Origin of the sequence: Cryobacterium sp. MDB2-A-1 (assembly GCF_004402675.1) — a bacterium.
GTDB lineage: Bacteria > Actinomycetota > Actinomycetes > Actinomycetales > Microbacteriaceae > Cryobacterium > Cryobacterium glucosi.
In genome coordinates, this window is sequence record NZ_SOFK01000011.1 from 1 (window position 1) to 113,820 (window position 113,820).

General features: G+C 69.1%; 104 protein-coding genes, 2 pseudogenes and 1 riboswitch (1 of these 107 only partly in view). Of the genes and pseudogenes, 58 read left to right on the plus strand and 48 right to left on the minus strand.

The annotated features are described in order from the left end of the window. Positions 1-583, plus strand: a 583-nt coding sequence (locus tag E3O39_RS02365) for a family 1 glycosylhydrolase (protein ID WP_134542305.1), incomplete at its 5' end; no start/stop codon positions are given. A gap of 56 nt (positions 584-639) precedes the next feature. Here E3O39_RS02365 and E3O39_RS02370 read toward each other — a convergent pair. Together E3O39_RS02370 and E3O39_RS02375 are read right to left on the minus strand one after the other, a co-directional pair. Further along, positions 640-1,374 (minus strand): ABC transporter permease, encoded by a 735-nt coding sequence (locus tag E3O39_RS02370; RefSeq protein WP_134449479.1) that lies wholly within the window; start codon positions 1,372-1,374, stop codon positions 640-642. Then, positions 1,371-2,177, minus strand: a complete 807-nt coding sequence (locus E3O39_RS02375; RefSeq protein WP_134449480.1) for an ABC transporter ATP-binding protein — start codon at positions 2,175-2,177, stop codon at positions 1,371-1,373. The genes E3O39_RS02370 and E3O39_RS02375 overlap by 4 nt, the downstream gene beginning before the upstream one ends. 171 nt (positions 2,178-2,348) lie before the next feature. Here E3O39_RS02375 and E3O39_RS02380 point away from each other — a divergent pair, with 171 nt between their 5' ends. Beyond that, entirely contained in the window at positions 2,349-2,915 is a 567-nt protein-coding gene (locus E3O39_RS02380; protein ID WP_134449481.1) for a LemA family protein, read from the plus strand. Between the two features lie 12 nt (positions 2,916-2,927). Further along, entirely contained in the window at positions 2,928-3,812 is an 885-nt protein-coding gene (locus E3O39_RS02385; protein ID WP_134449482.1) for a M48 family metalloprotease, read from the plus strand. Between the two features lie 9 nt (positions 3,813-3,821). Here E3O39_RS02385 and E3O39_RS02390 read toward each other — a convergent pair whose 3' ends face one another. Continuing rightward, complete coding sequence (locus tag E3O39_RS02390) at positions 3,822-5,033, minus strand: winged helix-turn-helix domain-containing protein (protein WP_134449483.1); 1,212 nt, start codon at positions 5,031-5,033, stop codon at positions 3,822-3,824. A 59-nt stretch (positions 5,034-5,092) separates the two neighbouring features. Here E3O39_RS02390 and E3O39_RS02395 point away from each other — a divergent pair, with 59 nt between their 5' ends. After that, complete coding sequence (locus E3O39_RS02395; protein ID WP_134449484.1) at positions 5,093-6,436, plus strand: AI-2E family transporter; 1,344 nt, start codon at positions 5,093-5,095, stop codon at positions 6,434-6,436. After that, entirely contained in the window at positions 6,433-7,668 is a 1,236-nt protein-coding gene (gene ilvA / locus E3O39_RS02400) for a threonine ammonia-lyase (RefSeq protein WP_134449485.1), read from the plus strand. The genes E3O39_RS02395 and ilvA overlap by 4 nt, the downstream gene beginning before the upstream one ends. A 96-nt stretch (positions 7,669-7,764) precedes the next feature. On the opposite strand, the gene greA is transcribed toward ilvA, so the two are convergent. Both greA and E3O39_RS02410 read right to left on the minus strand, forming a co-directional pair. After that, the gene (gene greA, locus E3O39_RS02405; RefSeq protein WP_134449486.1) at positions 7,765-8,256 is read right to left on the minus strand and encodes a transcription elongation factor GreA; all 492 of its coding nucleotides are present in this window, start codon (positions 8,254-8,256) and stop codon (positions 7,765-7,767) included. Positions 8,257-8,400: 144 nt separating this feature from the next. Next, the gene (locus tag E3O39_RS02410) at positions 8,401-8,832 is read right to left on the minus strand and encodes a DUF4307 domain-containing protein (protein ID WP_134449487.1); all 432 of its coding nucleotides are present in this window, start codon (positions 8,830-8,832) and stop codon (positions 8,401-8,403) included. 69 nt (positions 8,833-8,901) lie between these two features. Here E3O39_RS02410 and mca point away from each other — a divergent pair, with 69 nt between their 5' ends. Together mca and E3O39_RS02420 are read left to right on the plus strand one after the other, a co-directional pair. Continuing rightward, a complete protein-coding gene (gene mca, locus E3O39_RS02415; RefSeq protein ID WP_174774829.1) occupies positions 8,902-9,765 on the plus strand; it encodes a mycothiol conjugate amidase Mca in 864 nt (287 codons plus the stop codon). Beyond that, the gene (locus tag E3O39_RS02420) at positions 9,762-10,064 is read left to right on the plus strand and encodes a hypothetical protein (RefSeq protein ID WP_134449488.1); all 303 of its coding nucleotides are present in this window, start codon (positions 9,762-9,764) and stop codon (positions 10,062-10,064) included. Before mca ends, E3O39_RS02420 begins: the two co-directional genes overlap by 4 nt. Here the strand turns inward: E3O39_RS02420 and E3O39_RS02425 are convergent. Next, positions 10,055-10,810: a hemolysin III family protein gene (locus tag E3O39_RS02425; RefSeq protein ID WP_134449489.1), complete on the minus strand. Its 756-nt coding sequence runs from the start codon at positions 10,808-10,810 to the stop codon at positions 10,055-10,057. The two genes, E3O39_RS02420 and E3O39_RS02425, sit on opposite strands and share 10 nt — an antisense overlap. A gap of 68 nt (positions 10,811-10,878) precedes the next feature. Here E3O39_RS02425 and E3O39_RS02430 point away from each other — a divergent pair, with 68 nt between their 5' ends. From E3O39_RS02430 to E3O39_RS02440, 3 genes are all read left to right on the plus strand, one after another. Beyond that, positions 10,879-11,664, plus strand: coding sequence for an isoprenyl transferase (locus E3O39_RS02430; RefSeq protein WP_134449490.1), 786 nt, complete (start codon positions 10,879-10,881; stop codon positions 11,662-11,664). An 8-nt stretch (positions 11,665-11,672) separates the two neighbouring features. Beyond that, the gene (locus E3O39_RS02435) at positions 11,673-12,794 is read left to right on the plus strand and encodes an aminotransferase class V-fold PLP-dependent enzyme (RefSeq protein ID WP_134449491.1); all 1,122 of its coding nucleotides are present in this window, start codon (positions 11,673-11,675) and stop codon (positions 12,792-12,794) included. Positions 12,795-13,040: 246 nt separating this feature from the next. Continuing rightward, entirely contained in the window at positions 13,041-14,339 is a 1,299-nt protein-coding gene (locus E3O39_RS02440) for a PhoH family protein (RefSeq protein ID WP_241984953.1), read from the plus strand. Positions 14,340-14,419: 80 nt separating this feature from the next. On the opposite strand, the gene E3O39_RS02445 is transcribed toward E3O39_RS02440, so the two are convergent. Genes E3O39_RS02445 through xseA form a run of 5 tightly spaced genes read right to left on the minus strand, consistent with a single transcriptional unit; the run spans position 14,420 to position 18,772 of the window. Then, entirely contained in the window at positions 14,420-15,835 is a 1,416-nt protein-coding gene (locus tag E3O39_RS02445; RefSeq protein WP_255454131.1) for an aspartate ammonia-lyase, read from the minus strand. Between the two features lie 52 nt (positions 15,836-15,887). Beyond that, a complete protein-coding gene (locus tag E3O39_RS02450; protein ID WP_370294599.1) occupies positions 15,888-16,547 on the minus strand; it encodes a carbonic anhydrase in 660 nt (219 codons plus the stop codon). A gap of 23 nt (positions 16,548-16,570) precedes the next feature. After that, complete coding sequence (locus E3O39_RS02455; RefSeq protein ID WP_134449493.1) at positions 16,571-17,233, minus strand: DUF4245 domain-containing protein; 663 nt, start codon at positions 17,231-17,233, stop codon at positions 16,571-16,573. Next, positions 17,230-17,475, minus strand: coding sequence for an exodeoxyribonuclease VII small subunit (locus E3O39_RS02460; protein ID WP_370294584.1), 246 nt, complete (start codon positions 17,473-17,475; stop codon positions 17,230-17,232). The genes E3O39_RS02455 and E3O39_RS02460 overlap by 4 nt, the downstream gene beginning before the upstream one ends. 10 nt (positions 17,476-17,485) lie before the next feature. Next, positions 17,486-18,772: an exodeoxyribonuclease VII large subunit gene (xseA, locus tag E3O39_RS02465; RefSeq protein ID WP_134449495.1), complete on the minus strand. Its 1,287-nt coding sequence runs from the start codon at positions 18,770-18,772 to the stop codon at positions 17,486-17,488. Between the two features lie 89 nt (positions 18,773-18,861). Between xseA and E3O39_RS02470 the strand changes: the two genes are divergently transcribed. Further along, positions 18,862-19,902 (plus strand): 4-hydroxy-3-methylbut-2-enyl diphosphate reductase, encoded by a 1,041-nt coding sequence (locus E3O39_RS02470; RefSeq protein ID WP_134449618.1) that lies wholly within the window; start codon positions 18,862-18,864, stop codon positions 19,900-19,902. Between the two features lie 45 nt (positions 19,903-19,947). On the opposite strand, the gene E3O39_RS02475 is transcribed toward E3O39_RS02470, so the two are convergent. Genes E3O39_RS02475 through fbaA form a run of 3 tightly spaced genes read right to left on the minus strand, consistent with a single transcriptional unit; the run spans position 19,948 to position 22,571 of the window. After that, positions 19,948-20,499 (minus strand): DUF6264 family protein, encoded by a 552-nt coding sequence (locus tag E3O39_RS02475; protein WP_134449496.1) that lies wholly within the window; start codon positions 20,497-20,499, stop codon positions 19,948-19,950. Continuing rightward, on the minus strand, positions 20,477-21,526 hold the full coding sequence (locus tag E3O39_RS02480) for a bifunctional 2-polyprenyl-6-hydroxyphenol methylase/3-demethylubiquinol 3-O-methyltransferase UbiG (protein ID WP_134449497.1): 1,050 nt from the start codon (positions 21,524-21,526) through the stop codon (positions 20,477-20,479). The genes E3O39_RS02475 and E3O39_RS02480 overlap by 23 nt, the downstream gene beginning before the upstream one ends. Positions 21,527-21,545: 19 nt before the next feature. Continuing rightward, positions 21,546-22,571: a class II fructose-bisphosphate aldolase gene (fbaA, locus tag E3O39_RS02485; RefSeq protein ID WP_134449498.1), complete on the minus strand. Its 1,026-nt coding sequence runs from the start codon at positions 22,569-22,571 to the stop codon at positions 21,546-21,548. A 246-nt stretch (positions 22,572-22,817) separates the two neighbouring features. On the opposite strand from fbaA, the gene glpX reads away from it, so the two are divergent. Then, positions 22,818-23,750, plus strand: a complete 933-nt coding sequence (gene glpX, locus E3O39_RS02490; protein WP_134449619.1) for a class II fructose-bisphosphatase — start codon at positions 22,818-22,820, stop codon at positions 23,748-23,750. A 126-nt stretch (positions 23,751-23,876) separates the two neighbouring features. Here glpX and rmuC read toward each other — a convergent pair whose 3' ends face one another. From rmuC to E3O39_RS02505, 3 genes are all read right to left on the minus strand, one after another. Further along, a complete protein-coding gene (gene rmuC, locus E3O39_RS02495; RefSeq protein ID WP_134449499.1) occupies positions 23,877-25,232 on the minus strand; it encodes a DNA recombination protein RmuC in 1,356 nt (451 codons plus the stop codon). 100 nt (positions 25,233-25,332) lie between these two features. Continuing rightward, the gene (locus E3O39_RS02500; protein WP_134449500.1) at positions 25,333-25,944 is read right to left on the minus strand and encodes a hypothetical protein; all 612 of its coding nucleotides are present in this window, start codon (positions 25,942-25,944) and stop codon (positions 25,333-25,335) included. Between the two features lie 25 nt (positions 25,945-25,969). Next, entirely contained in the window at positions 25,970-26,587 is a 618-nt protein-coding gene (locus E3O39_RS02505; protein WP_134449501.1) for an exonuclease domain-containing protein, read from the minus strand. Positions 26,588-26,650: 63 nt separating this feature from the next. Here E3O39_RS02505 and ychF point away from each other — a divergent pair, with 63 nt between their 5' ends. The 3 genes from ychF to E3O39_RS02520 all read left to right on the plus strand — a co-directional run bounded on the left by ychF (position 26,651) and on the right by E3O39_RS02520 (position 29,110). After that, positions 26,651-27,724, plus strand: coding sequence for a redox-regulated ATPase YchF (gene ychF, locus E3O39_RS02510; RefSeq protein ID WP_134449502.1), 1,074 nt, complete (start codon positions 26,651-26,653; stop codon positions 27,722-27,724). Between the two features lie 386 nt (positions 27,725-28,110). Further along, complete coding sequence (locus E3O39_RS02515) at positions 28,111-28,335, plus strand: hypothetical protein (RefSeq protein WP_134449503.1); 225 nt, start codon at positions 28,111-28,113, stop codon at positions 28,333-28,335. A 100-nt stretch (positions 28,336-28,435) separates the two neighbouring features. Further along, positions 28,436-29,110, plus strand: coding sequence for an SDR family NAD(P)-dependent oxidoreductase (locus E3O39_RS02520; protein ID WP_134449504.1), 675 nt, complete (start codon positions 28,436-28,438; stop codon positions 29,108-29,110). 221 nt (positions 29,111-29,331) lie between these two features. Here E3O39_RS02520 and E3O39_RS02530 read toward each other — a convergent pair whose 3' ends face one another. Continuing rightward, on the minus strand, positions 29,332-30,114 hold the full coding sequence (locus tag E3O39_RS02530; RefSeq protein ID WP_134449505.1) for an SDR family oxidoreductase: 783 nt from the start codon (positions 30,112-30,114) through the stop codon (positions 29,332-29,334). Positions 30,115-30,345: 231 nt separating this feature from the next. Between E3O39_RS02530 and E3O39_RS02535 the strand changes: the two genes are divergently transcribed. The 3 genes from E3O39_RS02535 to E3O39_RS02545 all read left to right on the plus strand — a co-directional run bounded on the left by E3O39_RS02535 (position 30,346) and on the right by E3O39_RS02545 (position 33,178). Continuing rightward, positions 30,346-31,026, plus strand: coding sequence for a hypothetical protein (locus E3O39_RS02535; protein ID WP_134449506.1), 681 nt, complete (start codon positions 30,346-30,348; stop codon positions 31,024-31,026). A gap of 63 nt (positions 31,027-31,089) precedes the next feature. After that, positions 31,090-31,554, plus strand: a complete 465-nt coding sequence (locus E3O39_RS02540; RefSeq protein WP_134449507.1) for a phage tail protein — start codon at positions 31,090-31,092, stop codon at positions 31,552-31,554. Positions 31,555-31,729: 175 nt separating this feature from the next. Further along, a complete protein-coding gene (locus tag E3O39_RS02545) occupies positions 31,730-33,178 on the plus strand; it encodes an HNH endonuclease signature motif containing protein (protein WP_166787383.1) in 1,449 nt (482 codons plus the stop codon). A 22-nt stretch (positions 33,179-33,200) separates the two neighbouring features. Here the strand turns inward: E3O39_RS02545 and E3O39_RS02550 are convergent, their stop codons facing one another. From E3O39_RS02550 to E3O39_RS02570, 5 genes are all read right to left on the minus strand, one after another. Then, positions 33,201-33,965 (minus strand): DUF2306 domain-containing protein, encoded by a 765-nt coding sequence (locus E3O39_RS02550; protein WP_241984950.1) that lies wholly within the window; start codon positions 33,963-33,965, stop codon positions 33,201-33,203. Continuing rightward, positions 33,962-34,213, minus strand: a complete 252-nt coding sequence (locus E3O39_RS02555; RefSeq protein WP_134449509.1) for a hypothetical protein — start codon at positions 34,211-34,213, stop codon at positions 33,962-33,964. The genes E3O39_RS02550 and E3O39_RS02555 overlap by 4 nt, the downstream gene beginning before the upstream one ends. Positions 34,214-34,246: 33 nt before the next feature. Continuing rightward, positions 34,247-34,933 carry a hypothetical protein gene (locus tag E3O39_RS02560; protein ID WP_134449510.1) on the minus strand — a complete coding sequence of 229 codons (687 nt, stop codon included), beginning with the start codon at positions 34,931-34,933 and terminating at the stop codon, positions 34,247-34,249. Between the two features lie 111 nt (positions 34,934-35,044). After that, the gene (locus E3O39_RS02565; RefSeq protein WP_134449511.1) at positions 35,045-37,759 is read right to left on the minus strand and encodes a LuxR C-terminal-related transcriptional regulator; all 2,715 of its coding nucleotides are present in this window, start codon (positions 37,757-37,759) and stop codon (positions 35,045-35,047) included. 48 nt (positions 37,760-37,807) lie between these two features. Further along, on the minus strand, positions 37,808-38,920 hold the full coding sequence (locus E3O39_RS02570; protein WP_134449512.1) for a hypothetical protein: 1,113 nt from the start codon (positions 38,918-38,920) through the stop codon (positions 37,808-37,810). Between the two features lie 238 nt (positions 38,921-39,158). Here E3O39_RS02570 and E3O39_RS02575 point away from each other — a divergent pair, with 238 nt between their 5' ends. Then, entirely contained in the window at positions 39,159-39,731 is a 573-nt protein-coding gene (locus E3O39_RS02575) for an HhH-GPD-type base excision DNA repair protein (RefSeq protein WP_134449513.1), read from the plus strand. Positions 39,732-39,794: 63 nt separating this feature from the next. Here E3O39_RS02575 and E3O39_RS02580 read toward each other — a convergent pair whose 3' ends face one another. After that, positions 39,795-40,487 carry a hypothetical protein gene (locus E3O39_RS02580; protein ID WP_134449514.1) on the minus strand — a complete coding sequence of 231 codons (693 nt, stop codon included), beginning with the start codon at positions 40,485-40,487 and terminating at the stop codon, positions 39,795-39,797. 252 nt (positions 40,488-40,739) lie between these two features. Between E3O39_RS02580 and E3O39_RS02585 the strand changes: the two genes are divergently transcribed. Together E3O39_RS02585 and E3O39_RS02590 are read left to right on the plus strand one after the other, a co-directional pair. Next, a complete protein-coding gene (locus E3O39_RS02585; RefSeq protein ID WP_166787384.1) occupies positions 40,740-41,168 on the plus strand; it encodes a DUF1761 domain-containing protein in 429 nt (142 codons plus the stop codon). 36 nt (positions 41,169-41,204) lie between these two features. Then, positions 41,205-41,570 carry a zinc ribbon domain-containing protein YjdM gene (locus tag E3O39_RS02590; protein ID WP_134449516.1) on the plus strand — a complete coding sequence of 122 codons (366 nt, stop codon included), beginning with the start codon at positions 41,205-41,207 and terminating at the stop codon, positions 41,568-41,570. A 32-nt stretch (positions 41,571-41,602) separates the two neighbouring features. Here E3O39_RS02590 and E3O39_RS02595 read toward each other — a convergent pair whose 3' ends face one another. From E3O39_RS02595 to E3O39_RS02605, 3 genes are all read right to left on the minus strand, one after another. Then, the gene (locus E3O39_RS02595; protein WP_134449517.1) at positions 41,603-43,045 is read right to left on the minus strand and encodes an FAD-binding oxidoreductase; all 1,443 of its coding nucleotides are present in this window, start codon (positions 43,043-43,045) and stop codon (positions 41,603-41,605) included. A 122-nt stretch (positions 43,046-43,167) separates the two neighbouring features. Beyond that, the gene (locus tag E3O39_RS02600) at positions 43,168-43,668 is read right to left on the minus strand and encodes a DUF2231 domain-containing protein (RefSeq protein WP_134449518.1); all 501 of its coding nucleotides are present in this window, start codon (positions 43,666-43,668) and stop codon (positions 43,168-43,170) included. A gap of 112 nt (positions 43,669-43,780) precedes the next feature. Beyond that, entirely contained in the window at positions 43,781-44,131 is a 351-nt protein-coding gene (locus E3O39_RS02605; RefSeq protein WP_134449519.1) for a LysR family transcriptional regulator, read from the minus strand. 92 nt (positions 44,132-44,223) lie between these two features. On the opposite strand from E3O39_RS02605, the gene E3O39_RS02610 reads away from it, so the two are divergent. From E3O39_RS02610 to gcvP, 5 genes are all read left to right on the plus strand, one after another. Then, positions 44,224-45,900, plus strand: a complete 1,677-nt coding sequence (locus E3O39_RS02610; RefSeq protein ID WP_134449520.1) for an ABC-F family ATP-binding cassette domain-containing protein — start codon at positions 44,224-44,226, stop codon at positions 45,898-45,900. Between the two features lie 61 nt (positions 45,901-45,961). Next, positions 45,962-46,564 carry an LON peptidase substrate-binding domain-containing protein gene (locus tag E3O39_RS02615; RefSeq protein ID WP_134449521.1) on the plus strand — a complete coding sequence of 201 codons (603 nt, stop codon included), beginning with the start codon at positions 45,962-45,964 and terminating at the stop codon, positions 46,562-46,564. A 149-nt stretch (positions 46,565-46,713) separates the two neighbouring features. Beyond that, positions 46,714-46,809, plus strand: a riboswitch (glycine riboswitch). A 169-nt stretch (positions 46,810-46,978) separates the two neighbouring features. Next, positions 46,979-48,106 (plus strand): glycine cleavage system aminomethyltransferase GcvT, encoded by a 1,128-nt coding sequence (gene gcvT / locus E3O39_RS02620; RefSeq protein ID WP_134449522.1) that lies wholly within the window; start codon positions 46,979-46,981, stop codon positions 48,104-48,106. A 98-nt stretch (positions 48,107-48,204) separates the two neighbouring features. After that, on the plus strand, positions 48,205-48,576 hold the full coding sequence (gcvH, locus tag E3O39_RS02625) for a glycine cleavage system protein GcvH (RefSeq protein WP_134449523.1): 372 nt from the start codon (positions 48,205-48,207) through the stop codon (positions 48,574-48,576). Positions 48,577-48,709: 133 nt separating this feature from the next. Further along, on the plus strand, positions 48,710-51,625 hold the full coding sequence (gene gcvP / locus E3O39_RS02630) for an aminomethyl-transferring glycine dehydrogenase (protein WP_241984954.1): 2,916 nt from the start codon (positions 48,710-48,712) through the stop codon (positions 51,623-51,625). Between the two features lie 161 nt (positions 51,626-51,786). On the opposite strand, the gene E3O39_RS02635 is transcribed toward gcvP, so the two are convergent. Together E3O39_RS02635 and E3O39_RS02640 are read right to left on the minus strand one after the other, a co-directional pair. Continuing rightward, on the minus strand, positions 51,787-52,599 hold the full coding sequence (locus E3O39_RS02635; RefSeq protein ID WP_134449621.1) for a CPBP family intramembrane glutamic endopeptidase: 813 nt from the start codon (positions 52,597-52,599) through the stop codon (positions 51,787-51,789). Between the two features lie 26 nt (positions 52,600-52,625). Further along, positions 52,626-53,021 carry a thiol-disulfide oxidoreductase DCC family protein gene (locus E3O39_RS02640; protein WP_134449525.1) on the minus strand — a complete coding sequence of 132 codons (396 nt, stop codon included), beginning with the start codon at positions 53,019-53,021 and terminating at the stop codon, positions 52,626-52,628. A gap of 237 nt (positions 53,022-53,258) precedes the next feature. Here E3O39_RS02640 and E3O39_RS02645 point away from each other — a divergent pair, with 237 nt between their 5' ends. The 6 genes from E3O39_RS02645 (at position 53,259) to E3O39_RS02670 (ending at position 61,295) form a co-directional block, all read left to right on the plus strand. Next, the gene (locus tag E3O39_RS02645; RefSeq protein ID WP_134449526.1) at positions 53,259-54,869 is read left to right on the plus strand and encodes an ABC transporter substrate-binding protein; all 1,611 of its coding nucleotides are present in this window, start codon (positions 53,259-53,261) and stop codon (positions 54,867-54,869) included. Between the two features lie 124 nt (positions 54,870-54,993). After that, on the plus strand, positions 54,994-55,923 hold the full coding sequence (locus E3O39_RS02650; RefSeq protein WP_134449527.1) for an ABC transporter permease: 930 nt from the start codon (positions 54,994-54,996) through the stop codon (positions 55,921-55,923). After that, positions 55,913-56,860: an ABC transporter permease gene (locus E3O39_RS02655; protein ID WP_134449528.1), complete on the plus strand. Its 948-nt coding sequence runs from the start codon at positions 55,913-55,915 to the stop codon at positions 56,858-56,860. The genes E3O39_RS02650 and E3O39_RS02655 overlap by 11 nt, the downstream gene beginning before the upstream one ends. Continuing rightward, positions 56,857-58,605, plus strand: coding sequence for an ABC transporter ATP-binding protein (locus E3O39_RS02660; RefSeq protein WP_134449529.1), 1,749 nt, complete (start codon positions 56,857-56,859; stop codon positions 58,603-58,605). Before E3O39_RS02655 ends, E3O39_RS02660 begins: the two co-directional genes overlap by 4 nt. Positions 58,606-58,839: 234 nt before the next feature. After that, positions 58,840-60,750 (plus strand): translational GTPase TypA, encoded by a 1,911-nt coding sequence (gene typA / locus E3O39_RS02665; protein ID WP_134449530.1) that lies wholly within the window; start codon positions 58,840-58,842, stop codon positions 60,748-60,750. A gap of 98 nt (positions 60,751-60,848) precedes the next feature. After that, complete coding sequence (locus E3O39_RS02670; protein WP_134449531.1) at positions 60,849-61,295, plus strand: hypothetical protein; 447 nt, start codon at positions 60,849-60,851, stop codon at positions 61,293-61,295. Between the two features lie 37 nt (positions 61,296-61,332). Here E3O39_RS02670 and E3O39_RS02675 read toward each other — a convergent pair whose 3' ends face one another. The 6 genes from E3O39_RS02675 to efeU (E3O39_RS02700) all read right to left on the minus strand — a co-directional run bounded on the left by E3O39_RS02675 (position 61,333) and on the right by efeU (E3O39_RS02700) (position 67,987). Beyond that, on the minus strand, positions 61,333-62,358 hold the full coding sequence (locus E3O39_RS02675; RefSeq protein ID WP_134449532.1) for an NADPH:quinone reductase: 1,026 nt from the start codon (positions 62,356-62,358) through the stop codon (positions 61,333-61,335). Positions 62,359-62,422: 64 nt separating this feature from the next. Next, positions 62,423-63,199: an alpha/beta fold hydrolase gene (locus E3O39_RS02680; RefSeq protein WP_134449533.1), complete on the minus strand. Its 777-nt coding sequence runs from the start codon at positions 63,197-63,199 to the stop codon at positions 62,423-62,425. A 49-nt stretch (positions 63,200-63,248) separates the two neighbouring features. Then, entirely contained in the window at positions 63,249-64,115 is an 867-nt protein-coding gene (gene efeU, locus E3O39_RS02685) for an iron uptake transporter permease EfeU (protein WP_134449622.1), read from the minus strand. 222 nt (positions 64,116-64,337) lie between these two features. Continuing rightward, on the minus strand, positions 64,338-65,756 hold the full coding sequence (gene efeB / locus E3O39_RS02690; RefSeq protein WP_134449534.1) for an iron uptake transporter deferrochelatase/peroxidase subunit: 1,419 nt from the start codon (positions 65,754-65,756) through the stop codon (positions 64,338-64,340). Continuing rightward, positions 65,756-66,949 (minus strand): iron uptake system protein EfeO, encoded by a 1,194-nt coding sequence (gene efeO, locus E3O39_RS02695; protein ID WP_134449535.1) that lies wholly within the window; start codon positions 66,947-66,949, stop codon positions 65,756-65,758. The genes efeB and efeO overlap by 1 nt, the downstream gene beginning before the upstream one ends. A 180-nt stretch (positions 66,950-67,129) precedes the next feature. Further along, a complete protein-coding gene (gene efeU, locus E3O39_RS02700; RefSeq protein ID WP_134449536.1) occupies positions 67,130-67,987 on the minus strand; it encodes an iron uptake transporter permease EfeU in 858 nt (285 codons plus the stop codon). Positions 67,988-68,090: 103 nt separating this feature from the next. Between efeU (E3O39_RS02700) and E3O39_RS02705 the strand changes: the two genes are divergently transcribed. The 4 genes from E3O39_RS02705 (at position 68,091) to E3O39_RS02720 (ending at position 72,281) form a co-directional block, all read left to right on the plus strand. After that, positions 68,091-69,239 carry a PIG-L deacetylase family protein gene (locus E3O39_RS02705; protein WP_134449537.1) on the plus strand — a complete coding sequence of 383 codons (1,149 nt, stop codon included), beginning with the start codon at positions 68,091-68,093 and terminating at the stop codon, positions 69,237-69,239. Positions 69,240-69,322: 83 nt separating this feature from the next. After that, positions 69,323-69,640, plus strand: coding sequence for a ferredoxin (gene fdxA, locus E3O39_RS02710; RefSeq protein ID WP_104099174.1), 318 nt, complete (start codon positions 69,323-69,325; stop codon positions 69,638-69,640). Between the two features lie 6 nt (positions 69,641-69,646). After that, on the plus strand, positions 69,647-70,753 hold the full coding sequence (gene dapC / locus E3O39_RS02715) for a succinyldiaminopimelate transaminase (RefSeq protein WP_255454132.1): 1,107 nt from the start codon (positions 69,647-69,649) through the stop codon (positions 70,751-70,753). A 217-nt stretch (positions 70,754-70,970) separates the two neighbouring features. Then, positions 70,971-72,281 (plus strand): citrate synthase, encoded by a 1,311-nt coding sequence (locus E3O39_RS02720; RefSeq protein ID WP_198413359.1) that lies wholly within the window; start codon positions 70,971-70,973, stop codon positions 72,279-72,281. A 72-nt stretch (positions 72,282-72,353) separates the two neighbouring features. Here E3O39_RS02720 and dapD read toward each other — a convergent pair whose 3' ends face one another. Beyond that, the gene (gene dapD / locus E3O39_RS02725) at positions 72,354-73,334 is read right to left on the minus strand and encodes a 2,3,4,5-tetrahydropyridine-2,6-dicarboxylate N-succinyltransferase (RefSeq protein ID WP_134449538.1); all 981 of its coding nucleotides are present in this window, start codon (positions 73,332-73,334) and stop codon (positions 72,354-72,356) included. A gap of 74 nt (positions 73,335-73,408) precedes the next feature. Between dapD and dapE the strand changes: the two genes are divergently transcribed. From dapE to E3O39_RS02740, 3 genes are all read left to right on the plus strand, one after another. Next, positions 73,409-74,536: a succinyl-diaminopimelate desuccinylase gene (gene dapE / locus E3O39_RS02730; RefSeq protein ID WP_134449625.1), complete on the plus strand. Its 1,128-nt coding sequence runs from the start codon at positions 73,409-73,411 to the stop codon at positions 74,534-74,536. A 107-nt stretch (positions 74,537-74,643) separates the two neighbouring features. Beyond that, positions 74,644-75,834 (plus strand): hypothetical protein, encoded by a 1,191-nt coding sequence (locus tag E3O39_RS02735; protein ID WP_134449539.1) that lies wholly within the window; start codon positions 74,644-74,646, stop codon positions 75,832-75,834. A gap of 104 nt (positions 75,835-75,938) precedes the next feature. Continuing rightward, positions 75,939-76,115, plus strand: coding sequence for a DUF3117 domain-containing protein (locus E3O39_RS02740; protein WP_134449540.1), 177 nt, complete (start codon positions 75,939-75,941; stop codon positions 76,113-76,115). 93 nt (positions 76,116-76,208) lie between these two features. Here the strand turns inward: E3O39_RS02740 and E3O39_RS02745 are convergent, their stop codons facing one another. Next, positions 76,209-76,841: an O-methyltransferase gene (locus E3O39_RS02745; protein ID WP_134449541.1), complete on the minus strand. Its 633-nt coding sequence runs from the start codon at positions 76,839-76,841 to the stop codon at positions 76,209-76,211. An 85-nt stretch (positions 76,842-76,926) separates the two neighbouring features. Between E3O39_RS02745 and E3O39_RS02750 the strand changes: the two genes are divergently transcribed. Beyond that, complete coding sequence (locus E3O39_RS02750; RefSeq protein ID WP_134449542.1) at positions 76,927-77,316, plus strand: Sec-independent protein translocase TatB; 390 nt, start codon at positions 76,927-76,929, stop codon at positions 77,314-77,316. A 24-nt stretch (positions 77,317-77,340) separates the two neighbouring features. Here E3O39_RS02750 and E3O39_RS02755 read toward each other — a convergent pair whose 3' ends face one another. Then, positions 77,341-78,240, minus strand: coding sequence for a helix-turn-helix domain-containing protein (locus tag E3O39_RS02755; protein ID WP_134449543.1), 900 nt, complete (start codon positions 78,238-78,240; stop codon positions 77,341-77,343). Between the two features lie 122 nt (positions 78,241-78,362). Between E3O39_RS02755 and ppk2 the strand changes: the two genes are divergently transcribed. From ppk2 to E3O39_RS02770, 3 genes are all read left to right on the plus strand, one after another. Further along, positions 78,363-79,196: a polyphosphate kinase 2 gene (gene ppk2 / locus E3O39_RS02760; RefSeq protein ID WP_174774610.1), complete on the plus strand. Its 834-nt coding sequence runs from the start codon at positions 78,363-78,365 to the stop codon at positions 79,194-79,196. 58 nt (positions 79,197-79,254) lie between these two features. After that, entirely contained in the window at positions 79,255-79,590 is a 336-nt protein-coding gene (locus E3O39_RS02765) for an ATP-dependent DNA ligase (protein ID WP_134449544.1), read from the plus strand. A 90-nt stretch (positions 79,591-79,680) separates the two neighbouring features. Beyond that, positions 79,681-80,673, plus strand: coding sequence for a bacteriorhodopsin (locus E3O39_RS02770; protein WP_134449545.1), 993 nt, complete (start codon positions 79,681-79,683; stop codon positions 80,671-80,673). Between the two features lie 100 nt (positions 80,674-80,773). Here the strand turns inward: E3O39_RS02770 and E3O39_RS02775 are convergent, their stop codons facing one another. The 3 genes and pseudogenes from E3O39_RS02775 to E3O39_RS02785 all read right to left on the minus strand — a co-directional run bounded on the left by E3O39_RS02775 (position 80,774) and on the right by E3O39_RS02785 (position 84,051). Continuing rightward, positions 80,774-81,973: a P-loop NTPase gene (locus tag E3O39_RS02775; RefSeq protein WP_134449546.1), complete on the minus strand. Its 1,200-nt coding sequence runs from the start codon at positions 81,971-81,973 to the stop codon at positions 80,774-80,776. Between the two features lie 235 nt (positions 81,974-82,208). Then, positions 82,209-82,733: pseudogene (locus E3O39_RS02780) on the minus strand (DUF1003 domain-containing protein); the annotation flags it as partial. Next, the gene (locus tag E3O39_RS02785; RefSeq protein WP_134449548.1) at positions 82,720-84,051 is read right to left on the minus strand and encodes a magnesium transporter MgtE N-terminal domain-containing protein; all 1,332 of its coding nucleotides are present in this window, start codon (positions 84,049-84,051) and stop codon (positions 82,720-82,722) included. The gene E3O39_RS02785 and the pseudogene E3O39_RS02780, both read right to left, overlap by 14 nt. Before the next feature lie 54 nt (positions 84,052-84,105). On the opposite strand from E3O39_RS02785, the gene E3O39_RS02790 reads away from it, so the two are divergent. Beyond that, positions 84,106-84,753 carry a general stress protein gene (locus E3O39_RS02790; protein WP_134449549.1) on the plus strand — a complete coding sequence of 216 codons (648 nt, stop codon included), beginning with the start codon at positions 84,106-84,108 and terminating at the stop codon, positions 84,751-84,753. Positions 84,754-84,854: 101 nt separating this feature from the next. Here E3O39_RS02790 and E3O39_RS02795 read toward each other — a convergent pair whose 3' ends face one another. Then, entirely contained in the window at positions 84,855-86,402 is a 1,548-nt protein-coding gene (locus tag E3O39_RS02795) for an aminopeptidase P family protein (protein WP_174774611.1), read from the minus strand. 105 nt (positions 86,403-86,507) lie between these two features. Between E3O39_RS02795 and E3O39_RS02800 the strand changes: the two genes are divergently transcribed. Then, positions 86,508-87,377: a PHP domain-containing protein gene (locus E3O39_RS02800; RefSeq protein ID WP_134449551.1), complete on the plus strand. Its 870-nt coding sequence runs from the start codon at positions 86,508-86,510 to the stop codon at positions 87,375-87,377. A 171-nt stretch (positions 87,378-87,548) separates the two neighbouring features. On the opposite strand, the gene E3O39_RS02805 is transcribed toward E3O39_RS02800, so the two are convergent. After that, complete coding sequence (locus tag E3O39_RS02805) at positions 87,549-89,078, minus strand: DEAD/DEAH box helicase (protein ID WP_134449552.1); 1,530 nt, start codon at positions 89,076-89,078, stop codon at positions 87,549-87,551. 186 nt (positions 89,079-89,264) lie between these two features. Between E3O39_RS02805 and E3O39_RS02810 the strand changes: the two genes are divergently transcribed. Further along, on the plus strand, positions 89,265-90,011 hold the full coding sequence (locus E3O39_RS02810) for a ferritin-like fold-containing protein (protein ID WP_134449553.1): 747 nt from the start codon (positions 89,265-89,267) through the stop codon (positions 90,009-90,011). A 104-nt stretch (positions 90,012-90,115) separates the two neighbouring features. Here E3O39_RS02810 and E3O39_RS02815 read toward each other — a convergent pair whose 3' ends face one another. Together E3O39_RS02815 and E3O39_RS02820 are read right to left on the minus strand one after the other, a co-directional pair. After that, positions 90,116-90,424, minus strand: coding sequence for a hypothetical protein (locus E3O39_RS02815; RefSeq protein ID WP_134449554.1), 309 nt, complete (start codon positions 90,422-90,424; stop codon positions 90,116-90,118). Positions 90,425-90,431: 7 nt separating this feature from the next. Next, positions 90,432-90,656: a DUF3107 domain-containing protein gene (locus tag E3O39_RS02820; protein ID WP_134449555.1), complete on the minus strand. Its 225-nt coding sequence runs from the start codon at positions 90,654-90,656 to the stop codon at positions 90,432-90,434. Between the two features lie 98 nt (positions 90,657-90,754). On the opposite strand from E3O39_RS02820, the gene E3O39_RS02825 reads away from it, so the two are divergent. After that, positions 90,755-94,210: a UrvD/REP family ATP-dependent DNA helicase gene (locus E3O39_RS02825; RefSeq protein ID WP_134449556.1), complete on the plus strand. Its 3,456-nt coding sequence runs from the start codon at positions 90,755-90,757 to the stop codon at positions 94,208-94,210. Continuing rightward, complete coding sequence (locus tag E3O39_RS02830; RefSeq protein ID WP_241984951.1) at positions 94,207-97,707, plus strand: ATP-dependent DNA helicase; 3,501 nt, start codon at positions 94,207-94,209, stop codon at positions 97,705-97,707. Before E3O39_RS02825 ends, E3O39_RS02830 begins: the two co-directional genes overlap by 4 nt. A gap of 353 nt (positions 97,708-98,060) precedes the next feature. On the opposite strand, the pseudogene E3O39_RS19400 reads toward E3O39_RS02830, so the two are convergent. Next, positions 98,061-98,753, minus strand: a pseudogene (locus tag E3O39_RS19400) (phosphotransferase); the annotation flags it as partial. Between the two features lie 92 nt (positions 98,754-98,845). Here E3O39_RS19400 and nudC point away from each other — a divergent pair. The 7 genes from nudC (at position 98,846) to E3O39_RS02875 (ending at position 109,759) form a co-directional block, all read left to right on the plus strand. Next, positions 98,846-99,868 carry an NAD(+) diphosphatase gene (nudC, locus tag E3O39_RS02840; RefSeq protein WP_134449558.1) on the plus strand — a complete coding sequence of 341 codons (1,023 nt, stop codon included), beginning with the start codon at positions 98,846-98,848 and terminating at the stop codon, positions 99,866-99,868. Further along, positions 99,859-101,574, plus strand: coding sequence for an ATP-dependent helicase (locus tag E3O39_RS02845; RefSeq protein ID WP_134449559.1), 1,716 nt, complete (start codon positions 99,859-99,861; stop codon positions 101,572-101,574). The genes nudC and E3O39_RS02845 overlap by 10 nt, the downstream gene beginning before the upstream one ends. A 933-nt stretch (positions 101,575-102,507) precedes the next feature. Further along, positions 102,508-103,995: an SDR family oxidoreductase gene (locus tag E3O39_RS02850; protein WP_134449560.1), complete on the plus strand. Its 1,488-nt coding sequence runs from the start codon at positions 102,508-102,510 to the stop codon at positions 103,993-103,995. A 9-nt stretch (positions 103,996-104,004) separates the two neighbouring features. Next, positions 104,005-105,888: a DUF2207 domain-containing protein gene (locus tag E3O39_RS02855; RefSeq protein ID WP_166787385.1), complete on the plus strand. Its 1,884-nt coding sequence runs from the start codon at positions 104,005-104,007 to the stop codon at positions 105,886-105,888. After that, positions 105,888-106,217 (plus strand): DUF6804 family protein, encoded by a 330-nt coding sequence (locus tag E3O39_RS02865; protein WP_241984952.1) that lies wholly within the window; start codon positions 105,888-105,890, stop codon positions 106,215-106,217. Before E3O39_RS02855 ends, E3O39_RS02865 begins: the two co-directional genes overlap by 1 nt. Before the next feature lie 226 nt (positions 106,218-106,443). Beyond that, the gene (locus E3O39_RS02870; protein ID WP_134449561.1) at positions 106,444-108,624 is read left to right on the plus strand and encodes a DEAD/DEAH box helicase; all 2,181 of its coding nucleotides are present in this window, start codon (positions 106,444-106,446) and stop codon (positions 108,622-108,624) included. A gap of 106 nt (positions 108,625-108,730) precedes the next feature. Beyond that, entirely contained in the window at positions 108,731-109,759 is a 1,029-nt protein-coding gene (locus E3O39_RS02875) for a 6-phosphofructokinase (RefSeq protein ID WP_134449562.1), read from the plus strand. Between the two features lie 141 nt (positions 109,760-109,900). Here E3O39_RS02875 and E3O39_RS02880 read toward each other — a convergent pair whose 3' ends face one another. Beyond that, positions 109,901-110,155, minus strand: coding sequence for a mycoredoxin (locus tag E3O39_RS02880; RefSeq protein ID WP_134449563.1), 255 nt, complete (start codon positions 110,153-110,155; stop codon positions 109,901-109,903). A gap of 38 nt (positions 110,156-110,193) precedes the next feature. On the opposite strand from E3O39_RS02880, the gene E3O39_RS02885 reads away from it, so the two are divergent. The 3 genes from E3O39_RS02885 (at position 110,194) to E3O39_RS02895 (ending at position 112,386) form a co-directional block, all read left to right on the plus strand. Then, positions 110,194-110,667, plus strand: a complete 474-nt coding sequence (locus E3O39_RS02885) for an 8-oxo-dGTP diphosphatase (protein WP_134449564.1) — start codon at positions 110,194-110,196, stop codon at positions 110,665-110,667. A gap of 199 nt (positions 110,668-110,866) precedes the next feature. Continuing rightward, positions 110,867-112,057 (plus strand): inorganic phosphate transporter, encoded by a 1,191-nt coding sequence (locus E3O39_RS02890; protein ID WP_134449565.1) that lies wholly within the window; start codon positions 110,867-110,869, stop codon positions 112,055-112,057. Beyond that, entirely contained in the window at positions 112,054-112,386 is a 333-nt protein-coding gene (locus E3O39_RS02895; protein WP_134449566.1) for a peptidase, read from the plus strand. The genes E3O39_RS02890 and E3O39_RS02895 overlap by 4 nt, the downstream gene beginning before the upstream one ends. 189 nt (positions 112,387-112,575) lie before the next feature. Here the strand turns inward: E3O39_RS02895 and E3O39_RS02900 are convergent, their stop codons facing one another. Continuing rightward, positions 112,576-113,820 carry the 3' portion of a uracil-xanthine permease family protein gene (locus tag E3O39_RS02900; RefSeq protein WP_134449567.1) on the minus strand. 33 nt of this gene lie beyond the right edge of the window, so the window shows 1,245 of its 1,278 coding nt (coding positions 34-1,278); the start codon falls outside the window, past its right edge; it ends in the stop codon at positions 112,576-112,578.

A 113,820-nucleotide genomic window follows, 5' to 3' on the forward strand; every position in this document is an offset into this window, starting at 1 on the left:
CGGCCCCGGCTCCCGCGTTCCCGGCTCCCGCGGGCCGGCGAGCCGGGCGGGCGGCCCTGGCGGACCGGGTGCCGCCGGCTCGGGCGTCGGGCCGCGGACCGCCGCGAACGCAGGCAGGGTCGACGAGAACGCGCCCGTGGTCTCCTTCCCGTTCCACGTGCTCCCGTTCCGCGAGTTCACGGTCACGGGGGCGGGACGCGCGATCGCGCCGGACTACCTCGGCGTCGCCCTCACCGAGCTCGCGACCCGGTACGGCGACGCACTCCCGCCGGTGTACCTCACGAGCCTCGGAGCGAGTTTCCCTGACCAGGTCGACAGCCGCGGCGCCGTCGACGACCCGGCCAGGATCGACTACCTCGCCGAACACCTCGTGGCCGCACTCGACGCCGTTGCACCGGGCAAGCCGGCGGCGGGGGTGAGCATGCGCGGGGCCTTTGTCTGGTCGCTGCTCGACGGCTTCGAGTGGACCGCGGGCTACACCCAGCGTTACGGCCTGGTGCGGGTCGACTTCGCAGACCCCGAGCGGAAGCGCACGCCGAAGTCCTCGTACCGCTGGCTCCAGAAGGTGCTCGCCGCCCGCTGACCGGCGCCCGGCTCCCGCCCGTTTCCCGCCCGCCGAAATCCGCGGCGGGGGATGGGTCAGGGGGTGCGGCGGCGGAGCGTGATCGAGCCGACGACGACCGCTCCCACGATCCACGCCCCGATGATGAGCAGTTCGCCGCCGATGTACGCGGCGTCCTGCGAATTCGAGGCGACCGCCTGGAGGGCGTCGATCGCGTGCGAGAGCGGAAGCCAGTCGCTGATGATCCGCAGGGCGTCCGGAAGCTGGTCGCGGGGGAGGAAGATACCGCCGAGCAGGATCTGCGGGAACACGAGCGCGGGCATGAACTGCACGACCTGGAACTCGGTGCGGGCGAACGCGCTCGCGAGCAGCCCGAAGGTCGTGCCGAGAACCGCGTCGGCGACGGCGACCGCGAGAAGCAACCAGACCGAACCGGCGATCGTGAGGCCGCAGACCCAGACCGCGTACCCGACCGCGACCGCGGACTGCAGCACCGCGAGCAGCCCGAAGGCGAGGGTGTAGCCGAGGATGAAGTCGCCCTTGCCGAGCGGCATCGAGAGCAGCCGTTCCAGCGTCCCGGTGCGGCGTTCCCGCAGGGTCGTGATGCTCGTCACGAGGAACATCACGATGAACGGGAACAGGGCGATCATCGCCGGCCCGATCCTGTCGAACACGGGCGTGTCGGAGAAGATCCACGCCACCAGGCCGATCAGCAGGCTCGGGACGACGAGGAGCAGCACGATCGTGCGGGGGTCGTGCCGGATCTGGGCGAGCACCCGTCCGGCCGTTGCGAGCGTACGGCGCGGGTTCACAGCGCACCATCGAATCCGGTCGACCCGGTCCCGGTCGGCCGGCCTTCGGACGACGGGTCATCGGCTTGCGGGTCTTCTGGCGACGGATGCCGCCGGATCAGGCTCAGGAACGCCGCCTCGACGTCGTCGGTCGCGGTCGACGCGAGCAGCCCGGCCGGGGTGTCGTCTGCGAGGATCTCACCGTCCCGCATCAGGAGCAGCCGGTCGCAGCGGCTCGCTTCGTCCATGACATGGCTCGACACGAGCAGGCTCGTCCCTCCGGCCGCGAGCCGGTGGAAGAGCTCCCAGAGCTCCACCCGGAGGACCGGGTCGAGGCCGACGGTGGGTTCGTCGAGCACGAGCAGCTCGGGGGACCCGAGCAGGGCGCCGGCGAGCGACACCCGGCTGCGCTGGCCGCCGGAGAGCGAACCCGCCAGCTGGCCGGCATATCTTCCCAGGTCGGTCGCGTCGATCACCCGGTCGACATCGCTCGCGGGGGCGCCGAGCACCGACCGGAAGTACCTCAGGTTCTGCCGCACGGTGAGGTCGTCGTAGACACTCGCATCCTGCGTGACATAGCCGACCCTGTTCCGGAGCGAGACGGAGCCGGCGGGGCGGCCGAGCACGGTGACCTCCCCGGACTGCACGAGCTGGACGCCGACGATCGAGCGCATCAGGGTCGTCTTGCCGCATCCGCTCGGCCCGATCAGGCCCACGACGAGGCCGCGGGGCACCGTGAGGCTCAACCCGTGCAGCACCGGATGCCTGCCCCGGCGGGCGAACAGGTCCGTCACGTGGACCGCGGGCGCAGACAGATGGCTCATGCCTTTGATTATTCGCCGGTTCGGCCGGAAAGAACCATGGATCGGGGGTGTTTCTTGGAGTCTGGTGGGAAGCGGATGAGAGTGTCAGGCGGCGTCGTTATGATGGCACCATTGTTCGTATGCCGCCGCGGCCCGCTCGCTCGCACCGCTGAAATACAAGGAGACGCTGCCATGGAATGGCTCATCCCGCTACTCATCGTTGTTGTGCTTGTCGTCATCGTCGGAATCTACTTCTGGGCGACGTACAACTCCCTCGTGACCCTCAAGGTGCGGGTGGACGAAGCGTGGAGCGACATCACGGTGCAGCTCAAGCGGCGTGCCGACCTCATCCCGAACCTCATCGAGACGGTCAAGGGCTACGCGGCGCACGAGAAGGCGGTCTTCGAGAACGTCGCCAAGGCCCGCGCCGAGTCGATCAGTGCGACGACCCCTGCGGATGCCGCGGCCGCCGAGAACCACATGCAGTCCGCCCTGCGCAGCATCTTCGCGGTCGCGGAAGCGTACCCGCAGCTCCAGGCCAGCCAGAACTACCTGCAGCTGCAGGCCGAGCTCGTCGACACCGAGGACAAGATCCAGGCGTCGCGCCGCTTCTACAACGGCGGGGTGCGGGAGCTCAACACGAAGATCCAGGTCTTCCCGAACAACCTGATCGCGAAGAACCTCGGATTCACCCAGCGCGACTTCTTCGAGGTCACCGACTCCGCAGCCATCGCGGAGCCGCCTCGCGTCCAGTTCTAGCGGCAGGCCCAGATGTACAGTGCGATCGCGCGGAACAAGCGCAACACCGTTTTCATCATCATCCTCTTCCTGGGGATCATCGCCGGCCTCGGCTGGATTGCCAACGCCGTCTACGGTCGCGGCGGCTACGGCATCCTGATCCTCACGATCGTCGTCGCCGCGGGTTACGCCCTCGTGCAGTACTTCGCGGCCGGGCGCCAGGCGATCGCGATGAGCGGCGGCATCCGGGTGAACAGCAAGGCGGAGCATCCGCGGCTCTGGAACACCGTCGAGAACCTGTCGATCACGACCGGAACGCCGATGCCGGAGATCTACATCATCAACGACCCCGCGCCGAACGCGTTCGCGACCGGGCGCGACCCGCAGCACGCGATCGTCGCCGCGACGACGGGCCTGCTCGCCATCATGGATGACTCCGAGCTCGAGGGCGTGATGGCCCACGAACTCGGGCACGTGCGCAACTACGACATCCGGGTGTCGATGGTCGTGTTCGGCCTCGTCGTCGCGGTCGGCTTCATCTCGGACATGTTCCTGCGGATGGCGTTCTTCGGTCGCAATAACAACAACAACGGCAACCCCGTCGTGATGGTCTTCGGCCTGGTCGCGATGATCGTGGCACCGCTCGTCGCCAGCATGGTGCAGCTCGCCGTCTCCCGGCAGCGCGAATACCTCGCCGATGCCACGAGCGCGCTGACGACGCGGCATCCGGATGCCCTCGCGAGCGCCCTCGCCAAGCTCGAGACCTACGGGCGCCCGATGCAGAAGCAGAACACGTCGATGGCGCACCTGTGGATCGCGAACCCGCTCAAGCCCGGCATGATGGCGAAGCTGTTCAGCACGCACCCGCCGATCGAGGACCGGATCGACCGCCTGCACGCCATGGGCAACAAGTTCTGACGACTGCGCTCAGGCGAGAAGGGCGGCGAGTGCCGGCGCGAGGGTACCCCGCTGCGCGACCGTGATCTCGGTGAGTCCCTGCCAGAGGGCGGTCGCGCGCAGCACCGGCGCGAGGCGTTCTGCGGTGTCGGCCGGGGCATCCGCTTCGGCCCACGCCGCCTGAACGCGCAGCACGCCGGCCTGCCGGTCGTTCTTGAGGTCGACGCGCCCGACGAGGGTGTCGCCGAGCAGGATCGGCAGCGAGTAGTACCCGAAGACCCGTTTCGGTTCGGGGGTGTAGATCTCGATGCGGTAGTGGAATCCGAACAGGCGGAGAGCCCTGGCCCGGTCCCAGACCACGGGGTCGAACGGCGAGAGCACCGCCGCGGCGTCCAGGGACCGCGGCAGCCGGGCGTCCCGGTGCAGCCAGGCGGCACCGGGCGTGCCACCCGGGCCCCAGCCGGGCACGACGACGGGGATCAGCTCGCCGGCGTCCTCGAGTTCATGGATCGCGACGAGAGTCGCCGGCGTCTTCAGGCGGAAGTAGTCGGCGAAGTCCTTCGCCGTGCCGATGCCGTGCGCCCGCGCCGACCGGCGGACGAGTTCGCGATGTGCATCGTCCCGGTGCACCCGGCGGGCCAGCAGCTCCTGGGAAAGAACCTGTCCAGGCAGCGCGTAGACCCGCTCGAACCGGCTGCGGCCCGCGGTGACGACGTCGCCCCAGCGGAACAGCGTCTCGAGACCGCTCTTGACGTCCGACCAGCCCCACCACGGGCCGCTGCGCTTGTTCGCGTCGTGCTCGATCGCACTCGCCGGCAACGGGCCCTTATCGGCCAGTTCCGCGAGCAGCCAGTCGAGCATCGGCCGGTTGCCCTGCGACCAGGCGCCCGGCGTCCGCGCCGACCGCTCGCGGAAATCGTCCATCCGCCAGGCGAACAGCGGCCAGCTCTCGAGGGGCACGAACGAGGCCTCGTGCGCCCAGTACTCGGTATAGCGGGCCTGCTTGCCGACAGCGAAGGTCAGCCGGTCGAGCTGCGCCTTGTCGTAGCCGCCGAGCCGACTGAAGGCCGGCAGGTAATGGCTGCGCTCGAAGACGTTGACCGAGTCGATCTGCAACAGGCCGAGCCGCGTCACCAGGGCGTCCAGCTGGCGGATGCCGGGGACGGCCGGGACGGGACGCCCGAATCCCTGGGCGGCCAGGGCCACGCGCCTGGCGAGTGCGGGGGAGAGGGACTGGACCATTCCTCGACCCTAGCGAGGACCGGGGACAGTGACTGCCTCCGATTGCCTAGACTGGTCCGATGACGGAATCCGCGGGTAGGCCGGGCTGGAGCGCACTCCTCACCGGGCGGCGCAGACGTGCCGCCCCGATCGGCCGGGAGCCCGGCAGCGGGCCAGGCACGGGAGCTCGCACCGCGGCCGGCGAACGGGCCGGAGCGGCAGCGATCGCCGTCGTCTCTGCTCCGCCGAACGGCGTCGATGAGAACGTCCCGGCGGGAATCCGGCTCGCCGGCGCGTGGTCGTGGCGGCTCCTCGCCGTCTTCGCCGTCATCGCCGTCTTCCTGTTCGTCGTCGTGCAGCTCCGGCTCATCGTCATCCCGCTGCTCATCGCCGTGCTGGTCTCCTCGATCGTGGCGCCCTTCGTCTCCTTTCTCGTGCGGCACCGCTGGCCCAAGGGCCTGGCCATCGCCGTCGCGGTGCTCACCACTCTCCTCGTCCCTGCCGCCCTGATCACGCTCGCGGCGACCCAGCTCGCCGGCGGCCTCTCCGGCCTCAGCGACCGGCTCGCCGGCTCCTACGGCGACCTCAAGGCGTTGCTGCTCGCGTCACCGCTGCACCTCACGGAACCGCAGATCAACGACTACCTGCAGCAGGCGCTTGCGGCGATCCAGGCCGACAGCCAGGTCTTCCTGAGCGGCGCACTCTCGCTCGGCACCTCGCTCGGCCACGGTCTCACCGGGCTGCTGCTCACGCTCTTCAGCCTGCTCTTCCTCCTGATCGACGGCCCCGGAATCTGGGCCTGGATCGTGCGGATCTTCCCGAGGCGGGCACGGGCGGCGATCGACGGCGCCGGGCAGGCCGGCTGGACCACCCTCGGCAATTTCGCGAAGGTGCAGATCCTCGTCGCCTCGATCGACGCCCTCGGCATCGGGCTCGGCGCGTTCCTGCTCGGCGTCCCGCTCGCCATCCCGATCGGTGTCCTGGTCTTCCTCGGTTCCTTCATCCCGATCGTGGGCGCCGTCGCGACCGGCGCCGTCGCCGTCGTGATCGCTCTGCTCTTCAACTCCTGGCCGATCGCGCTCGCCATGCTCGGGGTCGTGCTCCTGGTCCAGCAGGTCGAAGGGCACGTCCTCCAGCCACTCATCATGGGAACGGCGGTCAAGGTGCATCCGCTCGGCGTTGTGCTCGTCGTCGCTGCGGGTTCGTTGCTCGCCGGGATCCCGGGGGCGCTCTTCGCGGTTCCGGTCGCGGCCGTGCTCAATGTCATGATCAACTACATTCAGGGCGGCAGTTGGCGTGCCGACCTCCCTGACGTTCCGCGGGGTACCGGATCGCCGCTGTGGCGGACCGTCCCGCAACGACCCGGCTTCACCAGGACCAGAAGAAATCCGTCCAGCACGACCACTACCGAAGGCACCCCATGACCAACCTGTCCCTCGTCGGGCCGAGCCTCGCCGAGTTCGAAGCCGCCCGCGCCGTGGTCTCCCAGGTCGCCGCCGTGACCCCGATGGAAGGCTCCCGCTACCTGAGCGCGGTCCTCGGCGCCGAGGTGCACCTCAAGTGCGAGAACCTGCAACGCACCGGTTCGTACAAGATCCGTGGAGCGTACAACCGCCTCTCGAAGCTCACCGACGAGGAGAAGGAACACGGCGTCGTGGCGGCCTCGGCCGGGAACCACGCCCAGGGCGTTGCGTTCGCCGCCCGCGAGCTCGGCATCAAGGCCACGATCTTCATGCCCGTCGGCGTCGCCCTGCCCAAGCTCCAGGCCACCAGGGACTATGGCGCGCACGTCATCCTCCGGGGCAGCACGGTCGCCGAGCCGTTGCTTGCCGCCGCGGCGTACGCCGCGGAGACCGGTGCGATCCTGATCCCGCCGTTCGACCACGCGGACGTGATCGCCGGCCAGGGAACGCTGGGCCTCGAGATCCTCGACCAGGTTCCCGACCTGCACACCGTCGTCGTCCCGATCGGCGGCGGCGGACTCATCTCCGGCGTCGCGAGCGCGCTGAAGCAGAAGGCGCTCCTCGACGGTCGCACGATCCGGATCATCGGCGTGCAGGCCGCCAACGCCGCCGCCTACCCGCCCTCCATCGAGGCAGGGAAGGCGATCGAGGTGCCGATCCTGCCGACGATCGCCGACGGCATCGCCGTAGCGAAGCCGGGGCTGCTCAACTTCGAGATCATCAGGGACGTGGTCGACGAGATCGTCACCGTCACAGAGGACGACACCGCCCGTGCGCTTCTCGTGCTCCTCGAACGCGCGAAGCTCGTCGTCGAACCGGCCGGCGCCGTCGCGGTCGCAGCCATCCTGGCCGGCAAGGTCACCCCGGATGGCCCCACCGTTGCGATCCTCAGCGGGGGCAATATCGACCCCCTGCTGATGCAGCGTGTCATCAGCCACGGCCTTGCGGCATCCGGTCGGTATCTCACCCTGCGCATCATGCTGCCGGACCGCCCCGGACAGCTCGCCCGCATCTCCGAGCTGCTCGCCGAAGCGCACGCCAATGTCGTCGAGGTCCTGCACACCCGGCACGGCGTCGGACTGCAGATCAGCGAGGTCGAACTCAACGTCAGCGTCGAGACCCGCGGCCCCGACCACCGCCAGCACGTCGTCGACGTACTCACCTCGGCCGGTTACGACCCCCAGATCGACTGAGGGTCGCGTCGCGGGACGACTGTGGCCGTTACGGTCGACTGCGGCCCGTGCACGGGGCGCAGTCGACCGTAACGGCCACAGTTGCCGCGGATGCTGCTAGTCGCCGCCCCAGGTTTCGACGGCGAAGATCTCCACGGCGATTTCCTTGCCGTTCGGGGTGGTGTAGCTCGTCTTCGATCCGACCTTGAGGCCGAGGATCGCGGCGCCGAGCGGGCTCTGCTCGCTGTAGACGTTGAGGTCGCTGTCGCCGGCGATCTCGCGGCTGCCGATCAGGAAGCGCTCCTCGTCACCGGCGATGGTGGCGGTGATCACGGTTCCGGACTCGACAACGCCCTTGCTCTCGGGGGCGTGGCCGACCTCGGCGTTGCGGAGCAGCACGATGAGCGTGCGGATGCGCGCCTCCTGCTTGCCCTGTTCGTCCTTCGCCGCGTGGTACCCCGAGTTCTCCTTGAGGTCGCCCTCTTCACGTGCGGATTCGATCTTCTTCGCGATCTCGATCCGGCCGACGGTGCTCAGGGCCTCCAGCTCGGAGGCGAGGCGGTCGTACGCCTCCTGCGTCAGCCAGGTGACGGTGGTTTCAGTAGTCATGGGTGGGTCTCCTCCTCATGCTCGAGTCATGCGTGTGGTACCGGATGTGCGTGATCGTGCGGTGTTGTGTGCGTGATTCCGGGCGGATCGCAGCAGGAAAACAACGCTCGCCCCGGCGAAGAACGTCGGGGCGAATACGTCAGTCTAGGTCAGCCAGCACCGGTAAATCAATCCGGTGGTGGCGGGCTCGCTCGTCAGTAGCTGCTCCGTGAACGTACGTGAATACTGGTCACTCGGCGGCAGGTCGATCACCTTCCACCCTACGACCGCGAAGCTCTGGTTGAGCGCCTCGACCGCGCAACTCGCCGGTGACCCCACCGGAATCGAGGCCTCGAAGGTCACCGTCACGTTCCGGTCGTCCTGGACGACGTTGCGGATGTCCCTGGTTTCGAGCAGGGGCTGGGAGGCGCCGAGCCCGACCCAGACGACCCAGCCCACCAGCACGACGGCGAAGGCTCCGGCGGTGATCCACAGGGACCGACGGTCGCGCAGGCGCCGGTTCGGGGCGCGACCGTACCGGGAATCCAGGGTGCCCTCGCTGCGGGTACCGCTGTCGACGTTCCTGCTGCCGGTCACTCAGACTCCACACTCACGGTTCAACGATTAGTCTTGTCCCTAGGTTATCCGCCATTTCTGAGGAGTCCGATGACACTGCGCCTCCTGGCCGTTCACGCCCATCCCGACGACGAGTCGAGCAAGGGGGCTGCGAGCTATGCGTACTACCGGAGCCGCGGCGCCGAGGTCATGGTCGTGAGCTGCACGGGCGGAGAGGGCGGCAGCATCCTCAACGACGCCCTCGCAGACACGGCGATGGCCGAGCGAGACATGGCCGGCCTGCGCCGACGGGAGATGCGCCAGGCGCAGCAGGCCCTCGGCATCGAACACCGGTGGCTCGGCTACCAGGATTCCGGCATGAACGAAGACGGTTCGGTCCCGCCGAATTCCTTCTCGACCATCGACCTCGAGTTCTCCGCGGAACCGCTCGTGCGGATCATCCGCGAATTCCGCCCCCAGGTCCTGATCACGTACGACGAGAACGGCGGATACCCGCACCCGGACCACATCCGCTGCCACGAGATCTCGATGGCCGCGTATCGCGCCGCCGCGGACCCCACCCGGTACCCGGGTGACGGGGAACCATGGCAGATCGACAAGCTCTACTACGATCGCATCTTCAACCTCGAACGCATCGATGCCCTCTTCCTGCTGCTGAGCGTCAAGGAACCGGAGTCCCCGCTGCTCGAGCCGCTCGGGGAGGCCCGCGACTGGATGAAGAACTACCCGGCCCTGGCGACGACCCACGTTCCGGTCGGCGACTTCCTGGACGCGAGGGACGCGGCGCTGCGAGCCCACGCGAGCCAGGTTTCCCCCACGAGCAGCTTCTTCTTCTGGCCGAACGACCTCATCCGTGAGGCGTGGCCGTACGAGGACTTCCAGCTCGTCGAATCGAAAGTTGAAACGGTCATGCCTGAATCAGATCTGTTCGCCGGTATCCGGGACGAGGCATGAGCGCCGTCCTGTTCCCGCACCTCGTCGACGCGGTGACGGGCTTCATGCTCGCCAACACGCCGCCGCCCGAATTCAACCCCGACACCGTCACGCCGGGGCCCGCCGGCTTCCTGGCGATCCTCTTCGTCGTGGTCGCCGTCGTGCTGCTCGGCTTCGATCTGGTCCGCCGCATCCGCCGCACGACGTATCGCGCGGAGATCGCCGAGCGCCTGCAGGCGGAACTCGCTGCCCGCGTCGAGGCGGAGACGCACCCGGGTGAGGCATCCACCCCGCGGGAGACCCAGCAGCCTCAGGGGTAGAGCGGATGCGTGGCGATGATCAGGATCGCCGCCCAGTGGCAGAGGAACGCGACAACGGTCAGGCTGTGGAAGATCTCGTGGAACCCGAAGACCCCGGGAAACGGGTTGGGCTTCTTGAGCGCGTAGATGACAGCGCCGACCGAGTAGCACAGGCCGCCGATCATGATGAGGGTCATCATCGCGGCGTTCGCCTGGAAGAAGTCGACGATGAACATCAGTGAGCCCCAGCCGAGAAGCAGGTACAACGGCACGTAGAGCCAGCGCGGTGCGGTGATCCAGAACACCCGGAAGGCGATGCCGAGAAGTGCGCCGCCCCAGACGAGGGAGAGCAGGAGCACGGACTTCGACGGCGGTAGCGCGAGCACCGTGATCGGCGTGTAGGAACCGGCGATCAGCAGGAAGATGTTGGCGTGGTCGATGCGCTTGAAGACGAGCTTCGTGCGCGGCTTCCAGTTGATGCGGTGGTACAGCGCCGAGTTACCGAACAGGAGCAGGGAGCTGATCACGAAGACGAGGCAGCTCCACTTCGCCGCGGGTCCCTCTGCGAGGGACAGAAGCACGATCCCCGCGACGATCGTGACCGGGAAGGTGCCCGCGTGGATCCAGCCGCGCCAGGTGGGCTTGAGATCCTCCGGCCGGGGCACCTCCGACTCGAGCAGCGGCAGCTGCGGGATGAACTCGTCGTCGGGCGCCTTCAGCGGCTGTCGTGCGGTTGCGTCGTCCCCGGTGCTGCTCTCTGCGGCCATGCAGCCAGAATACGACAGCGAACATGCCGGAAGAAGCACGGGCTGCCCGAGTGGGCTAGCGTAAATACGTGCAGAAGAGGCAGGTCCCCTTGGCGCGCGACATCCTCTACCGGTTGTACGAGCGCCGCCTTCGTCGCGGGCTGACGCCGGAGAACCTGCCACGCCACGTCGCGATGATCATCGACGGCAACCGCCGCTGGGCCCGGCAGCTCGGGCTCGAGTCCGCCGCACACGGCCACCGTGCCGGCGCGGCGAAGATGCGGGAGTTCCTGAGCTGGTGCGACGACCTCGGCATCTCGGTGGTCACGCTCTACCTGCTCTCCTCGGACAACCTCACCAACCGCCCGAGCGAGGAACTCTCCGAGCTCACCAAGATCATCGCCAAGCTCGCCGAGGAGCTCTCGCGCCAGCGCAACTGGCGGGTCCAGCAGGTCGGCACGAAGAAGGGCCTGCCCGCGCCGCTCATCGCGGCGCTCTGCGACGCCGAGACCCGCACCGCGGGCAAGAAGGGCATGCACATCAATCTCGCGGTCGGCTACGGCGGACGCACCGAGATCACCGACGCCATGCGCAGCATCGTCGCCGCGCACCTCGAGAACGGGCACACCCTCGCGGACCTCGCCGAGACGCTTACTCCCGAGCTCATCGGCCAGCACCTCTACACCGGTGGCCAGCCCGACCCCGACCTCGTGATCCGCACCTCCGGTGAGCAGCGGATCAGCGACTTCATGCTCTGGCAGAGCGCCCACAGCGAGTTCTACTTCGTCGAGGCGCTCGGACCCGACCTCCGCCAGGTCGACTTCCTGCGCGCCCTGCGCGACTTCGCCAAACGCCAGCGCCGCTTCGGAAGCTAGGAGACCGGATGACCGAGATCGATGCCTATGCCGCGGGGTTCGTCGAGGAGCCCGGTTACCTCGACTACGGCCGCGTCGGACCGCTCTCGGCGACGGTGGTGGCCGAGAGCCTCGGCCAGACCGAGATCCTGTCCCGCGCCCGCTTCGGCAGCCTCGACCACCTCTTCCAGCAGGACGAGCGGATGCGCGAGGCCGTCTCCGCCGTGACCGGTTTCCGGGCCGACCAGGTCGTCTGCGAGCCGAACACGACGACCGGCATCATGCAGGCCATGTTCGGCCTGACCGGGGGCGTGCTGCTCTCGCCCGGCGATTTCCCCACCGTCCCCTTTGCTGCCGTGCGCGCGGCTGAGGCCCTGCGCGTCGTGACCCCGATCTGGCTGGGGACCGAGCACGGCAGGGTGACCCCCGGCGAGATCCGCGAGCAGCTCACTCCCGCGACGGTCGCCGTCGCGGTCTGCCTCGTCGACTCGCGGACCGGATTCCGGGTGGACCTCGACGGCGTCCGCCAGGTGATCGGCGACCGTCTGTTGATCGTTGACGCGATCCAGGGCTTCGGTGTCACCGACGCAGCCTATGAGATGGCGGATGTCGTCGCATCCGGTGGCCAGAAATGGGTGCGCTCGGGCTGGGGCACCGGTTTCCTGGCGCTGAGCGACCGTGCGGTCGAACGACTCGTTCCGGTGTTCTCGGGCTTCGCGGGAACGGACGTTGCCGAGCCGTGGGACGAGGTGCTGCCGCCCAGCCACAGCGCCCGCGCATTCCGGGTCAGCAATGGAGACGCGATCGCGCAGGCGCGGTTCTCCGCGGCTCTCGAAGAGATTGCCGTGACGGGCATTCATATCATCGAGGCCGCGGTCGCGGACAACGTGTCGCAACTGATCGACCTCGCCGACGAGTACGCGGTACCCGTGGTGTCGCCGAGGGATGAACGCGAGCGGGCAGGGATCCTCGTGCTCGAGCCCCCTCCCGCCCAGCTCAACACGCTCACGATCGCCCTGCACAACCACGGGATCACCGCAACGACCCGCGACGGCCGGGTGCGGCTCAGCGCCCACGCCGTGCTCAGCGTCGACACCGTGGACATGCTGCGCGGGGCATTCACGTCGTATGCGACGGCGGCCATTTACTGAGTCCCAGATGCCGCGCCCATTAACGTCTGGTGACAATGTGTGTGTCGCACTTCCGATATTCACCGAGTGTAAGTAGCGTCATCCCCATCAGGTACGGCGCCTGATCGAGACGGCCACATAAGTACGGCTCGAGAACCCCCGTGGCCAGCTCGCCAACACAATCCGCGCCTTTCGAGGCACGGGGTGGGAGTGGTTGTGACCGCTAATCAGACCGACTATCAGGGTTCGAACCAGACGGCTTCCGACATCAAGCAAACCGAGCGCACCTTCGTGCTGGACACCTCGGTCCTCCTGTCGGATCCCAAGGCGATCTTCCGGTTCGCCGAGCATGCCATCGTGCTGCCGGTCGTCGTGATCGCCGAACTCGAATCCAAGCGCAACGACCCGGAGATCGGGTACTTCGCCCGCCAGGCCCTCCGGCTCCTCGACGAATTGCGTGTCAAGCATGAACGCCTCGACTTCCCGATCCCGGTCGGAGAGGGTGGCAGCCTGCGTGTCGAGCTGAACCACTCCAACATGTCGGTGCTCCCCTCGGGCCTGCAACTCGGCGACAACGATTCGAGGATCCTCGCGGTCGCGATGAACCTCGCCAACGACGGTCTCGCCGTCACGGTCGTCTCCAAGGACCTGCCATTGCGGGTCAAGGCGGCATCGATCGGCCTGCTCGCGGATGAGTACCGACACGAGCTCGCGGTCGATTCCGGCTGGACGGGGATGGACGAGATCACTCTCGGGTCGAACCAGATCAGCGAACTCTACGACAACGAGGTGCTCAACACCCGTCTGGTGCAGGACATGCCGATCAACACCGGCCTCGTGGTCCATTCTGACCGCGGCTCGGCGCTCGGCCGGGTCACCGGCAAGGGCGAAATGCGGCTCGTGCGCGGCGACCGGGACCTGTTCGGCCTCAAGGGCCGGTCGGCGGAGCAGCGCCTGGCGATCGACCTGCTGCTCGACCCTGAGATCGGGATCCTCTCCCTGGGAGGGCGAGCGGGGACGGGGAAGTCGGCGCTCGCGCTCTGTGCGGGACTCGAAGCCGTCCTGGAACGCCAGCAGCATCGCAAGATCATGGTGTTCCGCCCGCTCTACGCGGTCGGCGGCCAGGAACTCGGCTATCTGCCCGGTGACGCGAGCGAGAAGATGAGCCCGTGGGCCCAGGCGGTCTTCGACACCCTCGGCGCGCTCGTGTCCGAGAACGTGCTCGAAGAGGTCCTCGAGCGGGGGATCCTCGAGGTCCTGCCGCTCACCCACATCCGGGGCCGTTCGCTGCACGACGCGTTCGTGATCGTCGATGAGGCGCAGTCCCTCGAGCGCAACGTGCTGCTCACGGTGCTCAGTCGCATCGGGCAGAACTCGCGGGTGGTCCTCACCCACGACGTCGCCCAGCGGGACAATCTCCGGGTCGGCCGCTTCGACGGCGTCGCATCCGTGATCGAGACGCTCAAGGGGCATCCGCTGTTCGCCCACATGACGCTCACCCGCTCGGAGCGCAGCGCGATCGCCGCGCTCGTCACCGAGATGCTCGAGGGCAACGACCCGAACTGACCCCGCGTTCCGGCGAAGGTGCCCTTTCCGGTCGAGAGTGACCCGCGGAAAGGGCGCCCTCGACCGGAAAGGTACCGGGGCTAGGCGGTGCGCGCGGGGGGACGCGTCATGCTGAGCAGGTCCAGGGCCGTGTCGAGCTGGGCCAGGGTGACTTCGCCGCGTTCCACGAAACCGAGGTCGATGACGGCCTGGCGCACCGGGACGCCGTGCGCGACCGCGTGCTTGGCGACCTTCGCCGCGGCCTCGTAGCCGATCACCCGGTTGAGCGGCGTCACGATGGCGGGGGAGGAGCCGGCCAGGGCCTTCGCCCGGTCGAGGTTGGCCTCGAGCCCGTCGATGGTCTTGTCGGCGAGCACCCGCGTCGCGTTCGAGAGCAGGCGGATCGACTCGAGCAGCGCGGTGCCCATCACGGGGATGGCCACGTTGAGCTCGAAGGAGCCGGACGCGCCCGACCATGCCACGGTCGCGTCGTTCCCGATCACGCGGGAGCAGACCATCAGCACGGCCTCGGGGATGACCGGGTTGACCTTGCCGGGCATGATCGAGGAGCCGGGCTGAAGATCGGGGATCTGCAGCTCGCCGAAGCCGGTGTTGGGGCCGGAGCCCATCCAGCGCAGGTCGTTGCAGATCTTGGTGAGGCTGACCGCGATGGTGCGCAGGGCACCGGATGCGTCGACGAGGCCGTCGCGGTTGGCCTGCGCTTCGAAGTGGTCGCGCGCTTCCGTCACGGGAAGCTCGGTCTCGGCGACCAGGAGCTCGATCACGAGCTGGGGGAAGCCGGCGGGGGTGTTGATGCCGGTGCCCACTGCAGTGCCGCCCAGGGGCACCTCGGCGACGCGGGGGAGGGCGCTGCGGATGCGCTCGATGCCGAGCCGCATCTGGCGGGCGTAGCCGCCGAACTCCTGGCCGAGGGTGACCGGGGTCGCGTCCATCAGGTGGGTACGGCCGGCCTTGACGGCATCGGCCCAGAGCACCGACTTGGCCTCGAGGGCGACGGCGAGGTGGTCGAGCCCGGGGATGAGGTCGTCGATGAGCGCGCTCGTGACGGCGAGGTGCACCGACGTGGGGAAGACGTCGTTCGAGGACTGTGAGGCGTTGACGTGGTCGTTCGGGTGCACCGGGCGGCCGAGGGTGCGGGTGGCGAGGGTCGCGAGCACCTCGTTCATGTTCATGTTCGAGGAGGTGCCGCTGCCGGTCTGGTAGACGTCGATCGGGAACTGGTCGTCGTAGAGACCGGTGATGACCTCGTCTGCTGCTCCGGCGATCGCCTCGGCGATGTCGCCGTCGAGCACCCCGAGCTGCGCGTTCGCGAGGGCGGCGGATTTCTTGATGCGGGCGAGGGCCGAGATCTGCGCGGGTTCGAGGACGGAGCCGGAGATCGGGAAGTTCTCAACGGCCCGCTGGGTCTGGGCGCCGTAGAGGGCGTCGACGGGAACCTGCACCTCGCCCATCGTGTCGTGTTCGATTCGGTAGCCGGCATCTGCGGTTTTTTGCACCACTGTGTGTAAGACCTTTCGATTGGGAGACGGTACTGCCCGGGCTGTGGGATCAGACGTTGCCGACGACGACGTCGGGAACGGCCCGGCCTTCGAGCAGTCGGTAATTGGCGCCGACGATAGCCAATGTACCCGCTGCGACGGCGTCGCTGATCAACTCGGACTGTTCCAGGAGCTCGGTCACGGTGTCGCGCAGGTGTTCCCTGCCGACCATGAGTGCATCGATGCTCCCGGGTTCGGTCAGCGTCGCATCCGTCGCCGCGACCACCCGGTGCACGGCGGGCACGATCTTCTCAATGATCCGGCCGATGTGCACGGGCAGGGGAGCCGCCCCGGGCGCCTGCGCGTCAACGGCGGCCTGGACCGCGCCGCAGCCGTCGTGGCCGAGCACGAGGATGAGCGGGACCTTGAGCACGGCGACCGCGTACTCGAGGGAGCCGAGCACGGAATCGGAGATGACCTGGCCGGCGTTCCGCACGACGAAAAGGTCGCCGAGGCCCATGTCAAAGATGATCTCGGCGGCGAGACGCGAGTCGCTGCACCCGAAGAGGGCCGCGGCCGGGGTCTGCGCGGTCGCGAGCTCGGTGCGCCGGTCGACGTCCTGGCGCGGATGCTGCGGCTCGCCGTCCACGAATCGCTGGTTGCCGCGCTGCAGCCGGCTCCACACCGCTGCCGGGCCCACGGCGTCGCCCGGGGCCGCAGCCTGGCTGATGAGCACGTCTTTGCCCTGTCCGGTCACTGGGTCACCGCCTGTCCGTTGGCACTGATCTGGGCGGCGATCGCGGTCGCGAGCGCCGCGAATTCGTCTTCGTCTGCCGTTCCGACGAGAAGGTAGCTGCTCGTCCCTGCGCTCGTCACGAGGGCGTATTCGAAGTTGCCGCGGTCTTTCTCGGCCGCCGGGTTCCGGTAGACGTCCCAGGTGACACCTGCGAGGGTGAGCGTCTGGGATGCGGGGGCGTCGTTCAACTGCTGCCCGATCCAGGTCGGATTCGCGCCGAGGGCCTGGGTGAGGCCGATGAACTCGTTGCGGGGGGTCAGCAGGCCGATGTACCAGGACGGGATCTTGTCTGTGCCGCCGAGACGCCACTGGGCGGCGTTCGCCCGCCAGCCATCCGGGAGCTCAGGGACCACAAGCGGCTCGTCGATCCCGACCTGCACCTGGCTCGCGACTGCGGCGAAATCGACGGTGCGGTCGACGGGCCCGTCGCTGCGCGGAACGAGGAGAACGAGAACGAAGACCGCACCGAGGGTGGCGAGCAGGGACAGGACCAGGTTGTTGACGGTCTTGCGCGACCGGTAGTTCCGCGAGTTCGTCGCGAGGCGGTCCGCCGTCTCCTGGGCGGTCTCAGGCCTGCCGAGCTCGGCGACGACCCGGGGCGGGCGCTTCGTGGTGGTCATTCGGTGCCGGGGCCGGTCGAGGGGGAGGCGGAGTCCAGTTGGCGCGCGCGAGCGGCGTCGAGGCGGGCCTTGGCTCCGATCAGCCATTCCTCGCAGCGGCTCGCGAGTTCCTCGCCGCGTTCCCACAGGGCGAGGGACTCTTCGAGGGTCGAAGAGCCCTGTTCGAGGGCGCTCACGACCCGGACGAGTTCGTCCCTGGCCTGCTCGTAGCTCAGGGTGGAGATGTCGGCGGGAGCGGTCATGGCGTCCATTCTATTGAGTCCTGGCTGTCGTTTTCGGCCCGGTGGCCGGGTCAGCTGCCGGGTCCGCGGCCGGGTCTGCGGCCGGCTCGGCGGACGGGCCTGCTGTGGCCGCGAGGGTTCCCGCGCCGAGCGTGATCCTGAGCCGGGTACCGTCCGGAGCATCGGCGGCGGCACGCAGCACGTGGCCGTCGCGCACCTGCACGATCGCGTAACCGCGATCGAGGGTGCCCTGCGGGGACAGCGTGCGGAGCCTCGAGCGGAGCTCCGTGACGACGCCGGCGGATGCCTCGACGACGCGTTCCACTAGCTCCGTTCCCCGGGCGACGTACCGGGTGAGGTCCTCGGCACGGGAATCGACGATCCAGGCCGTGCTGCTGAGCACGGGGCGTGACCGGAGCTGGCCGATCCGGTCGACCTCGGCGGCGAGGATTCCGGTCAGCCGGGTGCTCAACCGGGCCCTGGCCTGCTGGACGCGGTTGAGTTCGTCCGAGACGTCGGGAACGACCCGCTTGGCGGCATCCGTCGGGGTGGAGGCCCGGAGGTCGGCGACCTCGTCGAGCAGGGGCCGGTCGGCCTCGTGGCCGATCGCACTGACCAGGGGGGTGGCGCAGGCCGCCGCGGCGCGGAGCACGCGTTCGTCGCTGAAGCCGAGCAGGTTCTGGAAGTCGCCGCCGCCGCGGGCGACGATGATGACGTCGACGTCGGGGTCGGCATCGAGGCGCTGGATCGCGGCGACGACCTCGGCCACCGAGCGGTCGCCCTGCATGGCCGCGTACGCGAGGTGGAAATCGACGGCGGGCCAGCGCAGCTGGGCGTTGCGGATGACGTCCTTCTCGGCGTCGGAGTCCTTGCCGGTGACGAGGCCGATGCAGTGCGGCAGGAACGGGAGCGGTTTCTTGCGGGAGGTGGCGAAGAGGCCTTCGGCTGCGAGCTGCTTGCGGAGACGCTCGAGGCGTTCGAGCATGTCGCCGAGGCCGACGTGGCGCAGGTCGAAGACCTGCATGGTGAGTGTGCCGCCCTTGACCCAGTAATTCGGTTTGACCAGTGCGATGACGCGGTCGCCCTGCTTGAACTCGTCGCTCAGCCGGGCCTTGACGGACGACCACACGGTGAAGCCGACGGTGGCGTCCTCGCTGAGGTCTTTGAGCTTGCCGTACACGTTGCCGCCACTGACGCCCCACTGGGTGATCTCACCCTCGACCCAGGCTGTGCCGAGCCGCTCGATGTAGCCGCGGATCTTGTTCGCCAGCAGGGCGACGGGCCACGGGGCCTCGAGGGTGGGTGGTGCATCGGTCATGAATCGTTCCTCCCACGGCCTGTCCAGCCACGCACCCATAGAATGAGCCGGTGACTATCAGCTCGGATTCAAGCGTTATCGGCCTCGGCATGCCCCGGATTCCCCGGGCACGCAACGTCCTCAAGGATACCCCGGTGGATGGGCCGAAACGGGTGCTGCTCGCTGCCCCGCGCGGCTACTGCGCGGGTGTCGACCGGGCCGTCATCGCGGTCGAGAAGGCGCTCGAGCTGTACGGAGCGCCCGTCTACGTGCGCAAGCAGATCGTGCACAACGTGCACGTCGTCTCCGAACTCGAGAAGCAGGGCGCCATCTTCGTCGACGAGGTCGATGAGGTGCCCCGCGGCTCGCACCTCGTCTTCAGCGCCCATGGAGTGTCGCCGGCCGTCGTCAGCGCGGCCGCTGCGCGGGGGCTGCGCGCGATCGACGCGACCTGCCCGCTCGTCACCAAGGTGCACCGCGAGGCCGTGCGCTTCGCCCGCGATGATTTCGAGATCCTGCTGATCGGCCACGAAGGACATGAAGAGGTCGAGGGCACGGCAGGGGAGGCCCCGGAGCACACGACCCTCGTGGGCAGCCCGGACGAGGCCGACACGATCGTGGTGCGCAACCCGGAGAAGGTCGTCTGGCTGTCGCAGACCACCCTCAGCGTCGACGAGACCATGGAGACCGTGAGCCGGCTGCGCGCCCGGTTCCCGCTGCTGCAGGATCCGCCGAGCGATGACATCTGCTACGCCACCCAGAACCGGCAGGTGGCGATCAAGAAGATCGCCGAGGCCTCAGACCTCGTGCTCGTCGTCGGTTCGGCGAACTCGTCCAATTCGGTGCGCCTCGTCGAGGTCGCCCTCGAATACGGCGCCCGCGCCGCCTACCGGGTCGACTTCGCGAGCGAGGTCAAGCAGGAGTGGCTCGACGGCGTCGCGACCGTCGGAGTGACGAGCGGGGCATCCGTGCCCGAGGAACTCGTGACCGAACTCCTGCGCGACCTCGCCGGCGCCGGATTCGGTGACGTGCAGGAAGTGAAGACCGCCGAGGAGGACCTGCTCTTCTCGCTCCCGAAGGAACTGCGCAAGGACCTCGCGGGCAACAACGACGCACGGGCGCTCGGCGGGCGAGTGACCCGGGTCGAGTAGCGCCGATCATCGTGGGGCGCCGGTGGGGGGCGCCCGCGTGGATGCCTACGGCTGGCTGTAGAAGTCGATCAGCGTCGGGTCGGTGGTCACGACGACCATCATGAAGGCGAAGATCACCACGAGCGCGATCACCGCGCCGATCACCGGGACGTAGAACGCCCGCTTGCGGCGTGAGATGAGCAGGATCGCCGCGGCGGCGGTGAGCAGCCAGACGATCGCTTCGGTGATTCCGCCCGCCGTGACGAGCCCGGCGACGGAGGAGTCCGGCACGTAGGTACCGAGGTGGGACTGGGTGTAGAGCATCTGGATGGCGTCGGGGAGGGCGTTGAGCACCCCGATCGACATGAAGGTCGCGGCGAGGCCGAGCGCGAGCAGGCCGAGGGTGACCCGCCGGTCCCAGGCGGGAACATCGGGCCTGGCCGGTCCGGTCAGAGTACCAAGCGACGGCGCGGAGACAGCGGAGTTCGGGCCAGCGGTTGGCGAGCGTGGCGTGGTGACGCCCGGATCCCAGCTCCAGCCCTCAGGGGCCAGCTCCCCGTAGCGGGGCTGGGGCCGGGGGTCCCGGCGGGGGCTGTCAGGGACGTTTTCGCTGGGCACGGGGGAGCCGTTCGACTAATTTGCGGGTGAGGAAGGCGACGGGGTGCGTCTTCATATAGGTGAGGTGCGCCCGGAGACCGGCTACTTCGCCGGCCAGGGCATCCCTGGCGGCGGAGGTGGCGACGAGCTCGGCCGTCGCGGCGTCCCGTTCGGCCAGGGCGGTTGCTTTGTCAGCGGCGAGGAGGTCCGCCTCGAGGCGGGCCTGGGCGGCTGTGACGAGGGCGGCATCCGTGTTCTTGAGCGCCTCGTTCTCGGCGGCGATCCGGTTCGCGAATCCGAGGATCTCGTCGGGTGGTGTTGCACGCGTGCGGATCGGCGCGGTGTTCCGCGGCAGGGAGGCCAGGGGGATCGCGACTCCGACGTACTGGTAGACGTGGCTGTCCGTGGCCTTGAGGAGGTCGAAGAACGTCTCGTCCGCGGTGAGTCCGAGGCCGGCAAGACGTTCGGTCACCCAGCGTTCCGGATATTCCGAGACGACGGGGTCCTCCTCACGGATGCCGTAACCGGCGGCCGTGAACATGTCTTCGATCTCGAAGGCATCGTAGAAATGCAGGTGGGTCTTGTCGAGCAGCCCGGTCTCCGTGTAGGTGAACCGGCCCTCGAGCAGGTCCAGCCGTACGGAAAGGTGACCCATATTGGGAATCGAGTAGACCACGACTCCGCCGGGCCGCAGCAGGGCGCGAATGGCCACGAGGGTCGCGCGCGGGTCTGGCAGGTGTTCGAGGACGTCGGCGAACAGCACGACGTCGAAAGCTCCGAGCCCGGCGACGGCGGCCGTGTCGCTCACGTCGAGCACGTAGGCCTCGGAGATCTTGCCCCGCGCCTCGTCGATGTCGACCGGATTCAGGTCGACACCGACGACGGTGCAGTTATTCATCTGTTCCAGGGCTTCACCGAAATTTCCGGCCGAGCACCCCACATCCAGCACCCTCGATCCTTCAAGAATGAAGGAGAGCATGTTGGACCAGCTGTTGTTGCGGGTTCCCCGCACGAACAGGTGGCTGGAGTACGCCGATGTTTCGCCCATTGGATGAATTTACTCCGGATTAGCTCTCCGAGTGTCCAGCGGAGCCGAGCTGCTGGGTGGCTTCGACGACGCGGGCGGCCATCGCCGTCTCGGCGACCTTGCCCCAGGCGCGCGGGTCATACAGCTTCTTGTTGCCGACTTCGCCGTCGATCTTGAGGACGCCGTCGTAGTTCTTCAGCATGTAGCCGGCGACGGCACGCGTGAACGCGTACTGGGTGTCGGTGTCGATGTTCATCTTCACGACGCCGTTGGCGACGGCTTCGGCGATCTCGTCGGCGGTCGAGCCGGACCCGCCGTGGAAGACGAGGTCAAGCGGCTTCGGGCCGGTGCCGTACTTGGCGGCGAGGCCGTCCTGGATCTCCTTGAGGAGCTCCGGGCGCAGCTTGACGTTGCCGGGCTTGTAGACACCGTGGACGTTGCCGAAGGTCAGCGCGGCCATGTAGCGGCCGTCTTCGCCGAGGCCGAGGGCGTCGATCATGGCGCTCGCGTCGGCGAGGGTCGTGTACAGGTTCTCGTTGATGTCGCCCTCGACACCGTCTTCTTCGCCTCCGACGGCGCCGATCTCGACCTCGAGGATCGCGTTGATGTTCTTGGTGCGCTTGAGGATGTCCTTCGCGATGACGAGGTTCTCGGCGAGCGGGATGGCGGAACCGTCCCACATGTGCGACTGGAAGATCGGGTTGCGCCCGGCCTTGACTTCGGCTTCCGAAGCGGCGATGAGGGGGAGGACGAAGTCGTCCAGGGCGCCCTTGGGGCAGTGGTCCGTGTGCAGGGCAACGGTAACGGGGTAATTGTCGGCGACGGACTGCACGAAGTGAGCCATGGCGAGCGCACCGGATGCGCGGTTCTTGACCGTGTGGCCGGCGAAATAATCGGCGCCACCGGTGGTGACCTGGATGATGCCGTCGGAGCCGGCTTCAGTCAGGCCCTGCAGGACGGCATTAATGCTCTGGGAAGACGCAACGTTGAACGCCGGGTAAGCGAAACCCTGGGTCTTGGCTTTGTTGAGCATCTCTGCATACTGGTCTGGGGTTGCGATGGGCATGTTTCTGCGTCTCCTCGGTTGTACAGATTCGGTCTTCCCATCCTACCGATGGCGGCTGGATGGCTGGACGGGAAACATCAGCCGTTCCCGCTGGGCGGGCGCTAGGCTCTTAAACGGCAGCGTTGGGCGACCGGCGCCGGCCCAACGCTGGGCCTTGCCACTGCCGCACTCTTCGTCCGGGAAGGACCATCTGTGAACAGCCCCGAAATCGCCCCCAATTTCACCCACCCGGACCGAAACCTGGCCATGGAGCTGGTGCGCGCGACCGAAGCCGCGGCTATCCGCGCGGTGCCGTTCATCGGCCGCGGAGACAAGAACGCGGCTGACAAGGCCGCCGTCGACGCGATGCGAGTCTTCCTCGGTACCGTCAACTTCGATGGAGTCATCGTCATCGGCGAGGGCGAGAAGGACAAGGCCCCGATGCTCTTCAACGGCGAGCACGTCGGAAACGGCACCGGTCCGGCCTGCGACATCGCCGTGGACCCCATCGACGGCACGAGCCTCACGGCCGAGGGGCGCCAGAACGCGCTCTCGGTGATCGCCGTATCGTCCCGGGGCACGATGCTCGATGCCTCCTCGGTGTTCTACATGGACAAGATCGTCACGGGCGCCGCCGGCTTCGGCGTCGTGCACCTGGACCAGCCGATCGGCGACAACCTGCGCGCGCTGTCCCAGGCCACCGGCAAGCCCATCGGCGAGATGGTCGTCGCCGTGCTCAACCGTCCGCGCCACGAAGGCCTGATCGACGCGATCCGGAGCGCGGGAGCCGGCACCCGTCTCATGTCCGACGGCGACGTCGCCGGCGGCATCAACGCCGCCCGTTACGGCACCCGCATCGACATGTGCGTCGGTATCGGCGGCAGCCCGGAGGGCATCACGACGGCGTGCGCGCTCAAGGCACTCGGCGGCTTCATGCAGGGCCGACTCGCCCCCAAGGACGACGCCGAACGTGCCAGGGCCATTGCTGCCGGACTCGACGTCGACAAGGTGCTCGACCTCGACGACATGGTCTCGGGAGACAACACCTTCTTCGTCGCTACCGGCGTGACCGACGGCGGTCTCGTCGACGGCGTGCGTCGTAAGGGTCCGATCATCCGCACCGAGAGCATCGTCATGCGCGGCAAGTCCGGCACCGTCCGCCGGGTCGTGGCCGACCACCTCGCCGCCAAGTGGCTGTAGCCCGCGGGCACTGACCTCGCACTGACCGCACCCCCGCATCTCCCTACAACAATCGCCGTTTCGGCCGAGTACCCCCGTTCTTCGGGAGACGCTCGGCCGGAACGGCGATTGTCGTATTGCGCCCGCTCAGTCCGCGCGGTGGGCGGATGCCTCGAGTTCTGCCTCGGCGAGTCCCGCGGCTTCCAGTTCGGTCACGAACTCCCAGGCGACGAGTTCCCGCGGGGACTCCTCGACGCCCGCCAGCGGGGCGAGCACTTTGGACTCGTCGAGTGCGTTGAGCTTGCGCGCCGTCGGCAGGACCTGGCGTTCCATCGAACCGACGAAACCGTTGTAGTCCTTGACGGTGCGCTCGATGGAGCGCCCCAGCTTCTCGATGTGGGTGGCGGTGACGGCCAGCCGGGCGTAGAGCTCGCGGCTGAGGTCGAAGAGCATTTTCGCGTCGTGCGTGAGCACATCCTGTTGCCAGGTGAACGCGACGGTCTTGAGCACCGACCAGAGCGTCACGGGGGAGGCGAGCGCGACCCGTTTGGAGAAGGCGAACTCCATGATCGAAGGGTCGGCTTCGAGAGCGGACGACACGAGCGACTCGCTCGGGATGAACGCGATCACGATCTCGGGGGAGGCCTCGAGGCCCTGCCAGTATGCCTTGCTGCCGAGGGCGGTGATGTGGTCGCGCACTGCCTTCACGTGGGCGCCCAGGAGAGCCGTGCGCCGTGCGCCCTCCGCACCGGTGGCCGTCGCCGGGATCTGGCTCGCCTCGAGGAACGCCGTGAACGGCACCTTGGCGTCGACGGCGATGTTCTTGCCTCCGGGCAGGTGCACGACCATGTCAGGCCGGCCGGCGCCCGCGTCTGAGCTGATGCTCGACTGCACGTCGAAATCGACCCGCTCGATGAGCCCGGCGGCCTCGACGACGCTGCGCAGCTGGGTCTCGCCCCAGACTCCGCGCGTGTTGTTGGCGCGCAAGGCGGAAGCCAGTGACTCGGCGGTGCTGCGCAGGCGCTCTTCGGATTCAGTGGCACTGCGGAGTTGCTGGCTGAGCTCGCCGTGCTGCAGGCTGCGCTGGGCCTCGAGTTCGGAGACCTTCAGCTGCATGTCGTGCAGGCTTTCCCGCACCGGGGCCAGGGCCTGCAGGACCTTGCTCTCCCGCTGTTCGCGTTCGGTGCGGGCGGCGGCCTCCTCGCGGTGCCGCTCGTCGAACTCGCGTCCCCGGCGCTGCGCCTCGGCGAGTTGCTCGCGGAGGGCATCCGTCGTGGCCTGCACCGAGGCCAGTTCTTCACGCAGGATGGCCGAGACGGCGGCCTCGGAGGACCGCAGTTCGGCGAGGTCGACCTGGTGGCGGGCTTCGAGAACGGCGGGATCGACGGTGGGCGTGGCTGCGCCGTCCCGGGCGGCGCGGCGTTGCAGCACGATGACCGTGCAGAGGGCGCCGAGTACGGCGCCGAGGGCGATGCCGAGAAGGAGGGTGAGCCAGGGATCCATGTCTCAACCCTGCCAGTGGCCACCGACATTGGCGTCGCGGCAGGCGGGAACCCGCCGAGGAGGGTTCACCGGTCTGGCGACCCGGTGAGCTGGGAGCGCGTCAGGCTTCGAGCGCGAGCGCGAGAGTCAGCATTTCCGGGTCGTTCCGGGTGGTCCGCGACACGACGAGGTGTTCCCGGTTGATCCGCTGCGCGAAGAATCCGAGGTACGGCAGCTGGATGATCGTCGTGAGGCCGCCCTGTCCTGCCGTGACGAGCGCGGGGATGACGCGGTTCTCCGGCAGGGCGCCGAGCGGTGCGGGCATCGTCGTGCGCCACATTCCATAGGCTTCCTGGTCGATGCCGGAGTTCCAGAAGTCCGAGGGCCAGGTCGAGGTCGATGTCGCCGCCCACAGCTCCGCGTCGGTGAGGGTGTCCAGGAGGCGCTGGATCTCCTCGTCCGGGATGCTCACGGTCGGTTCGGCCACGTCGAAGTGGGTCCAGGCCCGCCGCCACTCGGCCAGCCAGCGCTGCACGGCGGCGTCGACGTCGAGGTCGGCCGGCCGGCGCGAGGTACCCGGGTCCGGCTCCGAATCCAGGCGCGGAACGCTGTCGATCTCGAGGTGCCAGGCGCTGCGCACGAAGAGCAGGAAGGTCAGGGGCGACCAGCACTCCTCGACGTTGATCTGCATGTCCTGGGGCCAGGGGCTCAGTGGCAGGTCTTCGGAGTCCACGATGGCGGCCCGGATCGTCTTGCTGCTAGCTCAGGGCCATCGGCCCGTGGACCGCGGCCTTCGCTGCGATGGCGACGGGCCCGATGGCTCCGACCGCGACCTTGGTGATCCGGGCCAGGTCTTCGACCGTGTCCGCGCCGTGCCGTTTCGCCGCGTGGATGATGATGGCGGCGCACGCCTCCGCGTCGGCGAGGGCGTCGTGGTGCGCGAAGTCCTCGAAACCGGCCGCCATCGCGGCGACCGGGAGCCGGTACGAGTCGAGGTGGTACGTGCGGCGGGCGACCTGCAGGCTGCACACATAGCTGAAGTCGGGCACCGGGAGTCCCGCGACCGTCGAGGCGGTCTTGATGACGCCGAGGTCGAAGCCGGCGTTGTGGGCCACGAGGGTGTCACCGTCGGCGAAGGCGACCAGTGCCGGGAGCTGCTGGGCCCAGGTCGGGGCGCCGAAGACATCCGCCGGGTAGATGCCGTGGATCTTGATGTTCCACTTCAGGAACTCGTCGTGCCCGGGCGCGGGCTGGATGAACCAGCCGACCCGATCGGTCACGAGCCCGTCACGCACCTTCACGAGCCCGACCGAACACGCGGAGGCGCTTGAGGAGTTGGCGGTTTCGAAGTCGATCGCGGTGAAGTTGAGGGGCACCCCTTCATGCTCTCACGGCCCACCGACAGGCCCGGCGGGGCCCGCCCGGTACGATGGATTCTCGTGGCTCTTACTATTGCAATCGTCGGACTGCCCAATGTCGGCAAGTCCACCCTCTTCAACGCGTTGACCAAGAACAACGTGCTCGCGGCGAACTACCCGTTCGCCACGATCGAGCCGAACGTGGGGATCGTGAACCTGCCGGACTCCCGGCTCGCCGCGCTCGCCGCGATCTTCGGCAGCGAACGCCTGCTCCCGGCACCGGTGTCCTTCGTCGACATCGCCGGCATCGTGCGCGGCGCGAGCGAGGGCGAAGGCCTCGGCAACAAGTTCCTCGCGAACATCCGTGAAGCGGATGCCATCGCGCAGGTCATCCGCGGATTCGCCGACCCCGACGTGGTGCACGTCGACGGCGCCGTGAACCCGGCCGGCGACATGGAGACCATCAACACCGAGCTCATCCTCGCGGACCTGCAGACCCTCGAGAAGGCCATCAGTCGTTTCGAGAAGGAGGTCAAGGGCCGCAAGATGCCTCCGATCGTGCTCGAGACCGCGCTCAAGGCGCAGGCCGTGCTCGACGCCGGCCAGCCGCTGTCGTCCGCGAAGCTCGACATCGAGCCGATCCGGGAACTCGGCCTCCTCACCGCCAAGCCCTTCATCTACGTGTTCAACGTCGACGAGGCCGTGCTGCAGGACGCCGAGAAGCTTGCCGTGCTGGCCGCCCTCGTCGCCCCGGCCAACGCAGTGTTCCTCGACGCCAAGCTCGAGTCAGAGCTCAGCGAGCTCGACGCGGCCGACGCCGCGGAGATGCTCGCCTCGACCGGCCAGGCCGAGAGCGGTCTCGACCAGCTCGCCCGCATCGGCTTCGACACCCTCGGCCTGCAGACCTACCTGACGGCAGGCCCGAAGGAGACCCGCGCGTGGACGATCCACAAGGGCTGGACCGCCCCGCAGGCCGCCGGCGTGATCCACACCGACTTCCAGAAGGGCTTCATCAAGGCCGAAGTCTTCTCCTTCGACGACCTGATCGCCGCCGGCTCGATCGCCGAGGCCCGCGCCAAGGGCAAGGCCCGTATCGAGGGCAAGGAATACGTCATGCAGGACGGCGACGTCGTGGAGTTCCGCTTCAACGTCTAGCCTCCGGCATCCCAATTTCTGAGCGACGACCGGCAGAGGTGCCGGTCGTCGCTCTTCCGTTGTTGGCGTCGCGTGGATGGCACCCGAACCGCGCAGGAGACTCCGAGCGCGAAACGGCCGGGTGAACTTTCTTCGGCCCGTAGGATTCACACCATGAGCTCCGGCCAGGTATTTGCGCTCCTATGGGGACCGTTCGCGGTTGCATTCGGGGTGACGTTCATCGTGAAGCGCGCTCGGATATCGGAGTTGGCGAGACGCCAACGACGCCAGCAGGGCCTCCGCGTATCGCAGCGAACTCAATCGCCCGCACTGATGGCGGTGAGCGGCGCACTCCTGGTGGTTCTCGGTATCTGCGCATCAATCGGAGCACTCACAGGGCAGATTCGATGAGTGATCACGACGGGCTCGGTTGGCTCACCTCACCAAACGGTCGAATACTTGCGGCGTTGTGGAACATGTTGATCTGTGCGGCCATCGTCGTGGTTTCGGTTGTGATGGGGATGACCCAGACCCCGACCGCATTCATCCTGACAGCTCTCGGCCTCATCATGGAGTGGCAATTTGTGCGCGGATATCTGCGCGCGCGGCAAGCGAAAGTGGCCGAAAAGTAACCGGTCGCGGTCTGCGCTCGTCCGGTTGAGATCCGCTTTCGCGTTAGGCTCGTGCTCCTTGCGATAGTCATCGCAGCAGCATCCATCGAAGGAGACCACCGTGCCCGTCATCGCCATCATCGGAGCCGGACCGGGACTCGGAGCCGCCGTCGCGCGAAGGTTCGGGCGCGAAGGCTTCTCTATTGCCCTGATCGCCAGGAATCAGTCGAAACTGGACGCCATGGCAGCCGAGCTGGCCGCTTCCGGCTTCACCGCGAGGGCGTACGCAGCGGATGTCCTCACGCCGGCATCGCTCGAGGCGGCCCTTGCGCGTGCCGAAGCGGAGCTCGGAGCCATCACGGTGTTGCAGTACAGCCCGCTCCCGTCCCGCGACTACCTGAAGCCGGTTCTCGAGATGACTCCGGAGCTGGCTCTGGAGGCACTGCAGTTCTCGGCCCTCGGGCTCATCCACGCGGCGCGTGCGGTGCTGCCTGCGATGCGGGCGGCAGGGAGCGGCAGCATCATCCTGATCAACGGCGGAACCTCTGTGAAGGCCCGCGCCGGCTTCGCAGGAACCTCGGTGGCCTTCCCTGCCGAGAGCGCCTACGGCGAGATGCTCCACGATGCCCTGTCGGATGAGGGCATCCGGGTCAGCCAGCTTGTGATCCCGGGCGGCATTCCCCAGCTTCAGTTGGCCAACGGCATCGACGGCGTCGCCGATCGCATCTGGGACCTCCACGCCGTCGCCGGACCGTTCCGCACCATGCTCATCCCGCTTGAGGACGGCCGGGAGTAGGTAGCCACCCTGCCCAGCCCGCGACCGCAGGCATCGTCCGGGTGAAGGCTCAGGGTGTGGGCAGGCGGGAGAGCGCCGTCAGGAGCGGTTCCTGCTGTCCGGCCAGACAGACCCGGATCCAGCCCTCGCCGGCGGATCCAAAGGCGGAACCCGGGGCGACGGCCACCCGCTGAGTGAGCAGGAACTTCTCCGCCCACTCGGCGACGTCTCACGCTGTCGTTCTAGAGTTCCTTCGTCAGCCCGCCGTCGATTCTGAAGTCGGCACCCGTGACGTTGCCGGCCCGCCCACTGGCCAGCAGGAGCACGAGGTCCGCGACTTCCCCTGGTTCGGTGAAGCGGCCGGTGGAGAATCCGCCGCCGGCTTCGATGATGCGCTTGCGTGCCTCGTCGGGGGAGACGCCCATGGCCTTAGCGACCGTCGACGCCACCCCGGTTTCGCCCAACCACAGCGGCGTCGAAACCGGCCCGGGGCTGACCGTGTTGAAGCGGATGCCCCGGTCACCGAACTCCTTGGAGAGCGCCTTCGAGAGGTTCCAGACTCCTGCTTTCGCGACGGAATAGTCGATGACTCCGGGGTCGGGAAGGTAAGCGTTCACGGAAGCGATGGTGACCACGGTTCCGCCTCCCCGCTCGATCAGCCGGGGAATGGCCGCTCGGGTCGTGCGCACAACGGCCATCAGATCGAGGTTCAGGGTGTTGAGCCAGTCCTCGTCGGTCACGTCGAGGAATCCCGTAGTGCGCGGTGTGAGCGCACCGACGTTGTTGACGAGGATGTCGAGGCCATCGGCGGCTTCGGCGATCAGCCTGTCCGGGCCGGTCGGGGTCGACAGATCAACCGCAACGAATCGGACAGCGTCGCCGAGAGCGTCGAGTTCGGAGGACGACGATCGGGAGCCTGCGATCACCTGCGCTCCCTCGGCGACGAGCGCGGTGGTCACCGCGAGTCCGATGCCCTTGCTGGCACCCGTGACGACGGCTGTCTTTCCGGCAAGATCGAGATTCATGTTCGGGTTCCTCTGCTCGAAGGTCGAATGGTGAATGTCGTTGAGATGATGGGAGGGGGGTTCCGGCATCCGTGGATCCACGGAACCACTGTTCATTCCACTGTGCAATGGGGCGCCCAACCGCCGGAGCCGAAATCCCACATCAGTCGCGATTTTGGCCTATGCGGGCCGGGACTCTGGGTGCGCTAGCCTTCTGGCTAGGTTGATCAGCAAGAACTCGGGGGAATCGACATGGTGCACGACCTATCCGGACTCACCACGGCAAGGCTCGCCGGAATCCTGGCGCTGGGCCTCCTGCTGTCCGGATGCTCCAGCCAGCACGCGGATGCGCCGGCGCCGGGTTCGACCGCTTCTGCCGTTCCGATCGCCAGCACGATCCAGCCCACCGCGGCGCCTACGTCTGCACCTACGGTGACCGCAACAGCGGCTCCACTTAACCTGAACGACCCGAGCTCGTGGATCATCGGCTTCTCCGGTGTCGGACCGATGGTGCTCGGGGCTGATCTGACTTCGACCAAGGAGTCGATGACCGCCTTCAGCCAGACCCTCTGGGACGAGTGCCCCTCACGTTCTGTCGTCACTTTCGCCGAGGCCGGATCCCCCAGCTTCGTCATCGCCGATCAGGGCGGCGACGGCATCATCCAGCAGGTTGTCGTGCAGACCGGGGAGAGCGCGGCTGGCTCCGCCACGTCGTCGGCGCGGACGAGTGCGGGAATCGGAATCGGTGCCACGCTCGACCAGCTCACGATCGCGTACCCCGCGATCACGTACCAGGATGCCGGCACTCCCATCGCCCAGTACGCACGGGCCAGCGGAGAGGGGAAGTGGATCCATTTTGTGGTGCTGGAGGACAAGGTGAGCCAGATCATCGTGTCGCCGCAGGCCGGCATCGCTAAAGAACTCTGCGGCTAGTTCGATACTCTGAAGGCGGATGCGGCGCTAGCGTGGGCGGCACCACAAACGAAGAGGGGCCGCATGTCGTACATTGTCGACTTCGTGAACGTATCGACCGTCGGACTTGAATCGTCGCCGGTGGCGGACGCGCTCGCCGGCTTGCGGGCCAACGAGGCGCGCTACTTCAAGAACAAATACGATCATGTCTTCACCGTCAGCCCTGTGAGCGACGCTCCGGACGTGCTCGAGTGGGTGAGCCGCATCCTCAGGGAGGAGCGTGACATCGTCATCGCCTCGAGCCCGCTCGAGGTGACCGCCTTCGAAGTCGAGGGAACTCGGATGGCCTACGTGTTCTACGAGTCCGGATTGTCGATCAACGTCATGTACGGCATCGAGGACGGTCAGAAGCGAGCCGTCGGGTTCAAGCTCGCCGATGGCATGGAGGTGCCCGAAGAACTGGCCACTCGATTCAAATTCGCAAGGCAGAAATCGAAACTGGCCGGCGTCATCCGGGGTTCCTACTTCGTGATCAAGGGCGAGTACTGAGTTCCCGACCCGTCGACGTCGATAGTCCGTGGCGCACCTGTGGCACCGTCCGGACGAGTGTGGCTTAGGCGCCGGCTTGTCCTCAACAAAGTGCTTCTGACCGGGTTTTCCACAGGTGATTCGTGGGCGTGCGGATGCCTCAAGAATGTCGGTGGTCGTTCGTAGAGTGACCGGTATGACAACTGAAAATACCTCAGAACCTCAGCCCGAAAGCACGGCGGAACCCCCGCCCGGGACCCCGCCCGACAGTCCTCCCGACACCTACCTGAACCCCCGGCATCTGAGCCTTGTGGATCCGCCCCTCGCCGATTTCTATGACGCGATCCGGGAGGCGGACCGGGAGATGAACCGGGCCGCCGCTCGCCGGGCGGCCGCGATCTACACCGCCCAACGGGTGCTCGCCGATGTCGGCCGGGCCCGCGCGGACGCCGCAGGACGCGCCGGTGGGCCTCGCCCGCCGTGGTCTCCGGAGGAAGCCACGAAAGAGGAGTTCACCTGCGAGGTCGGCGCTCTGCTCCGGTTGCCGCGCCGGACGGCGGAGACCCTGATTGAAGCCAGCCGCACCCTCGCCGAAGACCTCCCCGCAACCCGGGAGGCCCTCGCGACCGGGGCGATCAGTTACCGGCACGCGCAAGTGATCATGGAGCAGGCCTGGGGCATCCGGGTCGATGACCCGGAAGCGGCCGCGCGGGCCCGTGCCGTATTCGAGGAAGTCCTCGTGCCCGACGCGGAAGTGCTGACCGTGGCGAAGCTCGCCGACCGGGCCCGGAGGGTGCGGGAGCGCACCCACCCGGAGACCATCACCGCGAGGCACCAGAAAAGCGTCGAAGATCGGCACGTGGTGTTCCAGGCCCTCAACGACGGCATGGCGTCGCTGTATCTGACCGGGGATGCGGAGAAGGTGCAGGCTGCCTACCACCGCACCCTCGACACCGCGCTGACCCTGCAGGGCCCGGAGGAGTCACGCACCCTGACGCAGATCGCGGCGGATGTGCTCACCGATGTCCTGATCGGTGGGGTCACCCCGGACGGACTCGGTGCCGGGGTGGCCGCGCAGGTCAACGTCACCGTCCCGGTGCTGACCCTGCTGGGGAAGAGCGAGGAACCCGGGTACCTCGCCGGGTACGGACCGATCGACCCCGACACGGCCCGGCGTCTCGCGGCGGGTGCGCCGAGCTTCACCCGGCTGCTCACCCACCCGGAAACCGGCGTCGTGCTCTCGATGGGACGCGACACCTACAAACCGCCCGCGGCTTTGAAGAAGTGGCTCGAGGTACGGGATGAAACCTGCACCTTCCCCGGGTGCCGCCGCTCCGCCAAACGGTCCGACCTCGACCACAGTGTGGAGTGGCAGCACGGCGGGGAGACCGACGCGATGAACCTCGCCCACCTCTGCCCGTATCACCACGCGGTGAAGAGCTACACACGGTGGTCGCCGAGGCACCTCGGCGATGGTCGCATCGAATGGACCTCCCCGGCCGGGTACAGCTACATCGTCGAACCCTCCGCGGATATGAGACCACCCCGGAAACCCAAACCCGAACCGAAACCACCGGTCCCGATCGTTGACGTCTGGAACCTTGACCCCGCACCCGACGACCCCGACGACCCGACACCGTTCTAGAACGGACCTGGGCCGACGCCGTCTAGCGACGGCGACGGCGCCGACTGCGGATGAGGTACTCGGCGACCGTCAGGTTCAGGACCCAGGCGGCACCCATCAGGACCGCGCGGGAGGGCTCGTCCTGCGCCCCGAAAAGGATCGCCCCCGGGATCAGCAGCAGCGCCTGCGTGCCCGCGGCGACGGCTATCGCGTAGGCCCGAGTCATCCACTCGCCGTGCCTGACGAAATCGCGGCGCAGGATCGCGCGGATACCGAGAACGAGGCTCACGGCCATCGCCGATCCGAAGAAGAGCCGAATCACGCCGAGGGCGATGCCGTCACCCGGCGGGTGCGGGTAGAACACCACCATCCACAGGCCGGACAGCGCGGAGAGCAGGCCGGCGGGGATGAGGATGACTCCCGCGATGCGGTGCCACCTGCTCGCCCGGCGCCGCAGGGCGGGAACGAACTGGAGGGCGCCGAGGAGGCAGAAGACGGTCACGCTGACGATGTGCGTGACGACGGGCATGGGGGAGTCGAGGAACCGGACGTTGTGCTCGGTGGCGGTGGAGCCCCCCGTCAGCTCGGTGAGGCGCGCAGCCCCGGCGAGAATCGGGATGAGGCTCAGCAGGATCAGTCCGGCCGGTGCGAGCCATTGCGGCCGCGGAGTTCGCGTGCGTGCCCGGGTGCGATCAGCGCGAGGAACCGCGGCAGCCGGCCTGTCCTGCGTTGCACCGTCTTGTGTCGGCCTGTCCCGTGTCGCCTTGTCCCGTGTCGACGTGTCTCGAGTGATCTTGTGGTTCGTCACCGGTCACTCCTTGTCAGGACGTTGACCGAGATCAACGTGGCTCCGAGGTCTGCGACCCGTCTCAGTAGCCCGTGCAGGGCGGCCTGGTCCACGACCGGGCCGGTGAGGGTCGTTGTCCCGTCGTTCGCCTCGGTCAGCCGGAAGCCGTCGAACCAGTCGGTCCAACAGGCATCCAGCTGCCCCTGAAGCCGGATCTCGTAGGTGTCGAGTTCACCGCGCCCGAGGGGCGCAACGTGTCCGTTTTTCATGTCATTCCTCCTCGGTGGTCCGGCGAATCCGGGTCAGACCGTCGGCGTCGTGTCGAGCCGTGCAGGGTTGACCGCCGCGGGCGCCGTCGTTGTGCGCAGGTTCGACCACAGGGAGTATCCGAGCCAGATCAGGGCCAGGCCCATGGGGATGGCGGCCATCCGTTCGAGGGTGTGCGGGAGCAGTGCGCCCGCGATGGGCGTCACGGCCGCTGCGACGATCAGAAGGATGCCGGCCCCGCGTGACAGGACACGGGCGCGGAGGATGGAGATGCCGAACAGCAGGGCGCCGACGACGTAGAGCAGACCGCCGACCTGGGGGAGCGCCGCGAGGGGGCCGAGGTCGTTCACGGCCGGGTAGCGGCCGAACAGTCCGACGATGTCCACGGCGAGCTGGGGGGCTGCGGTCGCGACCAGCGGCGCGATGAGGGCTTCGGTGAAGTTGAAGGATGCCTGCAGGATGAAGAAGAATCCGAACATCAGGTAGGCGATCAGGCCGAGCAGCCCGAACTTCTGCACCTGCCGCAGGTAGATTCCGGTGAGACCGATCATGGCCAGAACGGCCATGCCGAAGCTGAGGACGTGCACCGTGATCCACATCTGAGTGGAGAGCGAGGCGACCACGTCGGCCGGGTGGATGAACTGGATGATGATGTAGATGAGCCCGGAGAGTGCGGCCGCTCCGGCGGCCGCGCGGGTGAGGGTGGATGTCGTGATGCTCATGAGAGGCTCCGATGTTCTGCGTGACTCAGGCGGTTGCCTGAAGACACCCTGAATCTAGGGAGACATGTGATGACGGGGCATCACTCCACGTGGTGATCCCTGTGGTGATTGTCAGACGAGGCCGAGCTTTTCAGCGCGACGGATCGCATCCGCCCGGTTGGTGACCTCGAGTTTGCCGAAGATATGCCGGGTGTGGGTGCGCAGGGTGTTCACGGAGACGTACAGTTCGCGGGCGATCTCGGGCCCGCTCAACTCGGTCGCCAGAAGCCTGAGCACGTGCAGTTCGCGTTCGCTCAGCGTTTCGGCGAGCGGCCGGGCGGATGCCCCCGGATCGTCCTCGCGCACGAACGCCGCGCTGAGGCCGCGAGCATAGTCGGGGGCGATTCCCTCGTCGGCTGCCGTTCGGAGAAGCGCGGCCATCGGCTCGCCCTCGTCCAGGAAGAGCCGTACGTACCCCTCTGGTTCCGCCTGGGCGAGGGCGCGCGCGAGCGGGCGGAGCGCCAGGTCCGTGTTGCCGGCTGCCGCGTGCGCCAACGTCTGCAGGACCAGGATCTCGTTCAACCGGCCGGCGCGGCCACCGGCATCCGCCGCTTCGAGCAAGCGGTCGAGCAGGGCCGCTGTCGCGTCGAGGGAGCCGGCCTGTGGATCGGACGTGTGCCGTGCGATCGAGAGCCTCGCCAGCGTGAGGTGGTCGAACTCGCGCAGGTAACCCGGCGCATCCGTTGTCGCGAGCCCCTGGCTGTCTGCCCAGCCCTGGGCATCACCGAGCCGTCCCTGCTTGACCCAGAGCCGGGCCTTCATCGCGGCAAGAGGCCGCACCTCCGGGAAGAACCCGGGCCGGTACAGGCGCTCCGCGGCGCCGACCGCGTCAAGGGCGTCGTCGAGTCGTCCCTCCGCCTCGTCGATCCGGGACATCGCGGCGAACCAGCGATACCGGTTTTCGGGCAGGGACGCCCGCTCGCCGAGTGCCTGGCCGATCAGTAATTGCTCCCGGGCGGCGGGCAGGTCGGAGCGTTCACGAAGGAGCTCACTGACGGCGACGTGGAGGTCTGCCGTCGACTGGGGAACCGGCTCTCCCTGTTCCGCCGCGAGGCGCAGGGCATCCTCGCAGGCGCGCTGGGCGTCTCGCAACCGCCCCTGTTGGATGAGGAGGTCGGCCATGACGATCGTGGTGCCGAGCATGTCGGCCAGGTTGCCGGATCGCCGGAGGCTCGTCGCGACCTCGCCGAACGCGTCGACCGCGGCGCCGAGGTCGCCGACGGCCCAGGACGCCAGCCCGAGAAAACCGGATGCTGCGCCGCGCCCGAAGTGGTCGTCGGGGCCGGTGAGATCGAGGGCCCGGCGCGCCTGCACCTGGGTTCCCGCGACGTCGCCGCGCGCCTGTGCGACCGCGGCACGGTACAGGGCGATCGTGACGGGGAGTATCCGCAGTTCCTCGCCTGCTGCCGAATCATGGGCCGGCGTGCCGTCGTCCGTTGGTGCGCCGAGAGCCCGCTCGGCGTCCGCCAGCAACGGTTCGACGGCATCCACATCACCGGACACGAGCAATGACCAGGCGCGGTAGACGCCCAGAACGGGCCTGCGCCTGATGACGTCGCCCGGAAGCAGCGCGAGCCAGCCGAGCAGGGTCGCATCCTGCCTGCTCTTGCGCACGCCGGGCACCGTCGACTCGATCACCCGGGCGGCCCGCCCGAAATCCCCGGCGGCCAGGGCCTGAGCGACTGCATCTTCCGGCAGCCCATTCCGTTCGAACCACTCGCTGGCGCGCCGGTGCAGGTCCGGTACCCGGTCGGGACCGTCCGCAAGCACGCGAGCCGTCAGCACGTCGGCGAAGAGGTGGTGATAGCGATACCACTCGCGCCGGTCGTCGAGGGGGACGACGAAGAGGTTGTCCCGCTCGAGGGCCGCGAGCATCTCGCCGCTGTCGGAGCGACCGGTGACCGCGTCGCACAGGGGAGCGCTCAGTCGGCCGAGGATCGCGGTGTCGAAGAGGAAGGCGCGGACGTGATCGGGCTGGCGGTGCAGCACCTCTTCGGCGAGGTAGTCGATCACGAACCGGTGACTGCCGGTGAAGCCCTGGATGAAACCGCCCACGTCCGAGCGGTCCCGCATGGACAGTGCCGCAAGCTGGAGGCCTGCGATCCAGCCCTCCGTCCGGGTGTCGAGGGCGGCGACGTGCGCGGGGGAGAGCCCCAGGTGCATGACCTCGTTCAGGAACGCTGCGGCCTCATCGGGAGTGAAGCGCAGGTCCGCGGCACGCAACTCGGTCAACTCGCCCCGCGCGCGCAGCCTGGCCAGCGGCAGGAGCGGGTCGGAGCGACTCAGGATGGCCAGGTGCAGGTTCGGCGGCAGGTGATCGATCAGGAACACGAGCCCGTCGCGGATCGTGCCGTCCTCGATGAGGTGGAAGTCGTCGAGCACCAGGACCATCGGGTGCTGTGCTGCCGCCACGTCATTGATGAGCGCGGCCATCGTGCCCTCGATCGACGAAAGCGGAAGTGCGTGTGCATCCGCGGCGACCGCGGGATCGGCTCGGTGCAGGGCCGCTACGAGGTACGTGAGGAACCGTGAGGGATCGTTATCGCTCGCGTCGAGCGAGAGCCAGGCGACACGAGCGCCGGGTTCACCGGCCACGGTGTCGGCGATCCACTGGCTCGCCACCGTGGTCTTACCGAATCCGGCCGGCGCCGACAGAAGAGTCGCCCGGTGACCGGCGCGGAGCCCCTCCCGCAAACGCGCGATGAGGCGGGGGCGGGAGACGGCGTTCGGTCGGGGCGACGGGATGAAGAGCTTCGTGGCCAGAACGGGCAGGGGCGATTCGCTCATTCGCTCATCAGAGCACCTCGGCCGGCTTTCGGCAACAACGGCGCCGCGTCACGTGGCGGGCACGGCGGCGACATTGAGCGCCTCGATGTCCGCATAGAGTCGTTCCACCTCCGTGCGCGCCGCCGGGGCTGCGGCTTCGGCCGCGTCGAGTTCGCTCTGACGCTGCGACTGGTCTGCCTCCCTCGTCGCGAATTCGGCCAGTCTGCCGGCCAGATAGCTGCCATACGGCTCACCGCCCGCGGTGCCGCCGGAGTCTGCAACGTAGGTGCGGGCGCGGACCTCCGGGGAGAGAGCGTTGTACTCATCGGCCTGCCGGTTGTACCAGGCGCGGTCGGCGGCCAGTTGCGCACGGTCGGCCTGCAACTGCGCGCCCGCGTCCGCGTTCGCCTGTTCCCGGATGGCGAGGGCATCGGCCTTCGCGCTGTAGTCGGCCTCCAGGCCGTCCCGGAGGGCGCGGTCGGCGTCGTGGATCGCGACGAGCGCACCCCGGTCGCGGAAATAGCGGGCGTAGTACGCCTCGAGCGCCGGGTCGACCGCATCGGCGATCTCGGTCCCGAAATACGCGAATTCCTCGGTAGACCGGTTCTCGGCCGCCGACCCCACCGAGGAATCGACGCTGGCCTGAATCGGGTCGTCCGCCGCAATGGTGGACCAGCGCTTGTCGAGGAGCGCGTCGAGGCGCGCCTGCTCGCCGGACGTGAGCCGGGCGTACGCGGCGTGCAGGAACTCGTGGGCAGCCGTCACCACGATCTGGTCGGCCAGCCTGGCGTCGGTGGGGCGGAAGATCGCTATCCGTCCGAAGTGTTCCCCGAGACCGTAGAAGCAACCGACGGTCGCGAAGTCCCCGTGGACGGTCCCATCCGGTGTCCCTTCGCAGGCCTTGCGAAAATCACCGCTGTCGAGGAGCTGCGGACGTGTGGTCAGGAAGATATCCCTGCCTTCGTCACTGAAGCCGATCCGGTCGGCGATCGGCGAGAGATCCGCCGAGAGCGAGTACGCTGCGGCACCAGCGAGCGGGCTCGACGGGAGGTAGGTGGCGGCCAGCGTCACACCGGCGACGGTCCCGAGCACGATTCCGAAGACGGTGCCCCGCAGTCGCCACGGGGGCGGTCGCCGCGCCGGGCGCGGGGCCCAGTCCTGGCCGGATTCGAAGAGCGTCACCCGCGGAGTATGACACGCGCGCGTGAACCAGGAGGCATCCGCTCCGGTCGGCTCGCCCCGCATACCCCGAAGGCGGGGTACCGTCGCCGATGCACCCGGATCGGCAAACCGCGCCAGCCGTTTCGGGCGCGGGCTGCCGAAGCGGGCACGCTGATCACTCCGGCAGGCGCTGTCGCTGCCGCTGGTTTCTCGCGGCGTCGACCGCGCGGCCCTGTCCCGCCGGTGGCACAATGGCGGCATGACGCTGCACATCACCGGCGACGACGCCTCAGACGCCCTGCTCAGCGAAGACCCGTTCGCCCTCCTGGTCGGGATGCTCCTGGACCAGCAGGTACCGATGGAGACGGCATTCGCCGGGCCGGCCAAGATCCGGGACCGGATCGGCACCCTGGATCCCGCGAGGATTGCGGCGTTCGACGCCGATTCCTTTGTCGAAGTCTTCCGAACGACGCCGGCCGTGCACCGTTTTCCCGGCTCGATGGCCGGACGGGTGCAAGCGCTCGCCGAGGTCGTCGCGCGGGACTGGAACAGCGACGCCTCCGCGATCTGGGCCTCCGGGGCCCCCGACGGCGCAGAGGTGCTCCGTCGACTCAGGGCGCTGCCCGGTTTCGGCGAGCAGAAGGCGAAGATCTTCCTGGCCATCCTCGGGAAGCGATTCGCTCTCGCCGCGCCGGGCTGGCAGGAGGCGTCTGCGCCGTACGGGCAGGACGGCTCGCACGCATCCGTTGCCGACATCGTCGATGCCGAGTCGCTCGCGCGGGTACGGGAGACCAAGCGGGCGGCCAAGGCGGCCGCGAAGACGACGGCCTAATCTCGTCGTTACGCCGTTACGGCCATTACAGGAGGCGGATGCCGGTGGCCGGCTGAGTCCGTGTCAGCAGTAGAACTGGCCGAGGCCGGCGGGGGCCGCGATCGCAGACAACACGCCCCCCTGCCCGACGAGGGCAGCGCCGCCGTACGGCTTGCCCTCCGCGTTCCGGCCGGCGACCTCGAAGACGAGGGGACCGGTGCCGTCGTTGTACTCGTCGATCTTCTGGTCGGCGGGGAGATTCGCGGCGCTCGCGGAGACATCCGTGCCGACGACGAGCCCCGTGCTGGACTGCACGGTCACCCCGGCGGCGCCCACCTGCGCGGAGCGGGCCTGGACTGTCCAGGTGTAGAGCGGCGGGCTCTCGGTGTCTGGAACGTTGACGAGGAACCCGGCGGCCCAGGAGTACGTGGTTGCCGCCCCCGAGCAGCCGGTCTCGGGGTCGGCGCGGGCCACGGTCGGCGCGACCCCGATCGCCGCGGAGAGGAAGGCGACCATGGCCGGGGCGCCGTCGGAGTACGGGGTCGTCGCGATCGTCGCGCCGGTCGCGTCGATGGTGCTGACGGTGAGCGCGCCGATCGAGAGGCGGGCGGCGCTCGCCGTGGCTGTGGGCGCAGGCGAGACCAGCGCAGGGGAGGGGGACGGGGTTGCGAGCGGGGACGAATCGGCTGCGGTGCCCCCCGTGGCCGGCCCGGCGCATCCGCTCAGCAGGAGCGCGACGGCACAAGCCGCAGCAAGGAACAGGACCGGACGTCTCATCGTGCATCCCCCATCACAGGGACGACGAAAATCACCCCTGACCAGAAGCTTCGCACGTCTTCCCTCTCCTGTCACTGTGAGGGATCCAGCCCGGACCGGTGGGAAGGACCGGTTCCGGGATCGAGACACGCGGCGCCTGCTGCCGGTCACCACGATCGCCGACGGCGAACGGAAGCCCAGTGCCGGTAGCCGCGGACATCCGCTTGTCGATACAGTCGAGTTCTTCGCGCCGGACGACCGATAGGAACGATTGTGGACCTGACCCACCTCAACTGGCTGGCGATTCTGGCCGCCACCGTCGCCGCCTTCATCGCGGGCGGCATCTGGTTCGGCCCGAAGACGTTCTTCCCGCTCTGGTGGAAACTGATGGGCAAGGACCCGGCGGCGGTGCCGGGCGCCGCCAGCAACATGGCCGTCGTCTTCGGTGCGACGGCCGTCGCCGCGTTCGTCGAAGCCGTCAGCGTCGCCGTCGTGATCTCGTTCGTCGCGCCCGCCACTCCCGGTTTCGGCCCGCTCCAGGGCGCACTCACCGGCTTCCTGCTCGGCATCGGGCTCGCCGCTGCCTCGTCGCTCTCGCACCGGCTCTTCGCCGGGGCCGGATTCCGGGTCTGGCTGATCGAGGTCTCGAGCGACGTGCTCAATCTCACGATCATGGGCCTGATCATCGGGAGCTGGCGCTAACCGCCTGATGCTCGACCCCTCGACTACGGTGGGGAAGTGACCGATACCCTGCCCCCGTGCCCCGAATGTTCCAGCGACCTCGCCTACGAGATGGGCGCACTGCTCGTCTGCCCGCTGTGCGGGCACGAGTGGGCCGCGGCCGACGTGAGCCTGACGGCCGACCCGGGTGACGCATCCGCCGAGCGCGTGATCACGGATGCCTTCGGAACCGTCCTCGCGGACGGCGACACCGTCACCGTGATCAAGGACCTCAAGGTCAAGGGCAGCTCGACCGTGGTGAAGGTCGGCACGAAGGTGCGCGGCATCCGCCTGGTCGACGGCGTCGGCGACCACGACATCGACTGCAAGATCGACGGCGTCGGAGCGATGCAGCTGAAGTCGAGCGTGGTCAAGAAGGCCTGACCCGAGGCCACGCAAGGTCACGCGACGACCGGTCAGTCCTCGACGCTCGTGACGCCTCCCTCCTGGACCCCCGGAGCCTGGGTGCCGGCGGACGGGGCACTGACGCGCGGACTGATGTTCTGATTGACGCGGAACACGTTGTCCGGGTCGTAGACGGCCTTCACCTCCGCGAGCCGCTCGTAGTTCGGCCCGTAGTTCTGCGCGATCCTGCCCTGATCGTCGGCGTCCATGAAATTGATGTAGCCGCCGGGCTCGGCAAAGGGGTGCAGCGCCTCCCAGTAGTCCCGAACCCAGCGGATGTTCGCCGCATTGTCCGCGGGGTCGTGCCACATCCCGGCGATGACCGGCGCGAAGTCCACGTTCCGGTAGGGGAATGCCGTCGCCCCCGGTGCGACCCGCTGCACCGCCCCGTCGATCGGGTAGTAGTGGTTCGCGGACTCCATGCTCGGGATCCGGCTGCCGAAGTCGACGGCGACCCGCAGCGCGTCATCGCTCAGGGAGGCGAGGAAGTCCGCCTTCCAGTACGCCTGCATGCCCTTCGGCAGCATCGGGTCGAACAGACCGTTCAGCACGGGGTACGGGAGCGGCCCGACAAACGAACCGGCGACGGGCGCGGCGTCGAGGATCGGCTGCCAGCGCTTCTCGCCCTCGTCGAGGGGTCCGGTCCAGGCGCCGACGATGACGCAGGCGGGTTGACCGTGCCACTGCTCGGGCAGGAACGGCACCGGCGGTCCCTGGTGGAACCCGAGGAACACGCCGAACTCCTCCGGGGCGTTCGCGATGAAATCCCGGTAGAAGCGGCCGACGGTGTCTGCCTCCGCCGCGGGGTAGATCACCAGGCCCCCGTAGATGGTGGAGACCGGGTGCAGCCGGAACTCGAGCGAGGTGACCACTCCGAAGTTACCGCCCCCGCCGCGCAGCGCCCAGAACAGGTCCGCGTTCTCGGTTTCACTCGCCACGAGGAACCGTCCGTCCGCGGTCACGACATCGGCGGAGAGCAGGTTGTCACACGACAATCCGAATTGCCGCGAGAGGTACCCGATTCCGCCGCCGAGGGTGAGCCCGGACACGCCCGTCGAGCCGATGATCCCGCCGGTCGTTGCGAGGCCGAAGGCGTGGGTCGCGTGGTTGAAGTCCGCCCAGGTCGCCCCGGGCCCGGAACGTGCCGTTTCCGCGGCCGGATCGACCCGAACACCGGTCTGCGCGACGAAGTCGATGACGAGGCCGCCGTCGACCGTGCCGAACCCGGGGGCGCTGTGCCCGCCGCCGCGAACGGCGACGGGGAGTTCGTGTTCCCTGGCGAACGCGACGCTCGTCATCACGTCGGCGACCTGCGAGGGCCTGACGACGACGGCCGGACGTTTGTTGATCATCCCGTTGTAGACGGCTCTCGCGTCGTCGTACCCCGGGTCGTCAGGTCCGATCACGGATCCGCGGACTCGTTCACGCAGAGAGTCAAGGGTGAAGGGTGCCATGATTCCTCCTTTGGACGGCATGCCCGGAACCGGTCCGGGCCCTCACGGCGTCCGTAATACACCCATCGCGGGCCGTGGTCAAGGCACCGCAGGAGGGTGGGAATCAGGCCCGTCGGCCGTCCCTACTTCGTGCCGTCGACGACCGGCGACCACACGGCCCTGGCGCCGGAATCGCCCACGACGACGACCGAAACGACGGATCCGACGCTCGTCAGGGCCACTGCGACAGCGAGTACGACTGTCAGGGCCGTGCGGGTTCCCGGGGAGGGGATCCGGGCGCCGTACTTCTGCCCGGTCCCGAAATACCGGAACCACAGCCACTGGGCCGCAGCCACGAGAAACAGCCCGAAGACCCACGGCCGCACGGTCTCGCCGATGGCGACGTGCGCCCCGCTCAGCGCGGTCGGGGTGATGATCTGCGCCAGGGCCTCCCCGGCTTGCACGGTCAGCAGGGTCGCGCCGAGCGCGGCGAACGCGAGCAGCGGCGTGACGATGCCGAGCCGCCGCCGGGCGGCCGGCCAGACCAGAGTCAGGATCGTGCACAGGGCGGCAAGAGGGATCAGGATCACGCTCGCGTGCACGAGAAGTGGGTGCAGGGGAAGCCCGGCGATCACCCAGTTCATGCGGAAGCCATCCGCTGGACGGACTCTGAATCGATTCGCCGTGGTTCTCTGATGATCGTGCCCTTCCTCGGGGTGGACGAGACCACCCTATCGGGCGGGCCGGTCACGCCGCTCAGCGGGACTGGCGGCGCCCCTTGGGCTTCGGCGCGCCCTTGACCGCGGGTGCCCGGCCCTGGCCCTTGGAGGCTTTCGCCTTGCCGCCGGCCTTCGCCGGCTTCTGCGGGGCTGCTGCTGCAGCGGGCTTCCGCACCACGGGACGCGCGACCTCGAGCAGCTCGAGTCCGGCGCTCGTCAGGGTGGGCACGTCGTCGACGGTGACGAACAGTTCGCCGCCGACCTCCTCCTCGAGCTTCCTGATGGAGATCAGGAGGGTGGCGCGGGTCATGTTGAGGGTCTTCGCCGCGGCACCCCAGTTAGTGGCTTCGGCGGTCGTGACGAAACGCCGGAGCAGGGTGGTGTCCACAAGAAAGCCCTTCGAACTGCCGCCGTGCCGGTCACGGGACAGTAACAGGCTACGCGGTGCCGGGAGAACAGGTGCAATGAGACCATGGAGTAATGACCGCAACGCTCGTGGCCAAGGGCCTCGCCGGCGGGTACGCGCACCGTACCCTTTTCGATTCACTCGACCTCACCGTCGCGCCCGGCGACGTCGTCGGGGTGGTCGGGGTCAACGGCTCCGGCAAGTCGACGCTGCTGCGGCTGCTCGCCGGCCGGCTCGCCCCGCAGGCCGGCAGCGTCGGACTCTCCCCGGCGGATGCCTTCGTCGGCTGGTTGCCGCAGGAGCCGGACCGCAGGCCGGGCGAATCGATCGCGGACTACATCGGCCGCCGCACGGGCTGCGCCGACGCGAGCCGCGAGCTCGATGCCGCCGCCGCCCTGCTCGCGGGTGAGGCGACCGTCGGCGATGGCGGCGCCGGCGGTCGCCCCGACGGACGCGATCCCGGCGACGTCTACTCCGCTGCCCTCGATCGCTGGCTCGCGAGCGGCGCCGCCGACCTCGACGAGCGGATGCCCGCCCAGCTCGCCGACCTCGGACTCAGCCTCGCCGCCGACGCGGCGATGACCTCGCTCTCCGGCGGTCAGGCCGCCCGGGTGGGCCTGGCGGCCCTGCTGCTCAGCCGCTTCGACGTCGTGCTGCTCGACGAGCCCACGAACGACCTCGACCTCGACGGACTCGAACGGCTCGAGGCCTTCGTGCACGGACTCAGGGGCGGGGTCGTGCTCGTCAGCCACGACCGGGAATTCCTGGCCCGCTGCGTCACCCGGGTGCTCGAACTCGATCTCGCCCAGGGCGCCAACCGGATCTTCGGCGGCGGCTACGACTCCTACCTCGAGGAGCGCGAAACCGACAGGAGGCACAAGCGCGAACACTATGAGGAGTTCGCCGAGAAGAAGGCCGACCTCGTCGGCCGGGCCCGCGTCCAGCGGGAGTGGTCGAGCCAGGGCGTGCGCAACGCGATGAAGAAGTCGCCGGACAACGACAAGATCCGGCGGAAGGCATCCGCTGAATCGAGCGAGAAGCAGGCGCAGAAGGTGCGGCAGATGGAGAGCCGGATCAAACGCCTCGACGAGGTCGAGGAACCGCGCAAGGAATGGCAGCTCGACTTCACGATCGGCGAGGCGCCGCGGTCGGGCGCGGTCGTCGCGACCCTCAACGAGGCCGTCTTCCGCCGGGGCGGGTTCACCCTCGGGCCGGTGTCGCTCCAGGTCAACGCGGGCGAACGGATCGGCATCACCGGGCCGAACGGCGCGGGCAAGACCACCCTGCTGGGCGCCCTCCTCGGCCGCTCGGTTCCGGACAGCGGCACCGCGAGCGTTGGCGCGAGCGTACGGATCGGCGAGATCGACCAGGCCAGGTCATTGCTGCTGGGTTCCCGGCCGCTCGCCGAGGGCTTCGAGGAGCTTGTGCCCGACCTCTCGACGGCGGAGGTACGCACCCTGCTCGCCAAGTTCGGGCTCAAGGCCGATCACGTCACCCGGCCGGCCGGCGAGTTGTCGCCGGGGGAGCGCACCCGCGCGGCCCTCGCCCTGCTCCAGGCCCGCGGCGTCAACCTGCTCGTGCTCGACGAACCGACGAACCACCTCGACCTCGCCGCGATCGAGCAGCTCGAGCAGGCGCTCGCGGGGTACACCGGCACGCTCCTCCTGGTCACCCACGACCGGCGGATGCTTGCCACGGTCCACACCGACCGGCACTGGAAGGTCGTCGCAGGCACCGTCACCGAATCCTGACCCTCGCGCTCCGGGAGGGGAGGGGCTTGGTCCGCGGGCTCGAGCGTGGTTGGGTGGGCGGGTGACCACTCTGCCGATGTTCCCGCTGGGCGCGGTGCTGTTTCCGCACATGCCACTGCACCTGCGCGTGTTCGAACAGCGCTACCTGGTGATGATGGCGCGGGTGCTCGACGCCGAGACCGCGGTCTTCGGCGTCGTGCTGATCGAGCGCGGCCAGGAAGTCGGCGGCGGTGAGCACCGGTTCGGGATCGGGACGGTGGCCAGGATCACGCAGATCGAGGCCCCAGAGGGGTTCGTCGGCGTGGTCGCCCACGGCGAGCGGCGCATCGAGGTGCTCGAGTGGCTCGACGACGACCCGTATCCGCAGGCGAGTGTGCGCGAGCTCCCCGAACTGGAGTGGGACGACGAGCTGTTCCCTCTGCGGGAGCGGGCCGAACGGGTCGTGCGCCGGGCGCTTGCGCTCGCGAGCGAATTCACCGAGCAGCCCTGGGCGCCCGACGTCGAACTCTCCGGCGACCCGGCTGTCGCGGCCTGGCAGCTCGCGGCGATCGCGCCGGTCGGCCCCCTCGACCAGATCGAGCTGCTGCGGTCGGAGTCGATGGAGGCCCTGCTCACCCGGCTGGTCGAGGTCACCGACGCGGTCGCCGACTCCTTCGGCGCCTGACCGGGGTGCCCGGCGAGGCAGGATCCGGCGCCGGCGTGCTGCGCGATCGGGCAGGCCGGAGCCGGTCCCAGTGGAACTCCGGCTGCTAAGCTGCTCGCGAAGCGGTTGAGCCCGACCAGGCGCGCCGTCCAACTGAATACCGGGCCGACACGGCCGATGCGGGAGAGTCCGGCGCCTCGGCGGCCGGACACCGAAGGAGCAATCCTCCCCGACAATCTCTCAGGTACTCGTACCGCATCGGACTGGCCACTCTGAAAAGTAGTCGCAGCACAATGCGGCTCGCCCATGGTGAAAGTCACGTCCCGACCAGGACGCGGCGAAGCTCTCAGGCCTGACGACAGAGGGGGAGTTCCCACGGGGTCGCCACGACCCCGAGAATCTCGCTCGGCCGCGGCCGACCTGCCTGGAGAACTCATGACCCCGGATCTGACCGAACGGTATTCCCCGCTGCACCAGGCGCACGTCGACGCCGGAGCCAGCTTCACCGACTTCGCCGGCTGGCAGATGCCGGTGCGCTACTCGAGCGATCTCGCCGAGCACCACGCGGTGCGTACCGCCGCCGGCCTGTTCGACCTCTCCCACATGGCCGAGATCCGGGTGAGCGGGGCGGATGCCGCTGCGTACCTCGACTACGCCCTCGCCGGAAAGCTCTCCGCGATCGCCCTCTTCCAGGCGAAGTACAGCCTGATCCTGAACGCGGCAGGCGGCATCGTCGACGACATCGTCGTCTACCGCACCGGGGAGACCGAGTTCCTCGTGATCGCCAACGCCGGCAACCACTTCCCGGCGCTCGAGGCCCTCACCAAGCGCGCTGCCCGTTTCGACGTGACCGTGACCGACGAGAGCGACGACACCGCGCTCATCGCCGTCCAGGGCCCGAACTCCCTCGCCATCCTCCAGGCGACCGCCGGTCTCACGGCCACCGACGACCTCGGCGCCCTCCGCTACTACCGGGCCATGACGGGCACCTTCACCGACGTCCCGGTGCTGATCGCCCGCACCGGGTACACCGGGGAGGACGGCTTCGAACTGTACGTGCCCATCGATCGGGCCCTCGCCCTCTGGAATGCGCTCACCGCGGCCGGCGCCGACCACGGCCTCGTGCCCGCCGGACTCGCGAGCCGCGACACCCTGCGCCTCGAGGCCGGCATGCCGCTCTACGGCCACGAACTGAGCGAGGCGACCTACCCGGCCCAGGCCGGACTCGGCCGGGTCGTCAACCTCGCCAAGGAGACCGACTTCATCGGCCGCGCCGCGAGCGAAGAGGGGCCGCAGGCGGGGTCCGCCGTGCTCGTCGGACTCGTGTCCGCGGGCAAGCGCGCCGGCCGCGCCTCCTACGACGTCTTCCGCAGCGCTGACGCGCACACACCGGAGGGGATGATCACGAGCGGCGCCCTCTCCCCGACCCTGGGACATCCGGTCATGATGGCGTACGTCTCGCCGTCGATCGCCCGGCTCGGCACCGAGGTCTTCGTCGACGTGCGCGGCACACGCATCCCGGCGACCGTGACCGCGCTCCCGTTCTACTCCCGCAAGCCCTGACCCCGAGGGCATCCGCCCACGCACTCCCGGCGGCGATTCTCGCCGGCACCCCTCCAGACCAGCACGCACTGCCCGTTGTTCCGCCGAAAGGACACCCCATGACCGACCAGACCACCCTCCAGTACACCGCAGAACACGAGTGGGTCCTCATCGAGGGCGGCACCGCAACCGTCGGAATCACGGCGTACGCGGCAGAGAAGCTCGGTGACGTCGTCTTCGTCGAGCTGCCCGCCGTCGGAACAGGCGTCATCGCCGGCTCGATCGTCGGCGAGATCGAGTCCACCAAGTCCGTCGGCGAGCTCTTCGCGCCGGTCAGTGGCACGGTCACGGCCACCAACGACGGTGTCGTCGACAGCCCCGAGCTCGTCAACAGCGACCCGTTCGGAGAGGGCTGGCTGATCAAGGTCACGTTCCTCGAGCTGCCGCCCCTCCTCAGCCACGCCGAATACTCCGCCCTCACCGGCGAATAAGCTCCCAGGAAGCAGGCAGCGCCAGATGACCAAGCACCTCAGTCCCACCCTGACCGCCCAGGCCTCAGCCCAGGCCACCGAGCGCCCGTTCACCGAGCGGCACATCGGCACGGATGCCGCGGCGCAGGCCACGATGCTCGCCCGCCTCGGCTACGACTCCGTCAACGCCCTCGTGGCCGCCGCCGTTCCCGCCTCGATCCACGTCGACGCGTTCCGGTCGGAGTCGGACACCCTGCTTCCGCCCGCAGCGAGCGAGCGCGAGGCGCTCGCGGAGCTGCGCGCCCTCGCCGGCCGCAACACCGTACAGCGCTCGATGATAGGGCTCGGCTACTACGACACGATCACGCCGGCCGTGATCAAGCGCAATGTCCTCGAGAACCCGAGCTGGTACACGGCGTACACCCCCTACCAGCCCGAGATCTCCCAGGGCCGGCTCGAGGCGCTGATCAACTTCCAGACGATGATCGCCGACCTGACCGGTCTGCACACCGCGAACGCGTCGATGCTCGACGAGTCGACAGCCGTCGTCGAGGGCATGCTCCTCGCCAGGCGCGGCTCGAAGTCGCCGTCGCACCGGTTCCTCGTCGACGCCGACGCGCTCCCGCAGACGAAGGCACTGCTCGCGAACCGGGCCGCCGCGCTCGGGATCGAGCTCGTGGAGACCGACTTCGGCACGCCCGGCGCCGACGCGGAGCCCGCCGCCGCCGGTGACGCCGATGCCTCCGCCGGGCTCGGCGACTACTTCGGCGTGTTCGTGCAGTACCCCGGCGCGACCGGGACGGTCTGGAATCCTGCCGCCGTGATCGAGGCAGCACACGCCCAGGGCGCTCTCGCCGTCGTCGCCGCCGACCTGCTCGCGCTCACCCTGATCATGTCGCCCGGCGAACTCGGTGCTGACGTGGCCGTCGGCACGAGCCAGCGCTTCGGCGTGCCGATGGGCTTCGGCGGTCCGCACGCCGGCTACCTCGCCGTCCGCAAGGGCCTCGAACGCCAGATGCCCGGGCGCCTCGTCGGCGTGAGCGTCGACGCGGCCGGCCACCCGGCCTACCGCCTGTCGCTCCAGGTGCGCGAGCAGCACATCCGCCGGGACAAGGCAACCTCGAACATCTGCACCGCCCAGGTGCTCCTCGCCGTCATGGCGGGCATGTACGCGGTCTACCACGGCCCGGACGGGCTTCGCCAGATCGCCCGCGGGGTGCACGAGAACGCCGGCCGGCTCGTCGGCGCACTCCGCGCCGCGGACGTGACGGTGCTGAACGACACCTTCTTCGACACCGTGCGGGTCTCGATGCCGTCCCGTGCCGCCGAGATCGTCGCCCGCGCCTCGGGCGCCGGCGTCAACCTCTACCAGGTCGACTGCGACACGATCGGCATCAGTGTCGACGAGACCACCACCCGGAGCGACCTCGCCGCGGTGCTCGGCGCGTTCGGCGGAACGGATGCCTTCGGACACGTCGACCTCGAGGCATCCGTCACCGGGCTCCCCGAGGAGCTCGCCCGCACCACGACGTACCTCGAGCACCCTGTCTTCAACACGCACCGCTCCGAGACGAGCATGATGCGCTACCTCAAGCGCCTCGCCGACTACGACTACGCGCTCGACCGCGGCATGATCCCACTCGGCTCCTGCACCATGAAGCTCAATGCGGCGACCGAGATGGAGGCCGTCAGCTGGCCCGAATTCAGCGGAATCCACCCCTTCGCCCCACGCGACGACGTCGACGGCTACCTCGAACTCATCCGGCAGCTCGAGACGTGGCTGACGGATGTCACGGGGTACGATTCCGTGTCGCTCCAGCCGAACGCGGGGAGCCAGGGCGAACTGTCCGGGCTGCTCGCCATCCGCGGCTATCACCTCGCCAACGGCAACGCTGAACGCACCATCTGCCTGATCCCGTCGAGCGCGCACGGCACGAACGCGGCATCCGCCGTGCTCGCCGGCATGAAGGTCGTCGTCGTCGCGTGCGACGACCTCGGGAACGTCGACCTCGACGACCTGCGCGCGAAGATCGCCGAGCACGCCGACAGCCTCGCCGCGCTCATGATCACCTACCCCTCGACGCACGGCGTCTACGAGCACGAGGTCGGCACCATCTGCCAGGCCGTGCACGCGGCCGGCGGGCAGGTCTACGTCGACGGCGCCAACCTCAACGCGCTGCTCGGCTTCGCCCGGTACGGCGACTTCGGCGGCGACGTGTCGCACCTCAACCTGCACAAGACCTTCTGCATCCCGCACGGCGGCGGCGGACCCGGTGTCGGCCCGGTCGCGGCCAAGGCGCACCTTGCGCCGTTCCTGCCGGGCCACCCGCTCGCCCAGGACGCGGAGCACTACCTGCGCGGCGGCGCCACCGTGGGCGCAATCGCAACGGGCATCGCGACCGGCACCGTCGGAACCGTCGTGCACGGCGGCGGCCCGGTCTCTGCCGCACCGTACGGGAGCCCGGGCATCCTGCCGATCTCGTGGGCCTACGTGCGCATGATGGGCGCGGCCGGCCTCAAACAGGCCACCGGCGCTGCGGTGCTCGCCGCCAACTACGTCGCGAAGGGGCTCGAGGGCGCCTACCCTCTGCTCTACTCCGGGGAGAACGGTCTCGTCGCACACGAGTGCATCCTCGACCTGCGCCCGCTGACCGCCGCGACGGGCGTGACCGTCGACGACGTCGCCAAGCGCCTCGTCGACTACGGCTTCCACGCGCCCACGATGAGCTTCCCTGTCTCGGGCACGCTCATGGTCGAACCGACCGAGAGCGAGGACCTCGGCGAGATCGACCGCTTCATCGAGGCCATGATCGCGATCAAGGCCGAAGCGGATGCCGTCGCCGCCGGCGTCTGGCCGGCCGACGACAACCCTCTGCACAATGCCCCGCACACGGCGCAGTCAGTGATCGAGGGGGAGTGGGAGCACGCCTACGACCGCGCGACCGCCGTCTACCCGCTGCGCAGCCTCATCCGGGGCAAGTACTGGCCGCCGGTCCGCAGGATCGACAACGCCTTCGGAGACCGGAACCTGGTCTGCGCCTGCCCGCCGCCAGAGGCCTTCGCCGACTAGCAGCATCCGCTGCGCCCTGACGCGTCCGTAGCCCGGCCGCGAGAGTACAGTTTTGGCCCTTAAATCATCGGCTTAAGGGCCAAAACTGTACTCTCGCGGAAGGAAATCGGCGGTATTACGGACGGGGCGGGACGGGGACGGGCCGCGGGGGAGCGTGTCGGTCAGGTGGCGGGAGCCAGGAGGGCGGGCCACCAGGACAGCGCGAGGGGGTAGCCGACGAAGGAGACAACGTCGAGGATGGTGTGCGCCACGACGAGCGGCGCCGTGCGGCCCCAGCGGGTGTAGCACCACCCGAAGACGACGCCCATGGCCGCGTTGCCGATGAACGGCCCGATGCCCTGGTACAGGTGATAGCTGCCACGGAGAAGTGCGGATGCCGTGATGATCGTCCAGGTCGACCAGCCGAGTTCCCTGAGCCGGGTGAAGAGGTACCCGACGACGATGAGCTCCTCGCTGAGCGCGGCGCGGAGCGCGGAGAACAGCAGGATCGGGATCGTCCACCAGAACGTGTCGATGGGGGAGGCGACGACCGCAACCGTGATCCCGAGCGCCCGTCCCGCGAGGTAGAGGCCGAGACCGGGGATGCCGATGGCGAGCACGAGCAGGACACCGCCCGCCAGGTCCAGCCGCGGCTGGGTCAGGTCGAAGCCGAGCCGCCGGAAACTGCTGGCCCCGGGCCGCCAGAGCAGGTAGAGCACGAGGGCGACCGCGAACAGTTCGAAGAAGATGCCGAGGAACTGGTAGGTGAAGTCGAGCCATTCCCGGGTCGACTGCGAGCCGTTGATGGTCGTCGACTGGTTGCCGAGCGGGGTCGTGTCGGTCAGGCGCGTGATGATCGACACGATCGAATACACGGCGGATGCCCCGAGCGACAACCCGAGGACGATGACGACTTCCCAGGCCAGTCGCGCCCGATTCACGCCCCTGGTCCCCGCGGGGACCACGCCGGAAGAATCCCTGCCGCTGGTGCTCATCAAGCTGGTGCTCCCTCCGCTGATGGTTACTCGGCCGGCTTCATCCGGCAGGCCGGGGTCCCGCCGGGCAGGCGGTGCCGGTTGCGGGCCACCACCCGGTAGCCGGCCTCAGCGGCCCACGACCACGGCGGCACGGTGCCGAGCCAGCCGAGGAAACGCAGGCCGGGAGCCGGCTGGTGGCGGAGCAGGGCGGCCACTGCGGCGGCACCGCCGAACCGCGCTCCAGCGGAATCGACGAGCCAGACCCGGGAGCGGGCATCCGTCTCGGTCAGGCCGAGCGCCGGAAGATCGGACCACTGGTACGGCGACGCATCCGGCATTGCCGGCAACAAGCGGCGCATCCAGCCGACGGCGGTCGTGCAGAATGCGCAGTCGCCGTCGAAGATCAACACAGTCGCGCGCGCGGGGATACCAGCAGTCATCCCCCTATCCTCGCATCGATGCCGGCAGGGCGTGGCGGCGAGCGATCCCGGCAGAGCGGCGCGAGTTTCGGCGAAAGAACGTCCATCTGCGCAACATGTTTGCGCAGAATGTTTCGTCGAGGTAACGATTCGACTCATGATTGTGCTTTTGGCTCAACGAATACTTAGGGTCAGAAGTATCTGAGGCGTCTTCGCGGTCCCGAATCGCGCGGCGTTTCCCTGCGCACTGGAGGAAAATTGAAAATCAGGAGACTGGGCATTCCCATCGCTCTGGCCACAGCGGGAGCGCTCATGCTCTCCGGTTGTGCCAGCGGCTCGACGACGCCGGCGAAGACGGGTGACGCGAAAGCCATCATCTCGACCAACGGCAGCGAACCGCAGAACCCGTTGATCACGACGAACACCACCGAAACCGGTGGCGGCAAGATTATGACCTCGATCTATGCCGGACTGGTGTCCTACGACGCCAAGGGCGAGGGCAAGAACGAGGTCGCCAAGTCGATCTCGGCCGACGACGCACAGCACTGGACCATCACGCTCAACACCGGGTGGAAGTTCACCAACGGTGAGGCCGTCACGTCCAAGTCGTTCGTCGACGCCTGGAACTATGGTGCCAAGTTCAGCAACACGCAGAGCGCTTCCTACTTCTTCGACGACATCGAGGGCTTCAGCTACGACGCCGACACCGAGCTCACCGGGCTCAAGGTCGTCGACGACACGACCTTCACCGTCACGCTCGCCTCGCCGGAGGCCGACTGGCCGCTGCGCCTCGGCTACACGGCCTTCATGCCGCTGCCGTCCGTCGCATACGCCGACATGGCGGCATTCGGTGAGAACCCGATCGGCGACGGCCCGTACATGCTGGCCAAGACCGGCGCGTGGGAGCACAACGTCAAGATCGACCTCATCACGAACCCGGAGTACAAGGGCCTGCGCACCCCCGCAAACGGCGGCCTGAGCATCGTCTTCTACTCCTCGACGGATGCCGCATACGCCGACGTGCAGGGCGGAAACCTCGACGTCCTCGACGCCGTCCCCGACTCCGCGTTCGCGACATACCAGACTGACTTCCCGGAGCGATTCGTGAACCAGCCGGCCGCGATCTTCCAGGCGTTCAACATGCCGTACTACCTCGAGCACTGGAGTGGCGAAGAGGGCAAGCTGCGTCGCGCGGCCATCTCGATGGCCATCGACCGCAAGGAAATCACGGACGTCATCTTCCAGGGCACCCGCACCCCCGCGACCGACTTCACCTCGCCGGTCATCGCGGGTTACTCCGACTCCCTCGACGGTTCCGACGTGCTGAAGTTCAACAAGGAAGAAGCCGTCAAGGACTGGGCGGCCGCTGACAAGATCTCCCCGTACACCGGCACCTTCGACATCGCGTACAACGCAGACGGCGGACACGCCGCCTGGGTCGACGCCGTGGCGAACAGCATCAAGAACACCCTCGGCATCGACGCAGTCGGCAAGCCGTACGCGACCTTCAAGGCCGCTCTCGCCGACCGCAAGGCGCACAAGCTGACCGGTGCCACCCGCGCCGGATGGCAGGGCGACTACCCCTCGATGTACAACTTCCTCGCGCCGCTGTACCAGACCGGTGCCGGCTCGAACTACGAGCAGTACAGCAGCACCGAGTTCGACACCCTCCTCAAGGAGGGTTCGGCAGCGAAGTCCGTCGACGACGCGACCGCGAAGTACGTGGCGGCCCAGGAAGTCCTGCTCAAGGACCTTCCGACCATCCCGCTCTGGTACTCCAACGTGACCGCCGTCTGGTCCGACAAGGTTGAGAACGTCGTCTTCGGCTGGGATTCCGTGCCGCTGTACAACGAAATCACCAAAGGCTAACTCCACAAAATAAGACCCAGTTTCATGCGTAGCGATGCCCGGGGCACTCAGTCCCGGGCATCGCTCGCTAGACTCGACCAGTGATTGTGATCCTTATGTCCGTTCGTTCCAGCGCGGGAACCTGATGCTCTGGTACACCGGCAAACGCCTGCTCCAGATGATCCCGGTATTCTTCGGCGCCACCTTCCTCATCTACTTCATGGTGTTCTCCCTCCCCGGAGACCCCATCGCTGCACTCTTCGGTGACCGGCAACCGGCACCCGGCGTGATCGAACAGCTCCGCATCCAGTACCACCTGGACCAGCCGTTCATCGTGCAGTACCTCATCTACATCGGCGGGTTCTTCCACGGAGACCTCGGCACCACGTACTCCGGTCGTGCCGTTTCCGACGTGATGGCCGCCGCCTTCCCGATCACCGCCCGGCTCGCGCTCCTCGCGCTGTTCTTCGAGTCCGTCGCCGGTATCCTCGTCGGCCTCGTCGCGGGACTCCGCAAGGGCAAGCTCTTCGACGCGAGCGCCCTCGTGGTCAGCCTGCTGTTGATCAGCGTGCCGACGTTCGTGATCGGCTTCATCCTGCAGTACGTGTTCGCGGTCAAGCTCGGCTGGGCCCGCACGACGGTCAGCAGCGAGGCGCCGCTCTCCGAGCTGGTCCTGCCGGCCATCGTGCTCGCATCCGTCTCGTTCGCGTACATCGTGCGGCTCACCCGGGCCAGCGTCTCAGAGAACCTCGGTGCTGACTTCGTGCGCACCGCGACGGCGAAGGGGCTGTCGCGACGCCGCGTCGTCACCGTGCACGTGCTGCGGAACTCGCTTGTCCCGGTCGTCACCTTCCTCGGCGTCGACCTCGGCTCCCTGATGGTCGGCGCGATCGTGACAGAGGGCATCTTCAACATCAACGGTGTCGGCGGCACCGTCTACAAGGCGATCAAACTCGGCGAGGGACCGACCGTGGTGTCGTTCATCGCCGTCATGGTCGTGATCTTCGTGCTGGCGAACCTGCTCGTCGACCTGCTGTACGCAGCCCTGGACCCGAGGATTCGTTATGCCAAGTAACCGGAACACGCAGCCGCACTTCGTCGCGGCTCTCGACGACACCCCCGTCGCGGCGGTCGACCGCCTGGACGAGACCGAGAAGGCCCGCAGCACGTGGGCGGATGCCTGGGAGTCGCTGCGCGGCAAGCCCAGCTTCTGGATCTCCTCCGTCCTCATCCTGCTGATCGTGATCGTGGCGCTCTTCCCCGGCATCTTCACGCAGGTGTCGCCGGACCAGAACTGCCTGCTCGCCAACAGCAACAAGGGCCCGGAAGAGGGACACCTGCTCGGCTTCACCCGCCAGGGCTGTGACGTGTACTCGCGGATGATCCACGGCACCCAGGCCTCCGTCACCGTGGGCTTGCTCGCAACCGTCATCGTCACGCTCTTCGGCGTGGTCGTGGGAGCCCTCGCGGGCTACTACGGCGGCGTCTTCGACGCGATCGTCTCCCGGATCGGCGACATCTTCTTCGCCGTCCCGACCGTCCTCGGTGCCATCGTCCTGATGTCGGTCCTCCCGGACCGCACCCCGGTCACGATCGCCCTGGTGCTGTCGATCTTCGCGTGGCCCCAGATCGCGCGGATCATGCGCGGTTCCGTGCTCTCGGCCCGGAATTCCGACTACGTCACGGCGTCCATCGCCCTCGGCGTCTCGAAGTTCCGGATCCTCGTCCGTCACGTCGTTCCCAACGCGATCGCCCCCGTGATCGTGATCGCGACGGTCTCCCTCGGCACGTTCATCGTCGCCGAGGCGACGCTGTCCTTCCTCGGCATCGGCCTGCCCCCGCAGATCATGTCCTGGGGCAATGACATCAACTCGGCCCAGACCTCGATCCGGACCAACCCGCAGGTGCTGATCTACCCGGCCATCGCCCTGTCCATGACCGTGCTCGCCTTCCTGATGCTCGGCGACGCCGTGCGCGACGCACTCGACCCCGAATCGAGGGCACGCCGATGAGCCAGACCGTGATCGAACCAGTGACCACCGCCGTACGCGACGAGAATTCCCCGCTCCTCGAGATCCGCGACCTCGAGGTCGGCTTCCAGACCCAGCACGGAGTCGTTCCCGCCGTTCGCGGCGTCAACCTCACCCTGTACCCGGGCCAGACCCTCGCGATCGTGGGCGAGTCCGGTTCGGGCAAGACCACGACGGCGCAGGCGATCATCAACCTGCTCGCCAACACCGGCAAGGTGACCGCCGGCCAGATCCTGTTCGAGGGCCGCGACCTCACCACCCTCAAGGCCAAGGAGATGCAGGACGTCCGCGGGCGCCTGATCGGGTACGTCCCCCAGGACCCGATGTCGAACCTCAATCCCGTCTGGAACATCGGCTTCCAGGTCGAGGAGGCGATCCGTGCCAACGGGGTCGCCCAGGGCAAGGCCGCGAAGCTCCGCACGATCGAGGTCCTCAAGGAGGCCGGGCTCAGCGACGCAGAGGACCGGCTCAAGCAGTATCCGCACCAGTTCTCCGGCGGCATGCGGCAGCGCGTGCTGATCGGGATCGGCCTCTCGGCCCGTCCGAAGCTGCTGATCGCCGACGAGCCGACGTCCGCGCTCGACGTGACCGTCCAGCGCCAGATTCTCGACCACCTCGCCACCCTGACGCGTGACTACGGCACGTCCGTGCTGTTCATCACCCACGACCTCGGCCTCGCCGCCGAGCGTGCGGAACAGCTCGTGGTGATGTACAAGGGCAAGGTCGTCGAATCCGGGCCCTCGCAGGAGATCCTGGCCAACCCGCAGCATCCCTACACGCAGCGTCTCGTCGCGGCGGCTCCGAGCCTCGCATCGCGTCGGATCCAGTCGGCCAAGCATCCCGTCGTCGCCGCTCCCGCCACGTCCGTGGCAGGGGCGAACGACGATGTCCTGATCAAGCGCGCCAGGGAGCGGGAAGATGCCGCCCCGACCAAGGACCTCATCTCGGTCGAGGGCATCTCCAAGATGTACCGGATCCGCACCAAGGGCCTGAAGTACAACGACCTGCTCGCGGTCAACGACGTGTCCTTCGGCATTCAGAAGGGCACCACGACCGCTCTCGTCGGCGAGTCCGGCTCCGGCAAGTCCACCGTCGCCAAGCTCATCCTGCAGCTCGAGACCATCACGAGCGGCCGGATCGAGTTCGACGGCCAGGATGTCGCCGGCCTCAAGGGCGCGGACCTGCTCAAGTTCCGGCGCCGGGTGCAACCGGTCTTCCAGGACCCGTACGGCTCCCTCGACCCGCAGTACAACGTCGGCAACACGATCGCAGAGCCGTTGCTCGCACACAAGGTCGGCACGGCGAAGGAACGACAGGAACGGGTGCGCGAGCTCCTCGACCAGGTCTCCCTGCCCTGGGCCTCCCGGCACCGCTACCCGAGCGAACTCTCGGGCGGCCAGCGGCAGCGCATCGCGATCGCCAGGGCGCTCGCGCTCAAACCCGACGTGCTCGTGCTCGACGAGGCGGTCTCCGCCCTCGACGTGCTCGTGCAGGGCCAGGTGCTCAACCTCCTGACCGAGCTGCAGACGGAACTCGACCTGACCTACCTGTTCATCACCCACGACCTCGCCGTGGTCCGCCTCGTCGCGGACAACGTCTGCGTCATGCAGCAGGGCCGGATCGTCGAGGCCGCAACGACGGACGAGGTCTTCGACAATCCCCGCCAGACCTACACGCAGGAGCTGCTCGCCGCGATCCCTGGCGGCAACTTCGAGTTCGGGCGCTAGGCCGGACCGACCGGCTTCAGCGCCGAGAAACGGGGCGGGGACTGCGGTCCCCGCCCCGTTCGTCGTCCAAGCGGATGCCCGGAACACCCCGGAGACGCGGCCACAACGGGGCTCCCAGCCTCCCGGCAGGGAGAGTGCGGTAGGATTATCCGTTGGGTCGGACCTTGACCACATACATCCATTCTTCGCCGCATCCGTTTGTCCGCGGCATCATTCTTCGTAAGGATTCACTTCATGGCGATTGCCACGCGCAATAACCTCCGAAATGTCGCAATCGTCGCCCACGTCGACCACGGCAAGACCACGCTGGTTGACGCGATGCTCCAGCAGACCAACTCGTTCTCGGACCACTCGCACGTGGACGAGCGCGCGATGGACTCGAACGAGCTCGAGCGCGAAAAGGGCATCACCATCCTCGCCAAGAACACGGCGATCTCGTACAAGGGCATCCACGCCACCGACGGCCCCATCACGATCAACGTGATCGACACCCCCGGCCACGCCGACTTCGGTGGCGAGGTCGAGCGCGGCCTGTCCATGGTCGATGGTGTCGTTCTCCTCGTCGACGCGAGCGAGGGCCCGCTGCCGCAGACCCGCTTCGTGCTGCGCAAGGCGCTCGAGGCCCACCTGCCCGTGATCCTCCTGGTCAACAAGACCGACCGCCCGGACGCGCGCATCGAAGAGGTCGTCGCGGAGAGCCAGGACCTGCTCATCGGCCTCGCGAGCGACATGGCCGACACGCACCCCGACCTCGACCTCGACGCCATTCTCGACGTCCCCGTCGTCTACGCGTCCGGCCGTAACGGCGCCGCGAGCCGCAACCAGCCCGAGAACGGCCAGCTGCCCGACAACGCCGACCTCGAGCCGCTCTTCGAAGCGATCCTCGAGCACATCCCGGCCCCCGTCTACGACGACGAGCACCCGCTGCAGGCCCACGTCACCAACCTCGACGCCTCGCCGTTCCTCGGCCGCCTCGCGCTGCTCCGCGTCTTCCACGGCACGATCCGCAAGGGCCAGACCGTCGCCTGGATCAAGCACGACGGTTCGGTGCACAACGTGCGCGTGACCGAGCTCCTGATCACCAAGGCTCTCGACCGCTACCCGACCGAGAGCGCGGGCCCCGGCGACATCGTCGCCGTCGCCGGCTTCGAGGACATCACCATCGGTGAGACCCTCGCGGACCCCGACGACCCCCGCGCGCTGCCGACCATCACGGTCGACGAGCCCGCCATCTCGATGACGATCGGCACCAACACCTCGCCCATCATGGGCAAGGTCAAGGGCCACAAGCTCACCGCCCGCATGGTCAAGGACCGTCTCGACCGCGAACTCGTCGGTAACGTCTCCCTGAAGGTCGTCGACATCGGACGCCCGGACGCCTGGGAGGTCCAGGGCCGTGGCGAACTCGCCCTCGCCATCCTCGTCGAGCAGATGCGCCGCGAAGGCTTCGAGCTCACCGTCGGCAAGCCGCAGGTCGTCGTGCACCGCGTCGACGGCAAGATCCACGAGCCGTACGAACACCTCACCATCGACTCGCCCGAAGAGTACCTCGGCGCGATCACCCAGCTCCTCGCCGCGCGCAAGGGCCGCATGGAGAACATGGCGAACCACGGCACCGGCTGGGTCCGGATGGAATTCATCGTTCCGTCCCGCGGCCTGATCGGCTTCCGCACCCAGTTCCTGACCGACACCCGCGGTACCGGTATCGCCAACGCGATCTTCCACGGCTACGAGGCCTGGGCCGGCCCGATCATCACCCGCAACAACGGCTCGATCGTCGCCGACCGCAACGGCGTCGTGACGCCGTTCGCGATCATCGCCCTGCAGGAGCGGATGTCCTTCTTCGTCAACCCGACCGAAGAGGTCTACGAAGGCATGGTCATCGGCGAGAACTCGCGCGCCGACGACATGGACGTCAATATCACCAAGGAAAAGAAACTGACCAACATGCGTCAGTCCACCTCCGACACCTTCGAGTCGATGACGCCGTCGCGTCAGCTGACGCTCGAGGAGTGCCTCGAATTCGCCCGTGAAGACGAGTGTGTCGAGGTGACCCCCGCGATCGTGCGTATCCGCAAGGTCGAGCTCGCGGCATCCGCTCGCGCACGCAACGTCTCGCGCATCAAGAAGCAGGACGCGAACTAGTCCCAGCTTGTCGGCGGCGCCGGCGGTTACGCTCTGGTAGACCAGAGCGGCACCGCCGGCGCCGTTTGTTTTGCCCCACGACTGAGGAAGAGAAGAAGATGACGACACCCCTCCTGCACGCCCGCGTCCTGGCGACGATCGCGCTTGCCCTGGTCGGCGGCACGCTGCTGACCGGATGCAGCGCCGACGCCGCGCAGAAGGCCGTGAACGGGGCCGTGCAGGGTGCGACAAACGGAGACGTGAGCCTGGGCGGCGCGCTCCCGGCCGGCTGGCCGTCCGAGGTGCCCATCGTCGACGGCGAAATCCTGTTCGCGTCGGCCCAGAAGGGTGACAAGCCCGGCTGGACCGTGACCGTCAAGGCAACCGCCGCCGATCCCGTAGCCGAGGCCACCCGGACCCTGACGGCCGCCGGTTTCGTGGCCGGGAGCGACGTCTCGGCGACGGTGGGCTCCGCAGGTCTCGTCTCGATGAAGAACGACCACTACGCGGTGCTCGTCGCTGGAAACACGGACGGCCTGCTCTATACGGTCACGCCGGTCTCCTGACCGCCGGGCCCCGAACGGCGCCTGCCCGCCGAATTCCTCAGGGGGCGACGTCGATGAGGACCTTGCCGACCAGGCCGGCCTCGACGGCGGCGTGCGCGCCCGCGGTGCTCTCGAGGGGGAAGCGGTGCAGGGGCAGGCCGGCTTCGGCACCGACGTGGAGGGCGCCGTCACCGATGGCCGAACCGATGTCGGCGGCTGCGGCGTCGAGGAGGTCCTGGCCGAGCGTGTAGAGCAACTGGAACTGGTAGCGCACGTTGAGGGTCATCTGGGAACGGATGTCGAGCGCGAGCGGCTTTCCCGTCGTCGCGTACACCGCGATCGAGCCGCGGGTGCGGATCACGGCCGTGTTGAGGACCGCATTCTGCGCGGGAGCGACTTCGACGACCAGGTCGACGCCTTCGGGCGCCAGCGCCCGGATGGCGCGGGCGGCATCCGCCTCGCGGTAGTTCACGACGTGGTGCGCGCCGGCGGCGGATGCGAGTGCGCCCTTCTCCGCGCTGCTCACCGTCGTGATGACGGTCGCCCCTGCCCAGCGGGCCAGCTCGATGGCCGCGTGGCCGACCGCGCCTGCGCCACCGGCGACGAGCACAGTCCGTCCGGTGAGTGCACCGGGGGAGAGGCGCCGGGGTCCGTCTTCGGCGACGGTGAGCGCGCGGTGCGCTGTCATGGCCGGAACGCCGAGGGTCGCGCCGAGGTCGAAGCTCGCCGAGTCCGGCAGCGGGTACACCCGTTCGGCCGGGAGCACGGTGAAGTCCTGGGCGGTGCCGCCGGAGGCGAGTCCGTACGCGGCGATGGCCGTCCAGACCCGGTCGCCGACGTCCAGGCGCTCGACGCCCGCGCCGACGGCGTCGACGATGCCGGCGCCGTCCTGGTTCGGCACGACCTCGGGGAACAAGAGCGCTTCGCCGGGCCGGCTGCCCGCGCGCGACTTCCAGTCGGTGGGGTTCACGCCCGAGACGAGGATGCGCACCCGTACCTCGCCGGGTCCGGGTTGCGGAAGATCGCGTTCGACGAGACGGAGGACGTCGGGGGTGCCGGTTTCGCTGTAGACGATTGCTCTCATGCAGGTTCCAACGCCCCGGCGGCGGAAAAGGTTCCCGCGGCGGCACGGAATCGGCGGAACGAGGTCAGCGGCCCAGGAAGAAGTCGGCGAGCAGCGGGGCCAGCACGGCCTGGTCGACGTCGTGACCCTGGCCGGGCACGGTCAGCACCGTACCGTCGGCGACGCAGGACGCCACGGCCACGGCTGCACGGGCTGCCCAGGCCGGGCTCCTGCCACCGGCGAGTGCCAGCGTGGGTGCCGTGATCGCGGTCAGGCGTTCACGAGGGGGCAGGCCGTCGCCCGTCAGGGCGAGTTCGTGCGGCAGGGTGGGGGCGAGGTGGACGAGTCCAGGCCAGAACGGTGCGGACGTGATGGAGCGCACGGCCGCGTCGTCCATTCCGGTGATGCGGAGGAAGAGCGCCGCTGCGGCAGCGGGGTCTCCGGCGTCGAGGGCGGCCTGGAGGCCGAGGTCGTCCGCCGGGGCCGGGTGCTCCGGATCGGCGGTGTATGGCGGCTCGTAGACTGCGAGCCGGGTGATGTGCACGCCGGCGGCAGCGGCCTCGATCGCCAGGATCGCTCCGGAGGAATGGCCGTACACGCCGGCTGCGCCTCCGGCCACGGCGACGAGGGCGGCCAGGTCCTCGATTTCGCGTTCGACGGCGTACGGCCCGGATTCCGGGCTCTCGCCCTTGCCGCGCCGGTCGAAGGTGTACGCCGTGACGTGCTCGGCGAGCAGGGTCACGAGCGGATACGGGGAGGACCGGGTGTTGAAGGCACCGCCGATGACGATGACCGGGTCCCCGGAACCGAGGCTGTCGTACGCGATCCGAGTGCCATCGGCCGACCGGACGAATTCGGGCATCTGTGGTCTCCTTTGGCGACGGTGCGACGGTGCGGCGGGTTCAGCGGGCTCAGCGGGCGGTGGCGGCCATCTTCACGGCATCGACGCGGGGGGCGACGACCGGACGCCCGGCCCGGTTGCGGGCGCTCGACACGAGGAAGATCGTGAGCACCGTTCCGGTGTATGCGAGCCAGACCAGCAGCGAGAGCCAGGTGGTCTCCGGCGAGAAGTTCAGGGTGCCCTTCAGCAGCGTGCCGTACCAGCTCTCCGGCGGGATGGCGGCGCTCACGTCGAAGGCGAGGTTGTGCTCGCCGGGGAGGATCCCGGACTCCTGCAGGTCGTGCACACCGTAGGAGAGTACCCCGGCCGCGACGACGATCAGGATCGCCCCGCTCCAGGTAAAGAACCGCGCGAGGTTGATCTTGAGCATGCCGAAGTAGATGAGCGCTCCGAGGCCGACCGCGCTGAGGATGCCGAGCGCGGCCCCGATGAGCGGCAGCGTGGTCTCGCCGGTGGACTGCACGGCGGCCCAGATGAACAGGGCCGTTTCGATGCCCTCCCGCCCGACGGCGAGGAAGGCGATCAGGACGAGGCCGACGCCGGTGCCGACGAGGGAGCGGTCGATCGTGCCGCGGAGGTGGCCGCTCAGGTCGCGGGCCGTGCGCAGCATCCAGAACACCATCCAGGTGACCAGGCCGGTCGCGGCGATGGAGAGCGTGCCGGCGATGGCCGGTTCGGCCGATTCCGGAAGGCTCGCGGTGCCGAAGGTGAGCACGGCGCCGATCGTGAGGGCGAGGAGCACGGCGAGGCCGACGCCCGTCCAGAGACGGCCGAGCAGGTCGCGGCGGGCGATCTTCACGAGGTAGGCGACGAGAATGGTGACGATGAGGGCACCTTCGAGCCCCTCTCGGAGTCCGATCAGGTAGTTGGCGAGCACGGCACTCCGGTTCTGGTCTGGATACTGATGCAGCATCACGATAGCACGGGGATGGTTAGCCTACCCTTACCGATCGCTCCACGATCCTGAGAATCCGCGAGGGTTGCTCCGAGACCCCCGGACGGTCCGCGAGAGCGCACTTGTGGCCCTTCTCACCGCGTTTTCAGGGCCACAAGTGCGCTCTCGCGGCAGGAAGGGCGGGCGGATGCGGCGCGGCGGCGGTCAGGCGAAGAGGGCGGCGCCGAGGTAGCTGCCGCGGGCGGCGCCGGGCGGGACGGCGAAAAGGGCTGAACCGACGTGCCGGACGTACTCGTTCATGGCGTCGTGCCGCGCGAGGGCGAGCTGCACGGTCGTGAACTGCGAGGGGCGGCGCTGGTAGCTGATGAAGAACAGCCCGGCCTCGAGCCGGCCGAGGTCGTCGTTGCCGTCCACGAAGTTGTAACCGCGCCGCAGCATCTGCACCCCCTTGTTCTGGGCGGGGTGGGCGAGGCGCACGTGTGAGGCCGGGTCGATCAGCGGGGCGCCGTCCTTGCCGGTGCCGGCGAAGTCGGGCTCGGTGAATTCGGTGCCGCCGGAGAGCGGGGCACCTTCGCCCTTGGTGCGGCCGAACACGGTTTCCTGTTCGCGCAGTGCGGTGCGGTCCCAGGTCTCGATCGTCATCCGGATCCGCCGGGCGACGAGGTAGGAGCCCCCGGTGAGCCACGCGGGGCCGTCGCCCGAGCCGACCCAGACCTGGTCGTCGACGACGGCCGGCTGTTCGGCCTTGATGTTGGCGGTGCCGTCCTTGAACCCGAAGAGGTTGCGCGGGGTGGCCTGGCTCGTGCTCGTCGACGAGGTGCGACCGAAGCCGAGCTGCGACCAGCGGATCGCCGCGCGACCGAAGGCGATCCTGGACAGGTTGCGGATCGCGTGCACCGCGACCTGCGGGTCGTCGGCGCAGGCCTGGACGCAGAGGTCGCCGCCGCTGCGCGTGGCATCGAGCTGGTCTCCTGGAAAGTGCGGCAGGTCGACGAGGGCGTCCGGGCGAGCGGATGCGAGGCCGAACCTGTCCTCGCCTGCGCTCGTCGCAAAGAGCGTCGGGCCGAAGCCGACCGTGATCGTCAGGCCGGCCGGAGGCAGCCCGAACGCCTCGCCGGTGTCCTCTGGCGGGGCATCGTACGGCCCGTCGACGGCCCCGTACCGGCCGATGTCGTGACCGGCGGTCAGGGCGGCGGCCGCGGTCGTCCAGTCCTGCAGCAGGGAGACCAGGTCGGCGCGGCTGGCTTCTGGGGTCAGATCGAACGCCGCGAAGTGCAGCCGGTCCTGGGCGGGCGTCACGATGCCGGCCTGGTGATCCTGGTAGAACGGGTAGACGGTGCTTCCCGCTGCCGGGGCGCCCGCTGCTGCGAGGGCCTGGACCCCGCGGTCAGCGGCGATACCGATGCCGAGGCCCGCGACGCCTGCCCCGGCGAGGCCGAGGAGGCCGCGCCGGGAGATGCCGCGCGGGGCTTTCGCTGGCGCCCCGACGGCGGGCGCCGTCCCCGACGCGCTCGCGCCGGCATCCGCCTGGTCGTCCCCTTCCTCCCGCGAGAGCGGAGTTTCGGCCCCTTCGGCGCGCGGGAAGGGGCCATTTTTCCGCTCTGGCGAATCGCCGCCCTTCATCACAGGACGAGAGCCGCGGTGAGCCGGCCGAGGGGTTCGGCGAGGGCGTTGACCTGGTCGGCGAGGCCCTTGACGGTGCCGGTGGACAGGTCGGTGTACAGGACGAAGCCGTCGCCGACTCGCTGGGCGTCGAGGAGGCTCTGCAGGGCGGTGAAGCGGGTGTCGAGGGTTGCAGCGAGGGCGGCATCCTTCTGCACGAGGACGTCCCGCACCCCGGCGTAGAGCACCCGGGCGCCGTCGACGTTGGCCTGGAAGTCCCAGAGGTCGGTGTGTGACCAGACCTCCTCCTCGCCGGTGACCTTGCCGCTCGCGACCTCGTCGAGGAGACCGATCGCGCCGTTGGTCTGCTGGGAAAGAGTGAACGTGAGCGGCTGCACCTTCTCGTTCAGGGTCGCCGTGTCCGTGACGAGCAGTCCGGCAAGGCGAGCGCGCTCGGCGGCCGGGTATGCGGCGAAGCCAGCTTCGGCCTCGGTCGGCCAGAGGTCCTTCTCGATGGCGTGCCAGCCGGTCCAGTCCTGGCCCTCTTCGAGGTCGGCCTCGCGGAGGTCGAGCTTCGGATCCAGGTCGCCGAAGGATTCCGCGACGGTCTCGACCCGCTCCCAGTGCGCGCGGGTGGCCGCGTAGAGTCCGCGGGCGGTGTCGTCGTCGCCGGCGGTGTATGCGGCGGCGAACGCGGCGGTCCCGGTGACGAGCTGGCCGATCTGGTCTTTCACGTAGGACGCATAGTTGGCGTTCGCGGTGTCGATGCGCGCGCTGAGTTCGGCGTCGCCGGGGGCGTTCGTCGCGGCATCCGCAGCGCTCGCCGGAGTCACGGTGAACGGGGCCTGGCCGATGTCCGCACCGGTCATGCCGGGCTTGCACGCCGTGAAGTAGCTGCCGGCGCTCAGGTCGACGACGAGGGTACGGCTGAGGCCGGGGCCGATGTTCTCCGCCTCACCCACGATGCGGAGCTGGTCGTCGCCGAGGAGGTAGAACTCGGTGACCTGGTCTCCGGAGTTCGAGACGGTGAAGGTGACGTTGCCGGCCGGGGCCTCCGCTCCGGACACGGTGCACGCCGTCGCGCTGCTGTCGACGGTCAGGGCGGCGTGCGCGGCGCCGGGCGCCGAGGCGTTCGGGACGCAGCCGGTGAGGGCGAGCAGGGAGACGAGGCCGAGGGTGACGCTCCCGGCGAGGGGGAGGATTCGGGGCTGCATGGAGTCCTTAGGGGTGGTGGGGCGGGAACATGGTCCGCGGCGCGGATGCCGGGCGCGCCCGGTGTGCGACGGGCGAGCGAGGGAGCCCGAACCGATTCGAACCGAGCCGATTCGAACCGAGCCGATTCGAACCGAACCGATTCGAACCGAGCCGACGGGAGTTTTCGGGTTGCGGAGCGATCAGGCGCTTGCCAGCACGGTGTCGGGCAGATCCTCCGTCGAGGTGGTTCGGGTGCGGCCGCGGTGGACTGCGCGGGCGAAGAAGGTGAGCGTGGTTCCGACGTAGGCGACCCAGACCAGGAGTTCGAGCCAGGTCGTCGCGGGGGAGAAGTTGAGCGTTCCCTTGAGCAGGGTGCCGTACCAGCTGTCCGGCGGGATGGCGGCGCTCACGTCGAAGGCGATGCTGTGCAGGCCCGGCAGGACGCCGGCCTCCTGCAGGTCGTGCACGCCGTAGGAGAGCACGCCGGCCGCGACGACGATGAGGATGCCGCCGGTCCAGGTGAAGAATTTCGCGAGGTTGATCCGCAGCATCCCCGAGTAGATCAGCCAGCCGAGGCCGGCAGCCGTGACGATGCCGAGGAAGGCGCCGAGGAGCGGCAGGGTGGTCTCCCCGGTCGCCTGCACGGCGGCCCAGAGGAACAGCGCCGTTTCGATGCCCTCCCGGCCGACGGCGATGAAGGCGACGACGACGAGCCCGATGCCGGAGCCGAGCAGGGACTTGTCGATGCTGCCGCGGAGGTGGCTCGAGAGGGTGCGCGCGGTGCGGAGCATCCAGAACACCATCCAGGTCACGAGCCCGGTCGCGGCGATCGAGAGCAGTCCGCCGATCGTCTCCTGGGCCGCGAACGAGAGGCCGTATGTGCCGTAGGTGAGCAGGGCGCCGATGGCGAGCGCGAGGAGCACGGCGAGTCCGACGCCCGCCCAGATTCGCGGCAGAACGTCCTTCCGCCCGATCTTGACGACATAGGCGACGAGGATCGTCACGATGAGTGCGGCTTCGAGGCCCTCACGGAGGCCGATCAGATAGTTTGCGAGCACGGTTTCCTGGTCTTCGGGAGCGGTTGAGTTTGGTAAGGCTATCCTTACTCGAGCGACTCTACCGGCGGTCGGCCGCGAATGTCCAGATATTATTCTGAGGTGGGTGTCCGCCAATCCGACCCTGGGGAGCTCATCGATGGTCATGTCCGGCAGTGCAGAACGCATCGTCTTCGTGCACGACCGTCCCGGCGACGAGGCCTGGTTCACCGGCGGGACCATTGCCCGCCTGCGCGGCGATGACGCAGGGGTCGTCGTGCTCTTCGGCGCCCGGGCGCCGGGTGACACCGGTGACAGCACCTCGGGGGCGAGCTCCGATGTGCGTGCGGCACTCTCCGCACTCGGCGTCAGCGGCTGGCGTGTCCTGCCCCCTTCGACAGACCCCGCCGCGGCCGTGCGCGCCGTGCTCGACGAGGTCCGGGCGACGGCGATCGTGATCGGCGCCCGCAGCGAGCTGCTCCAGGCTGCTGCAGTGGATGCCGCGCACGCCTCCCGGGTGCCGGTCTTCGTGAGTCGCGGGGTCACCGAGGCCATCGGGCAGCGGATCGTCGCGATCGACGTCAGCGACCACATCGAGCAGAAGCTCGCCGCCCTCTCCGCATACCCGGACCGCTGGACCGTTGACGGACGCGTCGTGACGGCCGTCCGTCCCGGGGACCCCGCCGGGTCGGTCACGGGAACCGAAACCTACCTGCGGGCCACACCGCCGCCGGCCGCGCCCGCAGGCCGGGCCGCGGCATCCGCCGTTCAGGCACCGCAGCCCGGAGCGGACCCGGAGGGCGCGGCGAAGCAGCCGTCCCCGGCGGACCCGACAGACCCGGCGGACCCGACAGACCCGGCGGACCCGGCGCCGGCCGGCGCCTTCGCGACCGGAGCGCTGCGCGCCGTCGCGAGCCTCTTCGCTCTCGCCGCCGGCGTGGTCTTCGGGGTGCTCGGCACGGTGGCGCACCAGGCCACCCTCGTGCTCGGCCCCGTGACCCTGCCCGTCGGCCTCATTCTCGCGACACTGGCGGCGAGCGCCCTCCTCGTCGGCCTCCGGCTCGTGCTCGACGACCGGGTGGTCGTGCTCGCGTGCACGATCGGCCTCGTCGGATCGATCTTCCTGTTGTCGCTCAAGAGCACGGGCGGTTCCGTGCTCGTGCCCGCCGGACTGGCCGGCACACTGTGGACGGTGCTGCCGACCCTCGTCGCCTCGCTCGTGCTGGCCTGGCCGCGGCTCCCGCAGCGAAGGGGCCGGTCGGGCCAGGGCGCCTGAGCCAGGGCGCCTGAGCCACGACGCCTGACCCGGGGCGCTTGACCTAGACTGGACGTTCAGCTCGTGAAGGGAGCTCCCCGCTCGTGACCTATGTCATTGCCCTGCCGTGTGTCGACGTGAAAGACCGCGCCTGCGTGGACGAATGCCCGGTCGACTGCATTTACGAGGGCGACCGTTCCCTCTACATCCACCCGGACGAATGCGTCGACTGCGGCGCCTGCGAACCGGTCTGCCCCGTTGAGGCCATCTACTACGAGGACGACGTCCCCGAGCAGTGGGCCGAGTACTACAAGGCCAACGTCGAATTCTTCGATGACATCGGGTCTCCCGGCGGCGCCGCGAAGGTCGGCGTGATCCACAAGGACCACCCGATCATCGCCGTCCTGCCCCCGCAGGTCTGACCGGTCGTGCTCAAGCCGCTCCCTGACTACCCGTGGGACCAGATGGCGCCGTTCGCGGCCCAGGCCCGCGCGCACGCCGACGGCATCGTCGACCTGTCGATCGGCTCGCCCGTCGATCCGACCCCGGACGTCGTGCGCACCGCCCTCGCCGCGGCAACGGATGCCCACGCGTACCCGCAGACCGTCGGCACGCCTGAGCTGCAGGCCGCGATCGTCGACTGGTATGCGCGTCGTCGCGGGGTCGCCGGGCTGACGCCGGCCAACGTGCTCCCCACGATCGGTTCCAAGGAACTCGTCGCCCTCCTGCCCTTCATGCTCGGCCTCGGCGAGGGCGACACCGTCGTCCACCCGCTCGCGGCATACCCCACCTATGCGATCGGCGCCGCGATGGCCGGATGCGACGCGTTCGCCTCCGACGACCCGGCCGCGTGGCCGGCAACGACGAAGCTCATCTGGCTGAACAGCCCGGGAAACCCCGATGGCCGCGTGCTGTCGGTGTCCGAGTTGCGTGCCGCCGTCGCGCGCGCACGGGACCTCGGGGCCGTCATCGTGTCCGATGAGTGTTACGCCGAGCTCGGCTGGGCGGGACCCTGGGCGTCCGAGCCGATTCCCAGCATCCTCGACCCGCGCGTGATCGGCACCGACCGGCGCAACGTGCTCGCGATCTACTCCCTCAGCAAGCAGTCCAACATGGCCGGCTACCGCGGCGCCTTCGCGGCCGGCTGCGCCGACGTGCTCGCCCGCGTGCTCACCGTGCGGAAGCACGCCGGCCTGATGCTCCCGCAGCCGCTCCAGGCCGCGATGGTGGCCGCCCTCGGCGACGACTCCCACGTTGCGGCCCAGCGTGAACGGTACCGGGGCAGGCGAGCCGTGCTGCTGCCGGCGATCGAGGCCGCCGGGTACCGGATCGACAGGAGCGAGGCCGGCCTCTACCTGTGGGCGACGAAGGGGGTCGACTGCTGGCAGTCGATCGCCGAACTCGCCGGCCTCGGCATCCTCGCCGGACCGGGATCCTTCTACGGGGACGGGTACCCGCAGCACGTTCGATTCTCGCTCACGGCGACGGATGAGCGCATCCACGCAGCCGCCGCTCGGCTCCGGTCGCTAGAGTAGCAACTGCCCACGGTGTACCCGGAGCGGGTAACATCGACATTCTTGTGGCACTCCTCCGGTGAAACTGCCGAAAGTTTGGCGGATGCAACAGTAGGTGGTGGGGCCGATTAGGCTGTATCCGCTTGGACGTCTCTAGCCACACCGGTGTGCCATGGCGGCCACCCCCAGTCCGTAAGGCAGTGATTCAGTGACACTCAGTGATATTCAGGGAGGCGCCGTGAGCGACGTCGTACAGCGAACACCGTCCATCGACCCCTTGGGGGCGACGCTCGCCTTCCCAGGGGGCATCGCCGAGTTCCCGATCGCCCACGGGACCGAGGGCCCCTCCGGCATCGATATCTCGACACTGACCCGGCAGACCGGGCTCGTCACCCTGGACTCCGGCTTCGTGAACACCGCGGCGACCCGTTCGGCGATCACGTACATCGACGGCGGCAAGGGCATCCTGCGCTACCGCGGCTACCCGATCGAACAGATCGCCCAGAACTCCAACTTCCTTGAGACCGCGTGGCTGCTCATCTACGGCGAACTGCCGAGCGCAGGCGAGCTCGAGGCCTTCGACAAGCGCATCCGCAAGCACACCCTGCTGCACGAGGACATGCGCCGCTTCTTCGACGTGCTGCCGTTCAACGCGCACCCGATGTCCGTGCTCGCCTCCGGCGTCTCCGCGATGGCCGCGTACTACCAGGACTCGCTCGACCCGAACGACCCGGACCAGGTCGAAATCGCCACGATCCACCTGCTCGCCAAGCTTCCGGTCATGGCGGCGTACGCCCACAAGAAGAGCGTCGGGCAGGCCTTCCTCTACCCGGACAACTCCCTCGGCTACGTCGACAACTTCCTCAAGCTCATCTTTGGGACCCTCGCGGAGCCGTACGAAGTCGATCCCGTGGTGAGCAAGGCGCTCGAACGCCTGCTGATGCTGCACGAAGACCACGAGCAGAACGCCTCGACGTCGACCGTGCGCCTCGTCGGCTCCACCGAGGCCAACCTCTTCGCCTCCGTGTCCGCCGGCATCAGCGCTCTCTCCGGTCCGCTGCACGGCGGCGCGAACGAGGCCGTGCTCAAGATGCTCGGCGAGATCAGGGCCTCCGGCGAGAGCGTGGAGAAGTTCGTCGAACGGGTCAAGAACAAGGAGCAGGGCGTGCGCCTGATGGGCTTCGGCCACCGGGTGTACAAGAACTACGACCCGCGCGCGACCCTCGTCAAGGAGAGCGCCGACGAGGTGCTCGCCGCCCTCGGCGTCAAGGACGACCTCCTCGACATCGCCAAGGAGCTCGAGCACATCGCCCTCAACGACGACTACTTCCGCGAGCGCAAGCTCTACCCCAACGTCGACTTCTACACCGGCGTCATCTACAAGGCGATGGGCTTCCCGACGAGCATGTTCACGGTCCTCTTCGCCGTGGGCCGCCTTCCCGGCTGGGTCGCGCACTGGCGCGAGATGAACGCGGACCCGACGACGAAGATCGGCCGCCCACAGCAGTTGTACACGGGCTCCCCGGCCAGGGACTTCCCCCGCCGCTAGCTGCACACCCGCAGAACGACGGATGCCCGGCACGCGATCGCGTGCCGGGCATCCGCTTTCGTCGGACCAGAGTCAGGCGTGCAACTGCTCGTTCAGGACGATGCCGTTCCCGCTGCGGGCGAGAACCTCGACGGCGCCCGACATCGAGTTGCGTCGGAAGAGCAGGTTCGGCACCCCGGACAGCTCGACGGCCTTCATCGTCTGCATGCGGCCGTCCGCGGTGCGCGGCTGGTCGGGCAGGGACACCTTCGTGCCTGCCGTGACGTAGAGGCCGGCCTCGACGACGGAATCGTCGCCGATCGAGATGCCGATGCCGGAGTTCGCGCCGAGCAGGGCGCGTTCGCCGATACGCACGCGCTCGGTGCCGCCGCCGGACAGTGTGCCCATGATCGAGGCGCCGCCGCCGATGTCAGCGCCGTTGCCGACGACGACCCCCTGCGAAATGCGCCCCTCGACCATGGAGACGCCGAGGGTGCCCGCGTTGAAGTTCACGAAGCCCTCGTGCATGACCGTGGTGCCGGGGGAGAGGTAGGCGCCGAGGCGGACCCGCGAGGCGTCCGCGATCCGCACCCGGTCGGGGGTGACGTAGTTCAGCAGCGGCGGGAACTTGTCAACGCCGCTGGCCTGGATGCCCGCGCGCTGCAAGGCCGGGCGCAGCCGGTCGAAGTCGGCGGGCAGCATCGGGCCGGCGTTCGTCCACACCACGACGGGCAGGTGGCCGAAGATGCCCTCGAGGTTGATGGTGTTGGGCCTGACGAGCAGGTGCGAGAGCAGGTGCAGCCGCAGGTAGGCATCCGCGGTGCCGGCCGGCGGCGCGGTGAGGTCGATCTCGATCGTCACGGTCTCGAGGCGCACGGCACGCCGCGGGTCCGCCCCGGCGAGTTCGGTGACCGAGGCGGGCACGATCCACCGGTCGCGGCCGGCGGGCAGCGAGCCGAGCAGGGGAGCGGGGAACCAGGTGTCGAGGACCGTGCCGTCCTCGGCGACGGTGGCCAGGCCGTAGCCCCAGGCGGTGGTGGGGACGGCGGACTGCGGGGACTCTGTCTCGGTCATTCCTCTAGATTAGTAGGGTGCCTTCGACCCCCCAGCCCGTGTCCGTGCCCGCATCCCCGCCGGTGAACCCGTACGTGAACCCCGCACCGGATGCAGCAGGCACCCGCCGCGCCGGCCAGCTCGACCTCGCCGCGTCCTCCGTTTCGATCACGCAGGCGATCTGCGACATCGAGTCCGTCTCCGGTGATGAGACCCCCCTTGCGGACGCCGTCGAGCAGGCGCTCACCGGATTCGCGCACCTCGAGGTCATCCGCGACGGTGACACGGTCGTCGCGCGCACCCGCCTCGGCCGCGACCGGCGGGTCATCATCGCCGGCCACCTCGACACCGTCCCGGTCAACGACAACCTGCCGACCCGGTTCGAGACCGTCGACGGCGTCGAGCACCTGTGGGGCCGCGGCACGGTGGACATGAAGGCCGGCGTCGCCGTTCAGCTGAAGCTCGCCGCCGAGCTCACAGACCCCGGCCTCGACGTGACCTGGATGTGGTACGACCACGAGGAGGTCTCCGACGAGCTCAACGGCCTCGGCCGGCTCGCCCGGAACCGCCCCGACCTCTTCGAGGGCGACTTCGCCATCCTCGGCGAACCCAGCAACGGCCAGGTCGAGGGCGGCTGCAACGGCAACCTGCGGTTCGAGGTGCGCACCCACGGGCTGCGCGCGCACTCCGCCCGCAGCTGGGTGGGCGAGAACGCCATCCACAAGGCCGCACCGATCCTCGCCATCCTCGCCGGCTACGAGCCTCGCTCCGTCGAGGTCGAGGGCCTCGTCTACCGGGAGGGCCTGAACGCCGTCGGGATCAGCGGCGGCATCGCCGGCAACGTCATCCCCGACGAGTGCCTGGTGCACATCAACTACCGCTTCGCCCCGAGCCGCAGCTCCGCGGAGGCCCTCGAGCACGTGCGCGAACTGTTCGCCGGGTACGAGATCACCGTCGTCGACCGCGCGGAGGGCGCGCGCCCGGGACTCGACGCCCCGCTCGCGCAGGAATTCCTCGCCTTCGTCGGAGCCGAAGCCCGGCCCAAGTACGGCTGGACGGACGTCGCCCGGTTCTCCGCCCTCGGCATCCCTGCCGTCAACTACGGGCCCGGCGACCCGCTCAAGGCCCACGCCGACGACGAGCGCGTCGCCGTGCACCAGATCACGGACTGCGAGGTCGCCCTCCGGTCCTGGCTGACCGCCACCCCGGGCCGGAAGCTCTAGCCGTGGCCGCGGAGGCCCCGCCTCGTCCTCCGAGGGGGAGACCGCCGCGCTCGCTGCGCGGGACGTCGCCAACGCCGCGGGTCCCACCGTCCCAGGCGCTGCAGCGGATGCTGCCGGCCCGCTGGCGGGCCCGCGCCCGGCTGGCCCCATGGTGGGCCGGTGTCGCCGGCATCTGGGTGCTGTCCCGCGTTGTGACGACCACCCTCGTCCTGATCCTGGCGCGCGTCCAGGGCGCGAACCCGTGGACCGGCGCCAGCCCGGGTTACTTCGACTTCGCCAACATCTGGGACGCCCGCTGGTACAACATCGTCGCCGTGTCCGGCTACCCGGCGGTGCTGCCCGTCACGAGCACCGGCCACATCGGCGAGAACGCGTGGGCGTTCCTGCCCGGCTACCCCGCCGTCGTGCGCGTCCTGATGTTCCTCACAGGGGCGCCGTGGGCGCCGGCCGCCGTGGTCGTCTCGCTCGCCTTCAGCCTCGGGGCCACCCTGGTCTTCTACCGGCTGATGCTGCGCGTCCAGGGCCGCGGCACCGCACTGTTCGCCGTCGTGCTGTTCTGCGTCGCGCCCCTGACCCCGATCCTGCAGTTCGGCTACGCCGAGGCGATGTACCTCTTCTTCCTCACCCTCGCCCTCCTGCTGCTCCTCGAACGGCGCTACGTGCTGCTGTTCCCCGTGGTCGCGGTGATGGCGTTCACCCGGCCGAGCGGCCTCGCCTTCGCCCTCGCACTCGGGTTCCACATCGTGCATCGCTGGCTGACCCGTCGCAGCGACCCGTTCCCAGCGGCAGAACGCCTCACCGCTGCATCCGTCACCGTCTTCAGCGCCCTCAGCGGCTTCGCCTGGCCGCTCATCGCCTGGATCGCGACCGGCTCGGCGACCGCATACACCGACACCGAGCTCGCCTGGCGGTCCTCGTACATCGGCTACCAGGAACTCGTGCCCTTCACAGCCTGGTTCCAGGGCGGGATCTGGTGGCTCGGCACACCGCTCGGCATCGTCGTGGTGCTCGCGCTCGTCGTCGGCTTCGCCGTCCTGCTGTTCACTCCCGCGGTCCGCCGGCTCGGCGTGGACCTGAGATTCTGGCTCGCCGCATACGGGCTCTACCTCTTCGCGGTCTTCTTCCCGCAATCGAGCACCTTCCGGCTGCTGATGCCGATGTTCCCGGTGCTCGGCGCGATCGCGCAGCCGAAACGGCTCTGGTACCGGATCGGGATCGTGGTGCTGTGCGTCCTCGGCCAGTGGGGGTGGCTGCTGATCTGCTGGGGCGTCGACGGTAAGGACTGGACGCCGCCCTAACCGTGCGCGACCGCCTTCGTTACCCGCCCGGACCTCGTGAATTTTCGTCTCGGGCCGCGATGGTCGATAATAGAAGTTCAGACGAATGAGTGGAAGGGGAGTTCATGGCGGCCATGAAGCCACGGACCGGAGACGGGCCAATGGAGGCTGTAAAGGAGGGGCGCCTGATCATTGTGCGTGTTCCGCTCGAGGGCGGAGGACGACTCGTCGTCTCTGTGAACGACGCGGAAGCCAAGGAGCTTCACGATGCACTCGCTGGCGTAGTACGCCCGGTTGCCTAGCGTCGGAGATCACGTCTCCACCTCGTAACCGAGGAGAATTACGGATCGGCCGTGCAGCCCTGCTGCGCGGCCGATCTTTTTCGTGCCGGTGCGCTACGCGCGGAGCTTGGTGATCTGCAGCAGGCCGTCGCCGACGGGCGACAGGGCGCTGATCACGGCGGTCGAGCCGCTGATCTCGCTCAGCAGGGTGCGGAAGCCGGTGGCGACCTCGTCGCGCTGCGCCGGGTTCGCGACGCGGCCGCGCCAGAGGGCGTGGGCCACGAGCACGGTTCCGCCCGGCCGGGCCAGCCGCAGCCCGTGCTCGACGTATTCGATGACCGACTGCGGGTCGGCGTCGATGAAGACGATGTCGTACGAGTTCTCGTTCATCCGGGGGAGGACATCCGCTGCCTTGCCCGTGATCAGCCGTACCCGGTTCGCCGGGATCTTCGCCTCCGTGAACAGGGCGCGGGCGTGCTGCTGGTGGTCGACCTCGGTGTCGATCGAGGTGAGGGTAGCCCCTGGCGCCCCGGTCAGGAGCCAGATGCCGGAGACGCCGGCCCCCGTGCCGACCTCGAGGATGCTGCGTGCTCCGGTCGCTGCGGCGATCACGGCCGACTGGGCACCGACCGCCGGGGAGATCGCGTCGATGCCGAGCTCGAGCGACTGCTGGCGCGCCCGGATGACGGCCTCGCTCTCAACGACAGAGTCGTCGGAAAACTTCCAGTTCAAATCTTTGTCAGACACGGTGCAACTCCAGTTTTGTATGGGTCCAGCTTAAGGGGGCTCCCCGCCGGTCGGCGGAGGCCCCGCCGCGCGTTATCCTCAACCTATGCTTGGTTTGACGTTCGAGAAGCTCCTCCTGGTCGGGATCGTCGCCGTCTTCCTGCTCGGACCCGAGAAGCTTCCCCACTACGCGGCCCAGCTCGCCCGGCTCGTCCGGCAGCTCCGGGACCTGGCCAACGGCGCCAAGGAACGCATGCGCGACGAGATGGGCCCCGAATTCGACGACGTCGACTGGAAGAAGCTCGACCCGCGCCAGTACGACCCGCGCCGGATCATCCGTGAGGCCCTCATCGAGGATGAACCGGTCAAGGAGCAGTCCGCCGTCGTGTCCCGGGTGTCGCCGAACCCGAACGGCGCATACCTGTCCAGGAAGCGGGCGAAGGAGAACGCCCTCGCGCCGGCGGAACCCGCTCCGTTCGACTCGGAGGCCACGTAGCAGCACCCGACAACGGCCGTCCGCTCAGGCACGGGCCTGCACGGGCCGTTCGGCGCCGAGCTGCGCCGCGAGAGCGTTCGCCGATGCGCGCAACCGCAGCGTGAGCGCGCCGAGTTCGGCTGTCCCCCACTCCCCGATCACGGCGACACCGAGGGCGGCGATCACGCCGGGCGCCCGCACCGGGACCGCGAGGCACGCGTTGCCGTGGGCCGCTCCCTGGTGCGTGCCGCGGGCATCCGCCGGGCGGGGGAGCGTGACCGTGCCATAGAGGTGCGTTGCCGTGTGTGTGCCGGCGGGCGTGCCCGCGTTCGTCACGCTCGCCGGGCTTGCCAGGTGCGCAGCGTTCGAACCGTTTGCGGCGTATGCGGCATGGGCAGCGTGCGCGGCGGGGATGCCACGGGCGTCTGGAGCCCCCGGCGCGGCGTGGGCCCCCGGCGGACGGCCGTGCGCGGCGAGGAAGTCGGCGCGCTGCTCGCGGCTGAGCTGGGAGAGGATCTGGCGGCCGAGTGCGGAGGCGTACGGGCTGGCGCTGAGCCCTGTCCACGGCTCGGATCTCGGGGTGCCCGCGGCGTCGACGATGTCGATGAGGCCCACCCTCCCGTCGCTGAAGCGCGCGAGGTACGCCGTCGCGCCGTTCTCCCCGGCAACCTGGCGGAGGGTGTGGCGCACCCGGGCGAGAAAGACGCCGGCGTCTGCGTCGCGGAGGCTCGGGAACCGGAGCCCGAGGACGAGGCCGTCGGGCTCCGTGCCGAGATAGCCCTCGTGCACGAGGGTCCTGGTCAGGTTGTACGCCGTGCCGAGGCTGAGCCCCGAGGCCTGGGCGACCGCCTTGACGGGCATCGGCCGGGGGGCGCCCGAGACGATGTCAACGATCCTCAGGGCGCGCTGGACCGAGGAAATGAGGGTGCGGTGTTCCAGCGCCATCCCGCTCCTAACCTGTCGCCCGCGACTGTTCGGAACAGGATAGACAGACTCGCCCGCGCCGGATAGAGCCATCCGGGTCGTTCTGGCTCCTAGGCTGTCATCACGCGAACGAAAGGTCGGGGATGGCGAAGAAGAAACCCACACCAGGCAGGATCCGCAAGGCCGAATACAACGCCGAGCTGCGCAGGCTGCAGACGGAGCTCGTCGCCATGCAGGAGTGGGTGCGCGAGTCGGGCGCCCGCATCGTCGTGATCTTCGAGGGCCGCGATGCTGCGGGCAAGGGCTCGGCCATCAAACGGGTCACGGAGTACCTGAATCCGCGGATCGCCCGGATCGTCGCGCTGCCGGTGCCGACAGACCGTGAGCGTGGCCAGTGGTATTTCCAGCGGTACATCGAGCACCTGCCGTCGACGGGGGAGATGGTGCTGATGGACCGCTCCTGGTACAACCGGGCCGGCGTCGAACGCGTGATGGGGTACTGCACCCCCGACGAGTACCGCCGGTTCCTGCACCAGGCGCCCCTCTTCGAGCGGATGCTGGTCGAGGACGGGATCCTCCTCGTCAAGTATTGGTTCTCCGTATCCGACCACGAGCAGGAGGCCCGGTTCCGCTCGAGGCTCAAGGACCCGATGCGTCGCTGGAAGCTCTCGGAGACCGACCTGCTCTCGATCACGAAGTGGGTGGACTACTCCAAGGCCAAGGATGAGATGTTCGTGCACACCGACATCGCCGAGGCGCCCTGGTGGGTCGTCGAGAGCGAGGACAAGCTCGCGGCCAGGCTCAACATGATCAACCATCTGCTCTCGATCGTGCCGTACGAGCACCGTGAACCGCCGCGGGTCTCGATTCCGCATCGGCCGCAGGGCGCCGACTACGAGCGTCCGCCGCGCGAACTCAACCGCACCGTCCCCGACCATGCGGCTACGCTCGGTGGAGCCGGTGACGCGTCCGGATAGCAGCTGCTAGGCGGCGGGGGATTCGTCCGTTAGAGTAGGCCATCCGGAGGGGGAGCTCATGGGTACGTTGTTGTACGGCAGTCCAGGAATTGTGGTCAGTTTTGAGGATCGTGCCCTGATGCACCTGCAGATCGTCATTACGACGAAACTGCGGCGCAGGGAGGGCTTCATTTTTTCGTGGACGGAGTCGGCCGATGACGAGACCGAGAGCGGGCGCAGCGCCATCTGGCTCGATGCCAGCAGCACACTCTATTACCGCTATTCGGTCAGCCGGGTGCCGAACATCAACCGGGACTGGATCGAGCGGCTGATGGTGTCGGCGAACAGCGCGGGCGGCCTGTTCTTCTCCGTGGAACCGCCGCCGGTCGTCCCTGTCCTGAAATCACGATCCTGACACTCGTTCCACGACCGTTCGCTCCTGGCTCTCCTGCTCGTTCCTGACGCACTCACGTTTCGAAGACACCGTCGCTGATGAAGGGTATCCGTGTTAGTCCGATCCCTGGCCGCCCCGTGGGAGGCCGGACTCTCCCCGGCCCAGTACCAGCTCATCTGCTATTTCGTGGGGATGGGCGCCCTGTGCTTCTTCGTGGGTTTCCTGCGGGCCTGGGTGACCCGGGGGGAGGTCGGCGCCCGGTACCGGACCGCCGTTGTCGCGCGGCTCGGCATCATGAGCGCCATGTTCCTGTCCTACCTCATCCTCCTGTCCGGTCTTCTCTTCGGGTATACCCGTGAAGGCGCGGAGTTCGTGCCCAACGGGCTTGCGCTCCTCACCTTCGGCGTGCGCTACGTCGAGTGGTCGGTTGCGGTTCCCCTCGTCGTCATCGAGCTCCTCGCCGTGTGCGTCGTCCTCGGCGGCGTGGCCCGGCGCATCCGCCTGATCGCGATGGCCGGCGGTTTCTTCATGGTGTTCCTGGCGTACCTGGGCGCGATCGTCGCCTCGGGGGGCACGGATGCCGCCGCGCTCGTCGGGTGGGGGATCGCCGCCGGAGTGTTCTGGCTGGCGACGACGGCCCTGCTCGCGAGCGTGGTGCGGCGCTCCCTGCCCGTGCTCACGGTGGATTCGGCCGCACTGCTGCGCTCCGCGACCATCCTGCTGCTGTCCTCGTGGGCGGTGTACCCGATCGTGTACGCGATGCCGCTCGTCGGCTCCGGTGGGACGCTCGTCGTGGTCATGCAGATCATGCTCACCGTCGCCGACATCGTCGCGAAGATCTGGTTCGGCGGCGTGCTCCACCGCGTGGCCAAGCTCCGGACCGCGGAGGACGTCCGTGCGGGCCGTGACGTTCACCCGGAGGCGATCTGGATCTCCTCGGTCAAGCAGTCCGATGCCGGGAAGCCGCGGGAGGTGTACCTCGCCGCCGGTGCGGCCGTGCACGTGCGGCGTCCGCAGCCGCCGACGAGTACGGCCGCGCCGACCTCGCAGCCCGAACTGTTCGCGGACCCGCAGCCCGAGCTGTTCGCCGACCTCGAGCCCTAGCGTCGTCCCGACCCTGAGGTGTCGCACATCGACGTTCGCGGGCCGTGTGAACGTCGATATGCGACACCTCACGCCCGGGCGCGCGGCGCGGTGACCGGCGTTATTTGAGGGAGACGCCGAGGCTGCGGCCGGAGAGGCCGCGGGCGCGGGAGAACAGCCGCTCGGCGACCGCGTCGATCGCGAGGGCCGCCGGGTCGAGCGGGTCGCTCAGCACGACCGGGCGACCGTCGTCGCCGCCGGTGCGGAGCGGAACGCTGAGAGGGACGCTCGCCAGGAGCGGCACCGGCGTGTCCTGGCCGGCCGAGAGTCGCCGCGCGACCTCGGCTCCGCCTCCGGCGCCGAAGAGCTCGAGCAGGCTGCCGTCTGGCTGGAGGGCGCCGGACATGTTCTCGATCACGCCGAAGATGGTCTGCCCGGTCTGGCGGGCGACGACGCCGCTGCGTTCGGCGATGTCCGCCGCGGCGGGCTGCGGGGTCGTCACGACGATGACCTCGGCCTGGGGCAGCAGCTGACCGATCGAGATCGCCACGTCGCCGGTCCCTGGCGGGAGGTCGAGCAGGAGCACGTCGAGGTCGCCGAAGTAGACCTCGGTGAGGAACTGGGTGATCGTCCGGTGCAGCATCGGCCCGCGCCAGGCGACCGCGACGCCGCCGTCCTCCACGAACATGCCGATCGAGATGACCTTCACGTCGTAATTGATCGGCGGCAGGATCATGTCGCCGACCCTGGTCGGTTTGACCGCTGTCCCCTTGGCGCCGTCGACGCCGGGCGTGACGAGGCCGAGCAGTCCGGGAATGGAGAAACCGTAGACATCCGCGTCGACGACGCCGACCTTGAGGCCGCGGCCGGAGAGCGCGACGGCGAGGTTCGCCGTGATCGTCGACTTGCCGACGCCGCCCTTGCCGCTCGTCACGAGGTAGACCCGGGTGAGGGAACCCGCACCGAACTGCGTCGTGCGCGCGGCCGCGCCGCCGCGGAGTTTCTCGGTCATCGTGCGGCGCTGCTCACGGGTCATCACGCCGACCGACACGGTCACGTGTCCTGGACCGGCGACGGACTCTGCCGTCTCGAGCACGTCCCGTTCGATCTGGCGTGCGGCGGGGCATCCGGCGATCGTGAGCAGCAGGTCGACGGTGGTGTGCCCGTTCCCGGTGTGCACCCCGGCGACCATGCCGAGCTCGGTGATCGGCTTGCGGATCTCCGGGTCGATCACCCGGGAGAGCGCAGCGCCGACCCTGGCGTCGATCCCGGCGGGGTCGGCGGTTGCCGTACCCGGTGCCAGGGGCGAGTCAGCGGCCAATCGGGGGTCGCTCCTCGATGGTCCTGGCGGATGCCGGGGGTGAGGCGGGCATTGCCGGTGCGGCTGATGGTGCGGGTACGGCTGACGCAGCTGGTGCGGTTGTGGGTTCGACGCCCCGTGCCGTCGCCTGCGCCGTGGCTGTTGCCCTGTCCTGGCCTGCCTCGCGGTCGTGGTCGTGGTCGTGGTCGATTTCCCGCTCGCGGTCGCCCTTGCGGGAGCGTTTGCGGCTGCGCTTCTCCTCGTCCTCACGCTGTTCGAGGTTCTCGAGCAGGGCGCGGAGTTCGCTGCGGAGGAAGTCGCGGGAGGCGAGGTCCTTCATGCCGAGGCGGAGGGCGACGACCTCGCGGGCGAGGTACTCGGTGTCGGCGAGGTTGCGTTCGGCGCGCTGCCGGTCCTGTTCGAACTGGACCCTGTCGCGGTCGTCCTGACGGTTCTGCGCGAGCAGGATCATCGGGGCGGCATAGGAGGCCTGCATCGAGAGCACGAGGGTGAGTGCGATGAAGCCGAGCGCGACGGAGTCGAAGCGCCATGCGACGGGGGCGAGGGTGTTCCAGCCCATCCAGAAGAGAACGAAAAGCGTGAGCCCGAGCAGGAACCACGGGGTGCCCATGCCGCGGGCGATGGCCTCTGTCAGCCGGCCGAAACGGTCGCTCGACGGCCGGTCGCGGTTGCGATTGCGGTTCCTGGTTCGCGACAGGGGAGCGACGCGCAGGCCCTTGGGCGAGTCGAGGCGTTGATCCGAGCGATCACTTCGGGCCATTGCCGGTCCTCCGTCCGTGTGGCAGCGGGATGCTTCCCGTCTTCAGCTCGCTGCGGGCGGCTGCCCGGCGGCGTACATCGTCATTGCCGTCGTGACTTCGCCAGTCGTCTGGCAACAGGTAGTCGAGGACATCGTCAATTGTCACCACCCCGACGAGTCGGTGGTTGTCGTCGACAACGGGAACGGAGACGAGGTCGTAGCTCGCGAGGATCCGGGTGACCTCCGCGGCCGAGGTGTCTGCGGTGACGGGGTCGAGACCCTGGTCGAGCAGCGTGCCGAGGCGCTCGTGCGGCGGGTAGCGCAGCATCCGCTGGAAATGCACCATGCCGAGGAAACGGCCGGTCGGCGGCTCGTACGGCGGGAGGGTGACGCAGATCGCAGCTCCGAGCGCTGGCGCGAGGTCGTGGCGGCGGATCAGGGCGAGGCCCTCTGCGACGGTCGCGTCGGCGGAGACGATGATGGGCTCCGTCGTCATCAGGCCACCGGCCGTGTCCGGCGCGTAGGTGAGCAGGAAGCGCACGTCGTCGGCTTCCTCCGGCTCCATCAGGTCGAGCAGCTGCTCGCCGTGTTCCTCAGGCAGCTGGGCGATGAGGTCGGCTGCGTCGTCCGGCTGCATGTGGTCGAGCACGTCGGCGGCGCGGGCGTCGCCGAGCCGGGTGAGGATGGCGACCTGTTCGGTCTCCGGCATCTCCTCGAGGACGTCGGCGAGGCGGCCGTCGGGAAGCTCGCTCGCGACCTCGTGCATCCGCTCGGGCGGAAGGTCGAGCATCGTGTTGGCGAGGTCGGCGGGCTTGAGGTCGGAATAGGTCGCGATGAGCTGCTCGGCGGACTGGGCCTGGCCGACGGTGGTCTTCTCGCGGACGTCGCTCCAGGTGGCGAACGTCGTCGCGCCCTTCGCGAAGAGGGACACGCTCGCCTTGGGACGGCGGACGAAGAGCTGGGCGATCTCCCAGGCTCCCTGCTTGGTCTCCTCGATCGACACGTCCTCGACGGTCGCCTCGCCGGAGCCGTCGTTGAAGATGACCTCGCGGCCCAGGAGCTCGGCAATGACGCGGACCTCGCCGCCGCGCTGTTCGAAGCGGCGCACGTTGATCAGGCCGGTCGTGATGATCTGGCCGGAGCCGATGCTCGTGACCCGGCTCATCGACACGAAGACGCGGCGCTTGCCCGGGATTTCCACAATGAGTCCGACCGCGAGGGGCGGATCGTCTTTTCGGTAGACCACGAGCACGTCACGGACTTTGCCGACGCGGTCGCCCGCGGGGTCGAAGACGGAACACCCGGCCAATCGGGCGACGAAGACTCTGGTGGCAGTCACGTTACAAATGTAGGCCACCTGCGGCCCTTCGGCGTGCTGTGGAAGAATGGCGGCATGAGCAATCAGAACCCTTTTGGCAATCGCGGTCCGGCCCTGTTCCCCGTTTTACCCAAGGGCGAGGTGCTCGCGACCTATGAGACGTATGCCGAGGCGCAGGCCGCAGTCGACACCCTGGCGAAGGCTGATTTCCCGGTCAAGCAGCTCTCAATCGTCGGCAACGACCTCAAGACCGTCGAGCGGGTCACCGGGAAACTGACCTGGGGACGCGTCGCCCTCGCCGGTGCGGCCTCCGGCGCCTGGCTCGGAATCTTCTTCGGCCTGTTGTTCTTCATCTTCTCGCCGACCGGGGCTGGACTGCCCTTCGTCCTCGCTGCGGTGCTGATGGGCGCCGGCTTCGGGATGCTGTTCGGTGTTGTGAGCTACGCGCTCAACCGCAGGCGCCGGGACTTCACCTCGACGATGCAGGTGATGGCGAGCAACTACCAGATCATCGTCGAGGCCGCGCTCGTGAACAAGGCGCGCAACCTCCTGCACGGCACAGTGGAACCCGTCGCGGTCAGGTCCGTCGATCCGGAGCCTGCCCAGCCGGAGCCCACGGCCCCGGCGGCCCGTCCGGACCAGCCTGCCCCGCCGTACGGCCAGTTCGCCCCTCCGGCGGTCACGCCCGCCCCGGAAGCCTCGCCCACCGCATCCACCGACTAGCCGCAGCTCCACAGCCCACGCAGGCTCGCGAAAGCGGGTGAATCGTCGGTTTGACCTCGTGAGAACGACGATTCACCCGCTTTCGCGGCGGGTGAGGCGGGTCAGGCGGTGAGAGAGGCGATCCAGGCCTCGACGTCGTCGGCGGTGCGGGGGATGCCGACGGACAGGTTTTCGGCGCCCGTCGCCGTGATCAGCACGTCGTCCTCGATGCGGACACCGATGCCGCGGAACTCGAACGGCACGGTGAGGTCGTCCGGCTGGAAGTACAGGCCCGGTTCGATCGTGAAGATCATCCCGGCCTCGATCACGCCGTCCAGGTACATGTCGCGCCTGGCCTGGGCGCAGTCGTGCACGTCGATGCCGAGGTGATGGCTCGTGCCGTGCACCATGTACCGGCGGTGCTGCCCGTTCTCCGGCTTGAGCGCCTCCTCGGCGGTGACAGGGAGCATGCCCCACTCCGCGGTCCGGCGGGCGATGACCGCCATGGCTGCGGCGTGCACCTCACGGAAGATCGCGCCGGGCCTGGCCACGGCGAACGCGGCATCCGCTGCCTCGCGCACGGCCTCATACACGCGACGCTGCACGGGGGAGAAGGTGCCGTCGACGGGGAGGGTGCGGGTGACGTCAGCGGTGTAATAGCTGTCGACCTCGATACCCGCATCGAGCAGGATCAGGTCGCCCGGGTTGAGCGGGCCGTCGTTGCGAGTCCAGTGCAGGATGCACGCGTGCGGGCCGGAGGCCGCGATCGTGTCGTACCCGACCGCGTTCCCGTCGGAGCGGGCGCGGGTGTTGAAGACGCCCTCGACGAGGCGTTCGCCGCGTTCGTGGGCGCTCGACCGGGGCAGGTCGCGAATGACGTCCTCGAAGCCCCGCCCGGTGGCCGCGATCGCGAGGCGCATCTGGGCGATCTCGTAGGAGTCCTTCACGAGGCGCAGCTCGGACAGGTCGCGGGCGAAACGGTCGTCCGTTTCGTGCTCGCCGTTGACCTCGAGGCTGAACGGAGTGTTCGTGGCGTTGTCGCCGAGCACCTTGTCCGCGGCGAAGCGGAGGCGGCCCTCGTCGACGGCCACGGTGAACGCCGGGTCTGCCTCGCGGATGACGAGCGTCTCGGAGTCGACGACCGTGAGCACAGAGTCGAGGTCGGCGATCCCGCGCACGGTGATGGCGAGGTCGCTCGCCACCTGGGCGATGGAGGGGCGCGGGCCGATCCAGAACTCGCCGATGTCCGCGTTGGCGTAGAACTCGTCGGAGTCGCGTCCGGCGCGCTCACGGAAGTACAGCGTCGCGTCGTGCCCGGTCGTCGTCGGCTCGAGCACGAGCACGGCTCCGGGCTCGGCGTCGCTGCCCCAGCCGGTGAGGTGCGAGAAGGCGGAGTGGGCGCGGAAGGCGTAGTCGGTGTCGTTCGAGCGCTGCTTGAGGCGGCCGGCCGGAACGATGAGGCGCTGCCCCGGGTACATCGCGGACACGCGAGCACGCCGTGCCGCTGCGAACGGCGCCTGCTCGCGGGCCGGCGGAAGCGTGTCGACGCGCTCGGCCCAGCCGCTCGAGATGTAGGACTTGAAGCCGTCCGACCCCGGCGTCGTCGAACGGTTCTCGTTCGGGCGGGGCTTGGCGGTGACGGTGGGCACGGTTTCGGTGGAATTGGCCATGGCCCCATTGTCCCATTGCCCGCTGGATCTTCGGCGAGAGCCGCCGGGGCGAGGGGAGGGCGGGCACCGGGCGGTGGGCGGTCCCTGCGCAACTAGCATGGGGTCATGGCAGGCGAACGGCAATTCAGGGGTCCCATCGACCTGCACGCGCACTCGAGCGTTTCAGACGGCACGGAGACCCCCTCCCAGCTGGTGCGGGCCGCTTCCGCCGCTGGTCTCGGCACCGTCGCGCTGACCGACCACGACTCCACGGCAGGCTGGCACGAGGCGGCCGCAGCTGCCCGCACCGCCGGCATCACGCTCATTCCCGGAATGGAATTCAGTACTCGGGTGTCGTCTGCGAGCGTGCACCTGCTGGCATATCTTTTCGACCCTTCGGATGCCGGAATCGTCGCGGAGACAGCGCGGGTGCGGCAGGCCCGCCTCGTCCGCGCCGAGGAGATGGTCGAGAGGATCGGTGTCGACTACGCCCTCACCTGGGATGACGTTCTCGCGCAGACCACACCGGATGCGACGGTGGGCCGCCCGCACATCGCCGACGCCCTGGTCGCCCGGGGCTTCGCCCTCACTCGGAGCGAGGCCTTCGCGGGCATCCTGCACTGGGAATCCGGCTACTACCAGCCGCACTACGCCCCCGACCTGCTGCGCGCCGTCGGCCTCGTCGTCGCGGCGGGGGGAGTGCCGGTCATCGCGCACCCCGCGACCCGCGGAGCGGGCGACGTCATCCCGGAGGCCAGGCTCGCCCGCCTCGTCGAGGCGGGGCTTTTTGGGCTCGAACTCGAGCACCGCGAGAACAAGACGGCCGCGAAGGCGCGGCTCTATTCGCTCGCGACCAAGTACGGTCTCGTCGTCACGGGGTCGAGCGATTACCACGGCGAGGGCAAACCGAACCGTCTCGGGGAGAACACCACGACGCCCGAGGTGCTCGACCGCATCCTGCAGCAGGCGACCGGCTCGGAGCCCGTCTTCGCCTAGGGCCCCGCGAGGTGTCGCAGATCGAGGTTCGCGCGCTGCGGGAACCTCGATCTGCGACACCTCAGCGAGCTACCCGACGCGGATGCTGTCGGTCGCGGCACGCAGAAGGGCGCGCCCGCAGAAGCGGTCGCGCCCTTCTGTGTCGAAAGTGGCGGCTGGAGGCCGGAGCGGCTAGTTGACGCCGCCGGCCGCGGGAGCCGAGCGGCGCGAACGGCTGCGTCGGCGCGGTGCGCTGTTGCCGTCGTGGTGCTGGGCTCCGCCGCCGTCGTGGGTGCCCGCTGCGGGGGTCACAGCAGGGGCGTCGGGGTTGGTGGACTGGCTGACACGGGTGCGGGTGCGTGCTGCACCGGAACGACCGGCGTCTGCGGTGCGACCCGAATCCGAGCGTGCCCCGTCTCCGCCGCGGCCCGATCCGCCGGAGCGGCCGGCGCCGCCGGTGCGCCCGGCGCCACCGGAGCGACCGTCCGAACGGCCGGAGTCGGAGTGACCGCTTCCCGCGGCGTGCTCGCGCACGGGCGAGATGCGCAGGCGCCCCTTCGAGCCGACCGGGATGTTGAGGTCGGAGTACAGGTGCGGTGAGGACGAGTACGTTTCGACGGGGACCGGAACGCCGAAGTCGAGTGCGGTGTTGATCAGCGTCCACTTGTGCATGTCGTCCCAGTCGACAAACGTGACCGCGATGCCGGTCTTGCCCGCGCGCCCGGTGCGCCCGACGCGGTGCAGGTACGCCTTCTCGTCCTCGGGGATGGTGTGGTTGATCACGTGGGTGACGTCGTCGACGTCGATTCCGCGAGCGGCGACATCCGTTGCGATCAGGATGTCCTTCTTGCCTGCCTTGAACGCGGCCATGGCGCGTTCGCGCTGGTCCTGGTTGAGGTCGCCGTGGACGGCGGTCGCGTTGAAGCCGCGGTCGCCGAGTTCCTCGACGAGCTTGGCGGCCGCGCGCTTGGTGCGGGTGAAGATCACGGTCTTGCCGCGGCCCTCCGCCATCAGGATGCGGCCGATGACCTCGTCCTTGTCCATGCTGTGGGCACGGTAGACGATGTGCTGGATGTTGGCCTGCATGAGGCCTTCGTCGGGCTCCTGCGCGCGGATGTGGATGGGCCGGTTCATGAACCGGCGGGCGAGGGCCACGATCGGGCCGGGCATCGTCGCGGAGAAGAGCATGGTGTGCCTGGTCGACGGCGTCTGGGCGAAGAGCCGCTCGATGTCGGACAGGAAGCCGAGGTCGAGCATCTTGTCCGCCTCGTCGAGGACCATCTCGCGCACGTTGGCGAGGCTGAGCAGGTGCTGGCTCGCGAGGTCGAGCAGGCGGCCGGGGGTGCCGACGACGATCTGGGCGCCGGCCTTGAGCTGCTCGATCTGGCCCTCGTACGCCTTGCCGCCGTAGATGGACACGATCTTGGTGTTGCGGTTCTGCGAGGCCATCTCGAGGTCCTCGCTGACCTGCACACACAGTTCGCGGGTCGGGACGACCACGAGCGCCTGCACGCCGGGCTCGGGGTCGAGTCCGAGACGCTGGATGAGGGGGAGGCCGAAGCCGAGGGTCTTGCCGGTGCCGGTCTTGGCCTGGCCGATGATGTCCTGCCCGCTCATCGCGAGCGGGATGGTCTGGAGCTGGATCGGGAACGGCTCGAGGATGCCTTTGCTGGCGAGAGCGTCAACCAGGTCCTGGTCGATATTGAGTTCGGAGAAAGTCACGAAAGTTTGCCTGTCATTAGCTGGAAACGAAAGATGCGCCCGTCTTCTGCCTCGGGCACCAGCCACCGATCCACGCCGATGGCTTGTCTCACCTTACCGGGAGCTGTCTGGGAAGCAGCCGAAGCCACGCGGGCGCGGTCGGTGTCGGGCCGCGCGGATGCCGCAGCTCTGTCCTAAGCTGGGCTGGTGTTCTCCTGGTTTGATGGGCGCGCCAAGCGCGTCGAGATTATCCCCCGGCTCACCACCCGGGGGGAACGTCCATCGACCACGAAAGTGGACATCAAGGACCTCACCCCCGAACTGCTCCCGTTCCTGGGCCAGTCCGCATACTTCGAGCTCGGCGTCTTCGAGAGCCTCGCCCGCGCCGTCGCGATCGCGCCGGACCTCGCCGCCAAGCAGGCGCTCAGCACCGCCGCTGGGCGCGCGCTCTCCAAGCACCAGGGCCTCGTCGCCGAGATCCGCCGTCGCGGAGCGGAACCCGCCGACGTGATGGCGCCGTTCGTACCGGCCCTCGACGCCTTCCGTGCCGAGATCAGCGGCGCCGACTGGACCGAGCTGCTGCTGAGCTGCTACCTCGCCGGGGGCCTGCTCGACGACTTCTTCATCCGGCTCTCCGACGGGCTGCCCGGTGAGGTCGGCCCGCGGGTCGCGCACCTTCTCGGCGAGGATGCCGGGACCGCGATCCTCGCGACCCAGCTCGCGGCCGCGATCGCAGCGGATGCGCCGCTCGCCTCGCACCTGGCCCTCTGGGGCCGCCGGCTGGTCGGGGACACCCTGCTCATCGCCCGCTCCGCGCTCGCGTTCGCGGGCACGCCTGACCCGTCCGGCGTCGTTCTGGCAGCCGGTCCCACCGAGGAGCGCATCGAGCCGGTCTTCACCGAACTGATCGCCGCGCACACCCGGCGAATGGACGGCCTCGGCCTCACCGCCTGAGCATGCGGCGGTGAACCCGCGTTCGAGCGCGGGCGGTGCGCCGCTGCGCGGGTGGCGCACCGCACGCGCAACGGCGGAACACTCGCGCTCGGCGCGAGGGAAGCCTAGGCGCGGCCCGGGCGACCGGTGCGCATCAGCTCGTGCAGCATCCGTGCGTCACCGTCTACGCGTGAGCGCGCGAGGGTCGTGCCTGCCGCGACGGATGCCCCGCCGGCGATGATGAGGGTGGCCCACCAGATCCAGCCACCGTCCCAGGCCCAGCCGAACCACGTGAGTGCGACCCAGACGACCATGGCGACGATCGTGCCGATCGCGGGCAGCAGCACGGCACCGTGGTTCGTGCGCCCGGGCAGCGCGTACCGTGCCGCGAGGCCGAGGACGGCCCCGCCGAGCGCGGCGAAGAGGAGTTCCATGCCGGTGTTACGCGACGAAACCGACGCGACGGGACTCCTCGGAGCCCAGCTCGACGTAGGCGAGGCCGATCGTCGGGACGATGAACACCCGGCCCTTGCTGTCGGCGAGCTTGAGGTACCCGGTCGAACCGGAGAGGGCGGCGGCTACCGCTTCCTCGACCTCGGTCGCGGCCTGCGACGTCTCGAAGCTGATCTCACGGGGAGAGTTGAAGATGCCAATGCGGATATCCACCAGATGCGCCTTTCGTTGCCTAAGCGCCCAGATTACGACAGAACGGCGGGGCAGCCGGACAACGTTCACTGTCGGCGCAACCCGCTAGCTTTGAAAACGTGACCAGCCCCGGAATTCCGACCCTCGACCGCGACGTTTCCGCGCCTCCCTTCCCCCTCGACGGTTCCCAGCGGGCTGCCCTCGAGCTGGCCGACGGGGTCTCCGCCGCGCTCATCGGCGCCCCGGGCACCGGGAAGACCACGACCCTCATCGAGCTCCTCGCCGAACGCGTCCTCGAGCGCGGGTATGCGCCGGGGGAGGTCCTCCTGCTCGTGCCGACCCGGGCGGGCGCCACCGTGCTGCGTGACCGGCTTGCGCTCCGCCTCGGCGTCCCGACCAACGGCCCGCTCGCCCGCACGGCGAACTCCGTCGCGTTCGAACTCGTGCGCGGAGCAGAAGCCGCGGCCGGCGGACCGGCGCCGACGCTGCTCACCGGTGGCGAGCAGGACCAGATCATCGCCGAACTCCTCCAGGGCGACCTTGACGACGGCAACCCCGTCGATGGCAGCGGCGACTTCGGCGGCGTGCGCGACCGTGACGGGGTCCGTGACGGCGACGGGGCGGGTCCGTCCGGCCCGGCCTGGCCGCCCACCCTCGACGCGGGCGTGCGCCGGCTGCGCGGGTTCCGCACCGAACTGCGCAACCTGATGATGCGGGCCGTGGAATACGGGATCACCCCCACCCGCCTCGCCGAGCTCGGTGCAGCGACCGACCGCCCGGAATGGATCGCGGCTGCCCGGTTCATCCGCGGCTACGACGAGGTCAAAGACCAGAGCCGGCCCGGCCAGTACGATTCCACCGAGCTCGCCGGCTTCGCCGCGGCCGTCGTCGCCGCAGCGGCTCCCGGGTCCGCGGGAGCCGCGACCCTCGGCACCCTTGCAGGCCTCCGCCTCATCGTCGTCGACGACGCCCAGGAACTGAACAGGGCCACCCTCACCCTGCTCGCCCAGTTCGCGGCGCGCGGCGTCGCGATCGTGGCGGCAGGCGACCCCGACATCACGACCGGCTCGTTCAACGGCGCCCACGCGGATGCCCTCGGCAGGCTCGCCGACTACCTCGCTCCGGGCGCACCACGCGTCACGACCCTCGTGCTCGACACCGTCTACCGGCATGGACCCGCCATCCGGGGCGTCGTGCGGGAGATCACCCACCGGATCGGGACCGCGTCCGCGGGCACCCAACGCCGGGCCGGGAGCGTCGAGTCCCCGTCCGACGTGCCCTCAGTCGAGTCCGGCACCGTCGAGCCCGCCGCCGTCGAGCCCGCCGCCTTCGAGCCCGGCGCCGTCGATACCGGTGCCGCGGCGTCCGGCAGCGAGGGAGCCGGCACCGAAGCATCCGCCGCCTCTGTCGAAACCCTCCTCGCGGCGAGCCCCGCCGACCAGCTCGCGCTCATCGCCGGGCGGCTGAGGGAACGGCATGTGCTCGACGGAGTGCCGTGGGGCCGCATGGCCGTGGTCGCGCGGAGCGGTTCGGCCATCCCGGCACTCGCCCGCGGCCTCGCGGCCCTCGAGGTGCCCACCCAGGTGCCCTCAGCGCAGACCGCCCTCCGCGACGAATGGGCGGTGCGTGCGTTCATCCTCGCCCTCGACGTCACTCTCGGCCGCCGTCCCCTCGACGCCGAAGCGGCGACCGAACTCCTGCGCGGCCCCCTCGGTGGCCTCGACCCGATCACCCTGCGGCGCCTCCGCGCGGCGCTGCGCCAACAGGAACTCGGCCAACAGGAACTCGGCAAACAGGAGCCCGGCGAGCCGGCAACCGGCGCGACCCCGAGCGCCGCCCGTACCCGCAGTGCCGACGAGCTTCTCGCCGCCGTGTTCGCGACGCCGTCGCTGTTGTCGGCGATCGACAACCGCACCGCCCGCCGCGCGGCGAGTTGCGCGGAGAGCCTGCTCGCCGCATCCGTCGAATACGAGGCGGGGGCCACCATCGAGGAACTGCTCTGGGGCCTCTGGCAGCGCAGCGGCCTCGCCAGGGAATGGCTCGAGCAGTCCACCGGAATCGGCATCATCGCCGACGAGGCCAACCACAACCTCGACGCCGTCGTAGCCCTGTTCTCCGCAGCGCAACGCTACGTCGAACGCACCCCGGCGGCCCCGCCGGTGCTCTTCCTCGAACACCTCGTCGACACCGACGTCCCAGAGGACACCCTCGCCCCCCGCGCCCTCGGGGACGCCGTCACCGTCTCGACCCCGAACGGGCTGATCGGCCGCGAGTTCGACCTCGTCGTGATCGCGAACGTGCAGCAGAACGTCTGGCCGGACCTGCGCATCCGCGGCTCGCTGCTCGGTTCGGGCGATCTCGCCGCCCTCGCTTCCGGACGCGACCCCCGAGGCGGCGACGCGCGCACCGAGGTCCTGCACGACGAGCTGCGCATGTTCGCCCAGGCCGCGAGCCGGGCCCGGAGCGAACTCCTCGTCACGGCCGTCGACAACGAGGAGAACGAACCGTCGGTGTTCCTCAAGCTGCTGCCGCGGCCGACCCCGCCGGCCGGGGCTGACGGCACCGATCCCGCCGGGCGCTACCCGGTGTCACTCCGCGGTCTCGTCGGCCGGTTGCGCCGCGACCTCACCAGGGGCGTCGCGGCGGGCGCCCTGTCCGAACACCCCGAACGATCGGAGCGCGCAACGGATGCCGCGGCAACCCTCGCGAGGCTCGCCGCGGCAGCCGTGCCCGGTGCTGACCCCGGCCAGTGGTACGGCCTCGCGGGCCCCAGCACGCTGCAGCCCCTCAACGACCCGACGGCCGGTGACGAGCCGGTGCGGGTCTCCCCGTCGAAGATGGCCGCTGTCGAGACCTGCCCGCTGCACTGGGCGATCGGCCGGCTCGGAGGCGGCAGCTCGAACACGGCCGCGAACCTAGGCACGATCATCCACGCAGTCATGGAGGAGTCGACCGACCGCCAGCCAGAAGCACTGTGGCAGGCGGTCGACGAGCGCTGGGGCGAGCTCCGCTTCGACGCGGAGTGGCAGTCCGAGGTGCAGCGCGCCGACGCGCGCGTCCTCACCGACCGGCTCGCCTCCTACCTGCTCGACTTCGAACACGCCGGCGGTGAACTCCTGAGCGCCGAGGGCAGCTTCGGGTTCGACGTCGACGGAGCGTGGCTCACCGGCACCGTCGACCGGGTCGAACGCCTCGCCGACGGCAGCGCCGTCATCGTCGATCTCAAGACCGGGCGCGGAGACCCCGTGAGCGACGCGGGCGTGGCGGAACACCCGCAGCTCGGCGCCTACCAGCTCGCCTTCCAGGAAGGCCAGATCGAGGGCGTCCCCGCCGGGACCCCCCTCGCGGGAGCCCGCCTCGTGATCGTCTCCTCCGGCACAGCCAGGCAGAACTACCGCAACCCCACCCAGACCACCTTCACCGCGGAACAGCTCCTCGCCTTCCGCACCAGGGTGGGTGCCGACGCGGCGCTGATGGGCGGGGCGACCTTCGTCGCCGAGCTCGCCACACACTGCCTCGATCCGCGCTCGCACGGGGCCTGCCGCATCCACATCATCGGGCAGGTCAGCTCGTGAGCCAGAACGGAACGCCCGTGCCGCACGACCCGCATCGTCCGCAGAACCCGGTCAGCGCCCTCGAGATCGCCGGCACGCTCGGCATGTTCCCGCCCACCCCGGAACAGCAGGCGGTGATCGAGGCCCCGCTCGCGCCGACCCTCGTCGTGGCCGGAGCCGGCAGCGGCAAGACCGAGACCATGGCCAACCGGGTGCTCTGGCTGCTCGCCAACGGCCTCGCCCGCCCAGACCAGGTCCTCGGCCTCACCTTCACCCGCAAGGCGGCCGGCGAACTCGCCGAGCGCATCGGCGACCGCATCGCGCAGCTCGACGCCAACGGACTGCTGCCCGCGCCGACTCCGGCCGCGGGCGCAGAGACCACCGGCGAGCTCGTCGACTCCGGCCTGTTCAACACCCCGACCGTGTCGACGTACAACTCCTTCGCGAGCCGTCTCTTCACAGACAACGCCCTCCTGCTCGGCCGCGAACCCGAGTCCGTCCTGCTCACCGAGACGAGCGCGTGGCTGCTCGCCCGCCGTGTCGTGATCGAACACGGCGACCACAGGCTCGTGCCCTGGGGCAAGAGCCTCGACGCCGTGACGGATGCCGTGCTCCGGTTCAGCCGCCTGCTCGCCGAGAACCCGCCTCCCCTTACAACGGGCCTGGCAACGACCGGCCTGTCAACGACCGGCCCGGCAGGCGCCCCCGGCCGCGCCGGGCACGATCTCGCCGGCCTCGCCGCCGGCTTCGCCTACCTCGAAGACCTTCCATACGGCAACCCGCGCAAGAAGGTCCCGTACACCTCCGTCGTCGACTCACTCGCCGCGGTCGGGCCGCTGCCCGTGCTCGCCGAACTCGCCGACTGGTACGACCGGGAGAAGCGCCGGCTCGGCCTGATCGAATTCTCCGACCAGGTCGCCCTCGCCCTGCAGGTGAGCCAGCGGGTTCCGCGGGTCGTCGCGGGGTACCGCGAACAGTACCGGGTGGTGCTGCTCGACGAGTACCAGGACACCTCCGTGCTCCAGACCGAACTCCTGCACACCCTCTTCGCCAGGCATCCGGTGATGGCCGTCGGCGACCCGCACCAGTCCATCTACGGCTGGCGCGGTGCGAGCTCCGCGAACCTGCTCGCCTTCTCCGCCGACTTCGACCCCGACGCCCGCTCGGAACGCCGGGTCACCCCGTCCATGTCGCTCTCCTTCACCTGGCGCAACCCCCGGTCGGTCCTCGACGCCGCGAACACGCTCGTCGCCCCGCTCAGCGAGGCCCTGCGCCGCCGGACGGACGGCATCCAGGTCGAGACGCTCAAGGTGCCGGACGGCACCCGGCCCGGCGCTGTCTCCGCACAGCTCGCCGAGACGGCCACCGACGAGGCCCAGGCCGTCGCCAGCTGGTTCGCCGCCCGGCTCGGCGCCGGCAGCGACAAGTCCGGCGCCATCCTCTTCCGCGCCCGGCGCGACATGGACTTCTTCGCCGGGGTCCTCCGCGCGAACGGCGTCCGCGCCCACGTGCTCGGCCTCGGCGGGCTGCTCTCCACCCCGGAAGTCACCGACGTCGTCAGCGTGCTCAGGGTCGTGCACGATCCCTCGGCGGGAAGCGAACTCGTCCGGTTGCTGAGTGGTGCCCGGTTCCAGGTCGGCCCGCGCGACCTGCAGCACCTCGCGGCCGTCTCGCGCTGGCTCGCCGCCCACGACTGGGCGCAGAAGGCCGTCAGCCGGGAGCTCACGGAGAAGCTCCGTGCGTCCGTCGCCGACGACGAGGGGGCCTCCCTCGTCGACGCCCTCGACTTCGCCGCGGCGGCGCCGCCCGGTCACGGCCAGCTCGCCGGCTTCACCGACACCGGCCGTGAGCGGCTGCGCGCAGCAGGCAAGCTGCTGGCCTGGTTGCGCTCGCGGGCCGGTCTTCCGCTGCTCGACTTCGTGCGCCTCGTCGAACAGGAGCTCCTCCTCGAGGTCGAACTCGTCGCGAACGAGAACAACAGCCTCGGCCTCGCGAACCTCTACGCCTTCCACGACACCATCTCCGACTTCCTCGCGAGTGACGAGCTCGGCACCGCCGCGAGCTTCCTGCGCTGGCTCGGCCGGGCCGAACTCGCCGACGACAGGGGACCGCGCGCCGAGGTGGCCGAACAGGGCACCGTGCAACTCCTCACCATCCATGGCGCGAAGGGCCTCGAGTGGGACTACGTCGCGATCCCGAACCTCACAGACAAGAGCCTGCCGGCCCCCGCGCGCGAGGTCACCGGCTGGATCCGCTTCGGCGAGCTGCCGTACCCGTTCCGCGGCGACCACGCCGAACTGCCCCAGCTCGACTGGACCGGCCACGACAGCCAGCTGTCCTACGACCTCGCCTTCCAGGCGTACAAGGCGGACCTCGCCGGCCGCCACGACGACGAGGAACGCCGGCTGATCTACGTCGCCACCACCCGGGCCAGGCACGAACTCCTGCTGACCGGTTCGTTCTGGGGCTCTGGCTCGACCGTGCGCACCCCGAGCCGCTACCTCGTCGAGCTCGCGGAGGCCGGCCTCATCGACCCCCTGCCAGAGGAAAGCGCCAACGCCGAGAAACCGGCCCCGGAGGACGGCCTCACGCCGGTCTGGCCCTTCGACCCGCTCGGCACCCGCCGGGCCGTCGTCGAAGCGGCCGCTTCCGGGGTGCGCGCCGCAGCGAACGATCCGGACGCCCTGGCCCGCGAGACACGCTGGTCCCACGTCGTGACCCTGCTGCTCGAGGAACGCGCCCTCCGCCTGGGCGCAGGCACGGTCGCACCGCTGCCCGCCCGCATCCCCGCCTCGCGGTTCAAGGACTACGTCGACGATCCCGCCGGGGTCGCCGCACAGGTGCGCCGCCCCATGCCCGAGCGGCCGTACCGGGCCACCCGGCTCGGCACCCTCTTCCACTCCTGGGTCGAGCGACGGGCCGGCGGCCTCCTCGGCGGCGACCGGATCGACGCCGGGCTCTTCGAAGCAGACACCGACACGGATGCCGATGCCTTCGAACTCGACCTCGACCAGAACCAGCCGCTCGAGCAGGCCCAGCTCGAACGCCTCCAGGCGACCTTCGAACGGTCGCCCTGGGCCGGCCTCAAACCGGAGGAGGTCGAAATCGAGATCCATTACGTGCTCGCCGGCCAGGTCTTCATCTGCAAGCTCGACGCGGTGTACCGCACAGGGACGGGCTACCAGGTCGTGGACTGGAAGACGGGCCGGGCGCCGAAGAACGCAGCGGACCTCGAACTCAAGCAGACGCAGCTCGCGCTCTACCGCCTCGCGTACGCGAGCTGGAAGGGGATCGACCCTGACGAGGTCGACGCGGTGTTCTATTTCGTCGCCGACGACACCGTGGTCGCCCCCGAGCGGCTCTACTCCGAGGCGGACCTCGTGGCGGCGTGGTCCTCGGTCGTGTCCCGCACCTCGGCGCCGGTGCCGGTGTCCGTGCCGTCGCCCACGACGTCGATCGCGCCGGTGGTGTCCGGTTCGTCGGCGAACTCGCCGGTCTCGAAGTCGGACAGCGTGTAGGCATCCGTGTGCATCGCGGCGGCCGGCGCGCGCTTCACCGCGGCGTACGGGGTCGCGGCGAGCAGGCTCTCGACCTCGGACACGTTCAGGATCGGGCCGGTCTTCGGGGACAGCGGGTGCGAGGTCGCGTGGTGCACGTTCTCGACGAGCCCGTCGAGCATCGCGACGGCGTCATCGACGATTCCCTGGTTGCGGGTGTCGGTGCCGTGCAGCAGCCAGCGTGCGAGCTCGAGCTCTGCGTAGAGCATCGCCCGCTGCGTGATGCGCGGGTCGTTGCCCTGGCGCACGCCGCCGTAGGACGCGATCGCCGCTTCGCCGGCGGCTCCCCGGGAGGCGAGCAGCCAGTTCAGGTCCCTGGCCGGGTCGCCGACGCTCAGCGCCGCCCAGCCGAGCACGGCCGTCACGGAATCCTCGCCGATCAGGAAGGACTCCGCGGACAGTGAACCGTGGATGACGCAGGGCAGGAACTGCCAGAGCGCGTCGTCGTCGGTCGCGAGCTCCCAGCGGCGGAGCAGGGCCGCAGGGAGGTACCCCGTCGCCTCGGTGCGGCCGATCAGGTCGATCACCTCGGTGCGGCAGTCCTGGGCGCTGCGTTGTGTGAGCCCGGCATCGCTCACCACCGCGGTCGGCAGGCCGTGGATGGCCGCGATGGCCCGGCCGATCGACCCGGAGACCCCGGCATGTCCGGTGAGGGCGTCCGCGTCGAAGGTGTCGCCGGGCAGGAACTCGTAGACGACGGCGCGCGTCCCGCTGAGCGGGGCCTGCCCGACGAACTGCGGAACGTCGAACGGCAGGCGGCTGCGATTGCCGACGGTCAGGGCGCGGAGCGCGACGAGGTCGGCGGACTGCTCGGTCTCCGCGGCCTGGGAAAGCGGCACCCGGATGATCAGGGAGCGTCCGTCGCGGTCCAGCAGGACAGCGGAATCGTATGCTCCGGGCGCGCCGGAGGAGCGCCCGCTGGAGCCATGGCTGCGGGCCTGGACGACGTCGAGACCGGGCACGGCTGAAGTGGCGAGCGCGGCTAGAGTGAGATGGGATCTGGCCATGCCTACTAGGTTAGGTCGACTTCCCCTCGGTGTGGTCGTTCGCCACGCCTCCACATAACTTCGGCAGTCACGCCAGAGTCCGAAGGGTCTTCATGCCGTTCACGTTCACCTCCCAACTGCCGCTGTCCCGCCACGCCGTCGACAGGGACCACCTCACCCGGGCCATACCCGGACTCTTCGACGAGCTCCGGGCGGATGCCGCCACGCGCGTCCTCCCGCTCTGGCGCGGGTCCACCCTCCTGGCGGGAACGCCGGGTGCGGCCCCCGCAGGCACCCACGAGCTCGCCGCAACCGATACCGGAAGCCGCCGGCCCCGGCTGCGCCTGTTCCCGCCCGCCCTCGTCGCGCAGACCCCGATCGAGCTCTACCTCGGCAGGTCCCTCGCCGACGAGGGCGCGGAACCCGCGGGCACCCGCCTGGTCGCCGTTATCCTCGACGACGGCGCGGCCGCGACCCTCGAACCGGACGAGTCCCTCTGGGTGCCGCTCCGCACTGTCGCGAGCGCCCTCTCCGACCGCGACGCCGGCCTCTTCACCGAAGCGCTCGCGCTCGCGAACTGGCACGCCTCGCACGCGCACTGCCCGCGCTGCGGCGCCGCAACCGAGGTCGAGGGCGGCGGCTGGAGCCGCCGGTGCCCCGTGGACGGCAGCCAGGTGTTCCCCCGAACGGACCCCGCCGTGATCGTGCTGATCACCGATGCCGACGAGCGCATCCTGCTCGGGTCGAACGCCCTGTGGGAGAACAACCGCTATTCCCTGCTCGCGGGCTTCGTCGAACCGGGGGAGTCCCTCGAGGCGGCCGTCATCCGCGAGATGTTCGAGGAGTCCGGCCTCCGCGTCACCGACCCGGTCTACCTCGGCTCCCAGCCGTGGCCGTTCCCCGCCTCGATCATGTTCGGCTTCACCGCGCGCCTCGCCGACGGCCAGCAGCCGGACGGTGTCCTGCCTGACGGTGACGAGATCCTCGACCTGCGCTGGTTCAGCCGCTCCGAACTGGCCGCGGCCGGCGACAGCATCATCCTGCCCGGCCGCTCCTCGATCGCACGCGCGATCATCGAGCAGTGGTACGGCGGACCGATCGACTTCGGCCCCGACCTGGTCGCCGGATGGCGCTGACCCCCGAGACGCTTCTGGCCGGCCTCGACGACCAGCAGCGCATCGCCGCGGAGGCCCTCGTCGGGCCGGTGTGCATGCTCGCGGGCGCAGGCACCGGCAAGACCCGCGCGATCACCCACCGGATCGCCTACGGGGTGATGACCGGCGCGTACGCCCCGAACCGGGTGATGGCGCTCACCTTCACCTCGCGGGCCGCCGCGGAACTCCGGGGCCGGCTGCGCCAACTCGGCGCCGGCGGCGTCGCGGCACGCACCTTCCACGCCGCAGCGCTCTCCCAGCTCAACTACTTCTGGCCGCACGTCGTCGGCGGCCAGGCGCCGCGCATCCTCGACGGAAAGGGCCGGTTGCTCGGCCACGCCGCCGAACAGCTCAAACTCCGGCTCGACACCGCGACCCTGCGCGACCTCGCCGCCGAGGTCGAGTGGCGCAAGACCACCGGGCTCAGCATCGAGGACTACGCCGCCGGCATCGCCAGGCGCAGCCTGCCCGGCCGGCTCGACGCCGACCAGGTCGTGGCGATGCACGAACGCTACGAGCGGCTGAAGGATGAGCGTAAGCAGATCGACTTCGAGGATGTCCTGCTCGCGATGGCCGGGATGATCGAGTCCGAACCCTCCGTCGCCCTGCAGGTGCGCGAGCAGTACCGGTTCTTCGTCGTCGACGAGTATCAGGACGTGTCGCCGTTGCAGCACGACCTGCTCGCCCTCTGGGTCGGGCCTCGCAGGGACCTGTGCGTGGTCGGCGACGCCAGCCAGACCATCTATTCCTTCGCGGGCGCCCGCAGCGACTACCTTCTCGACTTCCCCAAGCGCTGGGAGGATGCGACGGTCGTGCGCCTCGAACAGAACTACCGGTCGACGGGGGCGATCGTCACGACCGCGAACCAGCTGATGCGCGGCCGCACCGGGGCGCTCACCCTGCGCGCGCACTCGGCGGAGCCGGGGGTCGAACCGAGCGTGCACGAGTACGCGAACGACCTCGCGGAGGCACGCGGGGTCGCCCAGCAGATCCTCGAACTGATCGAATCCGGCATCCGGCCGGAAGACATCGCCGTGCTCTACCGGGTCAACGTGCAAGCCGCGGCGCTCGAGACCGCGCTCGGCGACCTGTCCATCAGCTACCAGATCCGTGGATCGAAGCGGTTCTTCGACCTCACCGAGGTCAAGCAGGCCGTGATGCAGCTGCGAGCGGCATCCGTTTCGATCGTGGGCGAGCCGCTGTTCAAGTCGGCCAGCGACGTGCTGCGCTCGCTCGGCTGGAGCCAGACAGCGCCGGAGGCCGCCGGTGCGGTGCGGGACCGCTGGGAATCGCTCAACGCCATCATGGGGCTCGTCGACCAGGCCGCGCCCGGAACGACGTTCCGCCAGTTCACCGACGAACTGATGGAGCGGCAGGCAGGCCAGCACGAACCGACCGTCTCGGCGGTGACCCTCGCGACGCTGCACTCGGCCAAGGGCCTCGAATGGGACGCCGTCTTCGTGGTGGGGCTGTCAGAGGGGCTCGTCCCGATCAGCTACGCGGGTACCTTCGAGCAGATCGACGAGGAACGCCGGCTGCTCTACGTCGGCATCACCAGGGCACGCCGGCGACTCGCCCTGAGCTGGTCCGCGTCCGGGCACCAGCAACGGGCACCGAGGGAACGATCGCGGTTCCTGACAGAGCTCGGCATGCGCAACGCTCGTGCGGCCGGTGGACGCGGCGCGTGATCCTTCCGCTCGCGGCGTCGATCGACAGGGAGACGCCCGCGAGCGCCGAGTGACCGGACAGCACCCGATCCTGCACGATCCCCGCAACCCGGACAGCGACCTCGAGGCCACGACGCGCTGACTCCGTCGGCGCAGGCCGGTGGGCCAGCTGGCTCGCCATCGCGGGCCAGGCCGGGTCGGCGTCGACCCTGGCCTGCTCGAGGCAGAACAGGCACGGGCCCAGCCCCGGCTCCACGAGCGGGCCGATCCGCACCTTCCGGTCTCCGAACACGACCGGCAGGTGCGGCACGTCGCGGTTCAGCCAGCGCCGGTAGCGTGCCGGCTCGATCGCGAACCGGCCGATGATCACCGCGAGGTCCGTGTCCGCGGGAGCGGCGGCATCCGCGCCGGTGCGGCTCGCGGTGCTGAAACGGATGCCGGTGCCGTAGCCGGAATCGTCGGCGACCCGTGCGCTTCCGCCGACACCGTCGTCGAGTTCGTGGGTGTCGAGCCCGAGGTCGTCGAGGAAGGAACGGAGCCGCGCGGCCGTCGTGCCGCGCCCGTCGACGGACACCCAGTGCCGGAGCGCCGGCGTCGAGGACTCCGGCCCGAGGTCGTCGAGCAGGACCGGGCGGAGCGAGGCGAGGAGGGCGGAGACGGATTCGGCAGTCGCCCCGCCCGTGCGGCCGAGCATGACGGCGCCGCTGCGGGGCACCCCGGACCGGAGCGCGTCGATGACGCGTTCGAGGCCGGGGCCGGGCACGCGGAGGCGGAGCGCCGGGTGGTCGACGCCGAGCTGGATGGTGTCCGGCGAGCGCCAGACGAGCGGATACCGGGGGTCGAGTCGAAGAGTCATGCGCCGATCCTGCCGGATTCGCATCGAGCGCGAGCGATTCATCCACAGGCCCGGCAGGCTCCCAGCCTCAGCGCCGGCATTCGCCCTAGGCTCTGACCATGACTGCCAGACGAGCACTCGTGACCGGGGCGACCGGCTACATCGGCGGGCGGCTGGTTCCGCTCCTCCTCGACGCCGGATTCGAGGTGACCGTGCTCGTGCGCTCGCCGCAGAAGCTCACCGACGTCCCCTGGCGGGACCGGGTGGACATCCGGGTCGGCGACCTCGCAGACGCCGACGCCGTGGACGCGGCGTGCGCCGGGATCGACGTCGTCTACTACCTCGTGCACGCGATGGGCAGTTCGGGCGACTTCGAGCAGGCCGAGGCACGGGCCGCCCGCACGGTGGCGTCGGCAGCTGCGGCGGCCGGCGTGTCGCGGATCGTCTACCTCGGCGGGCTGCACCCGGACACCGAGACCCTCTCCCGGCACCTGCGCTCCCGGGCCGAGGTCGGACGGATCCTGCTGGCCTCCGGCGTGCCGACCGCCGCCCTGCAGGCCGGCGTCGTGATCGGCAGCGGCTCGACGTCCTTCGAGATGATCCGGCACCTGACCGACGTGCTGCCGTACATGCCCGCACCGAAATGGGTACGCAACAAGATCCAGCCGATCGCCGTGCGCGACGTGCTCTACTACCTCGTCGCCGCGGCGGACCTGCCCGACTCCGTCAACCGAACCTTCGATATCGGCGGTCCCGACGTGCTCCGCTACGGGCAGATGATGAACGGCTACGCCCTCGAGGCGGGACTTCGCCAGCGCCCGATCGCCTCATTGCCGGTGCTGACCCCGTGGCTCGCCTCGCAGTGGGTCAACCTCGTCACCCCGATCCCGCGCAACCTCGCCGTGCCGATCATCGCCTCCCTGCAGAACGACTGCGTGATGGGCGAACACGACATCGACGGGTACATCCCCGTCCCCGACGGCGGTCTCACCGGGTACCGCACGGCCGTGCGGCTCGCGCTCGGGCGGATGCGCGACGGCGACGTCGAGACCAGCTGGCGGAACGCCTCGATCGAGGGGGCGAGCAGCAACCCGCTGCCGAGCGACCCGGAGTGGGCGGGGCACCTCGTCTACACCGACGTTCGTACGAAGCACACCCCCGCGGCGCCCGCCGAACTGTGGCGCATCATCGAGGGCATCGGCGGCGACAACGGCTGGTACTCATTCCCTCTCGCCTGGGCCGTGCGCGGCTGGGCGGACAAGCTCGTCGGCGGCGTCGGGCTCCGCCGTGGCCGGCGCGACGCGGAACGGCTGCACACCGGCGACGTGCTCGACTTCTGGCGGGTGGAGAGCCTCGAGCGCGGGCGTTTCCTCCGGCTCCGTGCCGAGATGCGGGTTCCCGGGCTGGCCTGGCTCGAGATGACCGCCGAACCGGCCGCGGACGGTGGCTCCGTCTACCGGCAGCGTGCCGTGTTCTTCCCACGCGGCCTCGGCGGCCGGCTCTACTGGTTCTCGATCCTGCCGTTCCACGGGATCATCTTCAGCGGGATGGCCAACCGCATCACGGCCACGGCCGAAGCGACGTCTGCGCCCCAGCCCGCTCGCTAGAGTGGGGGCATGCGCCGATTGGCTCGATCCCTGTTCGTCACCATCCTGGGCGCGTTCGCCCTCCTCACCCTGTCGGTGCCCGCGGCGGCCGTCGCGGCCGCGCCCCTGGGGCAGCCCGCCGTCTCCGTGCCCGGCGGCGTCGACGACTTCAGCTTCGACTCGATGCACTCCGACTTCGTGCTCAGCCGGTCAGCGGACGGGCACTCCGCGTTGACGACGACGGAGACCATCGTCGCCCGGTTCCCGGACTTCGATCAGAACCACGGCATCCGTCGGTCGATCCCGAGCCACTACGACGGGCATCCGACCGGGATCGACCTTGTGAGCGTCACCGACGAGAACGGTGCCCCGCGGCCGAGCGACACGAGCGAGAGCGACGCCGGCGACTTCTTCATCGTGACGAGCGCAGCCGACGGCTACGTGCACGGCGCGCAGACCTATGTGATCACATACACGCAGCGTGACGTGACCCTCGTTCCGACGGATGCGCAGGATGAGGAGTTCTACTGGGAGGTCAACGGAACCGGCTGGGCCCAGCCCTTCGGCTCCGTCTCCGCGACGCTCACGGTCGACCCTGAGCTCACCGGCCGGCTGACCGGCCAGGCCAGGTGCCTCCAGGGATCGACGAATTCCTCGGCCGACTGCTCCGAGATCAGCACGGATTCGAGTGCGGCGGTGACGACCGGAACCCGGATCAGCGCGAGCAGCGGCAGCCTTGCCGCCCATGAGGGACTCACCCTGGTCGTCGGCTTCACCCCGGGTACCTTCGTGCCGAGGGACAACTCGTTCTTCGCGAGCCCGATCCCCGCCGTCGGCCTCGCCGGTGCCGTGCTCGCGCTCGTCTGCGCCGCCCTCGCGATCGCCCTGCGGGCGACCCGCTGGCGCAATGCGCCCGGCCGGCCCACGATCATCGCCGAATACCTGCCGCCGAAGGGTGTCAACCTGCTCCAGGCCGGCGAGGTGACCCGCACGTCCACGAAGGCCATCACCGCCCAGTTCCTGCAGTTCGCCGTGCGCGGCAACGTGCGGGTGCTCGAAGGCTCCGGGCCCAAGCACTACCTGCTCGAGCTGCGGGACACCCGGGGCGTCGACGCGACGGAGCTCTCCATGCTCGGCCACCTCTTTCCCGGGCTGAAGCCGGGCACCCAGCGCGACCTCAAGAAGAAGAGCACCAGCCTCACCACCGCGCTTCAGGGCGAACTGCGGGCGACCCGCCGGGCGGCGATCCCCGCCGGTTTCCGTGAGAAGAAGGGCGGGTCCCTGCGTTCCGCGCTGCTCGGCCTCTCCGTTGTCGGCGGCCTCGTCGCCGTTCTCGGCGGCGTCGTCGGTCTCGCGCTCGAGATCGGCGGGGCGTGGCCGTTCCTCGTCCTCCTCGCCGGGCTGATCGGCGCCATCACGACCGTGTCACTCGCGTCGAGCATCCGCCCGCTCACCGCAGCAGGGGCGGAACTGCGCGATTACCTCGAAGGAGTCAGGTTGTACATCGGAGTCGCCGAGACCGACAGGTTGCGGGTGCTGCAGAGCCCCCAGGGCGCCCTGCGCTCGCCGTACCGCCCGGAGCCGGGGAGCCCGGAAATGATGGTCGACCCCGGGCAGCCGTTGCAGGTCCTCAAGCTCTATGAGCGCCTGTTGCCGTTCGCCGTGCTGTTCGGGCAGGAGAAGGACTGGTCGGCCGTGCTCGGTGAGTACTACGCGCAGAGCCGGTCCCAGCCGGACTGGTACTACGGCACCGGTGCGTTCAACGCCGGGTTCTTCGCGGCGAGCCTGAGCGGCTTCGCGAGCTCGACGACGTCGGCGTGGTCGGGCACCGCGTCCAGCTCCTCGAGTTCCGGGTTCGGCGGCGGCGGGTCCGTCGGCGGCGGAGGCGGCGGCGGCGGGGGAGGGGGCGTCTGATGGGCACCCCGGTCGCACCCACCTTTTCCCGGGCAGCTCTCGCGCCCGGCCTGCTCGGCGCCATCGCCCTGCTTGCCGGTCTCGCCCTGATCGACGCCGACAGTTTCATCATCATCCGGTACACCGTCAGCATCCTCGCCCTCATCCTCTGCGTCTTCGCCGTGCAGGGGAAGGCCTGGTGGTGGCTCATCGGCCTCGCCCCCATCGCCGTGCTGTGGAACCCGATCTTCGTGATCGGGTTGGACGGGCAAGGCTGGGTGGCCGCACAGTATGTCGCGGCGCTGCTCTTCATCGTCGTCGGGGTGCGCGTCAAGGTCCCCGTGCACTGAGCGTCGTGCGGGGTGTGTCATCGGGCGGATGCGCGGGCGTAGACTACAGGTGCGTCGAAACCCGGTCGTCGTCTCGACCTCCCCGGTGTAGTACCGAAGCGGTCTGCAGCACAATCGTTTCGTTGGCTCGGCCCGGTTCTTTCGATTGATCGCTCTGGTGTCCACGGATGCCGCACGACGTCGCGCGTGGATCACGCTGCCACAGCCGCTGTGAAGTTGGAGAAGAATGGCATACACCCGCCACCAGGCCCCAGGCTCGAACAACCATGCCCCGGCCGGAGGCCGCGCCAGGCAGCGCGCACGCTCGAGGGACGACGACGCCCCGATCATCCCGATCCTCGCCCGCAAGGTGCGCGAGGTCGAAGCCAAGGCCCAGTCGGGCACCAAGCTCGGGCCGACGAACCGCACGAAGTACCAGGTCATCGCGCTCCTGATGCGCGAGGAACGCGCCAGGGTCAAGGGCGACCGCGAACTGACCGACGCGAACAGGGCAGAGCTGCTCAAACGCCTCGACGGCATCGCGCAGATCCTCGCGAAGACCGCGGCCCGCGACACGAGCCTGATCACCCTCCTCGAACCCGACGCCGGAGTGTCGACCGTCGCACAGCGCTTCCGCCGCGACTGGCTCCTCGAATCCGGGGCGGACCTGAGCCCGGACGAACTGATCATCACCCGCGAGCCCGAGGTCAAGCCCGATGAGCCGGAGAACCAGGTCGTCCCGCAGTCCGTGCGGGCGCGCCAGCTCGCGAACCCCTTCCTCGCCCCCGATTTCAGCGCCGTCCAGGCCGCTCCCGTCATCTCCGGGCGCCGCCTCGCCAACTGGGAACTGATCGGCCCGCTCTTCAAGTCCTTCGAATACGGCTCAGGCGGCCAGGCCGCGAGCATGGACCTGCCGGAGGCGCCCGTCATCGACCGGCTCTCCCCGCCCGGCATGGAACTCATGCGGCACCAGTCCCGCTTCATCGAGAGCGCACGGCTCGGCCATCGCAGTTACCTGCTCGCCGATGAGCCTGGTCTCGGCAAGACCGCGCAGAGCCTGCTCGCGGCATCCGTCGCCGGCGCGTACCCGCTGCTCGCCATCGTGCCCAACGTCGTCAAGATGAACTGGGTGCGCGAGGTCGAGATGTGGACGCCGCAGCGCCGGGCGACCGTCATCCACGGCGACGGCGACACCCTCGACGCCTTCGCCGACGTCGTCATCGTGAACTACGACGTGCTCGACCGGCACAGGGCCTGGCTCGGTACCCTCGGCTTCAAGGGCATGGTCGTCGATGAGGCGCACTTCATCAAGAACCTGCAGTCGCAGCGCTCCCGCCACGTACTCGCCCTCGCCGAGCAGATCCGCCGCCGCACCCCCGGCGGCAACCCGCTGCTGATGGCCCTGACCGGCACCCCCCTGATCAACGACGTCGACGACTTCCGCGCCATCTGGCAGTTCCTCGGCTGGATCGACGGCGACAAGCCGACTGCGAAGCTGATGGCCCGGCTCGAGGCCACCGGCCTCACCCCGGCGGATGCCGGTTTCTACTCCGAAGCCAGGGCCGCGGTCATCGACATGGGTATCGTGCGCCGCCGCAAGGTCGACGTCGCGACGGACCTGCCCGCCAAGCGCATCGCCGACCTGCCGGTCGAGCTCGACGACGACCTCGGGCGCTCGATCCGCCAGGCCGAACGGGAACTCGCAGCCCGTCTCGTCACCCGGTACCACGGCCTCGTGTCCGCGCGCCATCCCGGCCGCACGGCGCCCAGCCTCGACGGAGCCCAGCGGGCCGCATTCATCCGCGCGGTCGCCCACGCGGAGCTCGAGGAGTCCAAGGGCCAGACGACGGGCGAGAACGTGTTCACCATGGTGCGCAAGATCGGCCAGGCCAAGGCCGGGCTCGCCGCTGACTACGCCGTGCAGCTCGCGCACTCGGTCGGCAAGGTCGTGTTCTTCGCCAAGCACATCGACGTCATGGACACCGCTGAGCAGATTTTCGCCAAGCGCGGCATGCGCTCCGTCTCCCTCAGGGGCGATCAGACCGCGCTCGCCCGCCAGGCCGCGATCGACTCGTTCAACAACGACCCGGGTGTCGCCGTCGTCGTCTGCTCGCTCAGCGCCGCCGGCGTCGGGGTCAACCTGCAGGCGGCCTCGAACGTCGTGCTCGCCGAGCTCAGCTGGACGGCCGCGGAGCAGACCCAGGCCATCGACCGGGTGCACCGCATCGGCCAGTCGGAACCGGTCACCGCGTGGCGGATCATCGCCGCGCACACGATCGACGCGCGCATCGCCGAACTGATCGGCAGCAAGCAGGGTCTCGCGGCCCGCGCGCTCGACGGGGTCGAGGGCGAGGCCTCGTCCGAGGACTCGATCCAGGCCAGCGCCCTCGTGTTCCTGCTCACCCAGGCACTCGACGGGGAGCTGTAGCCCGCACTCCCCGGCGCGGATTTGAGTCTGGCCCCGATTCGGGACCATCATTAGGGGTTGGTGCAGGCGCCGACATGAGTACTTGAGCATGAAGGAGCAGTCACAGATGAAAATTGGTATCCTCACGAGCGGTGGAGACTGCCCCGGGTTGAACGCGGTTATTCGCGGTTCCGTCCTTAAAGGTGTCCGCGTTCTCGATGATGAATTCATCGGAATCCGCAACGGCTGGCGCGGGCTGGTGCAGGGGGAGTTCATGACCCTCGATCGCCACAGCGTGCGTGGATTATCCCGTCAGGGCGGCACCATTCTGGGCAGCTCGCGCACGAACCCGTTCGAGGGCGAGAACGGCGGACCCGTTAACATCCAGAAGATGATGGATGCCGAGGGCATCGACGCCATTATCGCGATCGGTGGCGAGGGCACGCTGACCGCAGCCCGCCGCCTCACCGACGCAGGCATCCGCATCGTCGGCGTGCCGAAGACCATCGACAACGACCTCGAGGCCACCGACTACTCGTTCGGCTTCAACACCGCCGTCGAGATCGCGACCGAGGCCATCGACCGCCTCCGCACCACCGCAGAGTCGCACGGCCGCTGCATGATCGTCGAGGTCATGGGCCGCCACGTCGGCTGGATCGCCCTGCACTCCGGCATGGCCGGCGGAGCACACGCCATCCTCATCCCCGAGCAGAGCCAGACCATCGAGCAGATCTGCGAGTGGGTCCTCAGCGTCCGCGACCGCGGCCGCGCGCCGGTCCTCGTCGTCTCTGAGGGCTTCAAGCTCGCCGGCATGGAGGAAGCACTCTCCACCAAGGGCCTCGACGCGTTCAACCGTCCCCGCCTCGGCGGCATCAGCGAAATGATCGCCCCGATGGTCGAAGAGCGCACCGGCATCGAAACCCGCGCGACCGTCCTCGGCCACACCCAGCGCGGCGGCTCCCCGTCGGCATACGACCGCGTGCTCGCCACCCGCCTGGGCATGGCCGCCGTCGACGCGATCCACGCCGGCCAGTGGGGCTCCATGGTCTCGCTCAAGGGCACCGACATCGAGATCGTCAGCATCGCCGACGCCACGATCGGCCTGAAGACCGTCCCGCAGGCACGCTACGACGAGGCCGCCGTCCTCTTCGGCTAGATCCGGCACCATCACCCGATCGCATCCCTGAGGGGTCGCAGATCGACCTTCGCAGCACACGGGAAGGTCGAATTGCGACCCCTCAGCGTGTTACAAGGTCGATTTGCGACCCCTCAGCTGGTGGAACCGGGGAGGAGAGGGTCAGGCGAGTTTGGCCTGGACCTGCGCGAGCGAGGGGTTGGTCGCGCTCGACCCGTCCGGGAACAGGACCGTCGGCACGGTGCGGTTTCCACCGTTCAGGCTCATCACGAGCTCACTCGTGCCGTCGACTTCTTCGACGTTGACCTCGGTGTAGCCGACGCCGGCCTTGTCCAGCTGGGACTTCAGCCGGGAGCAATAGCCGCACCAGTTGGTCGTGAACATGGTGATGGTGCCCGATTCGGGAACGAAATTCATAGGCGCAGCCTAACAAACCCCGCCGTTAAGCTGGGTCCATGACCCTGCCCCAGGTGTGCGTGTGCTACCTCACCCGCGAATCGCCCGCCGGAGGCACCCAGGTGCTCCTCGGCCGGAAGAAGAAGGGCCTCGGCCTCGGCAACATCGTCGGCCTCGGCGGCAAGCTCGAACCCGGTGAAACCGCGGTGGATGCCGCGGTGCGCGAAATCGAGGAGGAGTCCGGACTCTCCGTCGCGGCATCCGCTCTCACCGCCCTCGGGGTGCTGACCTACCTGTTCCCGCACCGGGAGGCATGGAGCCAGGAATCGTCCGTCTTCGTGTGCAGCGACTGGAGCGGCACTCCCCGGGAATCGGACGAACTCAACCCGGTCTGGTTCGACGTCGCAGCGCTGCCCCTCGACGAGATGTGGGACGATGCCAGGCACTGGCTGCCTGGCGTGCTCGCTGGCGTGCCCGTGCGCCGCACGTTCACCTTCGGCGCGGACCTGGCGACGGTGGTCGCGAGCAGCTGAGCGGGCAGCCGGGCAGCCGGGCGGGCGGCTGGGCGGGCAGGGGCCGCCGGTGAACGGCGTCTGAACGCGAGCAGTATTCCCGTTGAATTGACCTGACCTCCCGGGAGTGTCAGGATCGTTAGGTCGCTTGTCCGTCCGGCGTCCGGGAAGCAGCGCGGATTCGGCTGCACCCTGTTGCAGCCGAACAAGAAAGCCTCCGGTGGATCTCACCCTGATCGTCGCGCTCGTCATTGCGCTGTCCCTCGTCTTCGACTTCACCAACGGCTTCCACGACACCGCGAACGCGATGGCGACGCCCATCGCGACCGGGGCGATGCGGCCCAAGGTCGCCGTCGGCCTCGCAGCCGTGCTCAACCTCGTCGGCGCGTTCCTCTCCACCGAGGTCGCGAAGACCGTGTCGGGGGGCATCATCCGCGAGGGCAACGGCGGGGTGCAGATCACGCCGCAGATCATCTTCGCCGGGCTCATCGGCGCGATCGTCTGGAACCTGATCACCTGGCTCCGCGGCCTGCCGTCGAGCTCGAGCCACGCCCTCTTCGGCGGCCTGATCGGCGCGGCCATCATCGGCATCGGCGTCCAGTCGGTCGACTTCACCGTCGTCTTCGCGAAGGTGATCCTGCCCGCCCTGATCGCACCGGTCACGGTCGGTGTCGTCGCGCTCGTCGCGACCAGGCTCGCCTACTTCATCACGCGTCGTGACGCAGGCAAGGCGGACGGCCGGGGCGGCTTCCGGTACGCGCAGATCTTCTCGTCCTCCCTCGTCGCCCTCGCCCACGGCACCAATGACGCGCAGAAGACGATGGGCGTGATCACGCTGACCCTCATCGCCGGCGGATTCCAGGCGGTCGGCAGCGGCCCGCAGTGGTGGGTCATCTGCACGTGCGCGCTCGCCATCGCGATCGGCACGTACACCGGCGGCTGGCGGATCATCCTCACGATGGGCAGGGGACTCACCGACGTCAAGCCCGCCCAGGGCTTCGCCGCGGAGACGAGCACGGCCGCGACGATCCTCGCCTCGAGCCACCTCGGCTTCGCGCTCTCGACCACCCAGGTCGCCTCCGGCTCCGTCATCGGTTCCGGCCTCGGCCGCCGCGGGGCGACCGTGCGCTGGGGTATGGCCGGCCAGATCGCGCTCGGCTGGCTGCTGACCCTGCCCGCCTCCGCGGTCATGGGCGCGTTCGCCGCAGGCTTCACCCTGCTCGGGCCGATCGGGCTCGTCATCGACCTGGTCCTCGGCTCGGTCATCGTCGCCCTGCTGTTCCGGCAGTCGCGGCGCACCCGCATCACCCACGACAACCTCCACGACATCGACGACGCCGCCCTCGTCGTGAAGATCAAGAAGACGCCCAGGCGAATCGCGCGCCGCGACCGGAAGAAGGTATCGCTGTGATCGACTGGGGCGCATTCTTCGTCGTCGCCGGGGCTTCGCTCCTCTCGTCGACCCTCGTCGTGAGCCTGTACTCCCTCGGACTCCGGCTGCTGACGAGTGCCGGCCGCGCGCTCGTGGTGGATCCGGCGTCCTTCACCGGCGCGATCACGGTGCTCACGCCCAAGCGGGCGGCCAAAGAGGCCAAGCGGCGGCGCAAATCGGCGACCGCGAACCCGCTGACCGTGTTCCAGAAGCGCCTCGCGCTCGTCGGAGCCTATGCCTGCTTCTCGGTCAGCGTCGCGGCCGTGCTGTACGGCGTCTACCTGATCGTGCCCGCGCTGCACCGCTGACCGGATGTCGCACGCACGGTCCGCGTGACCGGTCGCGCGTGCTCGGAGCGGCTCCCCGGTCGGGGCTCAGGCTCGGTTATTTCGGAGAATTTCGCGACCCGCGGCATCCGCTGCCCGGGGATGCGGCGTGTCGCGAAAAACTCCGACGTTGCGTCGAACGACGGTGTCGCGGGTCAGCGGGTCAGCGGGTCAGCGGTCGGTGCGGCGGAGCCGGCCGATCACGGTCATGGTGTGGTAGATCACGATCGCGGCGACCGTGCCGAGCGCGATGCCGTTGAAGCTCAGCGAACCGGCGGTGAAGGTGTAGTCGGCGATGCCGATGATGAGCGCGGTCGCGGCCGTGAACTGGTTGACCGGGCGGCTGAAGTCGACCTTGTTGTCGAGCCAGATCTTGACGCCGATGATGCCGATCAGACCGTAGAGGGCGGTCGTGACGCCGCCGAGGACCCCGGCGGGGATGGTGTTGATGACCGCGCCGATCTTGGGGGAGAGGCCGAGCAGCACGGCGACGAGGCCGGCGACCCAGTACGCGGCGGTCGAGTAGATCCGGGTCGCGGCCATCACGCCGATGTTCTCGCCGTAGGTCGTCGTGCCCGAGCCGCCGCTGAACCCGGCGAGCATCGTCGCGAGCCCGTCGGCCATCAGGGCGCGCCCGGTGAACCGGTTCACCTTCGCATCCGTCATCTGGGCGACGCCGCGGATGTGGCCGACGTTCTCGGCGACGAGCACGAGCACGACCGGCAGGAACGCGGGAAGCACCCCGAGCACGGCGGCGTTCTCGAAGGGGTTCGTCGGCAGCGTGAACGGCGGCAGCCCGATCCAGGCGGCGTCGTTGACCTTCGAGAAATCGACCTGGCCGGAGAGGACGGCGGCGAGGTAGCCGACCGCGACACCGATCACGATCGAGAGGCGACCGAGGATGCCGCGGAACAGCACGGTCGAGAGGATGACCGCGGCCAGGGTGATCACGGCGGTCAGGGGTGCGAGGGCGAAGTTGGCCTTCGCGACCGGGGCGAGGTTGAAGCCGATCAGGGCGACGATCGCGCCGGACACGACGGGCGGCATCAGCGCGTCGATCCAGCCGGTGCCGGTGACCTGCACGACGACGCCGATGATCGCGAGCAGCGCGCCGACGGCGAGGATGCCGAACAGGGCGCTGCCCATGCCCGCCGTCGTGACGGCCGCGGTGATCGGGGCGATGAAGGCGAACGAGCTGCCGAGGTAGCTCGGCAGCTTGTTCTTCGTGATGATCAGGAAGAGCAGCGTTCCGACGCCGGAGAAGAAGAGGGTGGTGCTCGGCGGGAAGCCGGTGAGCAGCGGAACGAGGAAGGTCGCACCGAACATCGCGACGACGTGCTGGGCGCCGATCCCGATCGTGAGCGGCCAGTTCAGGCGCTCACCCGGCCCGACCACGTCCCCGACCCCGACCGTCTT

Coding starts and splice junctions, on each gene's coding strand:
- E3O39_RS02420 (WP_134449488.1), top strand. CDS start 9,762: ATGAGCGCCGTCCTGTTCCCGCACCTCGTCGACGCGGTGACGGGCTTC.
- E3O39_RS02380 (WP_134449481.1), top strand. CDS start 2,349: ATGGAATGGCTCATCCCGCTACTCATCGTTGTTGTGCTTGTCGTCATC.
- E3O39_RS02390 (WP_134449483.1), bottom strand. CDS start 5,033: ATGGTCCAGTCCCTCTCCCCCGCACTCGCCAGGCGCGTGGCCCTGGCC.
- E3O39_RS02660 (WP_134449529.1), top strand. CDS start 56,857: ATGAGCCAGACCGTGATCGAACCAGTGACCACCGCCGTACGCGACGAG.
- E3O39_RS02385 (WP_134449482.1), top strand. CDS start 2,928: ATGTACAGTGCGATCGCGCGGAACAAGCGCAACACCGTTTTCATCATC.
- E3O39_RS02875 (WP_134449562.1), top strand. CDS start 108,731: ATGAAAATTGGTATCCTCACGAGCGGTGGAGACTGCCCCGGGTTGAAC.
- E3O39_RS02395 (WP_134449484.1), top strand. CDS start 5,093: ATGACGGAATCCGCGGGTAGGCCGGGCTGGAGCGCACTCCTCACCGGG.
- E3O39_RS02515 (WP_134449503.1), top strand. CDS start 28,111: ATGAGTGATCACGACGGGCTCGGTTGGCTCACCTCACCAAACGGTCGA.
- E3O39_RS02885 (WP_134449564.1), top strand. CDS start 110,194: ATGACCCTGCCCCAGGTGTGCGTGTGCTACCTCACCCGCGAATCGCCC.
- E3O39_RS02610 (WP_134449520.1), top strand. CDS start 44,224: ATGACCGCAACGCTCGTGGCCAAGGGCCTCGCCGGCGGGTACGCGCAC.
- greA (WP_134449486.1), bottom strand. CDS start 8,256: ATGACTACTGAAACCACCGTCACCTGGCTGACGCAGGAGGCGTACGAC.
- E3O39_RS02545 (WP_166787383.1), top strand. CDS start 31,730: ATGACAACTGAAAATACCTCAGAACCTCAGCCCGAAAGCACGGCGGAA.
- E3O39_RS02575 (WP_134449513.1), top strand. CDS start 39,159: ATGACGCTGCACATCACCGGCGACGACGCCTCAGACGCCCTGCTCAGC.
- E3O39_RS02600 (WP_134449518.1), bottom strand. CDS start 43,668: ATGAACTGGGTGATCGCCGGGCTTCCCCTGCACCCACTTCTCGTGCAC.
- E3O39_RS02765 (WP_134449544.1), top strand. CDS start 79,255: ATGGGTACGTTGTTGTACGGCAGTCCAGGAATTGTGGTCAGTTTTGAG.
- E3O39_RS02750 (WP_134449542.1), top strand. CDS start 76,927: ATGCTTGGTTTGACGTTCGAGAAGCTCCTCCTGGTCGGGATCGTCGCC.
- rmuC (WP_134449499.1), bottom strand. CDS start 25,232: ATGGATCCCTGGCTCACCCTCCTTCTCGGCATCGCCCTCGGCGCCGTA.
- E3O39_RS02855 (WP_166787385.1), top strand. CDS start 104,005: ATGCGCCGATTGGCTCGATCCCTGTTCGTCACCATCCTGGGCGCGTTC.
- E3O39_RS02470 (WP_134449618.1), top strand. CDS start 18,862: ATGCCCCGGATTCCCCGGGCACGCAACGTCCTCAAGGATACCCCGGTG.
- E3O39_RS02755 (WP_134449543.1), bottom strand. CDS start 78,240: ATGGCGCTGGAACACCGCACCCTCATTTCCTCGGTCCAGCGCGCCCTG.
- glpX (WP_134449619.1), top strand. CDS start 22,818: ATGGAGCTGGTGCGCGCGACCGAAGCCGCGGCTATCCGCGCGGTGCCG.
- typA (WP_134449530.1), top strand. CDS start 58,840: ATGGCGATTGCCACGCGCAATAACCTCCGAAATGTCGCAATCGTCGCC.
- E3O39_RS02815 (WP_134449554.1), bottom strand. CDS start 90,424: ATGGAACTCCTCTTCGCCGCGCTCGGCGGGGCCGTCCTCGGCCTCGCG.
- E3O39_RS02790 (WP_134449549.1), top strand. CDS start 84,106: ATGAGCAATCAGAACCCTTTTGGCAATCGCGGTCCGGCCCTGTTCCCC.
- E3O39_RS02795 (WP_174774611.1), bottom strand. CDS start 86,402: ATGGCCAATTCCACCGAAACCGTGCCCACCGTCACCGCCAAGCCCCGC.
- E3O39_RS02735 (WP_134449539.1), top strand. CDS start 74,644: ATGCTGCCGGCCCGCTGGCGGGCCCGCGCCCGGCTGGCCCCATGGTGG.
- dapD (WP_134449538.1), bottom strand. CDS start 73,334: ATGACCGAGACAGAGTCCCCGCAGTCCGCCGTCCCCACCACCGCCTGG.
- E3O39_RS02640 (WP_134449525.1), bottom strand. CDS start 53,021: ATGACTGCTGGTATCCCCGCGCGCGCGACTGTGTTGATCTTCGACGGC.
- ilvA (WP_134449485.1), top strand. CDS start 6,433: ATGACCAACCTGTCCCTCGTCGGGCCGAGCCTCGCCGAGTTCGAAGCC.
- E3O39_RS02595 (WP_134449517.1), bottom strand. CDS start 43,045: ATGGCACCCTTCACCCTTGACTCTCTGCGTGAACGAGTCCGCGGATCC.
- E3O39_RS02880 (WP_134449563.1), bottom strand. CDS start 110,155: ATGAATTTCGTTCCCGAATCGGGCACCATCACCATGTTCACGACCAAC.
- E3O39_RS02580 (WP_134449514.1), bottom strand. CDS start 40,487: ATGAGACGTCCGGTCCTGTTCCTTGCTGCGGCTTGTGCCGTCGCGCTC.
- E3O39_RS02460 (WP_370294584.1), bottom strand. CDS start 17,475: ATGACCGCTCCCGCCGACATCTCCACCCTGAGCTACGAGCAGGCCAGG.
- E3O39_RS02635 (WP_134449621.1), bottom strand. CDS start 52,599: ATGAGCACCAGCGGCAGGGATTCTTCCGGCGTGGTCCCCGCGGGGACC.
- E3O39_RS02740 (WP_134449540.1), top strand. CDS start 75,939: ATGGCGGCCATGAAGCCACGGACCGGAGACGGGCCAATGGAGGCTGTA.
- efeB (WP_134449534.1), bottom strand. CDS start 65,756: ATGAAGGGCGGCGATTCGCCAGAGCGGAAAAATGGCCCCTTCCCGCGC.
- E3O39_RS02435 (WP_134449491.1), top strand. CDS start 11,673: ATGACCGAGATCGATGCCTATGCCGCGGGGTTCGTCGAGGAGCCCGGT.
- E3O39_RS02555 (WP_134449509.1), bottom strand. CDS start 34,213: ATGAAAAACGGACACGTTGCGCCCCTCGGGCGCGGTGAACTCGACACC.
- E3O39_RS02540 (WP_134449507.1), top strand. CDS start 31,090: ATGTCGTACATTGTCGACTTCGTGAACGTATCGACCGTCGGACTTGAA.
- E3O39_RS02565 (WP_134449511.1), bottom strand. CDS start 37,759: ATGAGCGAATCGCCCCTGCCCGTTCTGGCCACGAAGCTCTTCATCCCG.
- E3O39_RS02655 (WP_134449528.1), top strand. CDS start 55,913: ATGCCAAGTAACCGGAACACGCAGCCGCACTTCGTCGCGGCTCTCGAC.
- E3O39_RS02675 (WP_134449532.1), bottom strand. CDS start 62,358: ATGAGAGCAATCGTCTACAGCGAAACCGGCACCCCCGACGTCCTCCGT.
- E3O39_RS02560 (WP_134449510.1), bottom strand. CDS start 34,933: ATGAGCATCACGACATCCACCCTCACCCGCGCGGCCGCCGGAGCGGCC.
- mca (WP_174774829.1), top strand. CDS start 8,902: ATGACACTGCGCCTCCTGGCCGTTCACGCCCATCCCGACGACGAGTCG.
- gcvH (WP_134449523.1), top strand. CDS start 48,205: ATGACCGACCAGACCACCCTCCAGTACACCGCAGAACACGAGTGGGTC.
- E3O39_RS02530 (WP_134449505.1), bottom strand. CDS start 30,114: ATGAATCTCGATCTTGCCGGAAAGACAGCCGTCGTCACGGGTGCCAGC.
- E3O39_RS02375 (WP_134449480.1), bottom strand. CDS start 2,177: ATGAGCCATCTGTCTGCGCCCGCGGTCCACGTGACGGACCTGTTCGCC.
- E3O39_RS02535 (WP_134449506.1), top strand. CDS start 30,346: ATGGTGCACGACCTATCCGGACTCACCACGGCAAGGCTCGCCGGAATC.
- E3O39_RS02850 (WP_134449560.1), top strand. CDS start 102,508: ATGACTGCCAGACGAGCACTCGTGACCGGGGCGACCGGCTACATCGGC.
- ppk2 (WP_174774610.1), top strand. CDS start 78,363: ATGGCGAAGAAGAAACCCACACCAGGCAGGATCCGCAAGGCCGAATAC.
- E3O39_RS02455 (WP_134449493.1), bottom strand. CDS start 17,233: ATGACCACCACGAAGCGCCCGCCCCGGGTCGTCGCCGAGCTCGGCAGG.
- E3O39_RS02680 (WP_134449533.1), bottom strand. CDS start 63,199: ATGCCCGAATTCGTCCGGTCGGCCGATGGCACTCGGATCGCGTACGAC.
- fbaA (WP_134449498.1), bottom strand. CDS start 22,571: ATGCCCATCGCAACCCCAGACCAGTATGCAGAGATGCTCAACAAAGCC.
- E3O39_RS02650 (WP_134449527.1), top strand. CDS start 54,994: ATGCTCTGGTACACCGGCAAACGCCTGCTCCAGATGATCCCGGTATTC.
- nudC (WP_134449558.1), top strand. CDS start 98,846: ATGCCGTTCACGTTCACCTCCCAACTGCCGCTGTCCCGCCACGCCGTC.
- E3O39_RS02670 (WP_134449531.1), top strand. CDS start 60,849: ATGACGACACCCCTCCTGCACGCCCGCGTCCTGGCGACGATCGCGCTT.
- E3O39_RS02870 (WP_134449561.1), top strand. CDS start 106,444: ATGGCATACACCCGCCACCAGGCCCCAGGCTCGAACAACCATGCCCCG.
- E3O39_RS02800 (WP_134449551.1), top strand. CDS start 86,508: ATGGCAGGCGAACGGCAATTCAGGGGTCCCATCGACCTGCACGCGCAC.
- gcvP (WP_241984954.1), top strand. CDS start 48,710: ATGCTCGCCCGCCTCGGCTACGACTCCGTCAACGCCCTCGTGGCCGCC.
- xseA (WP_134449495.1), bottom strand. CDS start 18,772: ATGACCGATGCACCACCCACCCTCGAGGCCCCGTGGCCCGTCGCCCTG.
- E3O39_RS02480 (WP_134449497.1), bottom strand. CDS start 21,526: ATGGGCGAAACATCGGCGTACTCCAGCCACCTGTTCGTGCGGGGAACC.
- E3O39_RS02865 (WP_241984952.1), top strand. CDS start 105,888: ATGGGCACCCCGGTCGCACCCACCTTTTCCCGGGCAGCTCTCGCGCCC.
- efeO (WP_134449535.1), bottom strand. CDS start 66,949: ATGCAGCCCCGAATCCTCCCCCTCGCCGGGAGCGTCACCCTCGGCCTC.
- gcvT (WP_134449522.1), top strand. CDS start 46,979: ATGACCCCGGATCTGACCGAACGGTATTCCCCGCTGCACCAGGCGCAC.
- E3O39_RS02425 (WP_134449489.1), bottom strand. CDS start 10,810: ATGGCCGCAGAGAGCAGCACCGGGGACGACGCAACCGCACGACAGCCG.
- E3O39_RS02845 (WP_134449559.1), top strand. CDS start 99,859: ATGGCGCTGACCCCCGAGACGCTTCTGGCCGGCCTCGACGACCAGCAG.